Source organism: Rhodococcus sp. 077-4 (assembly GCF_047782425.1).
Lineage (GTDB): Bacteria > Actinomycetota > Actinomycetes > Mycobacteriales > Mycobacteriaceae > Rhodococcoides.
Map to the genome: position 1 here is coordinate 979,443 of NZ_JAJPWC010000002.1, position 113,270 is coordinate 1,092,712.

Genomic DNA, 113,270 nt, shown 5'->3' on the forward strand with positions numbered 1-113,270 from the left:
CAACGCCGCACTGGCCAAGGCGACGGGCGTCCCCGAGGATCGGGTGGTGCTCGCCGAGGACGGCGTTGTGGTGGACATGGTCGACGGTCTCGCCGAGATCGTCGGACAGGTGCCCGTCGGGCACGTCTACGTCGACGGCCTCTCGGTCGGCGACGTCGGCGATTCGACGCTCTCCGATCGACTGGTGCTGGGCGAAGGTGGATTCATCGCGATCAGCGTTGCCGTCGATTCGGCGACCGGTCGTGCAGTGACTGCACCCGAGGTGTCCGGCCGCGGGTTCTCCGACGATCCCGCCGCCCTGAAGGAAGCCGGGCAACTCGTGGAGGCGGAATTGCAACGTCTGGCGTCCGACGGCGTCTCGGATACGCACCGCATCGCTCAGGCTGTGCGCCGTGTCGTGGGTCGGTGGGTAGCGGACAAGTACCGCCGTAAGCCGATGATCGTGCCGACCATCATCGCGGTCAAGCCGCAACCGCAGTCCTAGAAGTCAGACGAGCAGTCGCCAGAGGCCGATCAGCCCGAGGACGACAATGGCACCGCGCAGGGCCGCCGGCGAAAGCCGGCGGCCGTAACGTGCTCCGACAGCTCCACCGATCAGAGAACCGACGGCGATCAGACCCGCGGCCTGCCAGCTGATGTCGTCGAACCTGAAGATCGTGAAAGCAACTGCGGCAACAATATTGACCACAAGCGACAGTAGATTCTTGGCGGCGTTCATGCGCTGCATCGACTCGGGGAGCAGCGCCCCCATCACACCGATCAGCAGAATGCCTTGTGCGGCAGTGAAGTAGCCGCCGTAGATGCCGACCAGCAGAGTGCCGAAAGTGACCAGGGCCATCCGGGTTCGGCTTATGTGATTCGCGGCCTTTCCGGCGGCCTCCGAGCGGCGCTTGGCCCATTCCTGGATCTTCGGTTGTGCGACAACGAGAATCAGCGCGCCGACGAGCAATACCGGAACGACGGAGGCAAAGACCTTCTCCGGTAGATGCAGTAGCAGCCATGCCCCGCCGAGCGCCCCGAGGAACGAGGCGGGCAACTGCCATCGCAGTCGATGCCACTGCCCGCGCAACTCTCTGCGATATCCCCACGTGCCCGAGACGCTCCCCGCGACCAGGCCGATGGCGTTGGACATGGTCGCGACCACCGGGGGATAGCCGAAGGCGACCAGCGTAGGAAACGTGATCAGCGTCCCGGAACCGACGACGGCGTTGATCGCCCCGGCCCCGAGGCCGGCGAGCAGGATGACGAGAATTTCCGATACCGGCACGATGGGGAGGCTACCGATGCCTCGGGTGGTGTGGTCACCGGGGAGTGTGGCCCAGCGGGATGCCGTCGGTTCGCTCGGGACGTACCGTGGAGTGCGTGAGCCTTGCCCAGGACGAACGATCTCAGCTTGTTCAGACCCTCCTCGACGTGGGTCCCGATGCGCCGACGCTGTGCGGTGAGTGGACTGCAGCCGATTTGGCCGCGCATCTCGTGGTCCGAGAACGACGACTCGACGCTTCACCCGGCATCTTTCTTTCCCCACTCGCGGGCTACACCGAGCGAGTGCAGCAGTCCGTGGCGCGCAAGCCGTTCGCGTCCGTGGTGGAGGACGTGCGCACGGGTCCGCCGATGTGGTCGCCGTTCGCTCTGCTGGATCCTCTGATCAATCTCGGAGAGATGTTCGTGCACCACGAGGACCTTCGCCGAGCGGGCGAGAGTTGGACTCGTCGAGCGCTCCCCGGTGCCGTGGAGAACCGACTCTGGCCGCAGGTGCGTCTGGTGGGCCGGGGCGGTCACCGATCCTCGCCCGTTCCCGTGCACGTGCGGACCCCCGACGGTCGACGGGCCACCTTCAAGGGTGGCTCGGGTCCCGGTGTGACGGTGGTGGGGGAGCCGTCGGAGTTGTTGCTCTACGCATTCGGTCGCGACCAGGTCCAGGTGGAGTACGAGGGTTCCGCGGGCGACGTTGCGGCTGTGAAGGCACTCGATCTGAGCTTCTGACGCATTCCCGTCCGCTGTTACTGGTGTTGCGGATGGTTTCGACGGGGCTGTTGCGACTAGCCTGGGGTCATGGCAGGAAAGACCAGCACCTCCACCGCCAGGGCCGGGTCCAGCGGATCCGGCTCTTCGCGCGCGTCCGGCACCGCCCGTAAACCCGGTGGCGGCCGCACCGCGCGCACCGTCACGACACCGAAGAAGCCCACCGCGCCGCGCAACCCGGCGACCTCCCGCGCGAACGCGTCATCGCGAGGCAAGGCGCCGGCGAGGGGTGCGTCCGCAGCTCGGCGGCCCGCAGCCAAGAAGAAGTCACGCGGTGCCCTCGACGCGATCGGGCGAGGCATTGCGTCCACCTGGTCGATGGCGGCTCGCGGAGTCGGTGCCACGACCCGGACGGTGAGCAAGGCTGCCGACATCGAGCACGGCCACCGTAGGGACGGGATCGCCCTCGGATTGATCGCCGTCAGCGTGGTCGTCGCCGCGAGTGTGTGGTTGAGCGCCGGGGGACCGGTCGGCGAATGGATCGAGGTGGGAATCCGCGCCGTCATCGGAGAGGCCGGATACGTCGCACCCGTGCTCGGCGTGGCCATCGCCGTCGTTCTCATGCGCTCCGAGCCTCATCCGGAGGTCCGGCCGCGACTGGTTCTCGGGTCGATCCTTCTCGGCCTCCCGATCCTCGGACTGTGGCACATGGCAGCCGGCTCACCGACCGACGCGGCCGGCCGATCCGAGGGTGCAGGCTTCGTCGGCTATGTGGCGGGCGGGCCCATCGCCGACGGCCTCACCGTCTGGCTGGCAGTGCCGTTGCTCCTGCTCGCAGGGTTGTTCGGCGTATTGCTGCTCACCGGTACCACCGTGCGCGACGTGCCGGATCGAATGCGTGCCCTGTTCGGCACCGACAGCCGCGGCGACGAATACGACGAGTACGACCCGGCCGACTTCGGTTCCGAGTTCGGTGACGAGGGCTACGGCGACTACGACACCAACTTCGACGCCGACGGCTACCCGGTCCACGGCGGCGCAGACCCGCACGACAACTATCCGACCGAGGAATACATCCCGGTCGTCAAGCCCCCACGTGCGCGCAAGACCCCGCCGCCCGAGGCCGCCACCGAGGTCATCGCGCCTGCCGCCGCTGTGCCCACTCCCGAGCCGGTTGCGCCCCCACGTCCCAAGCCCAAGCCGATCGTCAAGGCGGCCGAGCCGAAGCCGGCAGCCGAGGACGAGAAGATCGTCGTCGATCGCGTCGTCGACGGGGATTACACGCTGCCGTCTCTGTCGCTGCTGATCGACGGCGATCCGCCCAAGACCCGCAGCCAGGCCAACGACGCGATGATCGAGGCGATCTCCGAGGTACTCGAGCAGTTCAAGATCGATGCCGCGGTCACCGGTTTCACCCGCGGCCCGACGGTCACGCGCTACGAGGTGGAGCTCGGCCCCGGCGTCAAGGTCGAGAAGATCACCGCACTCGCCCGCAACATCGCCTATGCCGTCGCCACCGACAACGTGCGCCTGCTCGCGCCGATCCCGGGCAAGTCCGCGGTCGGTATCGAGGTGCCGAACTCGGACCGCGAGATGGTTCGCCTGGCCGACGTGCTGACCGCGCCGTCGACGCGTAAGGATCACCATCCATTGGTGATCGGTCTTGGTAAGGACATCGAGGGCGACTTCGTCAGTGCCAATCTCGCGAAGATGCCCCACTTGCTGGTGGCCGGCTCCACCGGTTCCGGTAAGTCGAGTTTCGTGAACTCGATGCTGGTCTCGCTGCTCGCGCGGGCTACTCCGGACGAGGTGCGGATGATTCTCATCGACCCGAAGATGGTGGAGCTCACGCCCTACGAGGGTATTCCGCACCTCATCACCCCGATCATCACGCAGCCCAAGAAGGCTGCTGCTGCCCTGGCGTGGCTCGTCGAGGAGATGGAGCAGCGCTACCAGGACATGCAGATCAACAAGGTTCGGCACATCGACGATTTCAACAAGAAGGTGCGATCCGGCGAGATCACCGCACCGCTCGGCAGCGAGCGCGTCTACCGGCCGTACCCCTACATCCTGGCGATCGTCGACGAGCTGGCCGACCTCATGATGACCGCTCCGCGCGACGTCGAAGAAGCGATCGTGCGGATCACCCAGAAGGCTCGTGCGGCCGGTATCCACCTGGTGCTCGCCACCCAGCGGCCCTCCGTCGACGTGGTCACCGGTTTGATCAAGACCAACGTGCCCTCGCGTCTGGCCTTCGCCACCTCGTCACTGACCGACTCCCGCGTCATCCTCGATCAGCCCGGGGCCGAGAAGCTCATCGGCATGGGCGACGCGCTGTTCCTGCCGATGGGTGCGGGCAAGCCGACGCGTCTGCAGGGAGCGTTCATCACCGACGAGGAGATCGCCGCCGTCGTCGACTTCGCCAAGAACCAGGCCGAGCCCGAGTACAACGACACGGTCACCGCAGCGAAGGTGTCGGACAAGAAGGATGTCGACCCCGATATCGGCGACGATCTCGACGTGCTGTTGCAGGCGGTCGAGCTGGTCGTGACGAGTCAGTTCGGTTCGACGTCGATGCTGCAGCGCAAGCTTCGTGTCGGCTTCGCGAAGGCCGGACGACTGATGGACCTGATGGAGAACCGCGGAGTCGTGGGTCCGAGCGAGGGATCGAAGGCCCGCGAGGTGCTGGTCAAACCGGACGAACTCGACGGTCTGCTGTGGTCGATCAAGGGCGGCGACCCGGACGAACAGCCGGCGTCGGACGAGTTCTGATCGCTCCCCGGTCGGGGTGAATGGACCACTGCAGCCGTCTGGGCGGTGCAGTGGTCCATTCACGCGAACCGGGTGAGCGGGTAGCTCAGGACGTGAAGGTGCCCATGACGGGTGTCCACTCGTGGAAGGTGGCCGACTCGATCAGGTTCTCCACCGCGAACGGATCCTGCGCGAACAGCGTCTGCACTGTGGCGGCATCGGGACCCTCCACCAGCAGCAGTGCTCCGCTGCCATCGGCGTACGGGCCGCTCGAGACCAGGGTCTTGCTTTCGAGCAAGTCGGCAAGCCATGCACGGTGGGCCGCGCGGTGGGTGTCACGGCCGTCCGTTGTGGTGGTCGAGTAGGTATAGGTGACGGCAATCAGGGGCATGAGGTCTCTTCCGAATTTCAAGGGGTGGTTCGGAGAATTCTGTCAGAGGGACAGCAACATTCGCGTGTTACCCAGAGTGTTCGGTTTGACGTAGCTCAGATCGAGGAACTCGGCCACGCCGGTGTCGTACGAGCGGCACATCTCCGCGTACACCTCGGCCGTGACGGGGGTTCCGTCGATCTCGGTGAACCCGTGTCGGGAGAAGAAATCCACCTCGAACGTCAGCACGAACACCTTCTGCAGCGCCAGATCACGCGCGACCTCGATGAGTTTGGCGACGATCAGGTGGCCGGCGCCGTGACCCTTGGCGGCTGGATCGACGGCGACAGTGCGAACCTCGCCGAGATCGGCCCAGAGCACGTGCAGCGCACCGCAACCGATGACCTCGCCGTCACGCTCGGCGATCCAGAACTCCTGCACTGCCTCGTACAGGGTGACCAGGTTCTTCTCCAGCAGAATGCGTCCGGCGTAGATGTCGATCAAGCGCTTGATCTCGGGGATGTCGGAGGTCCTGGCTCGACGCACTACGAGAGTGCCGTCGTTCGCGGAACTACGGTCCACGATGTCGGAGTGCACGTCGGATTCGGGATCTGCAGTGTCGCGACTCGCCCGATTCGGCCCAGAAGTCATGTGGTGAACAGTAGTCAGTACTACAACCGATAAACTTTTCGTGTGTCGATCAGTGAGCTGTGTCCCCGTCTCGACGGGTCCGTGCTGTGCACAGCCCGACACACCCACGTATGTATCGCCCACGGCGTGCGAGCTCGGCGATGAGCGGGCCGGTCGCGCCCGATCACGGTGTTCCGTCCACCGGCGGGATTCCCGTGGGCGGGGCCCCGAGTACCGGGGGTGTTTCGCGCAACTCCTCACTACCTCACGGCAACGCCGCCCCCGGCGGAACGGACGAGGTGCCGTTGCTCAACATTGCCAACGTCCTGACGGTGCTCCGAATCGCATTGGTCCCGGTGTTCCTGGCGGCGCTGTTCGTCGGCGACGGTCAGGACACTGCGTGGCGGTTGGCAGCGACCGCGATTTTCGCGGCTGCTGCCATCACCGATCGAATCGACGGCCAGTTGGCTCGCAAGTACGGTCTGGTCACCGATTTCGGCAAGATGGCCGACCCCATTGCGGACAAGGCACTGATCGGTGCGGCGCTCGTCGGATTGTCCATGTTGGGCGAGCTTTCCTGGTGGGTGACGGTGATCATCGGCGTGCGGGAGATCGGCATCACCGCGGTGCGGTTCGCCGTCATTCGCCACGGCGTCATTCCCGCAGGCCGCGGCGGGAAGGTGAAGACGCTGGTGCAGACGTTCGCCATCGGGGTGTATCTGTGCCCGCTGCCGAGCGTCGTCGATCCGGTTGCCGTTGCTCTGATGGCGCTTGCGGTACTGCTGACCGTGTACACCGGAGCGGACTACGTGGTGCAGGCCATTCGCCTGCGCCGGGGCGTGTCCTCGGTATGAACGGCTGCGACGCGACCTCGGTGACGGCCGTGTCGCGCACGCACGAGCAGTCGATCGATTCGGCGGGATACAGTCTTGACAGCCGTGTCGGAACTGCTTCGGCACGTGTTGGAGTGAAGGGGCATATAGGGTCGGGAACCAATCGCACCGGCCGGAACGTTGAACATCATGACGGCTCCGGACGAACGAGATATGAACGTTGTCGTCTCGACGGCACAGTCGTCGGCACGAACACCAACGAGGAGGAGCGAGATGGCGCTGCTATTGCGTGAAGCACTCGGCGACAGTTTGCGGCGTACTCGCGTCGCACAGAGCCGAACCCTGCGTGAAGTCTCGAACACCGCACGCGTGAGCCTCGGATACCTGTCCGAGGTGGAACGTGGCCGCAAGGAGGCGTCGAGCGAACTCCTCGCCGCGATCTGCGATGCCCTCGCCGTCCCGCTGGCGGACGTCATGAGCGATGTCAGTGTGGTCCTGTCCGACGCATCGATCGCCGCAGCGCGATCCGACGAGGCAGCTGTCGCCACTCGGATCGACGGCGATACTCGCGTCGTGATTCCGGCACCTGCTGCCAGAGCACTCGCTGCCGCCTAAGATCGGCAAAGTACCCAGTTCCACTTCCTGATCCACACCACGCACCCGACTTTCACAGCACGGACAGGTTCATTTCGGTCACTGCGAGAGCAGCCGACCCGTACGCGGCCACCGCGGCGCAACAGATGGAGGCAGGACCACCCCATGGCTAATCCTTTCGTCAAAGCCTGGAAGTACATGATGGCGCTCTTCAATTCCAAGATCGACGAGAAGGCCGACCCCAAAGTTCAGATCCAGCAGGCCATCGAGGACGCACAGCGGCAGCATCAGGCACTGTCCCAGCAGGCCGCGTCCGTCATCGGTAATCAGCGCCAGCTCGAGATGAAGCTCAGCCGGCAGCTGGACGAGGTCGAGAAGCTCAATGCGAACGCACGGCAGGCGGTGACGCTGGCAGATCAGGCCGCCTCCGCGGGCGACATCGAGAAGGCGACGCAGTACACGAACGCTGCCGAGGCATTCGCTGCGCAGCTGGTGACCGCGGAGCAGAGCGTCGAAGACCTCAAGGTTCTGCACGATCAGTCGCTCCAGGCTGCCACTCAGGCCAAGAAGGCCGTCGAGCAGAACGCCATGGCGCTGCAGTCCAAGGTTGCCGAGCGCACCAAGCTGCTGAGCCAGCTCGAGCAAGCGAAGATGCAGGAGAAGGTCAGCGAATCCCTGCGGTCGATGGACAGCACGCTGTCCGCGCCGGGGAACACTCCGAGTCTCGATGCAGTGCGCGACAAGATCGAGCGGCGTTATGCCGATGCTCTCGGATCGGCGGAGCTGGCTCAGAACACGGTCTCGGGTCGCATGCTCGAGGTGCAGCAGGCGTCCGTACAGATGGCGGGCCACAGTCGACTCGAGCAGATTCGCGCATCGATGGCAGGCGATTCGCTCCCATCGGGCAATGCTGCGGCCAAGCCCTCGATCGCCAAGTCCCCGGACGCGACACCCGAGCCTCCGGCTCAGGCGTGATCGAGCGAACGAACAGCTCGGTCGTCTGACAGCAGTTTCGACATGGGTAGCAGAGAGCACGAATCCGGCCGGTCGCGTAAGCGGCCGGCCGTTTCGCTCGATCGGGACTCCGTGACCGCAGCGGTGACGGAGTCCGGCGCGGTGGTCAGATCTCTGGCGGAGTCCGCTCGCAATGTCGGCACCTCGATTCTCGACGCGGCCGGCCGTAGAAGGGATCCCCGCGCCAAGCATCTGAAGAAGATTCGCCGGGCCAGACGACGTGGAATCAGGTTCGGCGCGGCGTCCACCACGACGGCACTGGGGACAGCGGGAATGGCTGTGTTGTCGGCGCCGGAATGGACCTTGCTCGTCGGCGGCGGTGGCGCTGCGCTGATGGCCGTCCCGGCAGCGTTCGCGGTAACGCGGCTACGGCGTCTTCGATCCCAACCGTTGCCGGTAGGCCTGCCGACCAAGCGTGTGTTGCCGCAGCGCGGATCTGCTGCCTACGAGTCGATGACCCGGTTGGCCGGGGCCGAGCAGAGTCTGTTCGAGCTGCTGGGAATTCTGGCGAGGTCCGAGACGATCGGTACCGACGACGTCGAAGAGATGATCGGCGTCACCTCCGATGCTGCCCGCGGTCTCGAGGCAGTGGCGGTCGACATCGCAGCCCTGGAACGCGCCGGGGCGGCGAGTGCTGTGACGCGCGAGCATCTGCGCGACGGAATTGCCTCGGCTGCAGCCGAACTCGCGACGGGGGTCGATCAATACGAGCAGCTCGTCGCGGCTGCCGCGCGGATGACCGGACCTGCCGGCTCGGCGTCGACGACGGTCGTGGAATCGCACCGACGCGAGTTGCTGTCGGCCACGGATCGATTGCAGGGATGGGCCGAGGCGCTCACCGAGATCGATCGGATCCGTTCGCGGCACCGCTGAGACCCTCAGAGACATTTCAGGGTTCACCCCGATGTGTCGGCCGCGCTCCGGTGCCAGTATCGATGTACGCGTTACGACACGGTGCGCGGCGACACGGTAGGAGCACTGCATGTTCTGGAAAGTTCTCGGATTCATCGTTCTGATCTGGATTGCGCTCGCGCTTCTGGGCCCCATCATCAAGGGTGTGTTCTGGCTCGTCGTGGCCGGCGCCATCGTGCTGGGACTGGTGTGGCTGTACAAAGCGATCGCCTCCGATGGCGACCGCTCGTCGTCGAAGTTCTGACTCGGATGTTCGGTCAGGCGCGAGACGCGGAACCCCGATCGACGAACACCCGTAGTGCCCGCGGTACCGAGTGCGCGGTCACCGGTAGATCGGCGACACGCTCGCCGTCTGCGTAGGCAACAATTCCGTTGCACCGCAACGTGACCCGCGTCGAGGTGTAGGTATCCACCTCTGGCAGGTCGACATGTGTTCCCCGGTACAGGGTCGGCGACAATCCCAGCAGCCGAGTTCTGGTCACCCCACGTACGACGGTGACATCGAGCAGACCGTCGTCCACCCGCGCGGCGGGGCATATGGCCATACCGCCGCCGTAGGTATTACCGTTCCCGACGGCGACCAGGGTGGCATCGAGCCGAAGCTCGGCATCGTCGAGTTCGATGACGTACGAAAGCTTTCGGAGCGAAGCCAACTGCAGGAGCATGGCCGCGTTGTACCGCAAGGGTCCACGGGGCCATGTCAGTCGCCTGGCCCGCTCGGTGACGAGGGAGTCGAAACCGCTGGAGAGAACGGTGGCGAACCAGCGGTCGCCGATCCGTCCGAGATCTATTGTGCGAGTAGCATTGTCGACGACTATGTCGGCGGCGTGGGCAGCGTCGTCGCGTGGCAGTCGCAGAACGCGGGCCAGATCGTTGCCGGTGCCGGCCGGTATCAGACCCATCGGGATGTCGGTGCCGGCAAGTACCTGAATCACGAGATTGACCAATCCGTCGCCACCCACTGCGACCACAGCGTCCGTTCCGCTGCCGACGGCCTTCTCGAGCAGCGTCAACGCGTCTCCGGGCGTACGTCCTTCGATGGCCGTGACGTGAAGTTCGCGCTCACGTAGCCGGGCCACGGCGCGACGTCCGGCGTGCGCTGCGCGGCCCCCACCGGCCGCCGGATTGGTCAACACGGTCACCGATCGGGTCACGGTTGGATCGATTCTTCGGTCACATCGATCAGCTTGCCAGGGTCGACGATGTGGCGTGGTGGTGACCGAGGCAAACCCGTTCCGATCGCGTCCGGCGACGATCGTGCATCCGCGTCACCGGCGTCTCGCGGACCGAATGTGACTGTAACCGTGAGGTACTGTAACGAAACAGACTGTTACGACCCGCAGTACAGTCCTTTTGTCCGAATAGTGAAGGGTGGCACGTGACAGAGCAGCCGGTGTCGAGTCCCGCCTCGTCCGAGCCCCCGCAGTCACCGTCCGCGACGGATGCGCCGGAGAAGTCGGTGGAGGACAGCGTTCTCGACGCGGCTCGATCGTGCATCCTCGAACACGGAGTCAAACGTACGACTTTGGCCGAGATCGCTCGCCGTGCCAAGGTCAGCAGGCCCACGGTCTACCGAAGATGGGCCGATACTCGGGCAGTGGTATCGAGCCTGCTCACTCGCGAAATCGGTGCCCTGGTGCCGAACTTCGACGCCACGGCATCGGCGCGAGAACAGATCGTGGCGGCCGTGGGTCAAGTAGCCGACCGCATTCGACTCCATCCGCTCTTCGTGAAGATACTCAGGTCCGATTCCGACGTGCTCGCCACGTACATTCTGCATCGACTCGGAACCAGTCAGTCGTTGATCATCGATGCTCTGTCTTCTCTGATCGTTGCCGGGCAGCGTGATTCCTCGATTCGTCCCGGGGATCCCTCCACGCTGGCGACGCTGGTCCTGCTCATGGTGCAATCGGCAGTACAGTCTGCCGAGATGGTCTCCGAGCGCGTATCCGGCGGCGAGGTGATGCGCGAGATGGCGTACGCAGTCGACAGTTATCTGCGGCCCGAAAGCGCGTGAATCCTACGGGAATCGCGTTGCGCGTCGTGCTCGATCGGTGGGGTGTGACACGCTGAGTCCGTGCGAGTAGCAGTGGTGGCCGGGCCGGACCCAGGGCATGCTTTTCCGGCAATCGCGTTGTCTCTGCTGTTTCGCGAGGCAGGCGACGAGCCGGTCCTCTTCACCGGAAGTCGGTGGATTCCCGACGCCCACGCTGTGGGGCTGCGAGCATTCCCACTGGGCGGTCTCGCACCGCGGCCGGAGGACGACGACCTCGACGCCGGACAGCGCATCCACTCGCGCGCGGCGTTCGTCTCGACCGAATTGCTCCCCGACCTCGCCCGGGAGAATGTCGACCTCGTCGTATCCGACATTCTGACCGCGGGAGGCGGGATGGCTGCCGAACGTCTTGGAATCGCCTGGGTCGAGCTCTCGCCCCACCCCCTGTATTCGCCGTCGAAAGGGTTGCCGCCCATCGGAAGTGGGCTCGCGCCCGGCACCGGACTTCGCGGCAGACTGCGCGACACCGTGATGCGTGCGTTGACGGCGCGCTCGATCGCGCAGGGCCGAACCCAACGCTCGCTCGCCAGGGCGGGCATCGGACTCCCGCCGCAGGATCCCGGCCCGGCTGCTCGACTGATCGCAACGATTCCTGCGCTCGAGGTGGAACGACCCGACTGGCCGACCGACGCCCACGTGGTCGGCCCCCTGTTGTGGGAGCCGACCGAAGACCTGCTCGACGTTCCCGACGGTGAGTCGCCGTTGGTGATGGTGGCTCCGTCGACTGCGTTCACCGGTGCCGAGGGAATGCTCGAGATGGCTTTGAAAGGATTGGGTGGCAAGGGAGTTCGGGTCGTGGCCTCCGTTCTCGACGGTGGCCCCGATGTGCTGCCGGACTGGGCGAATGCCGGGTTGGGTCGCCAGGACGAGCTGCTGCGTCGTGCCGACGTGGTGGTGTGCGGTGCTGGCCACGGAATGTTGGCGAAAGCCCTCATTCACGGCGTACCGGTGGTGACCGTGCCCGGCGGCGGCGACCAGTGGGAATTGGCCAACAGGGCCGCCCGGCAGGGGAGCGCCGTCATCGTGCGCCCCCCGACGTCGACCTCGATCGCCGACGCGGTGGCAACGGTCCTGGCCGATCCGCGCTTCGCCCGGGCCGCGGCGGTGGCTGCGGAGGGAGCGCACTGCGTGGAGGATCCGGTGTCGGTATGTCACGGGGTGCTCGCCCGTAGCACTCCACGGCGCGGGCGTTAGGGTTGACGTTGTGCGTCTGACCGAATTTCGTGAACTGCTCACCGAGGAGTTCGGCTCCGTTCGAGGCAATTCCCTGCTGGCCGATCATGTGCTCTCCGGTATCGGCCGAACCGGGGCGCAGGCCATCGAGGACGGCGTCGATCCGCGGGAAGTGTGGCGATCGATCTGCTACGAGTTCGATGTGCCGAAAGAACGCTGGTAGGTCGTCGAGACCGTTCGATCTTCTCGGCGTGTCGAAAGCCGTGGTAGTTGACTCGAACACGTGTTCGCCTATGCTTGTGTCAACGGCCGCTGAGCGGTCTCGAGAACTTCTTGTCGGTACCCCGTTCTAGCGTTACCGACGACAAGCTGATCGACACGACACAGCTGAACGACACGACACAGGGAGCTCACGATGGCTGCATACGATCGCGACAAAGCACTCGATCTCGCACTGGCGCAGATCGACAAGAACTTCGGCAAGGGTTCGGTGATGCGCCTCGGTGACGAGGTCCGCCAGCCCATCGCCGTCATCCCCACCGGATCCATCGCGCTCGATGTGGCACTCGGCATCGGAGGGTTGCCGCGTGGACGTGTCATCGAGGTCTACGGTCCGGAATCCTCGGGTAAGACCACCGTTGCCCTGCATGCTGTGGCCAGCGCTCAGCGGGCCGGCGGCATCGCCGCCTTCATCGACGCCGAGCACGCTCTCGATCCGGACTACGCGAAGAAGCTCGGTGTCGACACCGATGCACTGCTGGTTTCGCAGCCCGACACCGGTGAGCAGGCTCTCGAGATCGCCGACATGCTGATCCGTTCGGGAGCCCTCGACATCGTCGTGATCGACTCGGTGGCTGCACTCGTGCCACGCGCCGAGATCGAGGGCGAGATGGGCGACAGTCACGTGGGTCTGCAGGCGCGACTGATGAGCCAGGCGCTGCGCAAGATCACCGGTGCCATGAGCAACTCCGGTACCACCGTCATCTTCATCAACCAGCTGCGCGAGAAGATCGGCGTCATGTTCGGCTCTCCCGAAACCACCACCGGTGGTAAGGCATTGAAGTTCTACGCCTCGGTACGCCTCGACATCCGCCGCATCGAGACCTTGAAGGACGGAACCGACGCGATCGGTAACCGCACCCGGGTGAAGGTGGTCAAGAACAAGGTTGCGCCGCCGTTCAAGCAGGCCGAGTTCGACATCATCTACGGCAAGGGCATCAGCCGCGAGGGCTCGTTGATCGACATGGGCGTCGAGCACGGCTTCATTCGCAAGTCGGGATCGTGGTTCACCTACGAGGGTGACCAGCTCGGCCAGGGTAAGGAGAACGCCCGCAAGTTCATGCTCGAGAATCCCGACGTGCGGGACGAGATCGAGAAGAAGATCATGGAGAAGCTGCAGATCGGCGCGGACGTCACCGCAGAGGAGCCCGCAGCTGCTCCGGTCGACTTCTAACCTGTTGTCGCTGTGCAGCAGCAAGACGAAGGCGGCGGCACCGAGGCGCAGGCGAAAGATGCCTGCCTTCGGCTGCTGACCGACCGAGCGCGCAGCAGGCATGAACTCGAAGTGAGCCTGGCCAAGAAGGGTTTCACCGCCGAGATTGCCCAGGCAGTTCTCGACCGGCTCGAAAAGGCCAAACTCGTCGACGACGAATCGTTCGCTCAGCAGTGGGTCCAATCCCGGCACAAATACTCCGGCAAGGGCAAACGCGCACTGAGCATGGAGCTCCGCACCAAGGGTGTGAGCAACGAACTCGCTGTGCACGCACTGGATCTGATCGATGCCGACGACGAGCGCAGGCGTGCAGCAGAGTTGGTACGCAAGCGATTCCGGACTCTGCAGTTGCCGGATCCGGACGCACCCGAAGCCCGCGCCGAGCGAGACAAGATGGTGCGCAAGCTGGTCGGCATGCTCGCACGCCGTGGCTACTCGCAGGGGATGGCGTTTGCGGTCGTCAAGGAACAACTCGACCGCGCAGGAGCCGATACAGAAGACTTCGACGGCCCAGATTCGATGTGATCGTCCACCTCGAATCTGGGTAGTCGAGAAACAGTAAGGCCCGCAACACCATCGGTGTTGCGGGCCTTACTTGTCGAGGGCCTCTGTCAGATGTAGCCGACAGTGGTCAGGCTGCCTGACCGCCGTCGAGAGCCGGCACGACCGCAGTCGGCCCGGCCTTGCGCTTACGAGACCGCAAGCGCCGTTCGACAACGGTGGCAAGCTTGGTCAATGCCGAGTTGATGATGATCATGATGACGGCCACGATGATCAACGACGGCAGGTAGTTGCTGTAGAACGCACCCACCTGCTGACCCGACCGGACCACTTCGACGTAGCCGATGACATAACCGAGCGCAGAGTCCTTCAGCGCCACCACCATCTGCGAGATGATCGCAGGGAGCATCGCTGTCACGGCCTGGGGGAGCAGCACCAACATCATGACCTGGCTCTTGCGCATACCCAGTGCCGACGCGGCTTCTCGCTGGCCCTTCGGCAAGGAGTTGACGCCTGCGCGCACGATCTCGGCGATGACCGAGCCGTTGTACAGAGTCAGGCCGGTGACCACCGCCGCCAGCGCCAGGTACTTGACTTTGAATACCTCGTAGTCGGCGTACACCGCGTAGAGGAAGATCATCAGGATCAGCACCGGGACCGCGCGGAACACCTCCACGATCACACCGCTGACTATCCGTACCGCACTGTGATCGGAGAGCCGTCCGATTCCGAGCACGGCACCGAGGACAAGTGCCAACACGATCGACAATGCTGCCGCTACCAGCGTGCCCTGAATGCCGGGCAGCAGGTAGGTGGTCCACGTGGTCGATTCGAGGAACGGATCCCACTTGGCCGCAGTCAGCTGCCCCTGGGAATCGAGAGCGCGGTAGATCAGAAACGCGATTGCGAGCGAGACGATCGCGACGACACCGGAGAGAATGCGGTACCGGACACGAGCTTTCGGGCCGGGTACGTCGTACAGAACTGCTACTGCATCACTCATCATGACACCGCCAATCGCTTGCTGATGTAGCCGAACAGCAGCCCGGTCGGCAGCGTCAGGACCATGAAGCCGAGCGCGAAGATACCGCCGACCACGAAGATCGCGGCCTCGTTCTCGATCATGTTCTTCATCAGGAACGACGCCTCCGCTACACCGATCACCGACGCGATGGTGGTGTTCTTGGTGAGTGCGATGACGACGCTACCGAGTGGGCCGACCACGGCTCGGAATGCCTGCGGCAGAACGACTATCGAGATGTTCTGGGTGAACGTCATTCCGAGGGAGCGGCCTGCTTCCGCTTGACCGACCGGAACGGTGTTGATTCCGGAACGCAGCGATTCCGCGACGAACGACGCGGTGTAGATGCTCAAACCGAGGATTGCGAGACGGAAGTTGTTGTCCACGAGGAACGTCGACGACGATTCCGTTGCGAGTGAGACACCCAGTGTTTGGTACAGGCCGAACGAGGTGAACAGAATGATCAGGGTCAGCGGGGTGTTACGAAAGATGGTGACGTACGTGGCAGCGATTCCGCGTGCGATCGGGATGGGGGACACCCGCATCGCGGCGATGATCGTTCCGATGATCAAGGCACCGATCAGGGATGCCAACGTCAGATAGATGGTCGAGAGAAACGCGTCGATCAGTTGATCGCCGTACTTGCTCAATAGGTTCACGGTGCTTGTTGATCCTCACGGCTCGGCGAGATCGATCGTCGTGTCCCGCATGCGTTGATGGGGGACACGACGATCGAGTCGATCAGTAGCGGTCGACAGTGGGCTCGGCGGGGAGCGGGTAGCCCGACGCCCCGACGGTGTCGTTGAACGCCTGCTCCCAGGCACCGCTCGTCACCATCTCTTCGATGGCGTCGTTGATCTTGTTGCGTCCGTCGGTGTCGTCCTTGTTGAGGCCGATGCCGTACTTCTCCGTGGTGAAGGGCTCACCGACGACCTTGAACTGTCCGGGGGACTGCGCAGCGTAGCCGGCGAGGATGATGTCGTCGGTGGTGACGGCGTCGACCGAACCGTTACGGAGGGCCTCGACGCACGCGGAGTACGTGTCGTACGGCTGAAGCTGAACACCCTGGTACTTGTCGGCGATGTTCTGCGCCGGAGTCGAACCGGTGACCGAGCACAGCTTCTTACCGCCGCTCAGAGAGTCGGGGCCGGTGATGTCGGTGTTGTCCTCGCGAACCAGCAACGACTGGCCTGCCACGAAGTACGGTCCGGCGAAGCCGACCTTCTCCTTGCGAGTGTCGGTGATCGAGTAGGTGGCGACGATGTAGTCGACCTCACCGTTCTGGATCAGTGTCTCGCGCTGAGCCGACGGGGACTCCTTGAATTCGATGTTCGCCTCGTCCACGCCCAGTTTGCCTGCGACGTACTTGGCCACCTCGACGTCGAATCCGCTGAACGAGCCGTCCGGATTACGCAATCCCAGACCGGGCTGGTCGAACTTGATGCCGACGGTGAGCTTGCCGCCTTCGGCGCTGCTCGAGATGGTGCGGGCCTCCTCGCCGCCGCCACAGGCGGTAGCGACGATGGCAAGGGCGGCGATGGCGACACCGAGGCGAAGCGGTCGGGTGATTCTCACAGTGAATGTCCTTAGGGATCGGGTCGTACTCGTGGGATGAACGGTGAAGTGAGTCAGTGACCGAGGATCTTGCCGAGGAAGTCCTTGGCTCGTTCCGACTTCGGGGACTTGAAGAAGGACTCGGGATCGGTGTCTTCGACGACGGCACCGTCGGCCATGAAGATGACGCGATCTCCGGCTTTACGGGCGAAACCCATCTCGTGGGTGACCACGAGCATCGTCATGCCCTCCTTCGCGAGCGAGGTCATGACGTCGAGTACCTCGTTCACCATCTCGGGGTCCAGGGCCGAGGTGGGCTCGTCGAACAGCATCACCTTGGGGTTCATTGCCAGTGACCGTGCGATGGCCACGCGCTGCTGTTGACCGCCGGAGAGCTGGGCGGGGTACTTGTCGGCCTGGTTGGCGATGCCGACTCGCTCGAGGAGCGCCAGCGCACTCTTCTCTGCCGCGTCCTTCTTCTGCTTGCGTACCTTCATGGGCGCGAGCATGACGTTCTGCAGAATCGTCTTGTGTGCGAACAGGTTGAACGACTGGAACACCATGCCCACGTCGGCTCGCAGGGCAGCAAGTGCCTTGCCCTCGGCGGGGAGCAGATCTCCGTCGACCTCGATGGCACCGGAGTCGATCGGCTCCAACCGGTTGATGGTGCGGCACAGCGTCGACTTGCCCGATCCCGAAGGGCCGACGACGATGACGACCTGTCCGGCCGGCACCTCCAGGTTGATGTCCTTGAGGACGTGTAGATCACCGAAGTGTTTGTCGACGGATTTGAGCGAGATCATCGAAGGTGCGCCCGGCGGGGGTGTCGATGCCGGCGCGTCGGTGGCGTGCGTCATAAGTCGGAACCCTATGCGTAGTTTCCTCGCCGACCGGCGTTTTCGCCCGCAGTCTTCGATTATGTAATGGAAACTTTACTGTCGGACTGCATCGGCCCTGGACAGTCCCCGGTGGGGCCGCCACCCCGACGTACCGGTCGGTGCGATGGACGTACCCTGGAGGGGTGCAGAGAAGTGTTTTTCCGACCGTGGACGTGACCGAACGCGGAGTTTCCGATCCCGCGCCGCTCACCGACCCGTCGGCGATGAGTCCTCGCAGCTACGAAGTGCGCACGCACGGTTGCCAAATGAACGTTCACGACTCGGAGCGACTGTCCGGGTTGCTCGAAGAAGCCGGGTACGTACCGGCAGATTCCGGTACCGACGCCGATCTGGTGGTATTCAACACGTGTGCGGTGCGTGAGAATGCCGACAACAAGCTGTACGGCAACCTCGGCATGCTGCGGCCGGCGAAGACGCGTAACCCCAACATGCAGATCGCGGTCGGTGGTTGCCTGGCGCAGAAGGATCGCAGCACGGTCGTGGAGAGGGCACCGTGGGTGGACGTCGTGTTCGGCACCCACAACATCGGCTCGTTGCCGGTGCTGCTCGAGCGCGCGCGTCACAACGAACGAGCTCAGGTCGAGATCCTCGAATCGCTCGACGCATTTCCCTCCACCCTCCCCGCGAAGCGAGAATCTGCGTACGCGGGTTGGGTGTCGATCTCGGTGGGCTGCAACAACACCTGTACTTTCTGCATCGTTCCTGCTCTGCGCGGCAAGGAAATCGACCGTAGGCCGGACGACATCCTCGCCGAGGTACAGGCTTTGGTGGATCAGGGTGTACTCGAGGTGACCCTGCTCGGCCAGAACGTCAACGCATACGGTGCCTCGTTCGCCGACCCGAACATGCCTCGTGATCGCGGCGCGTTCGCCGCGCTGTTGACGGCCTGTGGCGCGATCGAGGGGCTCGAACGAGTGCGATTCACCTCACCGCACCCGGCCGAGTTCACCGACGACGTCATCGAAGCAATGGCATCGACGCCGAACATCTGCCCCACGTTGCACATGCCGCTGCAGTCCGGCTCGGACCGAATCCTCAAGGCGATGCGCAGGTCCTATCGGCAGAGCAAGTTCATGGGCATCATCGACAAAGTCCGCGAGGCCATGCCGCACGCGGCCGTCACCACCGACATCATCGTCGGCTTCCCCGGGGAGACCGAAGAAGATTTCGAGCAGACACTCGAGGTGGTACGACAAGCGAAGTTTGCCAACGCCTACACCTTCCAGTATTCCAAGCGCCCGGGAACACCCGCTGCGGAGATGCCCGACCAGGTGCCGAAAGAGGTTGTGCAAGAGCGGTATCTGCGTTTGATCGCGCTGCAGGAAGAGATCGTTCTCGCTGCCAACCAGGCGTTGATCGGCACCGAGGTCGAATTGTTGGTTGCCACCGGTGAAGGTCGCAAGAACGCCGCAACGCATCGGATGAGTGGGCGGGCCCGCGACGGCCGACTCGTGCACTTCGCCGTCGACGCCGATCGCGCGAGCGACATCCGCCCGGGCGACGTCGTCACGACCACACTGACCGCTGCCGCCCCGTATCACCTCATCGCCGACGCCGGAGTACTCACGCACCGGCGCACGGCAGCGGGAGACGCCCACGAGCTCGGAGTGATGCCGAAGACGGCTCCGATCGGCGTCGGCCTCGGACTTCCCTCGATCGGCGCTCCGGCGCCGCTTCCGGTTCAGACAGGATGCACCGCATGACAGAGCCAGACGGACCGCACCGCGTCACGCCCTCGCGATCCCCCGAGGAGCTGGAGCGAGCGGAGAGAGCGGTGATGACCGAGCTGGATCCGGGTGCGCGGGCCATGGTCGTGGCCGGTCTGGTGCTCGTCCTGTTGGTCACGTTCGCACTGCCGCACACCGGGTCTGCCTCCGGATTCGACGTGCTCTCGAGCAGCGACGCGGCCATCGCGGAATCGATTGCGCTGCCCTCACGCATCTTCGTGGTGCTGGTGTTGACCTTCGGTGTGGTGATGTCGGTGCTTGCGTTGGTCACCCGCATGTGGGCGTTGGCCTGGGCTGCACTGGCCGGATGCGCGGTATCCTCGGTGTTCGGGATGCTCTCGATCTGGTCGAGGCAGACCGTGCCGGACAACCTGCAGGGCGGTGGACCGGGAATCGGTCTCATCGTTGCGTGGGTTGCCGTGATGGCGTTGACGTTCCACTGGCTCAAGGCCGTGTGGAACAAGACCAACTCGCAGCTCGCAGCTCAGGAGCAGCGTCGTGTCGCTGCTGCCTCCGGCGAACAGAAGCTGCGCCTGTGGGACGGCCACTCGAACCCCTGAGGTTCGACAGTGGACGCCCCGGCCGTACGTGACGGCCGGGGCGTCACAACTCGTGTGTCACAGTTCGTCGACGGCACTTTCTGCCGCGTCGGCCCACTCGCGCCACTGCTGCGCCTGCGCCAGTGCACGCTCGGCATCCTTGGTCTTGCCTGCCGCCGTTGCCTTCGCTGCCTGATCCTCGAACTGAGCAACCCGCTCGCGGAACTGAGCAGCGCGGGCCACGGCCTCGGGGTCCGAACGACGCCACTGGGACTCCACTGCGTCGTGGACGGACTTCTCGATCGCCCGCAACTTGCCTTCGAGTTCCTGCATCTTCTCGCGCGGCACCTTGCCGATGGCATCCCACTTGTCCTGGAGATCGCGCAGCGCCGAACGGGCGGCATCGAGATCCTTGCTCGGATCGATGTGAGTCTTTGCCAGCAGTGCTTCCTTGGCCTCTGCGTTGGCATCGAACTCCGCGTCGCGCTCCGAGGCGGCGGCATTGCGGGCGGCGAAGAACACGTCCTGGGCGGCCTTGAAGTTCTTCCACAGTGCATCGTCTGCGTCGCGCGGGGCTCGTCCCGACGCCTTCCATTCCACGAGCAGATCGCGGAACGCAGCTGCGGTAGGACCCCAATCCGTGGACGAGGACAAGGCTTTGGCCCGCTCGACGAGCTCCTCCTTGCGGGTCTTGGCCGCTCCGCGCTCGCGATCGAGATCGGCGAAGTGTGCGCCCCGACGACGGTTGAAATTCTCCCGGGCCTTGGAGTACCGCTTCCACAGTGCGTCGTCGACTTTGCGGTCGACGCCACGAATCGTCTTCCACTCGTCCAGGATCTCCCGCAGCCGATCTCCGGCCTGCTTCCACTGGGTCGACTCACTGCCGATCTGCTCGGCCTCGACAGCGAGCGCTTCCTTGCGCGCCGTGTGCTCGGCGCGTTCGAGTTCCTTCTCGTGCTTGGCAACAGCCGCTGCAGCGTCCGAATGCTCGACCACCGCGTCGAGTCGCCGGGCGAGCAGATCCAGGTCGCCGATCACCGCGGCGGTCGGCAGGCTCTCGAGCAGCGCGGACGCGGCGGCCTTGGTCTTCTTGGCGTCGCCGGTACCCGACGTCAGGCGGGCCTCGAGCAGGCCGACCTCGGTGGCCAGATCGTCGTAGCGCCGTCCGAAGTGAGCGAGCCCCTCCGCGGCGTCCCCGGCCTGCCACGATCCGATCTGCCGTTCGCCGTCGGCGGTCGTCACCCACGCGGTGCCGTCGTCGTCGACTCTGCCGAACTTGCTGGGATCGCTTGCCGGTGCAACGGTCGGAATCACGGTGGGGACGTGCGAGGCCGTCGGGTGCGGCTTGGCACCCGCCGAAGCTCCGGGACGAGGAGAACCGGTACCGGCACCGCCTGGCTTGGGTCCGCCGCCGGGCTTGGGTCCACCGGGCTTGGGTCCGCCGCCGGGCTTCGGTCCGCCGGAGTCGGACGCACCGGGCTGCGAGACACCGGGGGTCTGGACGGGCGCATCCGAGGATGTGGCCTCGGGGGCGGTGGGGGTGCCGGCGTTCGGGTCGGTCATTGTTCCTCATCTCTGCCGCGCGTCACGGCTGCCTCAATCGCGATCTGGACACCATTGAACTAGGTGACGACCGATCGGACCATTGAAACAGCTCAGACGCCTCGAGGTGGACTCGTCGGGCCAACTCACGCCACCGACTACGTTGGTGTCCGTGTTTCGTGCCGCGGCCCTGGTGCCCTCCCCACCGTTGCTCGTCCCCGAACTGACGGGCGCGAGTGCGGCCGAGACGGCCGACCTTCGGTCCGCTGCCGTCAGCGCGACGACGTACTTGACCTCGGTGGTCGACCGGTGGCTCGCCGTCGGCGTCGATCGTGCCCAGGGGTCGTACGACGAGAAGACGATCGGAACGTTGCGCGGGTTCGGAGTCGATGTGTCGGTGAGTCTGTCCGGCGGACCCATGACCACAGCGCCGGATCCCGATCTGCCGCTGCCGGTACTGATCGCGGGCTGGTTGCGCGGAGTCGCTGCGCCGGCCGCGGCCGTCGAAGCTCGGACAGTTCCCGCCGACGCCGACGCGCGATGGTGTGCGGGTTTCGGCGCTGCGTTGCGCCGCGAGCTCGACGAATCGGCCGAGACCTGGGGCGTGTTGGTGCTGGCAGACGGTGCGAACACTCTGACCGCGAAGGCCCCAGGATCGTTCGACGAGCGGGCCGCAGGAGTTCAGCAACTCATCGACGATGCCCTGGCAACGGCCGATGTCGACGCTCTGGCGCGATTGGATTCCGACCTGTGTGCAGCGGTCGGCGCAGCGGGCAGGCCTGCGTGGCAGGTGCTGGCAGCGCTCGCCGGGACCGATGCGACGACAGCGACGGAGCTCTATCGCGGAGCACCATTCGGTGTCGGGTACTACGTGGGGACCTGGACTCGTGCCTGAAAGGACGGGCGATGCAGCCACCACTCCCATCGCTGTCATCGGGCCGACGGCCGCGGGGAAGTCCGATCTGGCCCTCGATCTGGCCGAGCAACTCTGCGGCGAAATCGTCAACATCGACGCGATGCAGCAGTACCGGGGGATGGACATCGGCACCGCGAAGCTGACCGTGTCGGAGCGACGTGGCATCCCGCATCATCAACTCGATGTGCTCGAGGTCACCGACATCGCGACGGTGGCGCGGTACCAAGCGGCGGCTGTCGCGGACGTCGAGAACATTCGATCGCGGGGATTGCGACCCGTCATCGTCGGCGGATCGATGATGTACGTGCAGTCGTTGCTCGACGAATGGGCCTTTCCGGCCACCGACCCTGCCGTCCGTGCGAAATGGGAAGCAGTTCTCGAGCGTGACGGAGTCGAGCAGATTCATCGATCGTTGACAGCAGCCGATCCCGAGGCCGCCGCATCGATCCTGCCCACCGACGGCCGCCGCATGGTTCGCGCACTAGAGGTGGTGGAGTTGACCGGGCAGCCGTTTGCGGCATCGGCCCCCAAGATCGGCGAACCTCGCTGGGGCACGGTCGTATTGGGCGTCGACAGGGACACTGCCGAACTGGACGAGCGAATCGCCGAGCGCACCCGTCTGATGTTCGAGACCGGACTGATCGACGAGGTGGAAGGACTGCTGAGCCTCGGACTGCGTGAGGGAGTGACGGCGTCCAGGGCCATCGGCTACGCGCAGGCGCTCGACGTGTTGGCGGGGGAATACGACATCGAGCATGCCCGCGAGCGCACGTTCATCGGCACCAGGCGCTACGTACGACGGCAGCGTTCCTGGTTCCGCCGAGACGACCGGGTGTGCTGGCTGGACGGCGCATCGCCGACGTTGACCTCGGACGCCCTGGCCGCCATCGACGCTCCGTAGCCGAACCGCCGTAGACTCGCGGCCATGGAATTCGCCAAAGGCCACGGAACTCAGAACGACTTCGTCGTACTGCCGGACCCGGCAGCCGAACTCGAACTCACCAGGTCGGCCGTTGCCGTTCTGTGCGACCGACGCCAGGGCATCGGAGCCGACGGCATTCTGCGTGTCGCCCGAGCCGGTGTCCTCAGGGATGCAGGCGTGTTGGATCGAATCCCGTCGGGCGTCGAACCCGAGGACTGGTTCATGGATTACCGCAACGGAGACGGCACCATCGCCGAAATGTGCGGTAACGGCGTCCGGGTGTTCGCGCACTACCTTCGCGTTCACGACCTCGAACACCGCGATCAGTTCGTGGTGGGCTCGCGGGCCGGTGCGCGGGCTGTGACCGTGCACTCCTTCGACGACACCGACGCCGACGTCACTGTCGCGATGGGGGACGTCACGTTGATGGGGTCGAGCGCGACGACCATCGCGGGCGGATCGTACGAGGGCGTCGGAATCGACGTCGGCAATCCTCACCTCGCGTGCGTCGACGGCGCGTTGACTCGGGCATCCCTCGGTGCCCTCGACTTTTCCGTGCCACCCACCCTGGACGCGGAGTTCTTCCCGCACGGTGCGAACGTCGAGCTCCTGACCAGGCTCGACGACGGAGCGGTCGAGATGCGCGTGTTCGAGCGTGGCGTCGGAGAAACTCGATCCTGTGGGACCGGCACCGTGGCTGCGGCTGCGGCCGCGCTCTCCTACGAGGGACTCGAGACCGGAGAGGTGAGCGTCGGTGTGCTCGGCGGTCGGGTGCGCGTGGCCATCGACCATGTCGGCGCGACCCTGCGCGGACCGTCGGTGCTACTGGCCCGCGGTGAGATCGACGATCGATGGTTCGAGGCGCAGTCCTGACCCGTCGCGGCACGCGCGCACCGAAACCCGCGTGCATACGCTGGGGTTTTCGTGGATCATGGGGGATGTATGACGAACTCACATGAAACATCCCCTGCAGGCGAACCGGTGGACGACAGTCGCGACGATGTCGACGGCGCTTCCGACACTGCATCCGCCTGGACTCGCGAAGAGTCGGACGCGTGGTCCAGGCGCCTGGCGCGCTCCCCGCTCAACGACGAGAACTCCCCGTCCTCGGGCGACATGCAGCTCGAAGAACGTACCGCGCTGCGTCGAGTCGCCGGACTGTCCACCGAACTCACCGACGTCACCGAAGTCGAGTACCGACAGCTGCGGCTCGAACGCGTCGTGCTGGTCGGAGTGTGGACCACCGGCACGGCCGCGCAGGCCGAGTCCAGCATGACCGAATTGGCCGCACTGGCCGAGACGGCAGGCTCCGAGGTACTCGAAGCGCTGATGCAGCGGCGCGACAAGCCCGACGCTGCGACGTACATCGGTTCCGGTAAAGCCAAAGAGGTACGCGACATCGTGCTGGCGACCGGCGCCGACACGGTGATCTGCGACGGTGAACTGACCCCTGCTCAGCTCAACGCTCTGGAGAAGGTCGTCAAGGTCAAGGTCATCGACCGCACGGCTTTGATCCTCGATATCTTCGCTCAGCACGCCACGTCGCGAGAAGGCAAGGCGCAGGTCGCTTTCGCGCAGATGGAGTACATGTTGCCCAGGCTTCGCGGCTGGGGCGAATCGATGTCGCGTCAGGCCGGTGGCCGTGCAGGCAGCAACGGCGGCGTGGGCCTGCGCGGACCGGGTGAGACGAAGATCGAGACCGATCGACGACGCATCCGCGAGCGCATGGCCAAGCTGCGCCGTGAGATCAAGGGCATGAAGCAGGCCCGCGATACCAAACGTGAACAGCGACTGAGCGGTACGGTTCCGTCCATCGCGATCGTCGGATACACGAACGCCGGCAAGTCGAGCTTGCTGAACGCGTTGACGGGATCCGGCGTACTGGTGCAGAACGCGTTGTTCGCCACCCTCGATCCCACCACACGCAAGTCGACTCTCGAAGACGGCCGCGAAATCGTACTGACCGACACCGTCGGCTTCGTTCGGCACCTACCGACTCAGTTGGTCGAGGCGTTCCGCTCCACGCTGGAGGAAGTCACCGACGCAGATCTGCTGCTGCACGTGGTCGACGGATCGGATCCACTCCCGATCGACCAGATCACGGCAGTTCGTGAGGTGATCACCGAGGTGGTTCGCGAGCAGGATGCGAAGATGCCGCCGGAGTTGTTGGTGGTCAACAAGATCGACGCCGCCGATCCCGTACAGCTGACTCAGCTTCGCGGACTGCTCGACGGTGCACGGTTCGTTTCGGCCAAGACCGGCGAGGGAATCGACGCCTTGCGCGATCACCTGGCCGAGATCCTCTCCGAACCGGACGTGTTGGTCGATGTGCTGGTGCCGTACACGCGTGGCGATCTGGTCGCGCGCATCCACACCGACGGACGAATCGTGCAGTCCACCCACGAAGAGGACGGCACACGCGTCGAAGCCCGTGTGCCGCAGTCGCTTGCGGCGGCGCTCGTCGAGTTCACCGCGACCGTCCCCAGCGCCTGACCTCGGTGGTGCGGCAACCGGTGGTGTGCCGTGCTGCCGCGGGGGCAGTGGCCATGACGATCGCGTTCTCGGGAACCGCCTTCGCGGCCCCGGTCGAGGCCGAAACATACTGTCGGCCAACAGATCCCGATCTGACCGAGCTGTCGGGGCTGGCGTCGATCGAGGGCACCCTGTACGCGATAGGTGATAGCGGGACCGATCATCGCGTCGCGGCCCTCGATGCCGATTGCGCGGTCGAACGGTGGATCGACGTACCCGTCGACCCGTACGACGTCGAGGACCTGACGTCGTACGGGGGCTCGCTCTGGTTGGCGGACACAGGCGACAACGAGTTGCGACGTGACACAGTGGCATTGACACGAATGGATCCGAAAACCGGTGCGGGTGAACTGCATCGACTCACCTACCCGGACGGTGCGCACGACGCCGAGACGCTACTGATCGAGCCGGGCGGTCGTCCCGTCGTCGTCACCAAGGAACTGTCGGGCGTCAGCGGGGTGTACGTGCCGGCAGGCGACGAATCCGTCTCCGATCTGAGCAGTCCGGGTCCGACGCCGCTCCGCAAGGTGGGAGAGCTGGCGTTCACCGCTACCGGGACTGTCGGTGGGCCGCCGTTCGTGGTCGGATCGATTCTGGCGACCGGGGGAGCGGTCAGCCCAGACGGCTCCGTCGCGGCAGTGCGCTCCTACACCGACGTCTATCTGTTTCGTCCGACCGACGGCGACATCGCGTCCGCATTGATCGACGCGACAGCCCCTCGTGCCGTGCTGCCACTGCCCGATCAGCCGCAGGGTGAGGCGGTGGCCTTCACCGCCGATGGATCTCTGCTCATCGCATCGGAGGCCGGCTTCGGGCCGAATGCGGGGACGCTTCCCGCTGTTCTGCGTATTCCCGACGCGGCGGCGCGGGACGTCTCGACACCCACACCTACGGCGGAAGAACAGAATTCGCCGGTCGTCGCCGATGAGCAGTCCTCGCAAACGCCGGCAGCGACGGACTCGGAATGGATACTCCGAGCGGCCGTCGCTGCTGGTGTGGTGCTGATCGCCGGAGCGGTGGGATTCACCGTCCGGCGATCGATGCGCTCTCGTTAGGCGTTGCAGGAGTGGAGCCTGCGGAACGACCTATGCGTCGCAGGAGTGGAGCCTGCGGAACGACTTAAGCGTCCAAGTCGGCTGCGACGAGTGCGACCACCTTGTCGAGTGCTGCTTGGTCGTCGCTGCTGACGGTGACTTCGGTGCCCTTGGTTGCACCGAGGGTCATGATCATCAGGGCCGATCCTGCATCGACCGGCTCCGAGTCGGCCACTGCGAGGGTGACGTCCACGCCGGCTTCGGCGACGGCGTCGGCGATCAGTGCTGCGGGGCGGGCATGCAGACCGATCGAGGATCCGACGGCGACTGTGGTGCTGGGCATGTGCTGCTCCTTCGTAGTGGGGTTGTTGCGATCGTAGCGAGTGTCAGACGGTGGCGAGTGCGGGATCGAGTTCGGCGTCCGACGGGGCGTTCTTGCCCTTGATGAACTGCTTGGCCGAGACCACCAGGAATGCCGAGACGATGGTGCCCACTGCCAGCGAGACGATGAACCACAGGATGTTTCCGATGGCGAAGAATACGAAGATGCCGCCGTGCGGTGCGCTGAGAGTGACGTTGAACGCCATGATCATCGCGCCGGTGACGGCGCCGCCTGCCATCATCGAGGGGATGACGCGGAACGGGTCGGCTGCGGCGAACGGGATTGCGCCCTCGGAGATGAATGCAGCGCCCAGGAACCATGCGGCCTTACCGTTTTCGCGCTCGGCCTCGGTGAACAGGCGTGAGCGAACGGTAGAGGCGAGTGCCATGGCGAGCGGCGGAACCATTCCGGCTGCCATGACCGCTGCCATGATGCGCAGTGATGCGGTGTCGGTGACCGACAGGCCTGCGGTGGCGAATGCGTAGGCGGCCTTGTTGACCGGTCCGCCGAGGTCGAAGCACATCATCAGACCGAGAATGATGCCGAGGATGATGACCGACGATCCGCTGAGGCCGTTGAGCCAGTCCGTGAGGCCGCTGGTGATCGCGGCGAGTGGCTTGCCGAGCAGCAGGAACATGATGGCACCGACGATGAGTGTGGCGAACAGCGGGATGATGACGACCGGCATGAGGCCGCGAAGTACTGCGGGGATCTTCCACTTGCTGATCCACAGTGCGACGAAGCCGGCGATCAGACCACCGACGAGGCCGCCGATGAAGCCTGCGCCCACCAGAACGGCTACCGCGCCTGCGGTGAAACCTGGTGCCAGGCCTGGCCTGTCGGCAATGGCGTAGGAGATGTAGCCGGCCAGCGCGGGCACCAGGAAGCCGAACGACAGTGCGCCGATTTGGAACAGGACGGCACCGAGGTAGGCGGCCAGTCCGCCGTCGGGTAGCGATGTGAGCGAGTTGTCCAGAACGATGTCTGCCGCGACGTCCTTGATTTCGTACCCGCCGAGCAGGAAGCCGAGGGCGATCAGCAAACCACCGGCAGCGACGAACGGGATCATGTAGCTGACGCCGGTCAGCAGGATCTGGCGGATGCGGGTGCCCCATCCGAGCTCGCCGGCCGAGTCGTTCGAGCCGGCAGCCACTGCCGTGCCGCCGACGCGGGCCGCGTCCGGGTTCAGCGCTGCGCGAAGCGCTTCGGTGAGCATGACGTCGGGCTCGTTGATGGCGCGCTTGACGCCCGAGGAGACGACGGGCTTGCCTGCGAAACGCTCGCGGCCCTTGACGCCCACATCGGTGGCGAAGATGACCGCTTCGGCTCCGGCGATGATCGCGGGATCCAGCGGCGTACTGCCGCTCGAGCCCTGGGTCTCGACGTGAACGGTGACTCCGGCGCGCTCACCGGCCGCGACGAGAGAGTCGGCAGCCATGTAGGTGTGCGCAATTCCGGTGGGGCAGGCGGTGACTGCGACGATGTGCTTCGGGGCAGTGGCCTGCGTCGGGGTCTCGACAGCACTGTGCTTTGCAGTATCGACCGCTGCAGCGGCAGGCGCGGCGGGCTTCGCGGCGGGATTGATGACGCCGTCGACGAGCGAGACGATTTCGGCTGCCGAGGACGCGTTGCGCAGCGAGGTGACGAACTCAGGCTTGACCAGGGCGCGCGCCAGGCTCGAGAGCAGCTTCATGTGCGCCGAACCGGCACCGGCCGGTGCCGCGATGAGGAACACCAGATCGGCAGGACCGTCGGGGGCACCGAAATCCACCTTGGGGCTCAGCCGGGCGAACCCGAGCGAGGCCGAGGTGACCGCTTCGGAGCGACAGTGCGGGATGGCGATGCCGCCGGGCAGGCCGGTTGCCGACTGCGCTTCGCGGGCCAGAGCGGCATCGCGCAACGCGTCGGTCTCCGTCGCGCGACCCGCGGAGGCCAGAACGCCGGCGAGGCGTTCGATGACGGCTTCCTTGGATTCGCCCAGATCGGCGTCGAGGACGATCAGATCCTCGGCGATGATCTGCTGATCTTCGGTGGGGGTGGACATTGCAGACTCCTAGAGACGGTGTGCGGGTGTGGAGAGCGTGGACTGGGTGACGGTCGTGGGGATGTCGAGCGCACGGACCGTCACCGAATTCGGGTGGGTCTGCTCGGGCAGGGGAAGCGTGGTGCCTGGCAGTGCGGTTGCTGCCGTTCCGTAGGCGACGGCGCGGCGAAGTTTGTCTGCGTCGGAACAGTTCTCGGCATCGGCGAGGATGTAGCCGGCCAGCGAGGAATCGCCTGCGCCGACCGTGCTGACGGCAGTGATCGGAGGCGGGCTGGCGTACCAGGAACCGTCCTGGGTGACCAGAACCGCTCCGGCACTGCCCAAAGTGGCCAGTACCGCGCCGACGCCTCGGCCGAGAAGGATTGCGCCGGCAGCGATGACGGCCGTCGGATCTCCCTGTGCCGCCGCGCTTTCCAGCTCCTCGGAATCGTACCCGGTGAGTTGGGCGAGCTCCTCGGAATTGGGTTTGATCAGATCCGGTGCCGACGCCGGAAATGCTGCCGCGAGAGCGAGCAGAGGCTCGTCGGACGTATCCACGGCAACCTTCGCCGACGTGGCGCGCAGCGCGATGACGAGTTCGGCATACCAGTCGACGGGCAGACCGGGCGGAAGCGAACCCGACAGAACGACCCATTCTGCATCGACCGCGAGAGCGAGGATTCGCTCTCGCAACTCGGCCCGGGTCTGCTCCGAGACCGTCGCGCCGGGCTCGTTGATCTTGGTGGTGGTGCCACCGATCTCGCTGACCGTGATGTTGGTTCGCGCCAGGCCCGACGTCGGAACTGCCGAGAAGCGAACGCCTTTCGCGGCCAACGCGTCGAGCAGGGGGTCTCCGGTATCGGCCGGGAGCACGGCCAGGGCCTCGACTCCTGATCCGCCCAGCACGCGAGCGACGTTGACGCCTTTACCGCCCGGGTCGGTGGCCGACGTCGATGCCCGGTGTACGCCGCCACGGACGAGCGGCGTGTCGAGTGTGACCGTGCGGTCCATGCTCGGGTTGGCCGTAAGTGTGACCATCATGCGATCACCACCTCGATTCCTTTGTCGCTGAGTTTCTTTCGGTCAATGGTCGAAATGTCGCTGTCGGTGACGATGACGTCGATGGATCCCACGCGGGCGAAGCTGACCAGGTGCTCGCGGCCGATCTTCGACGAATCTGCCAGCACCACCACATGGTTGGCTGCCTCGACCATGGCACGTTTGACTGCTGCCTCGTCGCTGTCGGGGGTGGACAGTCCGTGCCCGACGCTGATGGCGTTGGTGCCGATGAACGCGACGTCCACGCGGAGCCATTCGAGGGCGCGCAGTGCTTCGTCGCCGACGGCCGCCTGGGTGGTTCCGCGTACACGTCCGCCCAGCAGGCGAAGGCCGACGCTCGGCATGGTGGCGGCGCGAGCGGCGATCGGGACCGAGTTGGTCACCAACGTCAGCTCGCGATCGTGGGGTAGCAGCCCGGCCAGCCTGCCCGTGGTGGTGCCTGCATCGAACACTGCGCTACCCCCGACCGGCGGGAGGAAGGACAGTGCTGCCGCTGCGATCGCGTCCTTCTGATCGGCTCGCGTGAACTCTCGTTCCGAGACGCCGGGCTCGAGTGTGGTCAGCGCAGAAGCGGGTACAGCTCCACCGTGCACGCGGCGCACGACTCCCATGCGATCGAGAGTGGCGAGATCGCGGCGCACGGTTTCCGTGGTGACGCCGTACGTGGCGGACAGATCGTTGACGGAGACGCGGCCGTGGGTGCTGATCAGCTCGGCGATGGCGTGCTGTCGTTCTTCTGCGTACACCTGCGTCTCCTTTCCTGTTGATGTTGCTTTATGTTGTTTTACGCCCGTGTGTGTTGACATGTCAAGGGTTTGGAGTAATCTCGGTCACAACACGAGTGAGCGATCGGCTCGACCACAGCTCGCCGAACAGATGCGATGACCTTTGTTCACGCAGTATCCGAGGAGGACCACATGACGGGATCGGTTAGCACCGCTTCGACCGGACACACCGACACGAGAGTCGATGCGGACGGGACCGGAGCAGCGCAGACGACACTGCGCGGCACGCCCGTCGTGCCCGGTGTCGGATACGGTCCCGTCATCCGTCCCGGTGCCCGTCCCTCCATTCCCGCCGATACCGGCGAGGTGCCGGAGGCCGATCGGGAGTCCGAGAAGGCTGTGTTCGACGCCGCGGCGAACGCCGTCGCCACTCGATTGCGCGGTCGTGCGGAGCTGGCGACGGGAGCTGCTTCGGAGGTTCTGTCGGCCAATGCCGCGATGGCAACCGACCGCGGATGGCTCGGTGCTGCTCGCTCCTCGATCGCCAAAGGCAGTTCTGCCGTCACCGCAACCGCTGCGGCGACGGAGAAGTTCGCTGCCATGTTCACCCAGCTCGGTGGCCTGATGGCCGAGCGAGTGACCGATCTGCGTGACATCCGCGATCGCGTCATCGCCGAGATTCTCGGTGTTCCGGAGCCGGGGGTTCCCGTACCGGCCGAACCGTCGATCCTCTTCGCCGACGACCTTGCGCCCGCCGACACCGCGGGCCTCGACCCCACCTTGATCGTCGGACTGGCGACCTCGCTCGGAGGTCCGACCAGCCACACCGCGATCATCGCCCGCCAGCTCGGCATTCCGTGCATCGTTGCCGTGGCCGGCCTCGACGACATCGCCGCAGGTACCTACGCATCTGTCGACGGAACCAGCGGCCGCATCGACCTCGAACCCGACGCCGACTCGGCCCGCGCTGCGGTGGTTTCCGCCCGCGACGAACTCGACCGGGTGTCCCAGTGGGTCGGCCCCGGCAGGACTGCCGACGGCCACGCGGTCGACATCCTCGCCAACGTCCAGGACGGGGCAGGTGCCCGCGCGGCGCGCTCGAGTGCAGCCGACGGCGTCGGGCTCTTTCGCACCGAGCTGTGCTTCCTGGACCGTGACTCCGAACCGACCGTGGACGAGCAGGCCGAGATCTACGCCCAGGTGCTCGACGCGTTCGCGGGCAAGAAAGTCGTGGTGCGCACCCTCGACGCAGGTTCGGACAAGCCTCTGCGGTTCGCCACTCATCCCGACGAGGCCAACCCGGCGCTCGGCATCCGCGGTATCCGCATCGCGGAGGCCGACAGAGGGATTCTCTATCGGCAACTCGACGGCATCGCCGCCGCCGCGAAAGCAACCGATTCCTCCCCGTGGGTGATGGCACCGATGATCGCAACCGCGCAGGAGGCGAAGGACTTCGCCGCCGACGTGCGCGAGCGTGGGCTCACCCCCGGCGTCATGATCGAGATCCCCGCCGCCGCACTGCTTGCGGAACACATCCTCGAGCACGTGGACTTCCTGTCCATCGGCACCAACGATCTGGCGCAGTACACGATGGCCGCCGACCGCATGTCGGCTCAACTCGCGGGACTCACCGACCCGTGGCAGCCGGCCGTGCTGGCATTGGTGGCGCACACCGCGGCCGCGGGAGCCAAGGCCGGAAAGCCCGTCGGGGTCTGCGGCGAGGCCGCGGCCGATCCTCTGCTGGCCTGCGTGCTGGTCGGACTCGGCATCACCTCGCTCTCGGCGGCCTCGGCAGCCGTCGCACACGTGGGCTCCAAGTTGGCCACGGTCACACTCGATCAGTGCAAGGCAGCGGCCGCCGCTGCCCTGAAAACGGACAGCACAGCAGCCGCTCGTGAGGCAGTGAGCGCGATTCTGGGATGACCCCCTAGTCTTTGTCGATCATGAGAAATCTGGGTTGGACGCTGCACGGAAACGGTAAGACCGTCGAGGCCGGGGCGGTGGTCTCGCCGGACGAACGGCTCACGTGGCCACGCACCATCGGTATCGGAATGCAGCACGTCGTCGCGATGTTCGGTGCCACACTGCTGGTTCCGACGATCACCGGGTTCCCGGTATCGACCACGCTGTTGTTCTCGGGTATCGGAACAGCGTTGTTCCTGCTCATCACCAGGGGGCGCATTCCCAGCTACCTGGGTTCGTCCTTCGCTTTCCTCGCCCCGCTCGGTGCCACCGCAGCCGACGGCCCCGCCGCGCAACTCGGTGCTGTTCTCTGCGTCGGTGTCGTGCTGGCGCTCATCGGCCTCGTCGTGAAGTTCGCCGGCCAACGGGTGCTCGACGCGGCAATGCCGCCCGTGGTGACCGGAGCCGTCGTCGTGCTGATCGGGCTGAACCTGGCACCGGCCGCTACCACGTCGTTCGAGGCGCAGCCGCTCGTCGCCGCGGTCACCCTGGTCGCGATTCTGCTGGCCACGGCCGTCGGGCCAGGGCTGGTGGGCCGACTGGGAATCCTGCTCGGTGTCGTCGTGGGCTGGGTGTTCGCCGCAGTCACCGGGGGAATCGCGCAACCGCGTCTCGACGCCCTGAGCGCGGCGAGCTGGATCGGTCTGCCCGAGTTCCGTGGCCCGTCCTTCGAGCTGTCGGTGATCCTGGTGGCGCTGCCGGTGGTGATCGTCCTCGTCGCCGAGAACGTGGGGCACGTCAAGGCCGTCGCCGCGATGACCGGGAAGAACTTGGATGACGTGGCCGGGGACGCTCTGATCGCCGACGGGTTGGCGACCACACTGGCCGGAGCCGGTGGTGGCTCCGGAACCACCACCTACGCGGAGAACATCGGCGTCATGGCAGCCACGCGTGTCTACTCGACCGCCGCGTACTGGGTCGCGTCGATCACCGCGATTGTGCTCGCGTTCTCGCCCAAGTTCGGTGCCCTCATCTTCACGGTTCCCGACGGCGTCATCGGGGGAGCGACTCTCGTTCTGTACGGGCTCATCGGACTGCTCGGCGTGCGCATCTGGACCGATGCGAAGGTCGACTTCACCGATCCGGTCAACCTCACCGTGGTCGCTGCGGCGCTCGTCGCCGGGATCGGGGATTTGACGTTGTCGATCGGATCGGTCGAACTCGGCGGTATCGCCTGGGGCTCCGTCGGAATTCTCCTCGGCTACCCGATCGTCTCGGCGCTCGCGAGAACTGCGGGCAACCGGGGCCGCTAGTGGGTCACGGATCGCGCGCGTTTTGGTCATCGACCGGCTCGACACCGCGGACGTAGTGTTGCCTACGTGACGTCAGTCGTGCCGACGACCGTGATCCGCTTGGAGTTTCACCTGGTCGACGTCGGTATGCACCGAGCAAGGAGACATTCGTGGAACGCACACTTTTCGAGCCCGAGCACGAGCTGTTCCGGGAGTCGTACCGGAAATTTCTCGACCAGCACGTAGCACCGAACCACGCCAAGTGGGAAGAGCAGAACATCGTCGACCGCGGCGTCTGGGTCGAGGCCGGTAAGCAGGGCTTCCTCGGAACGGCAGCACCCGAGGAGTTCGGCGGCGGCGGAGTCAAGGACTTCCGCTACAACGCCATCGTCACCGAGGAAACCACCCGCGGTGGGTACAGCGGCATCGGCTTCACACTGCACAACGACGTCGTCGCGCCGTATCTGATCGAGCTGGCGAACGACGAGCAGAAGCAGCGCTGGCTGCCCGGATTCTGTTCCGGTGAGCTGATCACCGCAATCGCCATGACCGAACCCGGCACGGGCAGCGACCTGCAGGGCATCAAGACCAAGGCCGTCCGCGACGGCGACGACTGGGTGCTCAACGGCTCGAAGACCTTCATCACCAACGGAATCAACGCAGATCTGATCATTGTCGTGGCCTGCACCGACCCGGAGAAGGGCGCACAGGGCTTCAGCCTGCTGGTCGTCGAACGCGACATGCCCGGATTCGAACGCGGTCGCAACCTCGACAAGATCGGCATGAAGGCACAGGACACCGCCGAACTCAGCTTCACCGACGTTCGCGTGCCCGCCGCCAACCTCCTCGGCGAAGAAGGCATGGGGTTCATCTACCTCATGCAGAATCTGCCCCAGGAACGCCTGTCGATCGCCGTCGTCGCGGCAGCCGCGATGGAGTCGGCGCTGGAGATGACGATTCAGTACTGCCGCGATCGCAAGGCTTTCGGAAAGTCGATCGGCAAGTTCCAGAACACCCGATTCGTGTTGGCGGAGTTGGCAACCGAGACCACCGCCACCCGCATCATGGTGGACAAGTTCATCGAACTGCTCAATGCAGGGACGTTGTCCGTCCAGGAAGCCGCGATGGCGAAGTGGTGGACCACCGAGAATCAGGTCAAGCTGATCGACCGGTGCCTGCAGCTGCACGGCGGTTACGGCTACATGAAGGAATACCCGATCGCCAAGGCCTACATGGACTCTCGCGTCCAAACCATCTACGGCGGGACCACCGAGATCATGAAGGAGATCATCGGCCGCGGATTGAATCTGTGATCCGCTGATCCGATGCACGCGAAGGGCCGCAGCACATGTGCTGCGGCCCTTCTCGTGTCACTACGGTGACGATCCCTACAGCTTGCGCATCACGGTGACGACTTTGCCGAGGATTGCGGCGTTGTTGCCTGGAATCGGCTCGAACAGGGGATTGTGCGGCAGCAGCCACACTTCACCCTTGGACCGCTTGAACGTCTTGACGGTGGCCTCGCCGTCGATCATCGCAGCCACGATGTCGCCGTTGTCGGCCACGGACTGCTGGCGAACCACCACCCAGTCGCCGTCGCAGATGGCCGCCTCGATCATCGACTCGCCGACGACCTTGAGCAGGAAGAGCGAACCCTGCCCCACCAATTCGCGTGGGAGCGGGAACACGTCCTCGACGGCCTCTTCGGCAAGAATGGGACCGCCTGCGGCGATACGTCCCAGAACGGGCACGAACGTCGGGGTCGGCAGGCGATCCTGTTCGTCGGACGCCGCGGAACCGTCTACGGCGGCGGCAGCCTGATCGGCCTGCACCTCGTCCAGCCCACGCACGTCGACGGCGCGGGGGCGGTTGGCGTCCCGGCGCAGGAACCCCTTGCGTTCGAGGGTGCGAAGTTGATGAGCAACCGACGAGGTCGACGTCAGACCGACCGCATCGCCGATCTCACGAATGCTCGGCGGGTAGCCGCGCTCGGTGACCGAGGCGCGAATGACCTCGAGCACCTTGCGCTGCCGCTCGGTCAGACCCGCACTGATATCGGTTCCGACCTCCATGGCCTTGGATGTCGGCTCTGCGGCCGGCTTTCCTGCGGCGGCCTTGGTAGCGGTGGCCTTGGCGCCGGTCGTCTTGGGACCCGTGGTTCGCGTGGTCGACCTCGTCGAGGTCTCGTCCTTCATGCTGTCGGCCTCCTGCTGAAGTTCTGGATCCGGTCTGCGTGGTCGGTCTGCGCGGACTGGAGTTGATGGTGTCGACTCGTGTGGCGTGTGGTTTCTGACACGAATCTAGCGTGTATCAGCTGTTGAATCAAACATCTGTTCGACTCGTGTCGCGTTTTCTACAGACTTTGTCGGAGGCTCGTGATAGAACTTCGAACAAGCGTCCATCGAACGCCTGATCGAACAATCGATCCAACGAGTGAAGACGAGGTTCCGATGACCATCATCACCGATCGCCCCACCGCCACCGCCGTCCGTTCACGGTCCACCGTCGTCGAGCGCCGCCGCCGGGCGCGTCCGGCGGTGCACGGCGTCGCCGCGCCGTCCGGCCCGTGCCTGCCCGTCCTGGACCCGTCGTGGACGGATGTCACCGATCGTGAGCAGGCCGATCTCGAGTTCGACCGGACTTCTGCGCACTTCGCGGGTCAGCCGGTTCGCATGCGATCGCTGGTGCTGTCGATGTTGGCGGTCCTGGTCGTCGCAGGGGGACTGATCGGCATCGCGAACCTGCGGGCCACTGCAGCCGAGTCGGGCGCGCAGCCGGCCGGTGTGGTCGAAGTACACGACGGAGCAGTCGTCGAGTATGCGCCCGGCAGATGACCACCGGCCCCCTCGCGTCCGGGAAGACTGAGTATCCTCGACTGACTGCCCCGATGCGCGTGCTCGTCGTCGGAGCGTTGGATACGACGGAGGCTTCCTCATGCATTGCCCGTTCTGCAGGCATCCCGACTCACGCGTGGTCGACTCGCGTGAGATGGACGAGGGGCAGGCAATACGGCGTCGTCGCTCCTGCCCGGAGTGCGGTCGTCGATTCACCACCGTCGAGGCTGCAGTGCTGGCCGTCGTGAAGCGTAGCGGCGTGACCGAGCCGTTCAGCCGCGACAAGGTCGTCAAGGGTGTTCGACGCGCCTGCCAGGGCAGAGATGTCGACAACGACGCTTTGAACCTCTTGGCTCAACAGGTCGAAGACACCATTCGCGCCGCCGGTTCCGCAGAGATCCCCAGCAACGAGGTGGGTTTGGCGATTCTCGGGCCCCTTCGCGATCTCGACGAGGTGGCCTACCTGCGCTTCGCCTCCGTCTATCGCTCGTTCAGCTCGGCCGAGGACTTCGAGAAGGAAATCCACGAACTTCGCAAGCATCGAGAGTCCGCCGACGTCGACTGACGGCAGCACGGGTCAACGAGACTGATCCGAGATCGCTTTCTCGATGCGCTTCTCCGAGACCGGATACGCCGTGCGAATCCCTTGGGCGAACAGTCCGACTCGCAACTCCTCGATCATCCAGAACAGTTCCTGCACCCCGGAACTGTTCTTTCTGCTCTCCGGGAGCGAATCCAACAGCCGCCCGTACGAGGCGTAGACGCGATCGAGTACGTCCATCGCCGCGGCGTCGCGGCCCGCACTGCTCGGCAGCGTCGCGAGCCGTTTGGTTGCCGCAGCGAGATACCGCGGAAGGTCCGCCAACCGGCGAGAACCGAACTCGGTGACGAACCCGCGAAAGATCAACCCGTCGAGCTGTTCTCGAACATCGTCGGCCGGCTCCCCGGAGGAGGCTTGAAGTTGCGCAGACAACGCCAGCGCAGCGGTCAGTACCGGGCGAACCAGGGCGAGCACCGCGGCGGTCCGTCGAGGAACCTCGGCGTTGACCTCGGTCCTGAGCTTGTCGAAAGCCTCCGGATCGCGAACCGGCCCACCGTGCGCATCCATTGCCTCCTCGACCGCCAGAACCCGGCATTCCTCGAGCAGTGCATCGACTCCGCCGTACGGATTCTGGCTCAGCGCAAGACGTTCCGCCGTCGGTAGGCCGGCCAGCAGGGCTTTGGTTCCCTTCGGAGCCGTCGACAGCAACAGTGCTCTGGTTCCCGAACGCATCGCAGCTCGTTGCTGGGCGGGCGTGCTGAGAACTCGCACCGCTACGCCCGGTCCCTCGGGTACCAATGCCGGGTAGCCGGTGACCTTCTGTCCACCGACCTCTCTGGTGACCGTCGATTCCAACCGACCCAATGTGCCCGAGGTCCAGGCCAGCGATGGTGCGCGCTCCGCATCGCCGACCGCGTTCGCGACCTGACGGCCGACCTCGCCGGACAGGCCCGTGCGAAGAGCAGTCAGATCCTTGTTGCTGCCCAACACCTTTCCCGACGGGTCGAGCGCCGCGAACGTCATCTTCAGATGCTCGGGCAGCGCCGCGGTGTCGAAATCCTTGGCCGTGATGTGGCATTGCGCAGCCCGGGAGAGTTCGCGTGCCAAAGCCGTGACCAGAGTTTCCGCACGCGGCTTCATCACCGCCAGTGCGGCGGCCGCGAAGTCGGGGGCCGGAACGACGTGGCGACGCAACGCTTTCGGCAGCGTCTTGATCAATGCGGTCACCAACTCACCACGCATCCCCGGGACCAGCCAGTCGAATCCGACCGGTTGTACCTGGGCGAGCAGAGCGATCGGAATTCGTGCGGTGACTCCGTCGGCCGCCGTACCCGGCTCGAACTGGTACGTCAGCGGGAACTGGATCTCACCCTGTCGCCATGCATCGGGATACGCGCCGGTGAGGACGGAGGCCGCGTCGGAGTTGACGACGGTGGCGGTGGTGAAATCCAACAGGTGTGGATCCTGCCTGCGGGCCTTCTTCCACCAGGTGTCGAAGTGCCGCGCCGACACCGCTTCCGGGGCGATCCGGTCGTCGTAGAAGTCGAAGAGCGCGTCGTCGTCGACCACGATGTCTCGACGTCGGGCGCGATGCTCGAGTTCACCGACGTCGTCGAGCAGTGCGCGGTTCTTGTGGAAGAACGCGTGCTGGGTCTTCCATTCACCCTCCACCAGAGCGTGTCTGATGAACAGCTCCCGCGATGCCTCCGCGTCGATGCGGTGATAGTTCACCGGGCGTTGCGTCACCAACGGAATGCCGTAGAGCGTCACCCGTTCGTAGGCCATCGCCGATTCGCGCTTGATGGACCAGTGCGGCTCCGAGTACGTCCGCTTGACCAGGTGTGGTGCGAGCCGCTCGGCCCACTCCGGTTCGATGCGAGCGGCCATGCGGCCCCACAGCCGTCCGGTCTCGACCAGTTCGGCGGCCATGACCCAGCGTGGGGGCTTCTTGAACAGACCGGATCCGGGGAAGATCGCGAAGTGCGCTCCACGCGCGCCGAGGAATTCGCGCTTGTCGCCTTCTCTGAGCCCGACGTGCGAGAGCAGCCCGGACAGCAGCGACTGATGCAGAGCGGTCTCGGTGGAGTCCGCGTCGGGCACCGTCCACCCGAGTCCACGGGTGATCTGACGTAATTGGCCGTGCAGATCCTGCCACTCGCGGATACGCAGGTAGTGCAGGAACTCGGTGCGGCACATGCGTCGGAACTGGTTGGACGACAACTCGTCACGTTGCTCCCGCAGGTACGTCCACAGCTTCACGTACGCCAGGAAATCGGAGTTCTCCACCGCAAAACGGGCATGTTTCTCGTCGGCCGCCTGCTGATGTTCGGCCGGCCGCTCCCGCACGTCCTGAATGGACAGGGCGGCGACGACCACCAACGCGTCGCGAAGAGATCCGTTGCCGTTGGCCTCGACCAGCATTCGCGCCATCCGGGGATCGACCGGCAGGGCCGAGAGTTCCCGGCCGACGGGGGTGAGCTCTGCAGTGCCGTCCTTGGTGGCAGGCTTCAGCGCTCCGAGTTCCTCGAGCAATCCGATTCCGTCTCGAATGCTGCGCGGATCCGGCGGTTCGACGAACGGGAACGCGTCGATCTTGCCGAGTCCGAGAGCGGTCATCTGCAGGATCACCGAGGCCAGGTTGGTCCGCAGAATCTCGGGCTCGGTGAACTGCGGACGCGACTCGAAATCCTCTTCCGAATACAAGCGGATGCAGATACCGTCGGCGACGCGGCCGCATCGTCCTGCTCGCTGCCGCGCCGACGCCTGGGAGATCGGCTCGATCGGGAGTCGTTGTACCTTGGTGCGCAACGAATATCGCGAAATTCGCGCGGTGCCAGGATCGACGACATAGCGGATACCGGGGACTGTCAGCGACGTTTCCGCGACGTTGGTCGAGAGCACGACGCGCCGGCCCGAGTGCGGTGAGAACACTCGATGCTGTTCGGCCGCAGAAAGTCTCGCGTAGAGCGGAACGATCTCGGTGTTGCGCAGATTCCGATCGTTCAAGGCGTCGGCAGTGTCGCGGATCTCGCGTTCACCGGACAGGAACACCAGTATGTCGCCGTCGCCCTCGGCCATCAACTCGTCGACGGCCTGGCAGGTGGCGTCGACGGGATCGAGATCGATCGTCGTGTCTCCGGCGTCGACGGTCAGTGGGCGGTACCGCATTTCGACCGGGAACGTGCGGCCGGAGACCTCGATGATCGGTGCGGGTACGCCGTCGCGCGCGAAGTGCTGTGCAAACCGTTCCGGGTCGATCGTCGCCGAGGTGATGATGATCTTCAGATCCGGTCGCCGGGGGAGGAGCTGCGCCAGGTAACCCAGGATGAAGTCGATGTTGAGGCTACGTTCGTGGGCCTCGTCGATGATCAGGGTGTCGTATTGCCGAAGCAGTCTGTCTCGCTGGATCTCCGCCAACAAGATGCCGTCGGTCATCAATTTCACGAGGGTCGAGTCCGAGGACTGATCGGTGAATCGCACCTTGTAGCCGATGGACTCTCCGAGAGGCTCGCCCACCTCTTCGGCAATGCGCTCGGCCACGGTGCGGGCGGCGAGACGGCGCGGTTGGGTATGGCCGATCGATCCTCTGATCCCGCGACCGAGCGCGAGGCAGATCTTGGGAATCTGCGTGGTCTTGCCGGAGCCGGTCTCGCCGGCGACGATCACCACCTGATGCTCGGCGATGGCAGCGGCGATGTCGTCCTTGCGAAGGCTGACCGGAAGCGACTCGGGGAATTCGAGGGTGGGCACCGCGGCCCGGCGATTGGAGACCACGGTCTCGGCACGGGCTACATCACGTTCGAGGGCAGCGAACGCGTCGTCGGTGCGGGCCTTGTCCAGGCGTCGACGCAACCGATTCTCGTCGCGGATGGTGACCTGTGCCAGGCGTGTGGCGAGAGCTCGACGCTGACCGGACGGATTCGAGGTAGACATACTTCGTCCAGGATATCCGTTGCGGCGGGGCCGTCCGAACCGCCGACCGTCGCAGCGGCTCCACTACTGTGTACCGCATGTCTTCTGCGACCGGAACCACACCTTCTTCCGCGCTCTGGCACGGCTTCGCCGACATGGGTGCCGTCACTGCCAGCGGCCCTTTCGTCGTCTCTCGCGGTGAGGGTGCCTACATCTACGACCAGGCGGGTACCGAGTACCTCGACGCCACTGCGGGCCTGTGGTTCACCAACGTCGGCCACGGCCGTCGCGAGATCGCGGACGCCGTTGCGACGCAGCTGAGCTCGATCGCCCACTACTCGAACTTCGGCGACTTCGTACCCGAGACCACGCTCGCTCTCGCCGATCGTCTCGCCGCCATCGCCCCGGTACCGGGCAGCAAGATCTTCTTCACCTCGGGTGGTTCGGACTCCATCGACACCGCCGCGAAGCTGGCACGGCGCTACTGGGTGGAGATGGGTCGACCGAGCAAGACGCTGATCGTCGGTCGTCAAAAGGCGTATCACGGCATGCATGTTGCGGGCACCGCGCTCGCCGGCATTCCGGTGAACAAGGAGCACTACGGCGAGCTCATGTCCGACGCCAGAACAGTGGCGTGGGACGACGCGAAGTCGCTGCTCGCGCTCATCGAGGAGGTCGGTGCCGAGAACGTGGCCGCATTCTTCTGTGAGCCCGTGATCGGTGCGGGCGGTATCTACCTGCCGCCGGAGGGGTACCTGCGTGAGGTGCGGCAGATCTGCCGCGACAACGACGTGTTGTTCGTGGCAGACGAGGTGGTCACCGGGTTCGGCCGGATAGGCGGTAGCTGGTTCGCCTCGACTCGGTTCGAGCTCGAACCAGATCTGATGACGACCGCCAAGGGTCTGACGTCCGGATACGTGCCGATGGGTGCGGTGTTCATCGCGCCGAAGATCGCCGAACCGTTCTTCGCGGGCGGGGTGTGGTGGCGACACGGGTACACCTACGGCGGGCATGCCGGTGCGGCAGCAGCAGCCATGGCCAACCTCGACATCATCGAGCGCGAAGAGTTGCTGACGCACTCCAAGCGCATCGAAGCGGCGCTGCACACCCATCTCGCGCCGCTGGCCGCACACGAGCGTGTCTCGGAGATCCGCAGCGGGATCGGTGCGGTTGCCGCCGTTCAGCTCGCCGATCCCACCGAGGCGTTGCCGTTCGTCAAAACGCTTCGCGCTCATGGGGTTTCCGGCCGCGCCGCAGGTCAGGGTGCAATGCAGATCTCGCCCGCATTCGTCATGACGGACGCAGAGATCGAGGAACTGGTCTCGCGGATCCTCAGCGCGCTCGGCTGAACCGGAGCCTGCCGAGCAGCTGCTTGCCCCGTGAGAGCGGGGGAGCAGCTGCCGGTATCGGATCTTCGGAAACCGCCGCGAAGCGCCGATGCAGTTGATCACGTACTTCCTCGGGAGCGTAGGCACGGCGCTTGCGCTCCGAGCGAACCACCAACGCCCCGGTGGCCGCGACGCCCACCATGCCGGCGAGACCGAGAGCCTTCCATACGTTCATGCGGCAACCGTACCGTCACGGGGTGTGGGTGCAGGTGCGGCGAGATCTAGGGTGTGACGTATGAACCCGTCCCGAATCAGCCTCGATACCGCCGTCGACGCCACCAGGACGGGCGACATCTGGATCTTTCGCGGCCACTCGGGCGCCGATCGCGCAATCCAGGCTCTGACGAACAGCCCCGTCAACCACGTCGGGATGGCCGTCGTGATCGACGACCTGCCGCCGCTGATGTGGCACGCTGAACTCGGAAAATCGTTGCAGGACATGTGGACCGGCAACTATCAGCGCGGAGTGCAGTTGCATGATCTGCGTGCGGCCGTCACCCAGTGGTCCACGAAGTACGAACAGCGTTGCTGGCTGCGGCAATTGGACGAGTCCGTCACGAAAGCGCAGGAGGACGCGCTGCTTCGGACGATCGCTCGCATGGACGGAACGGCCTTTCCGACCACTGCCGCGCTCGCCGGACGGTGGTTCCGGGGACGCGTGCCGTCGTTGCGCCGCACAGAACGCGAGGGAGCAGCCCTCGAAACTGCATACTGCGCCGAGGTCGTCGCCATGACCTACGACTCGATGGGTCTGCTCACCGGCAACAAGAAAGCCAACTGGTTCGACCCAGGAAAGTTCTGGAGCGGCGACCGACTCCCGCTCGCCGACGGGGTTCGTCTGGGCGAGGAAATCGAAGTGGATGTGCCCGTCACACACTGATCGACGCGTCGGCCGCGGTGCGTCCGCCCAGTTCCACCCAACCGTCGTCGTCGATGGTGGTGCGTAGCTCGGAACCGGCTCCCTGCACGATGTTCAGCCCCCGGCCGAGTTCTCCGGTGAGCCGGACCGCGGCCGAACCGGTCGCCTCGTCCTCAGCAATACCCATCACGGGTGCGAACATGCGAGAGCGCAGCGCGCCGTTCTCCTCGTCGGTCCAGGCCCAGATGTAGTGGTGCCCACTGTCGTATGCGCCCGGGTCCGTTGCCGACACCTCGGCTGCGTCGTGGACCTGACGAAAGCTGACCTGCGGTGCCCAGTCGGCGCGGGCGCGTACCCAGGTGTGTTCGCCGTCGTAGCGAATGTTCAGCTGGGCAGCAGGAACGGTCAGGGTAGTGACCGGATGGCCCTGTTCACGGAGCCACCAGGCGAGTCCGACGGTCGGATGTCCGGCGAAGGGCAGCTCGGCGGCGGGGGTGTAGATGGTGGCCGAGGCCGTTCCCGATGCAGTGCACTCGACGAACACGGTCTCGCTGAAGCCGAGTTCGGCGGCGAAGCGCTGCCGGTCTCGCTCCTCCACGGCGCCGGCGGCCACGATGCCCAGTGGGTTGCCGAAGTTGCCTCGGGCATCGGTGAACACTCGGACGACGGAGACGTCGGTAGCCATGCCTGGACGCTAGCAAATGCAGAACGAGGGACCCGCAGATGCGGATCCCTCGTTCGCGGTACGGATTCGACTCGAAAGTCAGACGGCGGCACCGTCGAGAACTCGGCCTGCTTCGACTGCCTGGGCAACGCCCGCGACGATCGACGCGGCGCGGATGGCCTCGAAGATCTTCTCGCGGTCGACACCCTCGTCGCGCAGTGTCTTCTCGTGCGCCTCTAGGCAGTGGTTGCAGCCGTTGACGGCCGAAACCGCGAGCGACCACAGCTCGAAGTCGGCCTTGTCCACGCCGGGGTTACCGATGATGTTCATCCGCAGACCGGCGCGCAGATCGTCGTACTTACCGTCCAGGTATCCCTTGGTTCGGTAGAAGACATTGTTCATGCCCATGATCGACGCGGCACCGAGCGCCGCGTTGTAGGCCTCGGCAGACAGCGTGTCGGCCGCGTCCTCGGCGATCTCCTTCAGCGTGGTCGCGGACTTCGACGCCGCGGCGACCGAGAGCAGAGTGCCCCACAGCTGCTGCTCGCTGAGCACCGTGGAGCGGGCGATGGAACCGAGGTTGAGCTTGAGGTCCTTGGCGTATTCGGGTACAGCGCTCTTGAGGTTCTCGATCGACATGTCAGACGCTCGCCGTCAGCAGTTCGCCTGCGTCGATGGTGGGGTCACCCTTCTTCCAGTTGCAGGCGCACAACTCGTCGGACTGCAGGGCGTCGAGTACGCGCAGCACCTCGTCCACGTTGCGCCCCACCGATCCTGCCGTCACCGATACGAACTGAATCTCGTTGTTCGGGTCGACGATGAAGGTGGCGCGGTCGGCAACACCGTCGGCGTTGAGAACGCCTGTAGCGGTGGCGAGTTCGCGCTTGAGGTCGGAGAGCATGGGGAAGGGGAGTGTCTTGAGTTCGTCGTGCTGAGCGCGCCACTGGAAGTGCACGAATTCGTTGTCGACAGATGCTCCGAGGACCTGAGCATCGCGGTCTGCGAACTCCTCGTTCAGCTTGCCGAACGCAGCGATCTCGGTGGGGCAGACGAACGTGAAGTCCTTCGGCCAGAAGAAGACGATCCTCCACTTGCCGGCGTGGTCGTCACTGGTGACGGTGGTGAAGTAATCGTCGGGCTGCTGCGCGTTCACCTTGGACAGGTCTCCGCCGATCACGGCGGTGAGGTTGTATGAAGGGAACTGATCGCCAATTGTCAACAGTGGCATGGGGTCTCCTCGTATCGAATGATCGCGTCGTTTTTGTATGTGGGCAGTGGGGTCTATGGGAAGACGCACGGACCCGACCGACCTGTACGAGTGTGCCAAAAATTTCGCGAAAGGTAAACGTGATGAGTGGCACTACACTGATAGGCGTGACCGATCGAAGCTATCAACCGACCCTGTCGCATCTGCGTGCTTTCGTCGCAATCGCGCAGTATCGCCATTTCGGCACCGCTGCAACGAAATTGAACATCAGTCAGCCGTCGTTGTCGCAGGCGTTGGCTGCACTCGAGCAGGGGCTGGGTGTGCAGTTGATCGAGCGCAGCACCCGCCGGGTCCTGGTGACGGCCGCCGGCAACCAGCTACTGGGCCGCGCCACCGCCGCGCTCGATGCGGCAGACGGATTGGTCTCTGCCGCAGCAGGACTGGGTGGTCGTCTGAACGGCAGCCTGCGTCTGGGCATCATTCCGACCGTGGCACCGTACGTGCTGCCCACGGTGCTCCCCGCCGTTCGCGCCGAGTATCCGGACCTGGTACCGAGGATCGTCGAAGACCACACCGCTCGGCTGCTCGATGCACTTCGGTCCGGTGCGATCGACGTTGCCGTTCTCGCGGTACCCGTCGTGGACTCCGGCATGGTCGAAATACCGATGTACACGGAGGATTTCGTGCTTGCGCTGCCCGCCGAGCACGCCATGGCCGGGCGCCGTGACCTGACGGTCGCCGACCTCCGTGGCCTACCCCTGCTCCTGCTCGACGAGGGGCACTGCCTGCGCGAGCAGACCCTCGACCTGTGCCGCTCGGTGGACATCGCGCCCGACGCAAGTGACACCAGGGCGGCGTCGCTGACCACGGTGGTTCAGTGCGTGGCGGGAGGGCTCGGCCTGACTTTGCTGCCGCGCAGCGCCGTCGACGTCGAGGTCGCTCGCGCGGGACTGTCCACCGCGGAGTTCGCCCACCCTGCACCCGGACGCACCATCGGTCTGGTGCATCGATCCTCGAGCGCGCGCTCCGCCGAATACGGCGCGCTGGCAGGTCTTCTCGCCGCGCACGTTCTCGCCGACACCCGGGCCGGCCTCAGCCGGGCGTGACGACTATTTCGTCGAACACGATCTCCCCGGCCGCATCCGACTCCGGCACATCGATCACGGCGTCGAGCGACCAACCGTGGTCCCCGTCGGGATCCTCCAGCACCTGACGCACCGTCGTGGATTGCGCCCCGACGTTCAGGGTGAACAGCGCGGGCCCTCTGGCTGATGGTCCGGTTCCGATCGAGCCGTACTCGGCGAAGAACGGCTCCAACTCCGCCTCCCAGTCAGGGCCGTCGTCGAGTTCGTCGAGTGCATTCCACTGACGACGCGCCGCCAGGTCCACTCGCCGGAAGATGGCATTGCGCGCCAGGATTCGGAACGCGCGCGGATTGGCCGAGATCGGCCGTGGCGCGTCGGATCCGTATGCCTCGACGAGAGCCTCCGGCTCGGCGCCGGGATCGGTCAGATTCTCCCACTCGTCGAGCAGGCTCGAATCGACCTGACGAACGAGCTCGCCGAGCCACTCGGTGATGTCCTGAACCTCCTCGGTTCGAGACTCCGGCGGAACGGTCTGCCGCAGCGTGCGATAGGCGTCGGCGAGATACCGCAGGACGAGTCCCTCCGATCGCATGAGACCGTAATGGCTGATCAATTCCGCGAAGGTCATCGCCCGCTCCACCATGTCGCGCACCACGGACTTGGGCGAGAGGCCGATTTCGGAAAGCCATGGATGGGTGCCGCGATAGATCTCGAACGCAGGAACCAGCAGCTCTGCAAGCGGTTTCGGCCAGGTGACCTCCTCGAGCAGCTCCATCCTCTCGTCGTATTCGATCCCGTCGGCCTTCATCTGCGACACCGCTTCGCCCCGTGCGGCATGCTGCTGTGCCATCAGGATCTGGCGGGGATCGTCGAGTGTCGATTCGATGATCGAGACCACGTCGAGCGCATGGGTCGGTGATTCGGCGTCGAGCAGATCGAAGGACGCGACCGCGAAGGTCGACAGCGGCTGATTGAGCGCGAAGTCCGGTTGCAGGTCCACGGTCAGTCGCGCATGTCTGCCGTCGGCGTCCGGCTCGTCGAGTTGCTCGACGATGCCCGCATCGACCAGACCGCGATAGAGCGAGAGCGCGCGCAGGATGTGCTTGCGCTGCGCAGGCCGCGTCTCGTGGTTGTCTTCGAGTAGATGACGCATGGCGTGGAAGCAATTGCCAGGGCGCGCAATGACATTGAGCAGCATGGCGTTGCTCACCGAGAACCGGGACGTGAGCGGCTCGGGGCTCGCTGTGATGATCCGCTCGAAAGTCGGCTCGCCCCACGAGACGAAACCATCGGGAGCCTTCTTGCGCTGCACGCGCTTGAGCTTCTTCGGGTCGTCGCCGGCTTTGGCCACCAGACGTGCGTTCTCGATGTCGTGTTCGGGAGCCTCGACCACGACGGTGCCGAGGGTGTCGTACCCGGCTCGCCCCGCGCGTCCCGCGATCTGGTGGAACTCGCGCGCTCTGAGCTTGCGAGTTCGAATGCCGTCGTACTTGGTGAGTCCGGTGAACAGCACGGTGCGAATGGGGACGTTGATGCCAACCCCCAACGTGTCCGTCCCGCAGATGACCTTGAGCAGACCGTCCTGCGCCAGTTTCTCGACCAACCGTCGGTACTTGGGCAGCATGCCTGCGTGGTGCACCCCGATGCCGTGCCGAACCAATCTCGACAGAGTCTTCCCGAAACCGGTGGTGAAGCGGAAATTGCCGATGGCCTCGGCTATCTCGGCCTTCTCCTGCTTGGACGCGACGTTGACGCTCGTCAACGCCTGGGCTCGTTCGAGCGCCGCGGCCTGCGTGAAATGCACGACGTAGACCGGTGCGAGGTGCGTCTGCACCAATTCTTCGATGGTTTCGCCGATCGGGGTGGTCACGTACGAGAACATCAACGGAACCGGACGCTCGGTGCCCGAGACGACGGTGGTCGTCCTCCCGGTGCGTCGGGTCAGGTCGTCTCGAAAGAACGAGACGTCGCCCAGGGTTGCCGACATCAGCAAGAACTGGGCGTGCGGCAGTTCGATCAACGGCACCTGCCAGGCCCACCCTCGATCGGGCTCGGAGTAGTAGTGGAACTCGTCCATGATCACCTGGCCGATGTCCGAGCCTGCACCTTGACGGAGGGCGAGGTTGGCCACGATCTCGGCGGTGGCACAGATGATCGGAGCACCGGAATTGACCGACGCATCGCCGGTCATCATGCCGACGTTCTGGGCACCGAAGATCTCGCACAGCCCGAAGAACTTCTCGCTGACGAGCGCCTTGATCGGCGCTGTGTAGAAGCTTCGAATGCCGGCGGCCATCGCCGCGTAGTGCGCTCCGATGGCAACCATCGACTTACCCGAACCGGTCGGTGTTGCGAGGATGACGTTGGAGCCGGAAACGAGCTCGATGAGAGCTTCCTCTTGCGCGGGGTAGAGGGTCAGACCGCGGTCGGCCGTCCAGGTGGTGAAGGTGTCGAACAGGACGTCCGGGTCGACGCCGTCGGACTGCGCAGCGGTGACATCGGGAATCAGTTCGGTGAGAAGCACCTCTACAGGCTATGTGGGATCGACAGTCGGTCTAGCATCGACACAGACACCCGGTCGAGTCCGAGGCCTCAGGTTGCGCTGCGTTCGTCCGAGCCCATGGCTCCGAGCACGGCGAGGCGGGTGCTTGCGCTTCCGGTGATCATGTCCTCACCGACACCGGTGATCAGTAGGTTGCGCCATCGCACTTCGTCGAAGGTCAGAGACGGCGTCGAATCGATGAAGTCTTCCACGACCTGCAGGAAGCGCATCGGGTCGTCGCGGAAGGGGAAATGTCCGGAATTCTCGAAGACCTCCAACGTCGAGCCGGGCATGGCCGAGTGGGCGAGGTGCGCATGGCTGACGGGTATCACCGAGTCCTGATCACCCCAGACGAGCAGAACGGGCAGGTTTTCGGTGAGGTAGCACCGGTCCAGCATCGTGACCACCTGACCGCGCCAGTCCACGACGGCGCGCAACGTCCGCAGGTACGCCTCGTAGGTCGTCGGGGCCGGCAGTTCGCTGAGCACACGAATCAGATCGGGGGTGTCGTGCAGAAGCGAACCGGGCCGCAGGGGTGAGCTGTGCAGTTTGCTCAGGAGGCCACCCGCAAGCTTCACCGCAGGGATCGCGCCCGGCAGGCGCAGCAACTTGACCGCCTCGCTCAGAAACGGCATCGATGCCAGCCGAAGAATGGGATGCACGTCCTTGGTGACGCCGCCGGAGGACACCAGCGCCAACCTGTCGACCATGTTGGGGAACTGGTAGGCGAACTGCATGGCGACGCCGCCGCCGAGTGAATGGCCGACGACGGTGACGTGTTCGATGCCCAGTACCGAGAGCAGATCACGCATGCCGTTGGCGTACGCGGCGACGGAGTAATCGGCACGGGGCTTGTCCGAGCGACCGTGCCCGAGAAGATCCGGGGCGATGACGGTGTAGTGCTTCGCGAGGTGTGGGATCACCTCGTTCCAGGTCTCGGAGTTGTCGCCGATCCCGTGGATCAACAGCAACACCGGACCTTCACCGGCCATCCGGAACGCCCGCCGGTAGCCGTGGATGGTTCGAAAGATCAGCCGAGGTTCTTCGTCGGGAACCGGGCGGAGCTTACGACTGCGCGGATTGGTGGTCATCTGCGCCTCCTGAAATTCCCTGGTGCGCCGCAGGCGGCGGCACAGTACGGCGACGCCGTGCACGAGTGTGTAGACGTACGTACCGGAGTACGTGTTGCTACGACTCTTGCACGAGATGACGCCCAGGGCAGAACATCGAGCGGATTTACGGTTACAGGTATGTTTCGATCCCCGTGCGCTGTCGGATATGACCGCTTACGCCGCTTCTTACTGTGACCGATGACACTCCGCTACCGGTCGGTGGTGTCGTCGCCTTCGTCGAGACCCGCCTGCTCGGCCAGAAAACGCTCGAACTCGGCACCGAGTTCATCCCCGCTCGGCAGCGGTTCGTCGCTGGCCAACAGGGTGGATTGCTGTTCCTGTGCGGCCACGTACGTGTCGTACTGACGCTCGAGCGCCTGCACCACCGACTGCACCTCTTCGTTTCCGGTGATGTGCTCGTTCACCTGTTCGCGTACGCGTGCCGCGGCCTCACCCAGCGCCGCGAGCGGCAGATCCAGGTCGGCCGCCTCGCTGACGTTCTCGAGGAGGGTTTCCGCTGCACCGGGGTAGTCGGTCTGTGCGAGATAGTGCGGGACGTGCACCGAGAAGCCCATCGACTCGTGGCCGTGCTGCGCCATCCGCAGCTCGAGCAGGGACGACGCGCTGCCGGGCACCTGCAGGTCACCTGCCCAGCTGTTGCCTTCCTTGACCAGCTCTTTGTCGCTGGCGTGGGCCGTCACTCCGAGTGGTCGCGTGTGCGGAATCGCCATCGGGATCGAGCCGAGAGCGATGGTGCGCCGCACTCCGAGCTGCTCGGCGAGCAGACGAACTGCGGTGGTGAACTTCTCCCACCGCAAATCCGGCTCCATGCCGGCGAGCAACAGGAACGGGGTGCCCGCGCGGTCCTTGACCGCGTACAGGTTCAGTTCGGGAGCGTCGTAATCCGAGAAGTGATCGGACTTGAACGTCATGGTGGGTCGACGGGACCGGTAGTCGATCAGTTCGTCGACATCGAACGACGCGACCAGCTCGGATTCGAGGCTCTCGCGCAGATGAGTGGTAGCCAGCTTGACTGCGTGACCTGCGTCGGAAAAGCCCTCGAGGCCGTGCACGAGGACGGGTCCGACACCGTCGTTGGAAAAGATTTGCGGTGCCGGAAACTCCAGCTCGTACATCTTCGACTGTTCGGTCATGGCGGGCCCCTTTCGGATCGACTCGTCGGTACCTCGACGCGAGATTCGGGTCAGAATACGCCGACCCTCGGCCCACACCGCGTACGCGCGACGTCGAACGTGGTGAATCACTACCCGAAAGAACAACCGGTGGACCGCGGTTCATTCCCCGGCGCGGCTTCGATCCCCACGCCGCGGGACGACATCAACGGTCGAAGTTGGCCAGCGCTCGAATCTTGTTGGTGACGTCGAGGGCCGCGACCTTGTAGGCCTCGGACAGTGTCGGGTAGTTGAACACGGCGTCGACGAGGTAGTCGACGGTGCCGCCGCAGCCCATCACTGCCTGCCCGATGTGCACCAGGTCCGTCGCACCCGAACCGAAGATGTGGACACCGAGTATCGACCGGTCCTCGGTGGAGACGAGCAATTTCAGCATCCCGTACGAGTCACCGGCGATCTGGCCGCGCGCGAGTTCGCGGTACCTCGACACCCCGACCTCGTAGGGGATGGAACCCTTGGTCAGTTCGACCTCCGTCACACCTACGTACGAGACCTCAGGGATGGAGTAGATGCCGATGGGCTGAACGTCGGTCAGTTTCGCACTGGACTCGCCGAACGCGTGATACGCCGCCAGCCTGCCCTGATCCATCGACGTCGCGGCCAACGCCGGGAACCCGATGACATCTCCGACGGCATAGATGTGATCGACCTTGGTCTGGAAATGCTCGTCGACGAAGATGCGACCTCGCGCATCGGCTTCGAGGCCGGCGTTCTCGAGTTCGAGGGCCGTGGTCAGACCTTGACGGCCGGCCGAATACATCACCGTCTCAGCCGGGATGCGTTTGCCACTGGCGAGCGTCGTCACCGTGCCGTTCGGGCCGACGTCCACGGCGGTGACTGCCTCCCCGAATCGGAACGTCACAGCGAGATCGCGGAGGTGGAACTGCAGCGATTCGATGATCTCGCGATCGCAGAAGTCGAGCATCGAATCACGCTTCTCGACGACGGTGACCTTGGTCCCCAGGGCAGCGAACATCGACGCGTACTCGATCCCGATGACGCCGGCCCCGACGACGACCATCGATGCCGGAATGAACTCGAGATTGAGGATTCCGTCGGAGTCGAGCACGCGGTAGTCGTCGAAGGCGATGTCGGCGGGACGGGCGGGCGCGGTGCCGGTGGCGATCACCACGTTGGCGGCCTTGACCGTGATGCGTTCACCGCGCAGCTCGTCCTCGATGACGATGGTGTGCGCATCGAGGAACTTGCCGACGCCGGTGATGAGCTCGATGCGGTTGCGGAGCAGCTGCGAGCGCACCACCTCGATCTCCTTGCCGATGACGTGTTGGGTGCGCGCCAACAGGTCTGCCGGAGTGATGTCGGCCTTCACCCGGTAGCTGGCTCCGTACAGCTCACGTTGATTCATGCCCGTGAGATAGAGGACGGCCTCGCGCAGCGTCTTGGACGGAATGGTGCCGGTGTTGACGCAGACCCCGCCGAGCATGTGGCCCTTCTCCACGATCGCCACCCGCTTGCCGAGCTTCGCAGCCGCGATGGCCGCCTTCTGGCCGCCGGGGCCGGAGCCGATGACAACCAGGTCGTACTCCATGGGTTCAGACATTCGTCATAGTTACCGCTCGCACGCAAAGACTGCGTGCCCACCCGGTCACAAGCTTGTGAACTCCACGATTCGGTGCGCCGAACCCATGCAGATGTCGCCACGTACTGATGCGTTGTGCGAGGCTGAACACAGCACGAAACACCCGATTTACAGTGGAGGAACACATGCCGCAGCAGGTCCGCGCCGTCGTCGCCAAGAGCAAGGGCGCACCCGTCTCCATCGAGACGATCACCATCCCCGATCCCGGGCCCAACGAGGTCGTGGTGAAGATCGCGGCCTGCGGGGTGTGCCACACCGACCTGCACTACCGCGAAGGCGGCATCAACGACGAATTCCCGTTCCTGCTCGGACACGAAGCCGCCGGCATCGTCGAGACCATCGGCGACCGCGTCGAACACGTCGAGGTCGGAGACTTCGTCGTCCTCAACTGGCGCGCCGTGTGCGGGGAATGCCGCGCCTGCAAACGCGGCACCCCGTGGTACTGCTTCGACACCCACAACGCCGCACAGAAGATGACCCTCGACGACGGCACCGAACTGACCCCGGCCCTGGGCATCGGCGCATTCGCCGAGAAAACCCTAGTCCACGAAGGCCAGTGCACCAAGGTCAACCCGGACGCCGACCCCGCCGTTGTCGGACTGCTCGGCTGCGGCGTGATGGCCGGACTCGGCGCGGCGATGAACACCGGCAACGTCTCGCGCGGAGATTCGGTCGCGGTGATCGGCTGCGGCGGTGTCGGCGACGCCGCGATCGCCGGAGCCCGCCTGGCGGGGGCGTCGACGATCATCGCCGTCGACCGCGACCCGGGCAAGCTCGAATGGGCACTCGAACTCGGAGCCACCCACACCGTCGACTCCTCGGTCGTCGACGCCGTCGAGGCCGTCCAGGAACTCACCGGGGGGTTCGGTGCCGATGTGGTCATCGACGCCGTCGGCCGCCCCGAGACGTGGAAGCAGGCGTTCTACGCCCGCGATCTGGCCGGAACCGTCGTCCTCGTCGGTGTCCCGACACCGGAGATGACCCTCGAGATGCCGCTGATCGACTTCTTCTCCCGCGGCGGATCACTGAAATCGTCCTGGTACGGCGACTGCCTACCCGAACGCGACTTCCCGCAGTTGGTGGACCTGTACCAGCAGGGCCGGTTGCCGCTCGAGAAGTTCGTCACCGAACGCATCACCCTCGACGACGTCGAAGCCGCGTTCGACAAGATGCATCAGGGCACCGTCCTGCGGTCGGTGGTGATCCTGTGAGCGGGACCTTCCGTGTCCAGAACGTCGTCACCTCCGGGACATTTGCGCTCGACGGTGGCACCTGGGATGTCGACAACAACATTTGGCTCATCGGTGACGACGACGAGGTGGTGATCGTCGACGCCGCCCACACCGCCGCCCCCATCATCGACGCTGTTGCCGGCCGGAATGTGACGGCGATCGTCTGCACCCACGGTCACAACGACCACGTCACCGTCGCCCCCGAGTTGGCCGAGGCGCTCGATGCGCCGATTCTGCTGCACCCCGCCGACGACATGCTGTGGGATCAGACCCACCCCGGGGTCGGGCACGACGCCCTCGAGGACGGCCAGCGCATCACCGTCGCCGGAACCGACATCCTGGCACTGCACACCCCCGGGCATTCACCCGGCTCGACGTGCCTGTATCTGCCCGAAGCAGGACAGTTGTTCTCCGGTGACACCCTCTTCTCCGGCGGACCCGGAGCCACCGGACGCTCGTACTCGGATTTTCCGACCATCATCGGGTCCATCCGAGACCGCCTCTTCGCACTCCCTGTCGACACGCGCGTCAACACCGGCCACGGCGACGGAACCCGCATCGGCGACGAAGCACCACACCTCGAAGAATGGATCGCCCGCGGCAACTGAGTTCGCGACACTGCGGTAGCTCGCCTGCCGCGTTCGAGGTGGTCGAAATGAGACAGTGGTGGGGACGCCGGAGCGTGTGCTCCGGCGTCCCCACCGACTCGAAGAGGACGCATCGTGAGCCCCGCCGCACCCAGAACCCGCCTGTCCATCGTTATGACGTCGGCGGCGATCGGGGCTCTCGTGCTGGTCGGCTGCAGCTCCACCGTCACCGGGACCCCCGAACCCAGCTCGGGTGCGGCCACCTCGTCGTCGCCGTCCGGCGTGGATCTCAACACGCTGCTGATCGACCCGTCGATCTTCCCGGCACCGTACGACGCGCTGGTACTGCCTCAGCAAGCCATCTCGCAGGCCGCACCGGACCTCAGCGGAATTCCTGCCGGTGCAGAGGTCAGCCCGGCAGGCTGCAAGCCGGCGGACCAGGACTTCGGCCCCACGGGCACGGCCATGATCGTCGGTACCGACAACGACAGCCGGTCCACCATCTCGATCGAGTTGACCGCGGTGGACGAACCGCTCTCGGCGCGCAAGCAGCAGCTCGAACAATGCGGCGAGGTCACCGCGACCAAGTCCGGCGCGACCTCGACGGTGACCTCCACACTGACGCCTGCACCACCCATCGATGCGGACGACACGTTGGCCGTCCGGCAGACGGTGGCTTCGGGGGCGGGCGGCGACGCCGTCACCCAGTCGATGCTGACGTTGATGGCCCAGATCGACGGTGTGCGAGTGTCGGCCACGTTCATGTCGTTCGGGCAGGGCACGCCGGATGCGATGACCCTCGACGAGCTGTTCACCGCGGCAGTCCAGAAGGTCGGCAAGCGATGACGCCGCAGTAGCAGACGGGGCCGACACGGATCGATCGCCGGAAGCCCCAGCGACCCGATCCATCCACAGGAATCCAGTCCTCCACAGGGCAGTACGAAACCCCAGGTCGTGCCCGATTCCTCGCACGGTTCGCCGCCAGGATTCTCCGGTATGTACACACCGACGAATTCCCATGACAGTTTCGGCTCTCGCCATCGCGTGCGCCTCGGCGACGCGAGCGACCTGATTGCAGCCGTCCCGGCGATGCTCGGGTTCCACCCGCATCGGTCGATGGTCCTCATCGCAGTGAAGGACGGCGGTGCCAGCGTCGGACCCACGATGCGTCACGACCTCGTCCTGGCGGGCGAACACATCGATCGGCGCGCAGGCAGTCACACCCGTGCAACCCCCGAAATGCTCGACGTCATCGGGTATCTCGCCGGCTACTGCGCGTTGGAGAACATTCCCGCAGTCATGGCCGTGTTCATCGACGACAGGCTGGATCGAGCCGTCAGGACACCTCATCTGCTCGACGTCGAAGCGCTGGTCGTCGAACTGGACGCCACACTCGCATCGTTCGGGGTGCAGCTCAGCGAAGCCCTGGCAGCATCGGAGATCGCCGATTCGGCCGACTGGTGGTCTGTTCGCGGACCGCAGCGGCACGGAGTGATGTCCGACCCGTCGACATCGCCGATGACCGTCGCCCGCGTGCTCGACGGCTACCCCGTCCGACGGTCCAGGCGTGAGCTGGTCGAGATCGTCGCGCCGGGCCCCGACGAGACCGTGCGGGCCGTGGCCGCCGAGATATCACGACAACGACGCGACCGCGGCCGGTCTCCAGCCGACGAATTGACGTCGGTGCTGACGTACGTCGCACGGGGACCGTACGACACCGAATTGGACCCGACCGACATCGCCCGGATCGCCATTGCGATCGGTCATGTACAGGTGCGTGACGCACTGCTCGCCTTGACCCTAGGCGACGATGCGGGCTTCGTCGAAGAGTTCTGGGCGACGATGTGCCGAACTTTGCCGAGGGGCGAAAGGGCCATCGCTGCAACACTTCTGGCCTTCAGCGCATACGTGCGTGGAGACGGTCCGATGGCCCGTATCGCGATCGATGCAGCACTGGAGGCGGAGGAGACCTACAGCCTGGCTCGGCTGTTGGACAGATCGCTCAGCGCAGGTGCCGGCCCCGAACTCGTGCGTGAAGTTGCCGAGACTGGCTTCGCGTGTGCCCGAGCCTGCGGAGTTCGGCTACCCGGCGACCCGTTCGGTCGACGGTGAGTCCTCACGCAGGTCGGGTCAGCTTGCCGCGTGGGAACGGTCGCCGAGCTCCTGCAGGAACGCCCACGCGTCGGCGACGATGCGATCGAGATCGGTCAGCTCCGGTGTCCACTTCAGTTCCTCGACCGCGCGCGCACTCGAGGCGATCAAGACTGCCGGATCGCCGGCGCGACGGGGAGCCTGCTCGACGGCGATGGGCAGCCCGGTGACGCGTTCGCAGGACGAGATCACCTCGTGTACCGAGAATCCCGTGCCGCTACCGAGGTTGTAGATGGTGTGCTCGCCCGGCTGGGCCGCGTCGACTGCGAGGATGTGCGCCTCCGCGAGGTCGGCGACGTGGATGTAGTCACGGACGGCCGTACCGTCAGGAGTGGGCCAGTCGGTACCGAACACCGAGATTTTCTCGCGCTGCCCCAGAGCGACCTGCAGCACGAGCGGAATGAGATGTGTCTCGACAACACGGTTCTCGCCGAAACCGTTGTAAGCACCGGCCACATTGAAATACCGCAGGCTGGTGGCGGCCAGTCCGTACGCCGTTGCGTAGGACGTGATCGCGTGGTCGATCGCGAGTTTGGTGGCACCGTACGGATTGGTGGGCCGGGTAGGAGCGTCCTCGGTGATGGGGCTCTTCTCCGGCTCGCCGTACGTGGCGGCGGTAGAGGAGAACACCAGCTTCGGGGTGCCCGAGGCGCGTACGGCGTCGAGCAGCGCCAGCGACGTGACGACGTTTCCACTCCAGTACTTGTCGGGGGAGACCACCGATTCGCCGACCAGAGATTGTGCTGCGAAGTGCAGGACGGCATCGAAACCGCCGCCCATCAGCACGTCGGCGGCCACGTCCTTGATGTCACCTTCGACGAATGTGGCACCGGTGGGAACTGCGTCCCGGTTACCGGTGGAGAGGTTGTCCACGACCACGACCTCGTGGCCGCGCTCGACGAGCACGGCCGCACACACACTGCCGACGTACCCTGCACCACCGGTAACCAGAAGCTTCACTGTTCGTTCTCCCTCACATGCGTCCGACGCCGTCGTCGGTGCGAGGTCAGACCTTCTTCACCTGGACGGCGTGCGCCATTTCGTCGGATATGTCGACACCGCTGTGTCCTGGCACCGTGATCGTGACCGACCCGGGCTTGGCTTCGACTGTAACCCGAGCATCGGGGACCACGCCTGCCTCGCGAAGCTGAGCGATCACCTCGGGGTCGGACTGAACGTGCTCGGCGAGGCGACGAACCACGACCGCAGTCGGCTGGCCGACCGGAACATCGGTGAGACGGATCAGAGCCTCGGGTGCCAGAGTGGATCGGCCGAGACCGAGCTCTTCCAATCCGGGGATCGGGTTGCCGTACGGCGATGTCGTCGGGTTGTTCAGAACGGCGACCAGACGACGCTCGACCTCCTCGCTCATCACGTGCTCCCAACGGCACGCCTCGGCGTGGACGTCCTCCCAGCGCAGACCGATGATGTCCACGAGGAGACGCTCGGCCAACCGGTGCTTGCGCATGACGGCAACCGCCAGGCTGCGGCCCTTCTCGGTCAGCTCGAGGTGCCGGTCCCCGGCGACGGACAACAGACCGTCGCGCTCCATCCGAGCTACGGTCTGGCTGACGGTGGGACCACTCTGTTCGAGCCGTTCGGCGATCCGCGCGCGAAGCGGGATCACGCCCTCTTCTTCCAAGTCGTAGATCGTCCGGAGGTACATCTCCGTGGTGTCGACCAGATCCTTCACACTCAACCCCTTCGTCGGGCTCGATCCTACCGTCAGCGTCTCGAAATCGGCGCTGCACCCAGCCGCAACGGGCGCGGCGCACCACAACGATGGACTGGGTTTCCCATGGCTTCTCACAAAGGGACTGTTGGAGCAACACCGGAACCCGGCAACACCATCCCGCCGGACGACGTAGTTTTGTTCGTATGTCTGATCAGGCGACACGCGCCGCCGCGTCCATCCCGAACCGCCCCGAGGACATCGTCGTCTGGAGTGCGGACTACCTCGGCTACCGGTGGAGCGACGACCACCCGATGAACCCCACTCGACTCGATCTCACCATGGCGCTCGCCACCGACATCGGCCTCCTCGACGGCATCGAACTCGTCGAGCCGGCCGCTGCACCGGACTCCGAGTTGCTGCGGTTCCACACCAGCGCCTACATCGAGGCCGTCAAACGAGCTCCGTCGCAGGGACCGGCCCTCCGCGATCCCGACGACGTCGTCCACGGACTCGGCTCCGACGACAACCCGGTGTTTCCGCAGATGCACGAGGCGAGCGCCATGCTCGCCGGTGGGTCGCTTGCCGCCGCCCGAGAAATCGCGTCGGGACGCGCTCGACGCGCGGTGAGCATCGGTGGCGGTATGCACCACGCGATGTCCGACTGGGCCTCGGGTTTCTGCGTCTACAACGATGCAGCGATCGCCATCTCGTGGTTGCTGGACAACGGTTTCGATCGGATCGCGTACATCGATGTCGACGCCCACCACGGCGACGGGGTTCAGGCGGCGTTTCTCGGCGACCCGCGAGTTCTGACCGTCTCGTTGCATCAGCACCCGGCGACGCTGTGGCCCAACACCGGTTGGTCGACCGAGGTGGGAACCGAACGCGGCGAAGGAACCTCGATCAACGTTCCGCTGTTGCCGGGAACCGCGGATCGGTTGTGGTTGCGTGCATTCCACGCGATCGTGCCGGGTGCCATCGGGGCCTTCAAGCCTCAGATCATCGTCAGTCAGTGTGGTGTCGACAGCCACCGTGAAGATCCGCTCGCAGACCTGGCCCTGACGGTCGACGGCCAGAACGCTGCGTTCCTGGCCATGCGTGACCTCGCCGACCAGCACTCCGAAGGCCGATGGTTGGCCGTCGGCGGAGGAGGGTACGACTTGGTGCGTGTCGTTCCACGGTCCTGGACGCACCTCATCGCTGCTGCACTCGGCCGCGACATCGACCCGATGTCGGCGTTGCCGGACACGTGGCGCGAGCGAGTACGGACCATGGCACCGAGTGTCGACCTGCCACAGACCATGGGCGACGGGGGAGACGTCGACTATCCCGCGTGGGACGGCCCCGGTGGTTCTCTCGCCGGAACCGACGGCACCGACAGGGCGCTCGAACGCGTCGACTCGGCGATCATCGCCACCCGTCGAGCAGTGTTCCCACTGCTCGGACTCGATCCGGAGGACCCGCGTGACTGATCCGACCGACGGCCCCTCGGCCGAGGCGTCGACCGCTTCGGTATCGGAACCGAGCAGCAAGGACCTGGCCAGAGAGCGCGCGGAGACATCGTTCCCGCGGCACTGGGTAGCCGATGTTCTCACCTCCGACGGCGGCGTGGTGCACCTGCGCCCGATAGTCCCGTCCGACTCCGAACGCATCGTCGCGTTCCACGGGCGCCTGTCCGAGCGAACGAGGTATCTACGGTATTTCGGTCCGTATCCGACGATGCCCCAGCGTGACGTGCTCAACTTCACCACCGTCGATCATCACGGCCGGGTCGCGTTCGTGGCGGTTCTCGGTGACGACATCATCGCGGTCGGCCGATACGAGCGACTGCCCGAGGGTGACGGCAACTCCGCCGAAGTGGCCTTCGTCGTCGCCGACGCGCATCAGGGCCGTGGGCTCGGGCCCATTCTGCTCGAACACCTCGCCGGAGCTGCCGCCGAGAACGGGGTGAACATGTTCGTCGCCGAGGTGCTCGCCGAGAACCGGAACATGGTGTCCGTCTTCCGTGAAGCCGGATACCAGGTCAGCAGGTCCTTCGAAGGTGGCGTCCTGCGGCTGGAATTTGCCATCGACCCGAGCGAAGCCCTTCTGTCCGTGCGTAATTCGCGTGAGCGTGCGGCCGAGGCCCGCAGCGTGCGCAACGTGCTCAGCCCCCGATCGGTGGCCGTGATCGGAGCCTCGACCGACAGCTCGAAGGTGGGCAACGCCGTCCTGGCCAATCTGCTGGCCGGCAACTTCACCGGACCGGTGTACCCCGTCAACGCCGACCACCGGTCCGTCCGAGGGGTCCGCGCCTACGCGACGGTGCACGACATCCCGGACCCGGTCGACCTGGCGATCGCCGCGGTTCCGGCCGATGCCATCGACGCGGTTCTCGACGACTGCCTCGACAAAGGTGTCAAAGCGTTGCTGGTGGTCTCCGGCGGGTTCGGCGAGACCGGACCCGCGGGGCAGGAGAGCGAGCGCAGGTTGGTGCTCGCTGCTCGGGCGCACGGCATGCGGTTGATCGGACCCAACGCGCTCGGTGTGGCGAACACCGATCCCGAGTTCGGGCTCAATGCCACCCTCGCGCCGCATCTGCCCACTCCTGGCAACGTCGGATTCTTCTGTCAGTCCGGCGCTCTCGGCATCGCGATTCTGGACGAGGCCGCCAACCGCAGGCTCGGATTGTCGACCTTCGTCTCGGCCGGAAACCGCGCCGACGTCTCCGGCAACGATCTGCTCCAGTACTGGGACTCCGACCCGGCCACCGAAGTGATTCTTCTCTATCTCGAGAGCTTCGGTAATCCCAGGAAGTTCACCAGGATCGCTCGGCGGGTCGCGCGGAGCAAGCCCATCATCGCCGTCAAGAGCGGACGTGGTGCCGTCCCGCCCGCACATGCGATCGGTGCCGACATCGACGACTCGATCGTGCGGGCACTGTTTGCGCAGGCCGGCGTCATCCAGGTCGATACCATCTCGGAACTGTTCGACTGCGCCGTTCTGTTCGGCAACCAACCTCTGCCGGTCGGACCGAGGGTGGCCGTGGTGGGAAATTCGACGGCTCTGGGCGTGCTGGCCGTCGACGCTGCACGAGCCAAGGGGCTGCATGCGAGTACCCCGACCGACGTCGGTCCGCAGGCGGGACCCGAGGAGTTCGCCTCGGCCGTGTCCGCAGCACTGGCCGCGGCGGACATCGACGCCGTCATCGTCGTCTTCGTGCCCCCGGTCGCCGTCGAAGTCGAACCGTTCGCGGCCGCTCTCGGCAATGCCGTACGCGGATCCGACAAGCCCGTACTCTCCACGTTCCTCGCCACCGAGGGAATCCCCGACGTATTGGCCGTGCGCGGACCGGGTGGCCATCCCGTTCGCGGTTCGGTGCCCTCGTACTCGAGCCCGGAACGCGCGGTTGCGGCGTTGGCCGCCGCGTGGCGCTACTCGTCCTGGCGTTCGCGACCTGTGTCCAATCTGGTCCGGCCCAAGAGCATCGACTCCGAGCGCGCCAACCACCTGGTCGAAGGGTGGCGTTCGGCGGGTAGTGAGGGACGGTGGTTGTCGGACTTCGAGACTGCGGATCTTCTCGCCTGCTACGGACTCGATGTCGTGGCGTTCCGGACGGTGACCGACGAGGACGAGGCCGTCGCAGCGGCCGACGAACTGGGATACCCCGTTGCGGTGAAGGCGACCGGCGAGCAATGGCGGCACCGACCCGACCTCGGGGGAGTGCGACTGGACATGGCCGACGCCTCCGCGGTGCGGGTGGCATATCGCAACCTGGCGGCGGACTCGGGCGAACCGCTTCTGCACATCCAGCGCATGGCGGTCAAAGGAATCGGTTGCGTCGTGCGAGTCCAGGACGACCCATCGTTCGGTTCGCTCATCTCGTTCGGCCTGGCCGGGGTGATCTCGGACCTGTTGGGCGACCGCGCCTACCGGGTGTTGCCGCTGACCGAGGACGAGGCGGCGCAATTGATCGATGCGCCCAAGGCGGCTCCGCTGCTGTCCGGATATCGCAATGCGGTGCCCGTCAACAAGAATGCGCTGATCGATCTCGTTCAGCGCATTTCTGCACTGGCCGAAGACATCGCGGATATTCGCGAGATCTCGTGCGAGCCGGTTCTTGCCTCCGCCGACGGTGCACAGATCACCGACGCCCGGGTGCGCATCGGGCCCGAACCGACCAAGGCCGACCTCGGTCCGCGTCGTCTGCGCTGAACGAGGATCGAACCTTCCCCACAAATGCAGCAGCCGAGTCGACGTCCCGAGGGGAGGAAACGTCGGCTCGGCTACTGCGTGAGGTGGCGCGAACAGGGATGGTCACCGCTGCTCCACCGGTCGGTGGCTCGGCTCAGCTGGCGTACGAGCGCAGCTTCTCGGCGCGGTCGCCCTGGCGAAGCTTGACCATCACCTCGCGCTCGATCTGACGAACACGCTCGCGGGAGAGTCCGAAGAGCTTGCCGATCTGGTCGAGGGTGCGCGGCTGGCCGTCGTCCAGACCGTAACGAAGCCTGATGACCTGCTGCTCGCGCTCATCGAGAGTGCCGAGCACGACGCGAACGTCGCTGTGCAGCAGACCGGCGATGACGGCATTCTCGGCAGAGGTGGCTTCCGAGTCCTCGATGAAGTCGCCGAGAGGTGCTTCCTCGTCGCTTCCGACCGGCATGTCCAGGCTGACCGGATCGCGGCTGTGGTCGAGCAGATCGGCGATCTTCTCGACCGCGATACCCGATTCGCTCGACAGTTCCTCGTCCGTTGCCTCGCGTCCCAGCTGCTGATGCAGCTCACGCTTGATCCTGGCCAGCTTGTTGACCTGCTCGACGAGGTGGACGGGCAGCCGGATCGTGCGGCTCTGATCGGCCATGCCGCGGGTGATGGCCTGCCGGATCCACCACGTCGCGTATGTGGAGAACTTGAACCCCTTGGCGTAGTCGAACTTTTCCATTGCCCTGATCAGACCGAGGTTGCCCTCCTGGATCAGGTCGAGCAGCGGCATGCCGCGGCCGGTGTAGCGCTTGGCGAGGGACACGACCAGGCGAAGGTTCGCCTCGAGCAGGTGGCTGCGTGCGGCGCTACCGTCGCGCACGATGATCGCGAGGTTGCGCTTCTTGACTGCGCTCAGCCGCTTCGTGTTCTCGAGAACCTGCTTCGCGTAGAGACCGGCCTCGATCCTCTTGGCAAGATCGACTTCCTCGGCAGCCGTCAGCAGTGCGGTGCGGCCGATGCCGTTGAGGTACACGCGAACGAGATCGGCTGCTGGGCTCTGGGCGTCCAGATCGGCATCGGTGGGCCGCGGACGAATCGTGGTGCTGGGGCTGGTCATGACTTGCCTCCTGGTCGGTGGTGTCTCACAAGGTTCAACGCTCGGGAGACTCCGATAAGTTCCCACGCCGATCCTGGTGATACCCGCGTGACCAGGGATTACGTCACTCTCGTCCTGAGAAGTTGCTGAGAAGTGAAACCGCCGGGAACGGCCCGGCTCACGGGCCGAGGTCGCGGACTCATCGGGCCGGCCGAACCAACCCGTGCCGGACGAGCCCCTGCATCATCGTGACCGCATGGGCGGCCAGATCCTCGGCATCCTCGTCGTGCGCGGCAGCGAGCAACTCGACCAGTTCACCGACCGGCAGGCCGTCGGGTCGCAGCCCGGCGAGCAGGGCTGCACCCAGTTCGTCGATGTCGTGCTGCCACTGCGGACCGTTGCCGCGGTGGACCCGCACCGCCACGGGAGCCCAACCCTCGTCTCCGGGAAGGTAGACGCGTTCGAGTGCGGTGTTGGGGTCGAGGGTCAACACCGAGTCGAGGATGTCGTGCTCACGCAGCCAGTCGAGCCGGGCGAAGTACTCCACCGATTCGTTGCCGAGAGGGTCGGAGAAGCCGTGCGTGAGCTCCTCGGCGAGAAGGTCGGTCGACGTGTCCGTCCTCCGGAGATAGACGAAACCGAAACCGATTCCTTCGACGTCGGCCGCGAAGAAATGGTCGAGCCAGGATTGCGCCACCGCAGCCGCGTCGGGATCGCGGGGGTCGAGTCCACCGTCGCGCATCCAGGTGCCCACGTACAGCGCGGGATCGGCTACGTCGCGCTCGACCACCCAGGCGTCGATCCCGTGTGCGGGCAGCCACGATGCGACGCGCGTGCGCCAGTCCTCGCCGCGCACATGGATCCAGGACGCCAGGATGGCGGCGGTGCCGCCGAGTTCGAGGTGGTCGGGTGCCTGTTGGATCATCAGCGCGCTGGCACCGTCGAGATCGAGGCCGGAATCGCGGTACGAGTGCAGCACTTCGGCGCGGCCGACGACGAAGGGCGGGTTGGCGACGATGCGATCGAATCGGCGTCCGGCCACGGGCTCGAACCACGAACCGTGCAGCAGTTCGACGGCGAGGCCGTTGAGCGCCATCGTCGCGGCCGCGAGCTCCATCGATCGTTCACTGATGTCGGTCGCCGTCACCTGTGCTGCGTAACCGCTGGCGTGCACTGCCTGGACGCCGCAGCCGGTTCCGACGTCGAGAACCGTCGCCACCGGGGACGTCGGTGTGCCACGCAACAGAGACAACGAGGCCTGACCGACTCCGAGCACGTGGTCGGGAGCAGTCTCGGCGGCTCGCATGCTGCCGTCCGGATCCGAGACGATCCACCGAGTACCGTGCCCGGTGTCGAGCGGTCGGATGTCGAGCAGAGCTCGCACCGCCGATCCGGTCCGAGTGAGGATGCCGGCCGCAACGGCATCCTCGATCGTCAACGGCGCGATGGCGTCGGCCACATCGGACTCGGGGCAGTCGTCGACGAGGAGGAACAGGCGCACCAGAACACCCAGCGCGCCGCCGTCCAGACTCGCATTGCGGACCGGAACGGGCTCGCTTCGTCCCAGCGCACCGTGGGCGTCGTCTCCGAGCAGCGTCAGAACGCCGTCGGCGTCGTACCCGGCACGCTCGAAAGCGTCACGAAGGTGCGGGCAAGCGGCTACGAGCCGGGAGGTGGATGTCGGTGCAGTCACGACGCAAGTGTCCCACCGGCCGCCGACGACGTGTCAGTCGTCGCCCGGTTCGATCACTCGGTGATTGCTCGATTCCAGCTGCGGCGCGTCGACGGTTCGGTAGTCGTACCGGCTCATCTCGTCTTTCGTGCGCGGCGGTCGATCGTTGGCGATCAGCACTGCCATCCACGGCAGCGGAATGGACACGCCGACGATCGCCATGGAGATCCACGGATTCATCCACATGCCGTAGGCGAGGGCAGCCAACACCAACGCCGGGATTCGAAAGGACATGATGAACATGTACTTGCGAACACGCTTCTTGTGCTGTTCTTCGACCGATTGCTGCGCCTCGGTGATCAGGACGGGCCCATCCGGCGAGTCGCTGTACGCGCTTCCGTCGAACCCTGGGGTTCTCGTCATAACTCCACTGTGGCACTACCGCTCACAGAATGCATACGACGAGCTTGTGTAACCGGTTACCCCTCGTTGGAGATCCACGGATTAATCTGTGTCCATGAGCACTCAGACGAAGGATCGTCCCGACATAGCACCGGACGAGACCACCGACGACGACCGGCCGAAATTCTTTCACTACGTGAAGAAGAACAAGATCGCCGAGAGCGCCGTGATGGGTACGCACGTCGTCGCCCTGTGCGGTGAGGTGTTTCCCGTCACCAAGTCCGCCAAGCCCGGGTCCCCGGTGTGCCCGGACTGCAAGAAGGTCTACGAAGGCCTCAAGAAGGGCGACTGACGTCGACCGTCCCCGTCATCGATCGGGGGTCGGTTCGGGACGGTCCGCACGGGCTCGGTCTCCGACCAGTTTGATCGGCCCCGTGGCCAGCCGTCGTGCGACGGCCGTCACGGGTCTCGTCGGTTTGTCCTCGTCGGTCGCTGTCTGCGCGGCGAGCCACTCGCGCATCTGGTCCATCCGGGTGGCCCGCGCGGGCCAGAACTCCTGGATGGTCGCGTTGAACTCGGCACCGAGAACGACTGCGAAGCCGAGGAAGAACGTGAAGAGCAGAAACGCGATGGGCGTCGCCAGCGCCCCGTAGGTGTACCCGGTGCTCGTCACCCAGCCGAGGTATCGGCGAAGCACTGCACTGGCGATCATGAAGAACACACCCGCCAGCAGGGCCCCGCCGAGAAGTCGATGCCACGGAAGCGACGTGTGCAGGGCGAGCTTGTACAACGTCGTGAGGCCGACGATGAGCAGCAGCCCGACGGCCGGATAGTAGAAGAAGTCGATCAGCTCGCTGCCGACGGAAACCCACGAACCCGGAAGAATGCGCTGCAGGTACACCGGCCCGAGGGCGACGAGCGGAAGTACGAACACCGCGATGACCAGGAATCCCACGTAGAGCAGCAGTGCGAAGAACCTCTGCCAGACGGGATTTCGGGCGTCGGCCTGCCCGTGTGCCTCGACGATGGAATCGACGAACGTGGAAATTGCGGACGACCCGGCCCACAACGACAACAGGAACCCCACGGACACTATCTCGCCGCTGCCCTGAGCCAGGACGTCCTTGACGGTCGGGGCGATGATCTGGTCGACGACGCTGCCGCTGAACAGGGTGTTACTGAAGGTGATGATCTTGGATTCGATGATCTCGACCGTGTTGGGTCCGAACCATCCGCCGACGAATCCCAGACTGCCGAGCACTCCGAGGAGCAGCGGCGGCAGCGACAGCGTCTGCCAGAACGCGGCGGTCGCCGCCTTGCTGAAGATCGAGTCGTCCCATGCCTTGCTCAGAGTGCGCAGAGTCACTTTCCACACTGCACGTATCGGCTTTCTCGCCGACAACCGTTCCGGTGCCGGAGTTTCGCCTGCAGACTCGCTCATGGTGACTCCAGCATTCCTGACATATGCCCACTTCGCTAACCACCGACGCGCCGTGTCGTCTTCGAGTCGGTCGATCGATGCGGAATCGGTCGGTGCGGAGCGATAGGCTCCACGGCGGACACTGCAGGGCTACCGAGAGCGCGAGGAATTTACATCGATGCCAGGAACCGGCGGCCAGTGAGCGCTGACATGTTCGATCCCACACCACCTTCCACCGAGCAAGCTGCTGCCCCGGTGAGCGGAGGAGCTCCGCTCCGTGCATGGCAAAGACGTGCGCTGACGAAATATCTCGTCGCCTCACCCAAGGACTTCCTCGCGGTCGCGACGCCGGGTGCAGGCAAGACGACCTTCGCTCTGCGCGTGGCCGCGGAGTTGCTGGCTCATCGGACCGTCGATCAGGTCACCGTCGTCGCTCCCACCGAGCACCTCAAGCATCAGTGGGCGGAATCGGCGGCCAGAGTCGGCATCGCACTGGACTCGCGGTTCTCGAACTCGACAGGTCAGACGTCGAGCGATTATCACGGCGTTGTCGTCACGTACGCACAGATCGCCTCGCATCCGTTCAAGCACCGGGTGCGCACCGAGTCGCGCAAGACCCTGGTGATCCTCGACGAGATTCACCACGGCGGCGACGCGAAGAGCTGGGGCGAGGGGATTCGCGAGGCGTTCGGCGACGCCACCCGACGGTTGGCGTTGACCGGTACGCCGTTCCGCAGCGACGACAGTCCCATTCCGTTCGTCAACTACGAACCGGACCAGGACGGGTTGATGCGGTCCAAAGCCGATCACGCGTACGGCTACTCCGATGCTCTCGCCGACGGCGTCGTCCGCCCGGTCGTGTTCCTCGCGTACTCCGGCGAAGCGCGGTGGCGGGACAGTGCAGGGGAGGAGTACACCGCCCGGCTGGGTGAACCGCTCAGTGCCGAACAGACCGCGAGAGCGTGGCGTACCGCACTCGATCCGCAGGGCGACTGGATGCCCGCCGTGTTGTTGGCGGCGAACACGCGGCTCGCTCAGCTGCGCGCCGGCGGCATGCCCGATGCCGGTGGCTTGGTGATCGCAACCGACCAGACGGTGGCGCGGGCCTACGCGAAGCTGATCGAGGTCATCACGGGGGAGACGCCGGCCATCGTCCTCTCGGACGATCCCACGTCCTCGGCTCGTATTGCCGAGTTCGGCAAGAGCGACCAACGCTGGATGGTTGCCGTTCGCATGGTGTCCGAGGGCGTCGACGTTCCGCGTCTGGCAGTCGGGGTCTACGCGACGAGTGCGTCGACGCCGCTGTACTTCGCGCAGGCGATCGGTCGCTTCGTGCGGTCGCGCCGCAAGGGTGAGACGGCGAGCGTCTTCCTGCCGTCGGTACCGGTGCTGCTGGATCTCGCGTCGCAGCTCGAGGCGCAACGCGATCACATCCTCGGCAAACCGCACCGGGAGAAGGACGGTTTCGACGACGAACTGCTGGCCGACGCCAACAAGCAGAAGGATGAACTGGGCGAGGAGGAGAAGGCGTACACCTCGCTCGGAGCGGACGCGGAACTCGACCAGGTCATCTACGACGGGTCCTCGTTCGGAACCGCGACATTCTCGGGAAGCGACGAGGAAGCCGACTACCTCGGTCTGCCCGGACTGCTCGACGCGACGCAGATGCGCGACCTGCTGCGCCAGCGTCAGCAAGAGCAGATCGACAAGCCGGCCGCCGGGCCCGCGGTTCCGGTTCCTCCCGTCGTCAACGACAGGGCCACCAGTGCGGGCCAATTGGCCGGCCTGAGGCGTGAGCTGAACAGTTTGGTTGCGGTGTACCACCACCGCACCGGGAAGCCTCACGGTGTGATTCACGGCGATTTGCGACGCATCTGCGGTGGGCCACCGACAGCGATGGCCTCGGCGGATCAGTTGGGCGAGCGGATCGCACAGCTCAGGAAGATGTAGAGCCGGCGCACGAAAAAGACGGACGGCCTGAGGCCGTCCGTCTTTCTCGTGTTCGTCGATCGTGGCGAACCTGTTTGCCCCGACGCAAAAGGTCGGTTACACCGTGGAGTCCGATTCGGTCATCACCGTTGCGTTCACTTCACGCAAACGGGCTTCGTGCTCGGTGGCGTGGTGACCGCAGAAGAGAAGTTCTCCACCGGTCGAGAGCACGACACGCGCGCGAGCCCCTGCACCGCACCGGTCGCACCGGTCCGCTGCTGTCAATTGTGGGCTGGTCAATGTTCCGGGCATGACTCCTCCGTACTGGCTTGCGGGTTGTCCCGCTCGCCTGGGGCCGGTCCGCCGCGTCGGTATGGCGCGGTTCGTTCACTCTGTCAGACGTATGGCGGCCATGCGTTGTTCCCGAGCGCGTTTCTTTGTGTTGTCACTAACACGAAACATGGCTCACGAGCAGGAACGTCATCGAATCTGTTCGCTGAGAGCTGATTCGGTTTCACCGCGAGTCGCGGCAGTAGGGTCGCCGTTGTGGCTTCGACTTCTCCTTCGCTGTCCGGTGCCTCGAGGCTGGGTATCCCGTCGCTGTTCGTCGTCGGTGCCCTGTGCATGTATGTCGGCGCGGCGATCGGTGTGTTCTTGTTCGACACCGTCGATCCGGCCGCGGTGGCGTGGTTGCGCGGCTTCGGTGCGGCCCTGGTGTTGGTGCTCTGGCGACGACCGTGGCGGGCCCGGGCCGGCTCCGCCTGGACGCGTAGACGATTGCTGACGGCTGCCGCGTTCGGCGGCGCGACGATCGGCATGAACGCGATGTTCTACGAGGCGATCGCCAGGCTCCCGCTCGGAGCGGCTGTGGCCATCGAGTTTCTCGGGCCGATCGCCGTCGCCGCGGCCGGGTCGAGGAAGCCCGCCGATGTGTGCGCATTGCTCTTGGTGATGGCCGGCGTCGGTGCCATCGCCTCCGCGCAGTTCGAGGGCGGCGAGGTCGGGTTGGTCGGGATTGCGTTCGCACTGGGCTCGGCCGCCCTGTGGGCCGCGTACATCGTGCTGGGCAAATCTGTCGCAGACGCGGGGCAGGGGCTCGACGACATGGCCGCCGGGTTCGCAATCGCGTCGGTGTTCCTCGCATTGCCGTTGTTCGGACCGTTCGCAGTTGCGCACTCGAACACGTTGGGCGACTGGCGAATCTGGGTGCTCGGTGTGGGGGTCGGTTTGCTTTCCAGTGTGGTTCCCTACGTTCTCGATCAGTACGTTCTGGTCCGAGTGGGGCGGGCCCGCTTCGCGCTGCTCCTGGCGTTGCTCCCGGCGACGGCCACAGTGGTCGGCGCCGTGGTACTGACCCAGATTCCGACGGTTCTCGAAGCGCTCGGAATCGCGGCCGTGATCACGGCGGTGGTGGTGGGTGGGCTGCCGACCCGCCGAGATCGCGGCGTTGCCGACATTCCACCGCCCTGACCCGTCACCGACTGCAGAATGGGGTCGTGACCAACACGCAGGACGACCTCGTTCACATCTGTACGGCTGGGGAGTGGCTGTCGATGCGCGGGCAGGCCGAGTACACCCCCGATTCGTACGACGCCGTGGGCTTCGTACATCTGTCGACGCCGGATCAGGTGCATCTGCCGGCGAATCGGCTCTTTGCCGGCCGCACGGATCTGGTACTGCTACGCCTGGACCCGGCTCGTCTGACGGCACCCGTTCGGTGGGAACCGGGGGTGCCGTCCGATCCGCAGTCCATGCGATTCCCGCACCTGTACGGACCGCTGCCCATCGCGGCCGTCACGGCGGTTCTCGACTATCGGCCGGGGCCGGACGGGACATTCGGGGTGCCGCAGGTGTGACGGCGTTCGGACAGCGAACGACAACGACCGTCGATCACGATGATCGACGGTCGTTGTTCGAGGTGGGGAGAACGAATCAGTCCAGGTAGTCGCGCAGTACCTGCGAGCGCGACGGGTGCCGCAACTTGGACATCGTCTTCGACTCGATCTGGCGGATCCGCTCGCGGGTGACGCCGTAGACCTGACCGATTTCGTCGAGTGTGCGCGGCTGACCGTCGGTGAGGCCGAAGCGCAGACGAACCACGCCCGCCTCACGCTCGGACAGCGTCTCGAGCACGGACTGCAGCTGATCCTGCAGCAGGGTGAACGAGACGGCGTCGACGGCGACGACTGCCTCGGAGTCCTCGATGAAGTCACCGAGCTGGCTGTCGCCTTCGTCGCCGATGGTCTGATCGAGGGAGATCGGCTCACGCGCGTACTGCTGGATCTCCAGCACCTTCTCCGGCGTTATGTCCATTTCCTTGGCGAGTTCCTCGGGAGTGGGTTCGCGACCCAGGTCCTGGAGCAGCTCGCGTTGGATGCGGCCGAGCTTGTTGATGACCTCGACCATGTGCACCGGGATACGGATGGTGCGGGCCTGGTCGGCCATCGCCCGGGTGATCGCCTGACGAATCCACCAGGTGGCGTACGTCGAGAACTTGTAGCCCTTCGTGTAGTCGAACTTCTCGACCGCGCGAATCAGACCGAGGTTGCCCTCCTGAATGAGGTCGAGGAAAGCCATGCCGCGGCCGGTGTAGCGCTTGGCGAGGGAGACGACGAGTCGAAGGTTTGCTTCGAGGAGGTGATTCTTGGCGCGGTTGCCGTCCCGGCAGATCCACGTCATGTCGCGACGCTGAGCAACGGGGAGCTTTTCGCCCTTCTCCGCGGACTCGCGCATCTTCTCGACTGCGAACAGGCCGGCCTCGATGCGCTTGGCCAGCTCGACTTCCTCTTCTGCGTTGAGGAGAGCGACCTTGCCGATCTGCTTGAGGTATGCGCGGACGGAGTCCGCGGAGGCGGTGAGCTCGGCGTCCTTGCGGGCCTGCCGCAGCGCCTCCGATTCCTCTTCGTCCCAGACGAAGTCGCCGGATGCCTTGTCTTCGGCCGTCGGCTCGGCGGTGGCGTCCTCTTCGGTGTCGTCACCGGCGGCGACCACCTCGACGACGTCGTTGGCGGCAGCGGCGAGGTCGCCCTCCGAGATGTCGATGTCTTCGATCCCGGGGGTGACCTCTTCGGCGTCGTCCCCGGTTGCCGGTGTCGCTGCTGTCTTCTTTGCTGCGGCCTTCTTGGCCGGTGCCTTCTTGGCCGCGGCGCGCTTGGCCGGTGCCTTCTTTGCCGGTGCCTTCGCAGCGGGTGCCTTGACAGCAGGTGCAGGTGTCGCAGACTCGGTTTCGGAATCTACGGTCTGACGGATATCGGTGGCTGCCACGTACGCCCTTTCGTGACGAAGTCGTGCGGCGTCACGCCAGAGTTGTTTCCGGCGGAGAGGTCTTCGGATTCGGCCGGCTGCGTACCGGCACACACCATTGTAACGACCTCTCAGGAGTTTGTTACCGACCCTCGCCCTTCGCAGGTGGCCACACGCGTGTCAGTCCGCTGTTCCCGCGGATGTGCCGGTCTCCGCGGAGGGCACGGCGGAGTCCGCCGCGAGTGCGGCACCGACGATTCCGGCAGTGTTCAGCAGGGTTGCCGGGACGACGGGGGTGCGATTGGTCAGGTGCGGAATCCACTTCTCGCTCTTGCGGCTGATGCCGCCACCGGCGATGAACAGATCGGGCCACAGCAGCGCCTCGAACGTCTCGAGGACTTTCGAGACCTCCTTGGCCCACTCCTTGTAGGACAGGCCTTGGTTCTCCTTCACCGACGATGCCGCACGGTGCTCGGCTTCCTTGCCGTCGATCTCCATGTGGCCGAATTCGGTATTGGGTAGCAGAACTCCATTGTGCAGCACGGCCGATCCGATTCCCGTGCCGAAGGTGAGGAGTACGACGACGCCGTCCTTGCCCTTTCCTCCGCCGTACTTGTCCTCGGCGACTCCGGCCGCATCCGCGTCGTTGAGCACGGTGATGTTCTCGGTACCGATGGCTTTCGCGAACAGGGCACGGGCGTCGGTGTCGATCCAGGACTTGTCGATGTTGGCGGCCGAGCGGGCCACACCGTTGGTCACCACGGCGGGCAGTGTCACGCCTACCGGGCCGGTCCACTCGAAGTGCGCGACGATCTCGGCAACGGTGCGCGCGATCGCGTCCGGCGTCGACGGCTGGGGTGTCTCGATCTTGTAGCGGTCGCCGACGAGCTCTCCGGTGCTCAGGTCGACGATTCCGCCCTTGATTCCGCTGCCGCCGACGTCGACGCCGAACCCGTGGCGCGCTGCCGCGGCGGTGGTGTTGTCCGAACCTGCCTGTGTCATGTGGATGCCGCTCCTGGCCTGATCGAATCCGTGTGGTGCCGTCGCTTGGGAACAATAGTGCCGATTCGGTGTTCACGGGACGGCGACGCCACCGGTGGTCGCTGCGGTGGTGCTCGGACGCCGGTGTGTGTTGCGATGTACGCGTGCCGAAACCAGACGGATCGCAGAACGACACCGCCAGTACGCAATTGCCGGGAGAGCGTGTGGAACCCGGGGGATCGAATACTCGCGACGTGGGCGCGCTGCACGAGGTTGCCGTACGGGTTGCGACGCGAGCCGCCGAGCACGTTCGGCTCCGACGTCCGCAGGTGTTCGGCGGCAGCTCGAGCGAGGCCGACGGCGCGGTGCAGTCCAAGAGCACGCCGACCGACCCGGTGACAGTCGTGGACACCGAAACCGAACGAGTACTGCGCGAGATGCTGGCCGAACTGCGGCCCGAGGACGCGATCCTGGGAGAAGAGGAAGGCAGCGAGGACGACTCGATCGACGGCGTGCGCTGGGTACTCGACCCGATCGACGGAACCGTGAACTTCATGTACGGAATTCCGGCATATGCGGTCTCGGTTGCTGCTCAGATCGACGGAGTCAGCGTGGCAGGGGCCGTGGTCGACGTCGCCAGCGAACTCGTGTACTCCGCCGCGCTCGGACGCGGTGCCACGGTGCAGCGAGCCGACGGCACCCGAGAGCAACTGCGGTGTTCGGGTGTCACCGACGTGTCGATGGCGTTGCTGGCCACCGGTTTCGGCTATGGATCACGGCGCCGAGCAGTGCAGGGCGCGATCATCTCCGAACTGCTGCCGCAGGTCCGCGACATTCGCCGGATCGGTTCGGCCGCACTGGATCTGTGCATGGTGGCGTCCGGAGCCGTCGACGCTCACTTCGAGCACGGGCTCAGTCCGTGGGACTGGGCGGCGGGTGCACTGATCGCGTCCGAGGCAGGTGCAGTGATCAGGCTGCCCGGCGCGAACAGCACCAGCGCGCAGGGTGCGGCGACGGTGGCGATGGCCCCGGGGATCTCGGACGCTTTCCTGGCCCTACTGCGCAGCGTGGGCGCTCTCGATCCGATTCCCGGCTGACGCGCGGTAACGACGTCAGCAGCGCGATTCGCGTGCCGCCGCAAGCAGATCGGCATCGAGTGGTGCAGGCGCGGCACCGGGCGCAGCCCCGGCGAGGGTGCGCAGGACTTCCTCGGCGTCGTCGTTCGGCTGGATCTCGCTGAAGTAGGTGCCGAGTGCCAGATCGACCGAATCGTCGGTGCGGGCGTCCTCGATGAGCTCGGCGCACGGGGCGACCAACCAGAGTGCACTGGCCGCGGCCATCCCGGCCGCGCCGAAGCGAATCTGGCCCTGGCACTGCATGTTCTGATCGACGTACACCGGGTCGTTGCCGACCTGCACGTCCGGCGCGCTGGCGAAACCGTAATCGCTGAGCTGGGCGGCCACATGAGCAGCCTGTCCGCGCTCGCCGTTGGCGTTGAACACGCGCACCTTCGATGCGGACAGGGCGGCGGGATCGACGTCGAGCAAGGTCGTCGGGTCCACTTCGTCGCCCAGCGCTACCGGCTGCGTCCCGTCGGTCGCGGCCGCGGTGGTGGGCGCGTTGCATTCGACGGTTGCCGAGGTGGCCTCGGAGGTGGTGAACACCTTGACCCACACGAGTACCCCGATCAGAGCCAGTACCGCGAAGACCGCGATGATCGGAAATGCCCGGCGGCGACGGAACGGACGACCTCGACCGTCGACCGATCTGCCTTCGGTGATCAGAGAAACCACAGTTGATCTTCGCCTTTCCGTCGGCAGTCGCCGAGACCGGTCCACAGAGTCGGTTCACACCGACGCGGTGCCTACTGTAGATGCCCGCGGGGCCCGAGGGACGGCACACACGGCCCGACCTTCCTAGCGCACGGCCTCAGCACCCGATTTCGGCCTCGAAACCGGCGTCGAGACGTCTTCTGCGGGTCACGGAATGAAGCGTGTCATCGCGGTGTTGATGCGGCGTGCACGCAGGTAATGGAGTCTCCGGCGGTTCGGTTTCAACTTTGCGACCGGCTTCGGCTATTGTCTGGCGGCCGCGGTGCTTCAAGAATTGGACGCCGGTGCACCATCGATCAGGTGAGCGAGGTCTCGATCGGGTTTCAACCGGCGAGTTCCGGGAACTACCCGGTGTAGTTTCGGGCACCGCGCGACGACGAACGATTCGAACAGATACGAACATCGGTGGAAGCGAGCAAGAGCCCTCTTCACAGCCGACGGCCACAAGCCGACCACATCGGCAGCTTTCACCACACACACGCACGAAGATGAGGGGTACGAAGACAATGGCAACCGACTACGACGCACCGAGAAGAACAGAATCCGACGATGTGTCGGAGGACTCGCTCGAAGAATTGAAGGCCCGACGCAACGAGGCCCAGTCCGCCGTTGTCGACGTCGACGAATCGGACACTGCGGAGTCGTTCGAGCTCCCGGGCGCAGATCTGTCCGGCGAGGAGCTCTCGGTTCGAGTGGTTCCGAAGCAAGCGGACGAGTTCACCTGCTCGAGCTGCTTCCTCGTCCATCACCGCAGCCGGCTGGCCAGTGACGCCAACGGCGTACTGATGTGCCGCGACTGCGCGGCGTGACCTTGTCCGCGCAGGCCCGATAAATCAGCTCGGGTCTGTGCAGGTAGGTTCCGACTCTCGATCGGGCAACCGGTCAGCGCGCTTCGACGCCGTGGGCAGTGAGCACGGCCAGTAGCTCCTCGGGGCGTTTGGTGCTGACCAGCCAGTACGGCGTCGGGTCGTCGGGGTCGTCGAGAACCACGATCACCATCTGCTTCACCCAGGTGCGGTGCTGCACGAAGGCCAGCGGATCGAGCTGCCTTCCCAGCGCCGCACTTTTTGCTGTCGCGGGCACGACGGCTGCCTTGGAGACCACGTCGAGCGGCAGGTGGGCCTTTCCGACGCGCAACTCGGCTCCGCTCGCGCCGGTATCGGCGACCACCTCGACGCGCAGTCTGCTGAACGCGAACAACGCCCACGCGATCAGGGGAAGCAACACGACGTAGGGGAGCCAGGCACGGATGCCCGGTGCGCCCATGTGGATCTCGGCCGCCAGCAACACCGCCACTGCGCCGCCGGCCGCCCACCACCAGATCGGCACCCAGAGCCGCTCGGACCAGAGCACCGAGCCGGCGGGTGCCGAGGAACCGGTACGGGGAGTGGAGTCGCCTGACTCCGGCGCGTGTTCGGTCTGTCGATCTGCAGTCACGAGATCCAGGGTAGTCGCCACTCCGAGCCGGGAGCGGGCCAGCGTAGTCTCGATCGACGTGAGCGACGAAGTCACCGAGTCCGGCATCGAACCGTCCGCCGACCGCCCCCCGCAACCCGCCGATCCATGGCCGGCAGTTCGAGTGCGCCGGCTGGACCCCGAGTTGCCGGTTCCGACACGGGCACACGAGGGTGATGCGGGCGTGGATCTGCGGACCACGGCTGCGGTGACGATCGCGCCGGGCGAGCGCGTTCTGGTGGGGACCGGTATTGCGGTCGCACTCCCGCTGGGAACCGTCGGGCTGGTACATCCGCGCTCGGGCCTCGCGGCGAAGTCGGGACTGTCCGTGGTCAACACCCCGGGCACCATCGACGCCGGGTATCGAGGCGAGATCAAGGTGTGTCTGATCAACCATGACCTGCACACCCCGATCGTGCTCGAGCGAGGCGACCGAATTGCCCAGCTGATCGTGCAGAGGGTCGAGCTGGTGACGTTCGTCGAGGTCGACCAACTGGACGACACCGTTCGCGGGGCCGGTGGTCACGGTTCGACCGGCGGCCATGCCAGCCTGAATCAGTGAAAGCCGCCATGACGTTCGCCGCTGGGAGCAACAGTGGACGCATCCGAGAAGAAGAGAGCTGAACATGTTCGGACGGCGTAAGAAGAACGACGCCGGCAGTGCCTCCGCGCCCGCTGCGGAGCCATTCGTCGACAGCGTCGAAGCCAATGACGACGATGTCGAGGCCGCGGACACGTCCGCCGACGGGCCTCACGATCTCGCGGACCTCGACGACGATCGCGAGACGGTTGCGAAGACTCGACTCGACCTCGGTTCTGTCTTGATCCCCCTGCCGGAGGGTGGTCAACTGCAGGTCGAGATGTCGCAAGCAGGAACGCCGCAGGCGGTGCACATCGTGACCCAGTTCGGCCGCATCACCATCGCCGCATACGCCGCACCGAAATCACCCGGACAATGGCGCGAGGTGGCCGCCGATCTGGCCACGTCGCTGCGCAACGACAAAGCCGAGACGACGGTCGAGACGGGCCCGTGGGGCCGCGAACTCCTCGGAGTCACAGCCAACGCCGACCTGCGTTTCATCGGAGTCGACGGCTACCGCTGGATGGTGCGCTGCGTTCTGGCCGGTCCGGCGGGTGCGGTGAGCGAGGGGCAACCGCTCGTCGGCCTCGCGCACACGATTCTGCGGCAGACCGTGGTGGATCGGGGTGCCGAGCCGCATCCGGTTCGTACCCCGCTGCCGGTGGTGTTGCCGCAGATCCTGGCCGAGCAACTCGCTGCTGCCGCGCAGCAACAGCAGGAAGCAGCGGCGCAGCAGGCGGCGCAGCCCCAGGTTGTGGCTCCCCCTACGGAAACTGTTGAGCCAGAGCAGAATTCGACTCCCCAGCAGACGGTGGCCGAACGTGACGCCGCCCCGAGGCGCGGCGCGGCGGGATCGGCGATTCAGCAGCTGGGCGGATGAGCCCGAGGCCGGTCGAGACCGTCGACGGCCGCTCGACCGATACAGCCGGGATCGCTCCCGACGGCGTCCAGCGTCACGGTGCGCAGCGCACAGTTCGGTAGCGCCCCTGCCCACTGCCGCGCCACCTCGATCGGATGGACGGCGTCGTCCACCGCGCCGATGACGACGGCGGGAACGTCGATGCGGGCGAGCTCGTCGAGTTCGAGGCCGCGAAAGCGTGCGGCCTCGTCCAGAGCATCGGGTAGAGCCGGCCACTGAGACGCCCATGACCTTCGCAACGTGCGCGCGAGCCATTCCGGACTCGACGACGCCATGGCCGCAGTGACGGCGTCGAGCCCCCGCTCGCGCAGCGACCGTGCGGTGAACTCGGCACTCAGGGCCGCGGGAGATCCGGCCGGGTCACCGGTCCACGCCGGCAGTGCGAGTGCCAGGGCAACGATGCTCGCCGGGTGGTCTGCAGCCCAGCGAACTGCGACGGCGGCACCGAGGGAGATTCCCGCGACGATGATGCGTCCATGTCGGCTCGCCGCGTCGTCGAGCGCGGAAAAGTAGCTCTCGACCACGGCAGCGGGGTCGGGTTCGACGGCGATGGTGGTCGATCCCACACCGTCGAATGCCGCCGAGAACGCGTCCTCGGCAAACCTGGCGTCCGATCCCGTCCCCGGTAGAACGATTGCGGTACAGGTATCGAATCGGCTGTGCACGACACGATTGTGCACGCCGCCGACTGCAGGCACAGCAGTGGTTGGTCAGCGTGACACTTCGGGTCTACAGTGGCGAAGTACCCACCCTGACGAGGGAACGACCCACACCGCTGGAGCACAGAATGGCACCCGCTGCCGCAGGATACTTTCGCCGTTTGACGCGAAAGTTGACAGAGGACATCGATCAACTCGACGCCGAGGAGATGGCCGAAACCTCCGAAGCGTCCGGGGCCCGACGCGCGTGCGATTGCACGCGTGGCGAGGAAGTCACGATGCTGGGTCGGTTGCGCAGCGTCGAGGCGTGTTCCAAGGCAGCCAATGCCAACATCGAGGCCGAGTTCTTCGACGGCACGGACACGGTGACGCTCGTCTGGATCGGACGCCGCAAGATCGCCGGAATCGAGACGGGTAAGACGGTGCTCGTTCGTGGCCGCGTCGGTGAGCGCGACGGACGCAAGATCGTGTACAACCCGTACTACGAACTGCGCGACGACAGCTGATCGTCGCCGGTATGGCACTCTCGTTGTCGTGACCAACAGCGACGATGCCGTGCCGCCCCCGACAACGCCGAGCGCGCCGGAACCCACGCCCGACGCGTCGAATACGGACGGCGCCGAGAAGGTGGCTCCCACCGTCCTCGAACAGCTCGGCGGGTTGAGTGGCCTCGTCTACTCGACCTTGCCTGTCGTGGTGTTCGTTCCGGTGAACAGCTACGCCAACCTCGCGATCGCTCTGTGGTCGGCACTGGGCGTCGCTGCGGCAGTGTTGGTGTGGCGGTTGGTCCGCCGTAGTCCGATTCAGCCGGCCATCTCGGGATTCTTCGGGGTCGGCATCTGCGCGTTCATCGCGTACCGCACGGGAGATGCCAAGGGCTACTTCCTGTTCGGCATCTACACCTCGTTGGTATACGGCGCTGCATTCGTGTTGTCGGTGCTCGCGCGTTGGCCGTTGGTCGGTGTCATCTGGGGATATCTCAACGGCAAGGGAAGCTCGTGGCGTCGCGACCGATCGGCCGTGCGGTACTACGACGTGGCCACGATCGCCTGGGCGTCGGTGTTCGGAGCCCGATACATTGTTCAGTCTCAGCTCTACGACACCGATCAGACGGGCTGGCTCGCCGTTGCGCGTATCGGGATGGGCTGGCCGCTGACGGGAGTGGCGCTGCTGGTCACGCTCTGGGCGGTCCGGTCGGCCGATCGCGCGCTCGACGTGGCATCGAGCGGCGACCGGGACGTCGAAGAGCTGCCCTCAGGTCAGGCCGACCGCGGAGCGTAGCTCGTCCTCTACCTCTTTGGCTGCGACGAACAGCAGTTCGTCGCCGCCCTCGAGAGGATCGTCGTGCTGCGGAACGATCACGCGGCCGCCGCGCAGAATTGTCACCAGCGCTGCGTCCCTGGGCAATTGGAGTTTCCGAACCGGCTTTCCCGCCAGGGGAGTGTTCTCGGGCAGAGTGATCTCGACCAGGTTGGCCTGGCCCTTGCGAAACGTCATCAGGTGCACGAGGTCGCCGACGGAGACGGCTTCCTCGACCAGTGAGGCAAGCATGCGTGGAGTCGACACGGCGACGTCGACGCCCCACGCGGCGTCGAAGAGCCACTCGTTGCGTGGATCGTTGACCCGAGCCACCACACGATTGACCCCGAACTCGGTCTTGGCCAACAGGCTGAGCACCAGGTTCGCCTTGTCGTCGCCGGTGGCGGCGATCACCACGTCGTAGTTCTCCAGATGGGCCGCCTCGAGCAAGCTCAGCTCACAGGCGTCGGCGAGCACCCACTCGGCCTCGGGTACCGCCGCCTGGTCGACGTGGTCGAGTTTGCGTTCGAGGAGCATCACCTGATGCTCGCTGCGGATCAACTCGCGTGCAATGGATCTGCCGACTGCGCCGGCACCGGCGATGGCGACTTTCATGGCTTCCCGTTCGGGTCGATGGGGGAGGAGAACAACGTACGGCCGGGCATCAGTCGTCCGAGGGCGGAGGATTGCCTGCGAGCGCGATGGCTTCGGCAACTGTCCCCGAGACGGCCGCGACGTACACCTCGTCGCCGGCTTGGATCACGGTGCGCTTGTCCGGCAGCAATCCGCTGCCGAAACGGATGACGAACGCTGCCCGCGAATTGGTGGCATCTTCGAGTACCGAGAGCTTCTTGCCGATCCAGGCGTCGTGGAAGTCGAGAAGAACGACGGCCACGCTGCCGGACGGATCGCGCCACTTGGTGGTGGGGTCGTCGCGCAGCAGGTTGTGCAGGAAGCGATCGGTGGCCCACGGCACAGTGGCCACCGTCGGGATGCCGAGGCGCTCGTACACCGCGGCGCGCTTGGCGTCGTAGATCCTCGCGACCACTTTGTCGACGCCGAACGTCTCGCGTGCGACGCGTGCGGAGATGATGTTCGAGTTGTCGCCGGAGGACACGGCGGCGAAAGCCTCGGCCTTCTCGATTCCCGCGCTCACCAACACATCTCGGTCGAACCCCATGCCGACGACGCGGTGTCCGCCGAAGTCGGGATCGAGACGCAGAAATGCTGTTTCGTCGCGGTCGATGATCGCTACTTCGTGGCCGATGCGCTCCAACGCCCCGGCCAGCGATGCGCCGACGCGGCCACACCCCATCACAACTACGTACAACGCCCAGCTCCGTCCCGATCTCGATTGCCGACCACTGCCGACCGACACTGCCACGATGGGCATGCGTGCACCAACGTATCGGGGATCCGTCGCCGGATCGACCGAGGGTGCACTCCGACGCGGTTTTACGACGCGTGGTTGAGACGTCCGCAATCGGACGGCCTACGCTTCTCAGCGTGTCCAAGGTCTCGACTGCCGCCAAGCGGCTAGTGCTCGGTAAGCCGTTCCGCAGCGACAAGCTCGGTCATACGTTGCTTCCCAAGCGAATCGCGTTGCCGGTGTTCGCTTCGGACGCCATGTCCTCGGTGGCGTATGCACCCGAAGAGATCTTCCTGGTGCTCTCGGTGGCGGGTATCTCCGCTCTCGCGTTCACCCCGTGGATCGGTCTTGCCGTGTGCGTGGTGATGGCCGTGGTGGTGGCCAGCTACCGGCAGAACGTGCACGCCTACCCCTCCGGTGGCGGCGACTACGAGGTGGCGACCACCAACCTCGGCCCGGCGGCCGGTTTGACCGTCGGCAGCGCGTTGCTCGTCGACTACGTACTGACCGTCGCGGTCTCGATCTCGGCGGCCGCGTCGAACATCGGATCTGCCGTGCCCTTCGTGGCGACACACAAGGTTCTGTTCGCCGTCGTGGCCATCGTCTTCATCACGTCGATCAACCTTCGGGGAATCCGTGAATCCGGGACTGCATTCGCGATCCCGACGTATGCGTTCATGGGCGGAATGGTCTTGATGTTGGCGTGGGGCCTGCTGAGGGTCTACGTGCTCGGCGACGATATCCATGCCGAGTCGGCGAACTTCGATCTGAAGGCAGAGGATTCGCACCTGTACGGGATCGCGTTCGCATTCCTCGTCGCGCGGGCGTTCTCGTCCGGATGTGCCGCGCTGACCGGAGTCGAGGCGATCAGCAACGGCGTACCCGCCTTCGAGAAGCCGAAGTCTCGCAATGCCGCGACGACGCTGTTGCTGCTCGGTGTCATCGGCATCACGCTCCTGATGGGCATCATCGTGCTCGCGCAGAAGATCGGCATCAAGTACGCCCTCGACCCGGACACCCAATTGATCGGGGCTCCGGAGGGCTACCAGCAGAAGACCCTGATCGCGCAGCTGGCCGAAGCCGTCTTCAGTGGCTTCCCCGCCGGATTCTTCTTCATCACCACCGTGACTGCCCTGATCCTCGTGCTCGCGGCCAACACCGCGTTCAACGGCTTCCCGGTACTCGGGTCGGTGCTGGCCCAGGATCGCTACTTGCCTCGGCAACTGCACACCCGGGGTGACCGACTCGCATTCAGCAACGGAATTCTCTTCCTGTCCGGTGCCGCGATCGCGTTCGTCGTGGTCTTCGGTGCAGAGGTCACCAAACTCATCCAGCTCTACATCGTCGGAGTGTTCGTCTCGTTCACCCTCAGCCAGACCGGCATGGTTCGGCACTGGACGCGGCTGCTGTCGGCGGAGACCGACCCCGAACAGCGCCGTCGGATGCATCGCTCGCGAGTGGTCAACGGCGTCGGGCTCGGCATGACGGGAACGGTGCTGGTGATCGTGCTGGTCACCAAGTTCGCCGCCGGTGCCTGGATCGCAATCGTCGCGATGGTGGCGATCTTCGTCCTGATGCGGATGATCAGAAAGCACTACGACACCGTGGCGCGCGAGCTCGAGAACGAGGAATGGGACGGCGTGCTGCCCAGCCGCACGCATTCGATCGTGCTGGTGTCCAAGCTCCACATGCCGACCCTGCGCGCGCTGGCCTACGCCAGGGCGACCAGGCCCGACACCCTCGAGGCGGTGACCGTCAACGTCGACGAGGCCGACACCCGAGCGCTGGTTCGCCAGTGGGAGGCCAGTGACGTCTCGGTACCGCTCAAGGTCGTCGAGTCGCCCTACCGAGAGGTCACCAAACCGGTCCTGGACTACGTCAAGCGGGTCCGTCGCGATTCACCGCGTGACGTCGTCACGGTCTTCATTCCGGAATACGTGGTGGGGCACTGGTGGGAGCAGGTTCTGCACAATCAGAGCGCGCTGCGACTGAAGTCCCGACTGCTGTTCCAGCCGGGTGTGATGGTCACCAGTGTGCCGTGGCAGCTGCGATCGTCGGAGAAGGCCAGACGCGAGGTCCTCGGCAACGCACCGGGTGCGTCGCGGCGCGGCTACGAGCCCCCGGCGGGCAAGTGAGCGAGAGCTGGTTCGGGCTACTGCTCGAGGTCGAACTCGGCGCACCCGGTCACGGCGGATTCTGCGTGGCCCGCCACGACGGGCGGGTGATGTTCGTCCGTCACGGACTGCCCGGTGAACGGGTCGTAGCCAAGGTGACCGAGGACCGAGGCGGATCGTTCTGCCGCGCCGATGCCGTCGAGATCCTGACGGCGTCTCCGGATCGGGTGGACGCGCGGTGCCCGATCTCCGGTCCCGGCGGCTCGGGCTGTTGCGACTACTCACACGCCACTGCCGATGCAGGACGGCGACTGAAGTCCTTCGTCGTGGCCGAACAGCTACGTCGCGTCGCGGGCATCGAGCGTGAGGTGCAGGTGGAGGAACTACCGGGGACCGGCGACGGTACCGGGTGGCGAACCCGAGTGCGACTGGCCGTCGATTCCGGTGGGCGGCCCGGCTTTCACCGCTACCGCAGTAGCTCCATCGTCAACGAATTGTCCTGTCCGCAAATGGATTCTGCAGCATTCGGTGGTCTGTCGGATCAGCAATGGCGGCCGGGTGCCGAATTGCAGGTGGTGCTCGACGGGGCAGGCGAGCGACATGTGGTGGAAGTCGCCCCGGCGCAGCTCTCACCCACCGGACGTCGATCACCGGGTCGTCGCGGGGCGTCGGCGCGTCGGGCAGCGTCGTCTCGGTCCAGGCCGGAGAAGGCCGTGATCGGATCGGGACGCGTGAGGGAGTACGTCTCGAACCGGGAATGGACCCTCGACGCCACCGGTTTCTGGCAGGCCCACCGCGGTGCGGCGCAGGTGTACACCGATGTGGTGGGGGACTGGGCGGACGCGGCCGCGGGTGACGGTGCCTGGGACCTGTACGGCGGTGTCGGTGTGTTCGCGGCCGCGCTGGCCGATCGGGTGGGTCCGAGCGGCCGCGTCACCAGTGTGGAATTCTCCCGCCGCGCTGCCGAGGACGGCCGCTCGGCGCTGCAGGATCTGCCGCAGGTCTCGTTCGTTCCGGGTCGGGTGGAGCGGACGATCGATGCGTTGAGCGAGCCGATCTCGGTAGCGGTGCTCGATCCACCTCGTGCGGGAGCCGGGCGGGACGTGATCGACGCACTCGCCGTCGGATCGCCGCGTTCGGTGGTGCATATCGGTTGTGATCCGGCGTCGTTCGCACGAGATGTCGGCCTGTACCGCGCTGCGGGATACGAGTTGGTCGACATGCGCGCCTTCGACGCGTTCCCGTTGACCAGCCACGTCGAGTGCATCGGCCGTTTCGTACGTCGGTGACGGCCGCTGCGGGTCACGGGCGGTGCGCTACTTCGGCCACCGGGGCGAAGCTGTGTGCGGGAACGGTCACGATGCGCTGGGCGCCGCATCGGCAGCCTTGGTATCCGACGAGCCCCTCGCTCGTGTCGTGGGTGGAGTGAGTGGTCCAGGTGTGTGCGGTGTGTTCGGTGCTCATGCGTCCATCGTGATGTAATGGTCTTGTGCACATCAACCCTTACGGCGAGTACGCGGTCAAGCTCGGCATCGATCTGCTCAATTCGCCACCCACCTCCGCGACCGAACTCGGCGATCGCTGCATCGACGCAGGCCTCGTGCCGGACTGGACCGCAACCGATGCAGACCTGGTCGACACCCTCGAATTCCTGCGAGACTGGGCGCGTGTGGTGGACGCGCGCTCCGAGAACGAGCGGGCCGACGCGCTCAACGCACTTCTGGCACAGGCGTCGGCGTACCCGCGGTTGACCAACCACGCCGACGACGGCTGGCACATGCACTACCGCGATCCCAACATCGAACTCGGCGGCGTCATCAGGGCACTGGTGAGTGTCGGCACCGCACTGCACCTGACCGGCCGCGGCATGTCTCGCCTCGATCGGTGCGCCGCCGCAGATTGCACGCTCGCGTTCGCGGACACCTCGAGAACCGGCAGGCAGCGGTACTGCGGAACGGTGTGCTCCAATCGCGACGCGGTGCGCCGGCATCGAGCGCGTGCAGCGTCCTGATCGGATCGGCCCTCGCACCACCTCCGCCGACCGGAAAGCTAGGACTTTCGGTTGTACAGGCGCATCGTGATCGGTCCGAACACCGCCAGCATGACGGCGCAGAGCACAAGCGTCACGCCCAATTGGCCGGTGTCTACATCGCCTTGCATCAGGCCACGCAGAGACGTGACCAGAAAGCTGACCGGGTTGACGTCGACGAACGCGCGGAGCCATCCGGGCATCGTGTTGGGGTCGACGAAGATGTTGCTCGCGAAGGTCAGCGGAAACAGGATGAACATCGAGACGCCCATCACGGCGGCCTCGGTGCGCACGATCATGGCGATCATCGTCCAGATCCAGGACAGGCAGAACGAGAACACCAGCAGCAGTGCAATCGAGGCCACGACGCCGAGGAGACCGCCCTGCGGTCGGAAACCGAGGATCAATCCGAGGATCAGCACGATCGCCGAGGCCAACGTATAGCGAACGACATCTCCGAGCAGCGCGCCGACCAGCGGTGAAGGCCGCCAGATGGGCAGCGAACGGAAACGGTCGAACACTCCTTTCTCGATGTCCTTGTTCATGGTCACCCCGGTGTACATCGTGATCATCACCACGGTCTGCACGAGGATCCCCGGGAGCAGGAACTGGATGTACGCCTGGGTCGACCCGGCCAGCGCGCCGCCGAACAGGTACGTGAACAGCAAGGTGAACATGATGGGGAAGGCCGTCACATCGAACAGTTGCTCGGGCACGTGCTTGATCTTGAGCAGCGCTCGCCAGCCGAAGCTCAGCGACGTCGACAACGACGACGGACGCGGTGGACGAGGCCCGGCGGCAGCGAGCACATCGATGATGGTCGACGCTTTCGGCGTCGACTGCTGGGTTTCGGCAGTCATGACGCAACCTCTCGGTCGGATTCGATCTCGGTTGTGGAGCCGGCATCGTGCCCGGTGAGAGCGAGGAACACCTCGTCCAGGCTGGGTTGGCCGAGAGTGAAGGATGCGATGGCAATGCCCGCCGTTTCGAGGGCGGGCAGTACGGGCGCGGCCTGTGCCGTGTTGTCCAAGCGAGCGGTGACAGTGGACGGGTCCGGATCCTCGGTGATGTTGCCACCGAGTAGATCTCGCAGGATCTGCGCGGCGGCGGTCCGCTGGGCGGAATCGAGAACGCGTAGGTGCAGGGAATTCGATCCCACCGATGCCTTCAGCTCGCTCGTCGTACCTTCGGCGATGACCTTGCCGCGGTCGATGACCGCGACACGCCCGGCCAACTGATCGGCCTCGTCGAGGTACTGAGTGGTCAGCAACACCGTCGTCCCGCCGGCCACCAATGCGCGAACGATCTCCCACACGTGGTTGCGGCTGCGGGGATCGAGTCCGGTGGTGGGTTCGTCGAGAAAGATGAGTTCGGGAGTGACGATGATGCTCGCGGCGATGTCGATGCGCCTGCGCATGCCGCCGGAATAGGTCTTGACCTGTCGAGGGCCTGCGTCCGCGATGTCGAACGCGGTCAGCAACTGCTCGGCTCGCGACCGGGCTGCGGGCCGCGAGTAGCCGAGCAGTCGAGCGAGGAGCACCAGATTTTCGGTGCCGGTGAGGTCCTCGTCCAGTGAGGCGAATTGCCCTGTCAGAGCGACCTTCTGCCGGACGGCCTCGGGTTCGGTCGCCACGTCGTGACCCAGTACGCGAGCGCTGCCACCGTCGATCGGGAGCAAGGTGGCAAGCATCCGGATGGTCGTCGTCTTACCTGCGCCGTTCGGCCCGAGTACTCCGTAGACCCCGCCGGACGGTATGGACAGATCGACTCCGTCGACCGCGGTGTTCGTCCCGAAACGCTTGACGAGAGCGTGTGTCTCGATGGCCGACATGTCTCTCGATTCCTCCAGCGGGCCACTCGCCCGATTACCCACGATTGTCCGATTCTCCATCAAGGATGAAACTCAGTCCACTTCCGCGCAAACGATTTTCCGTCGCGAACCATCCTCGGGTCGGTTTGTTCCGAATATGTACTGCGGCGGGAAAAGGCGGAGGTTTCGATATGAGAGCGATATGACCACTAGTGTCGTGATCGATGAACTCGATCATGAACACGTCTGTTGGGACGACCTTCCGATGAGCACGCCGTTGTTCGACGCGTCCGAATCGTCGGATTCCGGCCGGGACCGGACGACGTCCGACGCCGCAGAGAGCTATGCGGCCGAGGATGCGGTGTGTGCTGTTCCCAGTCCGCAGCTCAAGAACCTGCGGGCCGAAGAAGCGGATCGACTCCGTCGATTGATGGCGTCGGTTGCGCAGGGCGATCGGGCTGCGTTCGCCGAGCTGTACGACGCGACCTCCTCTCGGGTCTACGGCATGGTGTTGCGGGTGCTTCGCGATCCGGGGTACAGCGAGGAAACCGCGCAGGAAGTGTTCCTCCAGATCTGGCGTGCAGCACCGAATTACGATCCGAATCAGGGCAGCCCGCTTGCCTGGATCATGACGCTTGCCCACCGCCGCGCTGTCGATCGGGTTCGAAGTGAACAGTCGGGTACCGACCGTGAAGCCGCTTACGGAGCGGTGAGTCACACACCCGAGCACGACGAGGTGCTCGAGACGGTGACGCAGAGGCTCGAATCGGAGGCAGTGGTCGCCTGTCTCGAAACCTTGACCGATACGCAGAGCGAGTCGGTACGAATGGCTTATTACAGCGGTTACACCTATCGCGAAGTTGCGGAGCGGCTCGGGGTCGCAGTTCCCACCATCAAGTCGCGCATACGAGACGGATTGATCAAATTGAAGACATGTCTGGGGGTGATCCCGCAATGAGCGAACCACGGCAACGACTGCTCGACGACGCGGAGATCTACGCCCTCCACGCGACGACGGACTCCGAGCGGCGCAACATCGAAGCCGAGCGGCTGCGCGTCGACGACGCCTCGCGTGATCGGTTCGACATGCTCGTGGGTGAGATCCAGGAGACGCTGGCATTGGCCGCTGCGGTCGACGCCACACCGGCTCCCGATCGCATGCGGCAGGTGATTCTCGATCAGGTCGCCTCCAGCAACCAGGAACCGACGGTTCGGGAACTTCCGCCCAATGTCACGTCCTTGCACGGGCATCGGCGTGAACGGTCGAAGACGTGGCGATACTCGATGATGTCGGCTGCTGCGGCAGTGGTCGTCGCCGTCGGAGGCGTCGTGATCGTGACGCAGACGATGGGCACCGATCCGCAGCCTTCGCAGGCTGAGCAGATCGTCGCTGCTTCCGATGCCCGGCAGGCGACGGCGGAGTTCCCCGGTGGTGGTTCGGCGACGGTGTCGTACTCGCTGTCCCAGAACGCGGCCGTGGTCGCCCTCGACGGGGTTTCGCAGCCGCCGCCCGGCCGCGTCTATCAGATGTGGTTCGTCGACGGCTCTCCTCGATCGGCCGGTGTGATGACCGAAGAGCAGGTCACGTCGAAGTCCGGAACAGTGGTGGACGGTCTCGGAGCTGCGACGAACTTCGCGGTCTCGCTCGAGCCCGCCGGTGGATCGCCGCAGCCCACCGAGGTTCTCACGATGGTGACTCTGAACGCCTGACCGGAGTACACAACCCGGGCGGTTCGACCGTCGGCGTCAGATGCCGATGTCGAACCGCCCGAGCGTTCGGATCACCGCTGCCATCTGGCCGTACGCTCCGGTCGCGAGATTTTCCAACAGGGCCAGCTTGATCTCCGGCGCGTCGCGCGTGAGCGCCTCGAAGTGCGCCGTGGACACGACCATGAGATCGACCGGGGTGTCGGCCACCATGTCGAGCAGAAACGGCACCGACATCAGCAGCGGCATCTCACCGAAACTCATGCCGGGCGACAGTGTCGTGATGCGGTGGCTGCCACCGTCGGCGGACACGGCCGTGGATGTCACTTCCCCGCGCAGCATCAGAAACAGGCCTGCCGCCGAGTCGCCGTGGCGCACGATGACGTCACCGCGCGCGTAGTGCCGCTTCTCCAGATACGGAGTCACCGCCTCGAATTGGGCAGCAGACAGCCCGGAGAGCAACGGATGCTCGGCGGGTGCGACGACGCTCGGCTGTCGCACACCCGCACAATGCCGATCGAGAAGCAGGTTCTCGGCCCACTGGATGGCCGAACCCAGGCTCGAATAGACCCGACCCGCCGGATCGGCCGGGTCGAGGCTCGACGTGGTGTGACCCATGATCGCTCTCGGATCCACCAGGCCCACCACACAGCCGTGTTCCGCCAGATCCCGGCGTAGATCCTCGAACATGGTCCGAGCGATGTCACTGACCTCGTCGACTCCCCGCATGTCGATGACGAGGGCATCCAGTTCCCGGTCCAGGTCGCCGATCTCGCGGACGGCGGTCTCGGCACCGGAGAACAGCAGGTCTCCATGCAATTCGTACACGCGGGCGCGATCTCCGACGGCGGCCAAGGTGGCCTGTTCGACGTCGGATCGCCGTTTGCGCGACGGTGCCTCGGTGAGAACGTATCGACGCCGAATCGAGGACTTGGCCGCGCGAGTGACGTGCAGGAAGTGCAGTTCGAGGCGGCTCGAGAGTTCTCGGCAGGCGGCGACTCCGCGCACGCTGTTCCCGTGCGAATCGAGCCGTGGTGAGTAGACGGCAATCCCCATCTGACCCGGGAGTACCGCGAGAATCCCGCCTCCGACCCCACTCTTGGCCGGCATGCCCACCCGCGCGACCCAGTCGCCCGCGCCGTCGTACATTCCACACGTCGTCATGACCGACAGCACTCGTTCGACCAGATCCGGTGCCAGTGCCCGTTCTCGGGTGCGCGGGTTGACGCCGTTGTTGGCCATGGTGGCCGCCATCATCGCAAGGTCCTCTGCGGTGACGTCGATCGAGCACTGGCGAAAGTACAGATCGACGGCAGCATCGGGGTCGTGCTCGATGATGTCGAACGATCGAAGCATGTACCCGATGGCGCGGTTGCGATTGCCGGTGCGGGCCTCCGACCGGTAGACGGCGTCGTTGAAGGTCAAAGACCTACCCGCATAACGCGAGTACGAGGCACGAATGCGCTCGAATCGATCCTCGGCACTTCGCCCGGCGATCAGCGACGCCGACGTGATGGCACCGGCGTTGATCATCGGGTTGCGTGGCCGCTCGGTGACGGGGTCGAGGCTGATCTCGTTGAACGGTTCGCCGGACGGCTCCACATCGATCTTGCGTGCGACGGCATCGAGTCCACGGTCGGCCAACGCCAGGGCATACGTGAACGGCTTGGAGATCGATTGGATCGTGAAGGGTAACCGGGTGTCCCCGACCTCGTAGACGTAGCCGTCGGTTGTCGTCAGCGCGATTCCGAACCCGTCCGGCGTGACAGCGGCGAGTTCGGGAATGTAGTCCGCCACTTGCCCGGACGTATCGTCTCGGCACAGTTCGTGGACTCGGCGCAGGATCGCATCGACGACGTTGCTCATGGGCCACACTGTATGTGTGATGTCCGATTCGACACCGTCGAGATTAGGGGCGGCTGATCCGGGGAACCTCGATGCCCAGCTGTACTGTCAGCGGAACCGTGCTGGGCGGAGCAGCACGCAGCGGTGACTCCGTAGACTGAAAGTTCGATCATGTTTTCCGGCCGGAGGGAGCGATCTCGTTGGGTGTCCTAGCGCGAATTCAGACGCCCGAGGACTTGCGCGACCTCGGTACTGCGGAGCTGGCCGAGTTGGCCCGCGAGATCCGTGCGTTTCTCGTCGAGAAGGTGTCTGCCACGGGCGGGCACCTCGGTCCCAACCTCGGCGTGGTGGAACTGACGCTGGCGATTCACCGCATCTTCGAGTCGCCGCGCGATCCCGTCATATTCGACACCGGCCACCAGGCCTACGTGCACAAGATGTTGACCGGGCGTGCCGATCTCTTCGACACGCTCCGCAAGCAGGGCGGTTTGTCGGGCTACCCGTCACGGGCGGAGAGCGAGCACGACTGGGTCGAGTCCTCGCACGCGTCGGCGTCCCTCTCGTACGCGGACGGCCTCGCCAAAGCGTTCGCCCTCAAGGGTGAGACCGACCGGCACGTCGTTGCCGTGGTCGGTGACGGTGCGCTCACCGGCGGAATGTGCTGGGAGGCATTGAACAACATCGCTGCCGGCCGCGACCGATCACTGGTCATCGTCGTCAACGACAACGGCCGCTCGTACGCACCGACCATCGGCGGCCTGGCCGACCACCTTGCCGCGCTTCGACTTCAGCCCGGCTACGAAAAGGTGCTGGACAACGGACGCCGCATCGTGCGCCGCATTCCGATCGTCGGCCCCACCGCCTACGCGATGCTGCACGGCATGAAAGCCGGAGTGAAGGACGCGATCAGCCCCCAGGTGATGTTCACCGACCTCGGTATCAAATACCTCGGTCCGGTGGATGGACACGACCAGCACGCGATGGAATCTGCCCTGCGCCGGGCCAAGGCGTTCGGCGGTCCTGTCATCGTCCACGCGGTGACCCGCAAGGGTATGGGCTACGTCCACGCCGAGAACGACATCGCCGACCAGATGCACGCGACCGGCATCATCGATCCGTTGACGGGTCTGGCGCGATCGAAGTCCGCCCCCGACTGGACCTCCGTGTTCTCGGCCGCACTGATCGAACAGGGCGAACAGAACGAGGACGTCGTCGCCATCACCGCAGCGATGGCTGCGCCCACCGGTCTCGCAGCGTTCGGGGTTCGGTTCCCCGACAGGTTGTTCGATGTCGGTATTGCCGAGCAGCATGCGATGACATCGGCTGCCGGCTTGGCGCTCGGCGGCATGCATCCGGTGGTCGCGATTTACTCGACCTTCCTCAATCGGGCGTTCGATCAGTTGCTGATGGACGTGGCACTGCTCGGGCTACCGGTCACCGTGGTGCTGGACCGCGCGGGTGTCACCGGTGCCGACGGTGCCAGCCACAACGGCATGTGGGATATGTCTCTGCTCGGGATTATCCCCGGCATGAGGGTGGCGGCACCGCGAGATGCCGAAACCCTGCGGGAGGAGTTGGCAGAGGCGATCGCGACGTCCGACGGACCGACCGCGCTGCGTTTCCCGAAGGGTGCAGTCACCGAGACCGTGCCGGCCGTGCGCAGGCTGGACGGAATTGTCGACGTACTGACCGAACCGGCCGAGGCGACGGGCGATGTGTTGATCGTCGCAGTCGGTGTGTTCGGTCCGCTTGCACTGCACGCCTCGGAAAAACTGCAGCAGGACGGCATCTCGGTGGCCGTGGTCGACCCCAGATGGGTGCTGCCGATCCCGCAGGCGCTGCTGAAATTGGCGGAGGACTACCGACTCGTGGTCACCCTGGAGGACAGTGGCCTGCACGGCGGCATCGGTTCGACGCTGTCGGCGGCTCTCCGGGGGGCGGGCGTCGATACTCCGTGCCGCGATCTCGGTGTGCCACAACGTTTTCTGGACCACGCGTCACGCGAGCAACTACACCACGAACTCGGCCTCACGTGCGACGACGTGGTGCAGCGAGTCTCGCACTGGGTCAAGAGTCTCTGAGGATCGCATCCCGCCGGACGTCGACGCCGAACACGGCGCGGCGTCCGGCCAGCGCGCCGGCAACGGCCATGGGAGCCGTCACCGCGAGCAGGAACATCACCGACGGTTCCCAGCGCTGCGAGGCCGAATGGATCGCCCCGCACACCAGCGGGCCGCAGGCAGCCAATACGTAGCCCACCGTCTGCGCCATGGAACTGAGCGACGCAGCGTCGCGTGCGGTCGCAGCCCGCAGATTCATCAACGTCATCGCCAGGGACAGCTGTCCACCCTGCCCGAGTCCCAGCAAGACCGCCCACAGCAGCGCCCAGGAATCGGCCGAGGACAACACACCCACCAGGCCCGCGCATGTCGGCAACACCACGGCAGCGGCCAGGAGGCTCTGATCGGGCAGCCTGGTCGCCAGATTGGGAACGGTCAGCGCCGTCACGACGCTGCTCACCGACAGAGCCGTCAACAACACACCGGCAGCGGCCGCGTCCACTCCGCGATCCTGATAGATCGTCGGCAGCCACGCGATCAACGAATACGCCATCAGCGACTGCAACCCCATGAACGCCGTCACCGCCCACGCGACGGGGGAGCGAAGTACGCCCGAAGTGCCCTGTGCGCCCACAGCACCGGGAACCGCAGGCGACTTCGATCCGACGAACGTCCGGGAGAACACCGCCATGCACAGAGCCGCGATCATCACCGGCACCGACCACAATCCCAGGACCCACCGCCACCCACCGCCGAGTGCCTCCGCCACCGGAACCGAAACCCCCGACGCGACACCGGCACTGGCACTGATCACAGCAGTCAAAACACCGGTCAACAGCCCCAACCGCCGGCCCGAAACAGCCCGATCTTCAGGTCGTTCCGGCCGGCTCCACTCCTGCACGATCACGCGCACCAGAACCGGCCCCAACACATTCGCTACCGCAATACCAGCAGCGGCGACAAGGGTCCCCGCCACCAGGATCGGCCAGGACGGAACCGCGCGCACCGCGGTTCCGACGGCGACGAGGATCAGACAGCAGACGAGCACGTTCTCCACCCGTGCGCGGCGCACGAAATAGCCTGCGGCGGCGGCGCACACGCCGAGACAGATCACCGGCCCCGTCGTCAACAGGGCCATCGATACGGAGTCGGCGGAGTAGAACGCCGCTATGTCGGAGGTGAGGGCGGAGGTACTGCCGAACAGCAGGCGAAGACCGAGACCGAACAGTACGACGGTCACTACAGCGAACACACTTCGTGGATTCATGGCCTGCTTTCGGCGGCAGATCGACGGATTGTTTCCCTGACTCACAATGCACTATCGGTCAAGTGAGATCTCGCCTGGACACACCGGGCAGACGGAGTGCGCGGTTTGCGAGTGAGAAGCGTCGGAACTGGCCGGTGCCGAAGTCCTGAGACGGGGCAGAAGAGTGGAGTCGGCTGTCGGCGATGACGGTGTGCGGGCGGACGCTAGTGTTCCGCTACCCATTCTTCGACCTGAACACGGTCGATGAGATGGGCCAGAGCGAAGGGATCGTGCGCGAACATCCGCTCGACACTTTCCTTGTCGGCACCCTCGACGATCATCGTCGCGCCGCTGTGGTCGGCGAGAGGACTCGACGATCGAAGGATCTTGCGGCGCTCGAGTTCGCGGAGCCACGCGCGGTGATCGGTTCGGTGATCGTCACGGCCGGAGGATGTTTCGGGGGAATACGCGTATTCGACGACGAACATCGGCATGTCAGATCTCCATGTCCTCGAGCTCCATTCCCTTGGTTTCCCTGATCCTGTACTTGACGAAGAAGAACGACAGGATCGCGAAGAACGCAAAGAACGAATAGATGAAACCGAGTCCGATGGAATCGGATAACGGCGGAAACGCCAGGGTGATGGCGAAATTCGCAATCCAGTTCGCCGCGGTACTGATACCGAGAGCGACGGCTCGCATACGGTTGGGGAACATCTCGCCGAGCATCACCCACATGATCGGTCCCCAGGTCGCGGCAAAGAAGACAACGAACAGGTTCGCACCGACGAGCGCGACCGGGCCCCACGGCGACGGCAATTCGAGCTGGTCCCCGCTGCCCACTGCCTGAGTGAACGAGACCGCAGCGAGTACGAGGCCGACGAACATTCCGATCGAGCCGATCATGAGCAGATTCCTGCGGCCGAATCGGTCCACGAACAAGATGGCGACAAATGTCATCGACACGTTGATCACGGAGGTGATGACCGAGGTCACGAACGATTGGTTCTCACTGAAACCTACAGACTTCCACAGAGTCGTCGAGTAGTAGAAAATCGCGTTGATTCCGACCAACTGCTGCAGAATTGCCATCGTGATTCCGACCCAGACGATCGGTTGCAGACCGAACTTGGGTCCACGGATGTCGGCGAAGGACGACTTGGTTTCTCGGCGCAGGGTCAGTCGAATCTCCTTGACCCTCTCGTTCGGATTCACCTCTCCGGTGATGTCCCCCAGAATGCGAGCCGCTTCTTCGTCGAGGTGTTTCCCGACCAGATACCGTGGCGATTCCGGAATCAGCGTGGCAAGAAAGCCGTAGACGAGAGCCGGTGCGACGCCGACGAGAAACATCCACCGCCAGGCTTCGAGTCCGAACCACAGGTCGTTCGACGGTCCGCCTGCGGCGTTCTGCAGCACCGCGTCCGACAGCAGAGCAGCGAAAATTCCGACGGTGATCGCGAGCTGTTGCAGCGATGCCAATCCGCCGCGGTAGCGGGCGGGGGCGATCTCGGAGATGTATGCGGGCGCGATCACCGACGCGATGCCGATGCCGAGGCCACCGAGCACACGCCAGAGCATGAGATCCGGAACGCTGAAAGCGAAACCGGACCCCACGGACGAAATGGTGAACAGCGCAGAACCGAGCAGCATCACCTTCTTTCGGCCCCAGCTGTCGGCAAGGCGGCCGGCGAACCAGGCACCGACCGCGCAGCCGAGAAGTGCGATGGCCACCGCAAAGCCGGTGACGAACGACGACAGTGCGAAGTTCTCCTGAATGGAGTCCACCGCGCCGTTGACGACGGACGAATCGAATCCGAACAAGAAGCCGCCGACTGCAGCGGCGATCGTGACTCCGATAACTTTTGCGGTGTGCCGATCGGTGGATTGCGTCATCGCGTGACCCAGCTTTCGAGGTGAACCAGCGTCCGTGGTGGTCGATCGCCATCATCGTCCTCGCAGGGGCGGCTCGTCAGTGAAATCGCCTCATTTTCGCCGAGCTCGACGTTGTGGACGAAAATCCGCCGAAAATCGTCCACAGCGTCGAGTTCGACGGAAGGCCATCATCGCGATCGTGTGGCCAACCAGTCCTCGAATGTCTGTGTCCCGTGATCGGCATCGTCCGAGGTAACCAACGACCCGTCACGCATCGCGCGGCCGTAGGCACCCGGAATGGGTACTTCGAGCACAATTCCCCGCGCCCCGATGGCCCGCGCGTAGCCCCGCACCATCTCGGCCATGCGCTCCCGGCGCGGTCCTCCGAGATCGGCGACGCGGCCCGCGGGCGGACGTTCTGCCAAGTCGATCAGACGCTCGGCTACCTCGCGGGCGGCGATCGGTTGCGAGACCATCTTCGGGATGACGGACAGGGGTCCGAACGAGGCCCGGGAGCGAATCTGCGCCGCGAATTCGTGGAACTGAGTGGCGCGCAGGATCGTCCACGGCACGGTTCCCGAGCGAATGATGTTCTCCTGCTCGACCTTTCCGGCGTAGTAGGAGTGCGGGGCCGTGTCGATTCCCACGATCGACAACGCCAGGTGATGACCGACACCGGCCTCGACTTCCGCCCGGAGCACATTGCGGGTGACGGCGGAGAAGAACGCCGTCGATTCCTTCGCCGAGACCGTCTGAGTCGAGGCGACGTCGACCACCACATCGACGCCGGACAACGCGTCGGACAGTCCTGATCCGCTGACCAGATCCACGCCCGCGGATCGCGACAGAACCACAACTTCGTGGCCGCGTTCGCGAGCGACCTCGACGACATGCACGCCGACGGTTCCGGTTCCACCGGCTACGGCTGTTCTCATCGAGAATCCTTCCCTGGCGTCGGAGCGCAGGCAGAGGTGAGCAAGGTCTCCGCGAATCTCCGAGCGCTTCGTAGATCGGCATCGTCGGGGTGGGACTTGTGGATTCCGCCGACGACCTTGAACGGTAGAAAAGTATCGTGGGCTCGACACGAGAAGGAACTGCTCACCACGAATCCTTTGCGTTCGAGTGGGAGGGTGAGAGAACGCGAAAATCTGTGTAGTCCGGACTCGGGGAAGCCACTGGTCGCAAATGTGAAGGCTCGCTGTCCTGAAATTGCAGGCAGCGACTCCACGAACGACAGAAGCTGCCTGTGATGTTTACCCATGTAAGTTCCCGACCCGAAGCCCACGAACTCGCAATCGGCGATCTGTGCGGGATCGATCCGGTCCGGCGTCGTCACGATCGCGTCGAGCACAGAGCCCATGGTTTCGGCAACTTTGGCAGTGTTGTGGTGGGGACCGGATACATAGACGATCAACCTGCTCGAATGTCGTTTCATACTTCTCTGACGACGCAGGGCGCGAGAATGTATGGCGTCACCTCCAGTGCCGGAGTTTGTCGGGATTGAGCACGATCCAAACATCGGACACCGACCCGTTCGAAGTAGCAAACCCCATGACGCCGACCACAACGCGGTTGCTCCGGGCCACGATGCCCGAGAGACCATTGACGGATTCGATGGACCACTCGAGGGCCCTCGACTTCTCGGCAACTCCTCGGATGAACCGCGCTACTCGATCGGAGCCGACGACGGGATTGCGGGCCGCAGACACGACTCCGCCTCCGTCACTGATCAGGGTGACGTCGGGGGCGAGTAGGGAGACCAGCGAGGCGATGTCGCCACCTCCCGAGGCCGCGGCGAACGCCCGCACGACGCGGTCGTGCTCGCGGGGGTCGGCGCTGGAACGGCGTGAGTGCACCTGAGTCCGCGCGGCAGAGGCGAGTTGACGGCACGCAGCCGGAGATCGATCGAGGACGGTCGCGATCTCGTCGAAGGGAACGGCGAATGCGTCGTGCAGGACGAACGCGACGCGCTGCGCCGGAGTGAGTGATTCGAGGACGACGAGCAGGGCCATGGTCACCGACTCCTGCTGCGCCACTCGGTCGGCCGGGTCCGTGGCGGTCACATTGTCGGCACCGAGCCCGCTGATGGGTTCGGGAAGCCACTGACCGACGTACTTCTCGCGGCGAACGCGGGCCGACGCCAGGACGTCGAGGCAGATGCGGCTCACGACGCGGGTGAGCCACGCTGCCGGTACGTCGATGGCGTTGCGTTCGGCCTCGGTGAGCCGGTACCAGCGGACCAGCGCTTCGGATGCTGCGTCTTCGGCGTCGCTGTAGGAACCCAGCATTCGATAGCCGACGTTGATCAGCCGACCGCGTTCGTTGTTCATCGCGTCAGACCTTAGCCCGACACGACAAAGCCGAGTTCGAGGTCATGGACGTCGATTCCGGAAAATCCGTCCACAACCTCGAACTCGGCGTGCCTTGGGGTCAGACGCTGGCTACGCCCGGTGCCAGGAAGCGCTGACCGGTCGCGGCCTCGGATGCACCGCTGCGGTCCAGGTACGGGGTGATGCCACCGTTCCAGAAACCGAAGCCGCCGCCGAGGAGCAGGCAGAGGTCGATGTCCTCGGCTGCTGCCACGACGCCCTCGTCGAGCATGATCTTGATCTCGTCGGCGATGGCGTTGCGGGTGCGCTCGAGCACCTGCTCGGCGGTCGACGGCGAGTCACCCTGCGGCCACAGCGCGGCGACCTCGGGATCGACGACCTGACCCTCGGGGCCGTAGGTCCAGACGCCCGGCTTCTTGGCCTCGACGAGTGCGCGGAAACCGGGAGAGTCCTTGAACCGCTCCGGGTATGCCTCGGCGAGGGTTTCGGCGGTGTGCAGTGCCACCGCCGGGCCGACGAGGGCCAGCAGAGTCAGCGGGCTCATCGGCATGCCGAGCTCGCCCACTGCGCCGTCGGCGACATCGAACGGGGTGCCCTCGTCGATGGCACTGATGATCTCGTTCGATGCGCGAGTGACGAGACGGTTGAAGACGAATCCGGGAAGATCGGCCGACAGTACAGCCGACTTCTTCAGCGTCTTCGCGGTCGCGAAAGCCGTTGCGAGAGTTGCGTCATCGGTCTTCTCGCCCTTGACGACCTCGAGCAGTGGCAGGACTGCAACGGGGTTGAAGAAGTGGAAGCCCACGACGCGCTCGGGGTGCTTCAGGTCCGCGGCCATCTCGGTGATCGACAACGAGGAGGTGTTGGTGGCGAGAATCGTTTCCGCAGAGACGAATTCCTCGACCTCGGCGAACACCTTCTTCTTCACGTCGAGGTTCTCGAACACTGCCTCGATGACGAAGTCCGTCGTGGCGAAGGCGGACTTGTCGATGGATCCGGAGACCAACGCCTTCAACCGATTTGCGGCATCGGGGGACAGGCGCTTCTTGCCGAGCAGCTTGTCGATCTCACCGTGCACGTACCCGACGCCCTTGTCGATGCGCTCCTGATCGATGTCGGTGAGGATCACCGGCACTTTGAGCTGGCGCACGAACAACAGTGCGAGCTGGCTGGCCATCAATCCGGCACCGACGATGCCGACGCCGGAAATCTTGCGGGCGAGCGACTTGTCCGGTGCACCGGCGGGACGCTTCGCACGCTTCTGCACCAGATCGAAGGCGTACAGGCCCGCGCGCAGTTCGTCCTTGACCAACAACGTGGACAGAGCCTCGTCCTCGGCCGCAAAGGCCTTGTCGAGGGACGCCGAATCGGTGATGTCGGTGTTCTTGGCGAGCTCGAGCAGCTCCACCGCAGCAACCGGGCCAGGGGCGAAGTTGTTGGTCTTGCCCTTCACGATCCCCTTGGCACGAGCGATCGCGTCGTCCCAGGCCTGCCCGCGGTCGATCTCGGGACGGTTGGGAACGATCTCGCCCTTGATCACCTGAGCGGCCCATGCGAGGGACTGCTCGATGAAGTCGGCTCCGCCGAACAGGGCATCGGCGATACCGAGGTCGAGTGCCTGCTGCGGCTTGAGGACGCGGTTCTGATTCAGTGCATTCTCGATGACGACGGTGACGGCGTTCGAGGCTCCGATGATGTTGGGCAGCAACTGAGTTCCGCCCCATCCCGGCACCAGGCCGAGGAAGGCCTCGGGCAGGCCGAGCGCGGCAGCGTTCTCCGCGACGGTCCGGTAGTGCGAGTGCAGGCCCACTTCGAGACCGCCGCCGAGAGCGGCACCGTTGATGAAGGCGAACGTCGGGATCTTCGACTCACGCAGGCGACGGAAGACCTTGTGGCCGAGCTGCCCGATCTGCAGAGCCTCGTCCTTGGTCTTGATGTTCGGCACACCGTTGAGGTCGGCACCGACGGCGAAGATGAACGGCTTGCCGGTGACGGCGATCGCCACCGGGTTCGCTGCGAATGCTTCGTCGAGTGCGGCGTCGAACTTGGCCAGTCCGCCGGGACCGAAGGTCGACGGCTTGGTGTGGTCGAAACCGTTGTCGAGCGTCACGAGGGCGATGGAGCCGTCGAGCCCGGGTACGGAGATGATCTTGGTGAACGCGTTCGTGACAACCTCGTCCGGCATCACCGGTTTCCTTGTCGCTTCGCTCGTGGGGCTAGTGGTGATGTCGCTCATGCCTTGGCTCCCGAATAATCAGCGTGGTTGGGGTTCTCCCAGATGACGGTTCCGCCCATGCCGAGACCGATGCACATGGTCGTCAGGCCGTAACGGACGTCGGGCTGCTGGGCGAACTGTCGGCTCAGCTGTGTCATCAGGCGAACGCCCGAGGATGCGAGGGGGTGGCCACACGCGATGGCACCGCCCCACTGGTTGACGCGGGGGTCGTCGTCGGCGATGCCGTAGTGCTCGAGGAAGGCGAGTACCTGGATGGCGAAGGCTTCGTTGATCTCGAACAGGCCGATGTCTTCGATGCTCAATCCCGTTCGGCCCAGCAGCTTTTCGGTTGCGGGAACCGGGCCGATGCCCATGACGGCCGGGTCGACGCCTGCAAAGCTGAAGCCGACCATCCGCATGCCGATGTTCAGTCCGAGCTCGTGCGCGGTGTCCTCGCCGGCGAGAATCGCGGCGGTGGCACCGTCGTTGAGTCCCGCGGCGTTACCGGCGGTGACCCGACCTGCGGGCCGGAACGGCGTCTTGAGCTTGGCGAGATCGTCGACGGTGGTGCCGGGGCGAGGTGGCTCGTCCTCGGTGGCCAGGCCCCATCCTGCGGCGGATTTGGTGGCGACGGGAACGAGGGTGTCGGCGATGAAGCCGGCCTTCTTGGCGGCGTCGTACTTGTTCTGGCTGGCGACGGCGTACGCGTCGGTGCGCTCCTTGGTGATGCTCGGGAACCGGTCGTGCAGGTTCTCGGCGGTGTTACCCATCACCAGTGCGCTGGGATCGACGAGCTTGTCGGCAAGGAAGCGCGGGTTGGGGTCGACTCCCTCACCCATCGGGTGGCGGCCCATGTGCTCGACGCCACCGGCGATGACGACGTCGTACTGGCCGAAGCCGATGCCGGATCCGGTGGTGGTCACCGAGGTCATCGCGCCCGCACACATGCGGTCGATCGCGAATCCGGGGACGCTGCGGGGAAGTCCGGCGAGGAGTGCGGACGTACGGCCGATGGTCAGGCCCTGGTCACCGGTCTGCGTGGTCGCTGCAATGGCGACCTCGTCGATGCGCTCGGGAGGAAGGTTGGGGTTCTTGCGGAGAAGTTCGCGGATTGCCTTGACGACGAGGTCGTCTGCGCGAGTGTCGGCGTACATGCCCTTGGGGCCTGCTTTGCCGAACGGGGTACGGATGCCGTCGACGAAGACAACATTCCTTTGTGAGCTGGTGGACGCGGGTACAGACACGCTTTTCGATCCTCCCGAGAAAATGCGGACGGCTCGCCCGGGTGCCCGGACGCGGTCCTTACTGTAGCCGCTATTACCCGTCGGTAACTTGCGAAGGGTGTAGCGCCTCGGTGAGTACCGGCACCACCAGCGTGCGCTGCCACGGTCGAGCTCCGGCTTCGGCCAGTCGGGCGTCGATCAGCTCGGCCGGATCCTCGGCAGAATCGGGCGTTCGCCAATCCCACACCAACCGCCGCAGCAGATCCGGCATCAACAGATTCTCGACCGGAACCGATACCGATTCGCTGAGCTCGGTCATGGCTGCTCGCACGTCGGCGAGACGTGCCGCTGCGTCGGGATCGCGCCTCGCCCACCGATTGACCGGGGGAGGACCATCGAAAGACGCTGCCATGGAGGGCAATTCGGAGGTCGTCAGGGCTCGCGCGCGAGTGAGCGCCGAGGCCCACAATCGGGACGATCTGCGCTGACGGGGACCGCCGAATACCGGTAGTTGCTCGAGTTCGCGCGAGGTTTTCGGATCCGCCGTCGCCGCGGCCACGATTGCCGAGTCGGGCAGTACCCGGCTCGGTGCCACATCACGCTTGGCCGCCAATTCGTCTCGTGTGGTCCACAATTCGCGGACCGCGGCGAGAGTGCGTGGAGACTTGATCGCATGAATCCCCGATGTCCGACGCCATCTGTCGGTCTTGGGTTTGGGCGGACCGAGCGTGAGGATGTGGGCGAATTCCTGTGCCGCCCATTCCGTCTTGCCCTGCTGTTCGAGTTCGGCGGCCATCGCGTCGCGCAGTTCGAGCAGGACTTCGACATCGAGTGCTGCGTAGTTGAGCCAGGTGTCGGGTAGCGGCCGGGTGGACCAATCGGCGGCACCGTGGCCCTTCTGCAGAGCCAGGCCGAGGGTGCGTTCCACGATGGCTCCGAGCCCGACTCGATCGAACCCGGCGAGGCGGCCTGCGAGTTCGGTGTCGTAGAGGGTGGTGGGAACGAGGCCGAGTTCGGCGAGTCCCGGTAGGTCCTGATCGGCGGAGTGCAGCACCCACTCGAGCGGATTGATCACCTCGGCGAGCGGAGCGAGGTCGCCGGTGACCGGGATCGGATCGAGCAGAACCGTGCCTGCGCCGCGGCGACGGAACTGCAGCAGGTAGGCGCGCTGGGAGTAGCGGAAGCCCGAGGCGCGTTCGGCGTCGACGGCGAGGGGCCCGTGGCCTGCGGCGAGAAGCGCGGCGGCGGCGCGAACCGCGTCCGGCGTGTCCACGACGTCCGGGACGCCGTCAGCCGGGGTCAGGAGCGGAACGGCGACAGGCTCGTTCGCCTGCTCGTCCGACGTGGTGTTGTCCGACGCGTTGTCGGGGGAACTCTCGGCTGACATGAGATGAGACTCTAAGCCCTGCGGACGCTCGGACCGCCCACTATGTCCGGCTCGAACTGCGCTGACCGAGTGAGGTGATGCCCGCGGGTGGCAGACCGGCCGCGTACGCGAGGACTTCACAGAACGCCTCGACGTGCGTCGAGAGATCCTCCGACGTAGCCGTCCACGAGGCGCGTAGTTCGAGTTGGTGGGCCTTGGGTGGCCCGGCGATGTCGCCGTAGCGCACCGAACTGGTCGAGGTGACCGTGCCGCCGAGCGCGTTGAGTGGTTCCGACCGCGATTCCAGCGCGTCCACAAGCCAGCTCCAGCCGACCTCGGGCAGCAGGGGATCGTCGGCGAGGGATTCGTCGACGTCCGCTTGGATGTAGGCCACCAGTCGGAGCGTGCCGTTCCATGCTTCTGCGCCGTCGGGATCGTAGAGCAGGATCAGGCGGCCGAACGCGTCGCCGTCGCTCTGTTCGTCGACCTGCTCGGAATCGGAGTGCTTGACTTCGGCCCCGATCGCGTAGCTGTACGGCGCGAGTCGCTGCGGCGGTCGGATCGGACCGATTTCGATTGCCGGGTGTACCTGAGCCCGATGCATCGCGTCGATGGCGGCGCGGAAAGGCGCAGGTTCGGCGGTGGATTCGGGTTCGGTCACGTCACCGGACGTTAGACGCGTCACGTTGCGCTGACGCGGAGGCGCGCCGAGTCGTGATCGAACTGCGCCGGGTGTGTCGCCCTTGGTGGCAGAAGCGATTCTCGCGCGTGGCAGCATGGAAGTCGATGAACGCCGAACTGCACGCCACAGCCCCTACCCGCCGAGAACTCCCGGACGCGCCATTTCTGGCCGCGATCGCAGGTCGAGCCACCTCGCGTCGGCCGGTGTGGTTCATGCGTCAGGCCGGTCGGTCTCTGCCGGAGTACCGCGAGATTCGGGCCGGTATCGGGATGCTCGATTCGTGCTTCCGCCCCGACCTCGTGGCCGAGATCACTCTGCAACCGGTCCGTCGGCACGACGTGGACGCGGCCATTCTCTTCTCGGACATCGTCGTACCGCTCAAGGCTGCCGGTATCGATCTCGACATCGTTGCCGGGACAGGACCTGTCGTAGCTCAACCGGTGCGGTCTGCCGCGGACGTCGCCGCGTTGCCGGTTCTGTCCACCGATCAGGTGGAGCCGGTGGCCGATGCAGTGCGAATCCTCACCCGCGAACTCGCAGGTACGCCGCTCATCGGTTTCGCAGGCGCACCGTTCACTCTCGCGTCGTACCTGGTCGAGGGCGGCCCGAGCCGCAATCACGAGAAGACCAAGGCACTGATGCGCTCGGATCCCGCGACCTGGCATGCCTTGCTCGACGCGCTGGCGACCACGACGATCACGTTCCTTCAGGCTCAGCTGGCCGCCGGAGTGGACGCAGTCCAGGTGTTCGACTCCTGGGCGGGCGCACTGTCTCTCGCCGACTACCGCGAGTTCGTGTTGCCGCACTCGACCCGAGTGTTCGACGCCGTGTCCTCGGCAGGAGTACCCAAGATCCACTTCGGCGTCGGAACCGGAGAGCTGCTCGGTGCGATGGGCGAAGCCGGTGCCGACGTGGTCGGCGTCGACTGGCGGATCCCGCTCGACGACGCCGTGCACCGAGTGGGTGGCGGCAAAGCCCTGCAGGGCAATCTCGATCCCGCGGTGCTGTTCGCGGGCTGGGACGCCGTCGAGGCCGAAGTTCGACGCATCGCCGCCGAGGCGGACCGTGCGGTCGCGGCGGGTGCGCGCGGACATGTGTTCAACTTGGGCCACGGGGTGTTGCCCGACACCGATCCGGACATCCTGACGCGCGTGGTGTCGCTGGTGCATTCGTTGTGACAGCTCGGCGGTATGCCGTCGTCGGCGGCGGAATCTCCGGCCTCGTCGCGGCGTACCGCCTGCGGCAGTCCTGCGGACCCGAAGCCGAGATCACTCTCGTCGAGGCCTCGCCCCGTGTGGGCGGCACCCTGCGCACCACCCAGGTCGGCACCGACTCGCTCGACGTCGGTGCCGAGGCCTTCGTCGGTCGTCGGCCGGAGGTACCGGCACTGCTCGCCGAACTCGGTCTTGCGGATCAGCTGGTGCACCCGTCGTCGGCGCGCCCACTGGTCTATTCGGGAGGCCTGACGCATCCGCTCCCGCTCGCAACCCTGATGGGTATACCTTCCTCTGCCGAATCGGTGCGAGACCTGGTCGACAGCGAGCAGCTGCATTTCATCGAGACCGAGACCTCACGGCCGTTCCAGTGGATCGCGGGCTCCGATGTCAGCGTGGCCGATCTCGTGGGTGCCAGGTTCGGTTCTCAGGTGGTCGGCCGATCGGTCGATCCGTTGCTCGGCGGCGTCTACTCCGGTTCGGCGAGCTCGATCGGCGTCAGAGCGGCGCTGCCGACGCTGGCAGCCGCGTTGGACGGCGGAGCGGCGAGCTTGACCGAGGCAGTGCTGGCTGCACTGCCCACACCGTCACCGGGCCCGGTGTTCGGTGGGCTGCGCGACGGTTACGCGGTGCTGCTCGACGCCCTCGTCGCCGCGGCGGATGCGCGGACGGTCCTCGGAGCAGTTGTCGGTGAGATCCGCCGCGAGTCCGCCGGTTGGTTCGTCGGTGGCGTGGGACTCGTCGACGGGGTCGTGCTGGCCGTACCTGCGCCGACCCTCGGTCGTCTCATCGCCGATGTGGCACCCGAGGCGTCGCAGGCCGCGCGGAGTATCGAGCTCGCGTCGTCGGTCGTCGTCGCGCTCGCTTTCCCCACGTCGACGGAGCTGCCGCAGAATTCGGGCATCCTGGTGGCCACGGATGCGGGCCTGAACGTGAAGGCGTTCACGCTGTCGAGCCGCAAATGGCCGCACCTCGGTGAGCGTGACGCGGTACTGCTGCGGGCCTCGCTCGGCCGCTTCGGCGACACCACGGCCTCGGACCGATCCGACGAGGACTCGATCGAGACGGCGCGCAGAGACCTCGCGACGGTGGCGAGCATCGATGCCCAGCCACTGGCCGCGACGGTGCAGCGCTGGCCGGGCGGTTTACCGCAGTACGCACCGGGACATCTCGATCGCGTCGCCGCCATCGAGGCCGGAGTTGCCGATCTTCCCGGTCTCGAGGTCACCGGAGCCTGGCAGCGCGGCGTCGGGGTACCCGCATGTATTGCGTCCGCCACCACCGCTGCCGCCCGTCTGATCGAGGTGGCACGATAGGGGCCATGGCACGCCTCGATTACTCAGCGCTCAACTCGACTCTTCGCTACTTGATGTTCTCGGTCTACAAGGTCACGCCCGGTGTTCTGGGCGAGGATCGGGCTGCAGCTGCCAAGGAAGCGAAGATGTTCTTCGAAGGTCGTGAGGACAAGGGTGTTGCAGTGCGCGGGGTGTACGACATCGCCGGTATGCGCGCCGACGCCGACTTCATGGTGTGGACGCACGCCGAGCGCATCGAGGACCTGCAGGCCACGTACTCCGATTTCCGTCGCACCACCGCGCTGGGCAAGGCAAGCACGCCGGTCTGGAGCAACACTGCGCTGCACCGCCCGGCCGAGTTCAACAAGAGCCATGTTCCGGCCTTCATCGCCGGTGAGGATCCGGGCGCGTACATCTGTGTGTACCCGTTCGTCCGCTCGATCGACTGGTACCTGCTGCCCGACGACGAGCGTCGGACGATGCTCGCCGATCACGGCAAGGCCGCACGCGACTACAAGGACGTACGTGCGAACACCGTGCCCTCGTTCGCGCTCGGCGACTACGAGTGGATCCTCGCGTTCGAGGCCCCCGAACTCGATCGCATCGTGGACCTGATGCGCGACCTGCGTGCCACCGAGGCGAGGCGACACGTCCGCGAGGAAACCCCGTTCTTCACCGGCCCTCGGGTCGAGGTGGACGCGCTCGTCGAATCGCTGCCGTGACGACGACGGGCACACCCACCATCGAGGCCGTCCTGTTCGACTTCTCGGGCACGCTGTTTCGGCTCGAGGAGCACCCCTCGTGGTTCGAAGGCGTGCACGACGGCGACGGCACCCCCGTCGACGGTGCCGGAGCTGCTGAACTGATGCGCCGCATGACGGCACCGGTGGGGGAGACGGTCGAGTTCGACGACGCGACGCGTCATGCGTGGCGTCATCGCGATCTCGACCCGGCACTGCACCGCCAGGCGTACCTGCACGTGCTTGCGCAGTCCGGTGTCACCGACCCGCAGCAGGCCGAATCGGTGTACGGACGTGTGATCGACGCAGACTCCTGGACGCCGTATCCGGACACCGAGGCTGTCCTGAAAAAGCTTGCGCACGAGTCGGTTCGGGTCGGTGTACTGAGCAACATCGCGTTCGACATCCGTCCTGCCTTCGTCGATCGCGGCCTCGATCGGTATGTGAACGAATTCGTGCTCTCGTTCGAGGTCGGTCACGTCAAACCGCAACCGGAGATCTTTCGGCACGCGGTCGCGGCGTTGGGCGTAGAGCCCGCACGAACGCTGATGGTGGGCGACAGCGCCGAGGCCGACGGTGCCGCGCAGGAGATCGGGTGCAGCTTTGCGCTCGTCGATCCGGTGCCGACGGCGCAGCGGCCCGATGCACTGCTGGCAGCGTTGAGCGCGTTCGGAATTCGATGACCGGAGATGCCGGCGTTCAGCACATGGGGCACTGGGGCATGTTCCGTGCCGAATCGGACGGACGTGATGTCACCGCAATCCATCCGCAGGCAACGGACAGCAATCCCTCCCCGGTACTGGGAAACATCGTCGGTTCGGTCACCCATCGGTCGCGCATCACGTCACCGGCGGTGCGCAGGGGTTGGCTCGAGGACGGGCCGGGGCCGACGGACAAGCGCGGCAGCGACGAGTTCGTCGACGTCTCGTGGGACGAGCTGACCGATCTGTTGTCGGCCGAGTTGCGCAGGGTGGTCGACACATTCGGCAACAGTGCCATCTACGGCGGATCGTACGGCTGGGCCAGTGCCGGGCGCTTCCATCACGCACAGAGTCAGGTGCACCGATTCCTCAACTGCATCGGCGGTTACACACGATCGGTGCACAGTTACTCCCTCGGCGCTACCGGCGTCATCATGCCGCACGTGCTCGGTGCCCACTGGAAGATGTTCTCGCGCTCCACATCCTGGAACGTCATCGCCGCACACACCGAATTGCTGGTGGCCTTCGGTGGTGTCCCGGTGAAGAACACCGGTATCAATCACGGTGGGACGTCGGATCATCCGACGCGCGGGTCGCTCGACGCGATGCGCGCCCGCGGCGGGCAGATCGTCACCGTGAGTCCGCTACGCGACGACATGGACGGCGACGCGCGATGGATCGCCCCGAGGCCCGGAACCGACGTGGCGATGATGCTGGCCCTCGCCTACGTGCTGGCCGACGAAAAGCTGCACGACACAGCATTTCTCGGTACGTACTGCCAGGGTTACGCGGAGTTCGAGCGCTACCTGCTCGGTATCACGGACGGCACCCCCAAGACCCCGCAATGGGCGTCGGCGATCTGTGGCATCGAGGCCACGGTGATTGCCGACCTGGCTCGGGAGATGGCGTCGAAACGCACGATGGTGACGGTCACGTGGTCGCTGCAACGGACGCAGCACGGCGAGCAGGCCCCGTGGATGGGCGTCACATTGGCGGCAATGCTCGGTGAGATCGGCGTTCCTGGTGGAGGATTCGGGCACGGGTACGGGTCGATGAACGAGCCCGGTCTGGCGCCGGTGCCGTATCCGCTCCCGACCCTGCCGCAGGGTGTCAATCCCGTTCCCGACCTCATTCCGGTCGCTGCGATCTCGGACATGCTGCTGAATCCGGGTGGAGAATTCGATTACGACGGAAGACGATCGACGTATCCGGATGTCAAGATCGTCTACTGGGCCGGCGGAAATCCGTTCCACCACCACCAGGATCTGGGGCGGCTGCGTCGCGCTCTGGGCAGAACCGACACCGTCGTGGTGCACGATCCGTACTGGACTCCGATGGCCAAGCACGCCGACATCGTCGTGCCGTCGACCACCTCGTTGGAGCGATCGGATCTGAGCTGCACACGCAACGATCCCTTGCTCGTCGCCATGGAACCGGCCGCGGCGCGGTTCGCCGACTCCCGTGACGACTACGACACGTTCGCGCAGCTGGCTACGAAACTCGGTGTGGGAGAACAGTTCACCGAGGGACGCAGCTCGCAGCAGTGGCTCGAGCACCTGTACGAGCAGTGGCGCGGATACCTACGCGCCGCGGATGTCGAGACTCCGCACTACGAGGATTTTCGGCGCGAGGGCTCGTTTCGGATGAAGACCGAGGACGATCTGACGTTCTTCGAGGATTTCCGACGCGACCCGGTGGGCAACGCGTTGCGCACCCCGAGCGGGAAGATCGAGATCTTCTCGGCGACGGTGGCGGGATTCGATTACGACGATTGCCGCGGGCATCCGATGTGGTTCGAGCCGCAGGAGTGGCTCGGCGGAGGCCGGGCCGAGCAGTTCCCGTTGCACCTGATCGCCAACCAGCCTCGCACCAGGCTGCACAGTCAGCTCGATCACGGTGCAGTGAGCCGCGACTCGAAAATTCAGGGCCGCGAGCCGATACGCATGCATTCCTCGGCGGCGAAGGCCAGGGGAGTGACGGACGGCGATGTCGTGCGGGTGTTCAACGATCGTGGTTCGTGCCTGGCCGGTGTCGTCGTCGACGACGCGATGTTGGAATCGGTGGTTCAGTTGTCCACCGGGGCGTGGTACGACCCGCTGGATCCGGCCGATCCTGGCTCCATGTGCAAGCACGGCAGCGTGAACGTACTCACCGCAGACGACGGTGCATCCGCGCTGTCGCGTGGATGCACAGGACAGCATGTGTTGGTGGAGATCGAACGCTACGACGACGTACTGCCGCCGATCACCGCGTTCGATCCACCGGTGCGACAGAAGGTCAGAACACCACCCGCGAGATGATCTCGGCGACGAGAGCCGGCTTGTCCTCGCCCTCGATCTCCAGCGTTCCCGTCGTCACGATCTGCAGTGCCCCGCCCGACGCATCCTCGACGGAGGTCAGGGTGCTCTGCAATCGGACGTGGGCTCCGACCTTCACCGGGTTGATAAAACGAACCTTGTTGGAGCCGTAGTTGATTCCGAGCTTGGTGTTCTCGATGGTGTAGATCTGCCAGTTGAGCATCGACACCAGAGACAGGCTCAGAAATCCGTGGGCGATCGGCGCACCGAACGGGCTTTCCTTCTTCGCCCGTTCGACGTCGACGTGGATCCACTGGTGATCGCCGGTCGCGTCGGCGAAGGTGTTGACCCGTTCCTGGGTGATCTGTAGCCAGTCACTGGTGCCGAGGTCTTCGCCGACGGCTGCTTTGATCTGCTCTGGTGAGGTGAAAGTGCGCATGCTCACAGTATGGATGAAGCAGAGCCGATCAGGATGCAGGCTTGAGCGTCAACGAGATCGAGTTGATGCTTTACCTACCATTTGCACCGGTCGCGGGTGCCATTGGCCGTATGAGCCGTTTGCCCAGGTCAGCCGCTATCTATGCGCGCTGTGTCCGTCGCTGATCGATATTTACACTCAGCGCACTGTGATCGATCCTGACACCAACGAGACGGTAGGAGATTGGGACTATCTGGAGTACGACACAGTTGAGTGTGTAATTGCTGCCGTCAATTCCGAGGACAGCCTGGAACAGTTCGGCAAAGAGTACGCCAACAAGAAGTTTGTACGCGTTGAAGTGCCGCTAGGGGAGTGGTGGCTAGATCAGCGCGCCGGTAATCTACGATCCAAGCGCGGTGAATACTATTATCAGTCATGGAACGGTCAACGCTCCGAGCCGGACCTGTTCAATGTTTCCGGTGTGGCTAAACAGGTAGACATTAATGGTCTCATTGTCGGCTACGAATTATATTTAGAATTGACTCAATAGATACAAAACAACCCTAAGCCTGCCGCTTAGGTTTGTTTGCTGGGTTGAGGCCCGAATGAACGAAGGAGTCAACTAAGTTCTTTTCTAGTTGTATCAGATTTGATGCGTGCTTTTATGTCTATTTCGCTTTCGAATGCTATAGCTACTCTATGATGTGCGGTCCTCAGGGAGTCGTCATCAATCATAATGTTTTGTAGATCGTCTTGAAGGTCAGGTTCAATCAGATGTGCGTCTGCTAAGGTCGAGTCGCTGTCGTCATGAAGTCTGATTAGTTCTTCCATCGCCGATGCAAGTTGAGGTGCTTGTAACAGTCGTACCTGCTCGGCGATGCCTGGCATCGCTACAACCGCAGACTTTGTGCCTGCCCAGTCTGCATAGTGCGAAGACCCGTCACTGACATATGAATTCCAAGTATGGAGAATAATCTTGTCGCGCGTAGTCGACAGGTCGAGAAGACGGGTTGTTAGACCAAGTAGGGCGTTGCGTCGCCAGTTGTCTAGGTCTCGGTTGGTGGCATCCTTGTGCGTCCGTCGCCAGCCAAACATGACAACCGACGCCGCTATGATGGGTCCAAAGAACGAAGCCAACAGTTGGAGCACATCAATGGTCATTGTTTTCCTCGCCTATTCTTCGTTCTGAATTCCTACTCTGCGTCCGTAACGCAATGATCCTTCTTCGTGCGGCCATGTAGATTTGCCCAATAACCATGATGAAATATCGAACCACAGTGCCGATTGCTTGAGCTATTGACTTCACTGGCCTGATGCCTGCACTTTTATCTATCACGACCATCGAAGCCGTTGTCAGGCCCTTTGATAGACCTTCTAGCTTTTTGCCAGTCATCAGGATGTCTGTGTAATCTAGTCGTCTCACTCTGTAGTCTAGTTCTTCGTTGTCCTTGTCGGCGAGAGCAGCGAGGCATGTCGATTGAAAATAGTTCAGTTTCGCATTTAGGTCCAAAGCGCAGTTCGACAGCTTTGTGGCAGGTTCCTCTAGTTTGCTGTAAGTCGATCGAATGAGGTGGATGTTTCGCATTATTGTTTGGAGCGGTTCGTCGATTTCTGCTTTGATTAGAACCTGTATTATTTTCGATTGATCGGCACTAATTCGTGAAGCGATCTGTCCAACAGCCTCCGCGATATCGGTGAACGCCTTAGCTAGAGTTGTCCGTCGCCAATTGTCGAGGTCTCTATTTCGACTAGTCTTGTGTACTACGAACCAGCCGACAGTTACAAACAGGCTTGCGACTCCCACTGCTATCAGCGGCATCCAGTCTTTTAAAGTCAGGGCAGTATCCGGCGGGTTCACTGTACTGCCTTCTTGGTTTCGAGAATAAGGCTGAAATGCAAAGTGTCAACCCTATTGAGATAGCCAAGGATGTTGCCGATTTCATCGATTATCGTCGGACTCATCTGGGTTGCATTGTCCGATATAAATCGTCGCACTAGGTCGTCGCTTTGTCGATGTAGGCTGATGATCTTCTGGACCTCAATGTATAACGCTTCCGCTTCGCATATTTCGATTGTGGCGAGTAGGGAATTGGTCGAAATCATGAATCCGCTTTGATCGTCGAACT

At 65.0% G+C, this 113,270-nt stretch carries 111 protein-coding genes (2 of these 111 cut by a window edge); 56 read left to right on the forward strand and 55 right to left on the reverse strand.

All coding sequences use genetic code 11. From position 1 onward, the window contains the following. Positions 1-484, forward strand: the end of a protein-coding gene (locus ACNEOT_RS13865; RefSeq protein WP_415975165.1) for a ribonuclease J. Its footprint begins 1,268 nt before the window's first position; 484 of the gene's 1,752 nt are visible here — the last part of the coding sequence; its start codon lies beyond the left edge, outside the window; it ends in the stop codon at positions 482-484. 3 nt (positions 485-487) lie between these two features. Here ACNEOT_RS13865 and ACNEOT_RS13870 read toward each other — a convergent pair whose 3' ends face one another. Beyond that, positions 488-1,267, reverse strand: coding sequence for a sulfite exporter TauE/SafE family protein (locus tag ACNEOT_RS13870; RefSeq protein WP_415974590.1), 780 nt, complete (start codon positions 1,265-1,267; stop codon positions 488-490). Between the two features lie 95 nt (positions 1,268-1,362). Here ACNEOT_RS13870 and ACNEOT_RS13875 point away from each other — a divergent pair, with 95 nt between their 5' ends. Next, a complete protein-coding gene (locus ACNEOT_RS13875) occupies positions 1,363-1,986 on the forward strand; it encodes a TIGR03085 family metal-binding protein (protein WP_415974591.1) in 624 nt (207 codons plus the stop codon). Positions 1,987-2,055: 69 nt separating this feature from the next. Beyond that, entirely contained in the window at positions 2,056-4,737 is a 2,682-nt protein-coding gene (locus ACNEOT_RS13880; protein ID WP_415974592.1) for a DNA translocase FtsK, read from the forward strand. 85 nt (positions 4,738-4,822) lie between these two features. Here ACNEOT_RS13880 and ACNEOT_RS13885 read toward each other — a convergent pair whose 3' ends face one another. Next, positions 4,823-5,107, reverse strand: a complete 285-nt coding sequence (locus tag ACNEOT_RS13885) for a YciI family protein (protein ID WP_415974593.1) — start codon at positions 5,105-5,107, stop codon at positions 4,823-4,825. Positions 5,108-5,149: 42 nt separating this feature from the next. Beyond that, positions 5,150-5,737 (reverse strand): amino-acid N-acetyltransferase, encoded by a 588-nt coding sequence (locus ACNEOT_RS13890; protein ID WP_415974594.1) that lies wholly within the window; start codon positions 5,735-5,737, stop codon positions 5,150-5,152. 140 nt (positions 5,738-5,877) lie between these two features. Here ACNEOT_RS13890 and pgsA point away from each other — a divergent pair, with 140 nt between their 5' ends. The 5 genes from pgsA (at position 5,878) to ACNEOT_RS13915 (ending at position 9,313) form a co-directional block, all read left to right on the forward strand. Next, the gene (pgsA, locus tag ACNEOT_RS13895; protein ID WP_415974595.1) at positions 5,878-6,570 is read left to right on the forward strand and encodes a CDP-diacylglycerol--glycerol-3-phosphate 3-phosphatidyltransferase; all 693 of its coding nucleotides are present in this window, start codon (positions 5,878-5,880) and stop codon (positions 6,568-6,570) included. Between the two features lie 252 nt (positions 6,571-6,822). Continuing rightward, entirely contained in the window at positions 6,823-7,164 is a 342-nt protein-coding gene (locus ACNEOT_RS13900; protein WP_415974596.1) for a helix-turn-helix domain-containing protein, read from the forward strand. 144 nt (positions 7,165-7,308) lie between these two features. After that, complete coding sequence (locus tag ACNEOT_RS13905) at positions 7,309-8,118, forward strand: PspA/IM30 family protein (protein WP_415974597.1); 810 nt, start codon at positions 7,309-7,311, stop codon at positions 8,116-8,118. 42 nt (positions 8,119-8,160) lie between these two features. Continuing rightward, positions 8,161-9,030, forward strand: coding sequence for a phage shock envelope stress response protein PspM (gene pspM, locus ACNEOT_RS13910; protein ID WP_415974598.1), 870 nt, complete (start codon positions 8,161-8,163; stop codon positions 9,028-9,030). A 109-nt stretch (positions 9,031-9,139) separates the two neighbouring features. Beyond that, positions 9,140-9,313 carry a hypothetical protein gene (locus tag ACNEOT_RS13915; RefSeq protein ID WP_415974599.1) on the forward strand — a complete coding sequence of 58 codons (174 nt, stop codon included), beginning with the start codon at positions 9,140-9,142 and terminating at the stop codon, positions 9,311-9,313. 13 nt (positions 9,314-9,326) lie between these two features. Here ACNEOT_RS13915 and ACNEOT_RS13920 read toward each other — a convergent pair whose 3' ends face one another. Further along, entirely contained in the window at positions 9,327-10,223 is an 897-nt protein-coding gene (locus tag ACNEOT_RS13920) for a diacylglycerol kinase (RefSeq protein WP_415974600.1), read from the reverse strand. Between the two features lie 224 nt (positions 10,224-10,447). Between ACNEOT_RS13920 and ACNEOT_RS13925 the strand changes: the two genes are divergently transcribed. The 5 genes from ACNEOT_RS13925 (at position 10,448) to ACNEOT_RS13945 (ending at position 14,315) form a co-directional block, all read left to right on the forward strand. Then, a complete protein-coding gene (locus tag ACNEOT_RS13925; protein ID WP_415974601.1) occupies positions 10,448-11,086 on the forward strand; it encodes a TetR/AcrR family transcriptional regulator in 639 nt (212 codons plus the stop codon). A gap of 60 nt (positions 11,087-11,146) precedes the next feature. Beyond that, positions 11,147-12,319, forward strand: coding sequence for a glycosyltransferase (locus ACNEOT_RS13930; RefSeq protein ID WP_415974602.1), 1,173 nt, complete (start codon positions 11,147-11,149; stop codon positions 12,317-12,319). A 10-nt stretch (positions 12,320-12,329) separates the two neighbouring features. Further along, a complete protein-coding gene (locus ACNEOT_RS13935; protein WP_027496833.1) occupies positions 12,330-12,521 on the forward strand; it encodes a DUF3046 domain-containing protein in 192 nt (63 codons plus the stop codon). Between the two features lie 192 nt (positions 12,522-12,713). Then, positions 12,714-13,751: a recombinase RecA gene (gene recA, locus ACNEOT_RS13940; RefSeq protein ID WP_415974603.1), complete on the forward strand. Its 1,038-nt coding sequence runs from the start codon at positions 12,714-12,716 to the stop codon at positions 13,749-13,751. 12 nt (positions 13,752-13,763) lie between these two features. Then, the gene (locus ACNEOT_RS13945; RefSeq protein ID WP_415974604.1) at positions 13,764-14,315 is read left to right on the forward strand and encodes a regulatory protein RecX; all 552 of its coding nucleotides are present in this window, start codon (positions 13,764-13,766) and stop codon (positions 14,313-14,315) included. 106 nt (positions 14,316-14,421) lie between these two features. Here the strand turns inward: ACNEOT_RS13945 and ACNEOT_RS13950 are convergent, their stop codons facing one another. From ACNEOT_RS13950 to ACNEOT_RS13965, 4 genes are all read right to left on the reverse strand, one after another. After that, positions 14,422-15,294, reverse strand: coding sequence for an amino acid ABC transporter permease (locus tag ACNEOT_RS13950; RefSeq protein ID WP_415974605.1), 873 nt, complete (start codon positions 15,292-15,294; stop codon positions 14,422-14,424). Continuing rightward, positions 15,294-15,971, reverse strand: coding sequence for an amino acid ABC transporter permease (locus ACNEOT_RS13955; RefSeq protein ID WP_415974606.1), 678 nt, complete (start codon positions 15,969-15,971; stop codon positions 15,294-15,296). Before ACNEOT_RS13955 ends, ACNEOT_RS13950 begins: the two co-directional genes overlap by 1 nt. A gap of 82 nt (positions 15,972-16,053) precedes the next feature. Further along, positions 16,054-16,887 (reverse strand): glutamate ABC transporter substrate-binding protein, encoded by an 834-nt coding sequence (locus tag ACNEOT_RS13960; RefSeq protein WP_415974607.1) that lies wholly within the window; start codon positions 16,885-16,887, stop codon positions 16,054-16,056. A 53-nt stretch (positions 16,888-16,940) separates the two neighbouring features. Beyond that, a complete protein-coding gene (locus ACNEOT_RS13965) occupies positions 16,941-17,669 on the reverse strand; it encodes an amino acid ABC transporter ATP-binding protein (RefSeq protein WP_415975167.1) in 729 nt (242 codons plus the stop codon). Between the two features lie 299 nt (positions 17,670-17,968). Between ACNEOT_RS13965 and miaB the strand changes: the two genes are divergently transcribed. Together miaB and ACNEOT_RS13975 are read left to right on the forward strand one after the other, a co-directional pair. Continuing rightward, the gene (miaB, locus tag ACNEOT_RS13970; protein WP_415975168.1) at positions 17,969-19,468 is read left to right on the forward strand and encodes a tRNA (N6-isopentenyl adenosine(37)-C2)-methylthiotransferase MiaB; all 1,500 of its coding nucleotides are present in this window, start codon (positions 17,969-17,971) and stop codon (positions 19,466-19,468) included. Next, positions 19,465-20,052, forward strand: a complete 588-nt coding sequence (locus ACNEOT_RS13975; protein ID WP_415974608.1) for a hypothetical protein — start codon at positions 19,465-19,467, stop codon at positions 20,050-20,052. Before miaB ends, ACNEOT_RS13975 begins: the two co-directional genes overlap by 4 nt. A 57-nt stretch (positions 20,053-20,109) precedes the next feature. On the opposite strand, the gene ACNEOT_RS13980 is transcribed toward ACNEOT_RS13975, so the two are convergent. Then, complete coding sequence (locus ACNEOT_RS13980) at positions 20,110-21,594, reverse strand: DUF349 domain-containing protein (protein ID WP_415974609.1); 1,485 nt, start codon at positions 21,592-21,594, stop codon at positions 20,110-20,112. Positions 21,595-21,745: 151 nt separating this feature from the next. Here ACNEOT_RS13980 and ACNEOT_RS13985 point away from each other — a divergent pair, with 151 nt between their 5' ends. The 5 genes from ACNEOT_RS13985 to ACNEOT_RS14005 all read left to right on the forward strand — a co-directional run bounded on the left by ACNEOT_RS13985 (position 21,746) and on the right by ACNEOT_RS14005 (position 26,998). Further along, a complete protein-coding gene (locus tag ACNEOT_RS13985; RefSeq protein WP_415974610.1) occupies positions 21,746-22,468 on the forward strand; it encodes a class III extradiol dioxygenase subunit B-like domain-containing protein in 723 nt (240 codons plus the stop codon). Next, the gene (gene miaA / locus ACNEOT_RS13990; RefSeq protein ID WP_415974611.1) at positions 22,461-23,390 is read left to right on the forward strand and encodes a tRNA (adenosine(37)-N6)-dimethylallyltransferase MiaA; all 930 of its coding nucleotides are present in this window, start codon (positions 22,461-22,463) and stop codon (positions 23,388-23,390) included. Before ACNEOT_RS13985 ends, miaA begins: the two co-directional genes overlap by 8 nt. Before the next feature lie 24 nt (positions 23,391-23,414). Further along, a complete protein-coding gene (gene dapF / locus ACNEOT_RS13995; protein ID WP_415974612.1) occupies positions 23,415-24,284 on the forward strand; it encodes a diaminopimelate epimerase in 870 nt (289 codons plus the stop codon). Positions 24,285-24,353: 69 nt separating this feature from the next. Continuing rightward, positions 24,354-25,904, forward strand: coding sequence for a GTPase HflX (gene hflX / locus ACNEOT_RS14000; protein WP_415974613.1), 1,551 nt, complete (start codon positions 24,354-24,356; stop codon positions 25,902-25,904). A gap of 53 nt (positions 25,905-25,957) precedes the next feature. Beyond that, positions 25,958-26,998: a hypothetical protein gene (locus ACNEOT_RS14005; RefSeq protein WP_415974614.1), complete on the forward strand. Its 1,041-nt coding sequence runs from the start codon at positions 25,958-25,960 to the stop codon at positions 26,996-26,998. 64 nt (positions 26,999-27,062) lie between these two features. Here ACNEOT_RS14005 and ACNEOT_RS14010 read toward each other — a convergent pair whose 3' ends face one another. Genes ACNEOT_RS14010 through ACNEOT_RS14025 form a run of 4 tightly spaced genes read right to left on the reverse strand, consistent with a single transcriptional unit; the run spans position 27,063 to position 31,187 of the window. Then, a complete protein-coding gene (locus ACNEOT_RS14010; RefSeq protein ID WP_415974615.1) occupies positions 27,063-27,320 on the reverse strand; it encodes an HPr family phosphocarrier protein in 258 nt (85 codons plus the stop codon). Between the two features lie 43 nt (positions 27,321-27,363). After that, a complete protein-coding gene (locus ACNEOT_RS14015; protein ID WP_415974616.1) occupies positions 27,364-29,403 on the reverse strand; it encodes a fructose-specific PTS transporter subunit EIIC in 2,040 nt (679 codons plus the stop codon). 9 nt (positions 29,404-29,412) lie between these two features. After that, positions 29,413-30,423, reverse strand: a complete 1,011-nt coding sequence (locus tag ACNEOT_RS14020; protein WP_415974617.1) for a 1-phosphofructokinase family hexose kinase — start codon at positions 30,421-30,423, stop codon at positions 29,413-29,415. After that, positions 30,420-31,187, reverse strand: coding sequence for a DeoR/GlpR family DNA-binding transcription regulator (locus ACNEOT_RS14025; protein ID WP_415974618.1), 768 nt, complete (start codon positions 31,185-31,187; stop codon positions 30,420-30,422). The genes ACNEOT_RS14020 and ACNEOT_RS14025 overlap by 4 nt, the downstream gene beginning before the upstream one ends. Positions 31,188-31,358: 171 nt before the next feature. Between ACNEOT_RS14025 and ptsP the strand changes: the two genes are divergently transcribed. The 3 genes from ptsP to ACNEOT_RS14040 all read left to right on the forward strand — a co-directional run bounded on the left by ptsP (position 31,359) and on the right by ACNEOT_RS14040 (position 35,673). Further along, positions 31,359-33,089: a phosphoenolpyruvate--protein phosphotransferase gene (gene ptsP, locus ACNEOT_RS14030; RefSeq protein ID WP_415974619.1), complete on the forward strand. Its 1,731-nt coding sequence runs from the start codon at positions 31,359-31,361 to the stop codon at positions 33,087-33,089. Positions 33,090-33,109: 20 nt separating this feature from the next. After that, positions 33,110-34,381, forward strand: coding sequence for a uracil-xanthine permease family protein (locus ACNEOT_RS14035; RefSeq protein WP_415974620.1), 1,272 nt, complete (start codon positions 33,110-33,112; stop codon positions 34,379-34,381). Positions 34,382-34,530: 149 nt separating this feature from the next. Continuing rightward, entirely contained in the window at positions 34,531-35,673 is a 1,143-nt protein-coding gene (locus tag ACNEOT_RS14040; protein WP_415974621.1) for an acyl-CoA dehydrogenase family protein, read from the forward strand. A gap of 75 nt (positions 35,674-35,748) precedes the next feature. Here the strand turns inward: ACNEOT_RS14040 and lexA are convergent, their stop codons facing one another. Continuing rightward, entirely contained in the window at positions 35,749-36,432 is a 684-nt protein-coding gene (gene lexA / locus ACNEOT_RS14045) for a transcriptional repressor LexA (RefSeq protein ID WP_415975169.1), read from the reverse strand. A 378-nt stretch (positions 36,433-36,810) separates the two neighbouring features. Here lexA and ACNEOT_RS14050 point away from each other — a divergent pair, with 378 nt between their 5' ends. After that, positions 36,811-37,194 carry a hypothetical protein gene (locus ACNEOT_RS14050; protein WP_415974622.1) on the forward strand — a complete coding sequence of 128 codons (384 nt, stop codon included), beginning with the start codon at positions 36,811-36,813 and terminating at the stop codon, positions 37,192-37,194. A gap of 100 nt (positions 37,195-37,294) precedes the next feature. Beyond that, complete coding sequence (gene nrdR, locus ACNEOT_RS14055; RefSeq protein ID WP_415974623.1) at positions 37,295-37,759, forward strand: transcriptional regulator NrdR; 465 nt, start codon at positions 37,295-37,297, stop codon at positions 37,757-37,759. A 12-nt stretch (positions 37,760-37,771) separates the two neighbouring features. Here the strand turns inward: nrdR and hrpA are convergent, their stop codons facing one another. Then, the gene (hrpA, locus tag ACNEOT_RS14060; RefSeq protein ID WP_415974624.1) at positions 37,772-41,668 is read right to left on the reverse strand and encodes an ATP-dependent RNA helicase HrpA; all 3,897 of its coding nucleotides are present in this window, start codon (positions 41,666-41,668) and stop codon (positions 37,772-37,774) included. A gap of 77 nt (positions 41,669-41,745) precedes the next feature. Between hrpA and ACNEOT_RS14065 the strand changes: the two genes are divergently transcribed. Further along, on the forward strand, positions 41,746-42,996 hold the full coding sequence (locus ACNEOT_RS14065) for an aspartate aminotransferase family protein (protein ID WP_415974625.1): 1,251 nt from the start codon (positions 41,746-41,748) through the stop codon (positions 42,994-42,996). On the opposite strand, the gene ACNEOT_RS14070 is transcribed toward ACNEOT_RS14065, so the two are convergent. Then, positions 42,980-43,210 carry a hypothetical protein gene (locus tag ACNEOT_RS14070; RefSeq protein ID WP_415974626.1) on the reverse strand — a complete coding sequence of 77 codons (231 nt, stop codon included), beginning with the start codon at positions 43,208-43,210 and terminating at the stop codon, positions 42,980-42,982. The genes ACNEOT_RS14065 and ACNEOT_RS14070 overlap by 17 nt on opposite strands. A gap of 60 nt (positions 43,211-43,270) precedes the next feature. Here ACNEOT_RS14070 and ACNEOT_RS14075 point away from each other — a divergent pair, with 60 nt between their 5' ends. After that, entirely contained in the window at positions 43,271-43,915 is a 645-nt protein-coding gene (locus ACNEOT_RS14075) for a hypothetical protein (protein ID WP_415974627.1), read from the forward strand. On the opposite strand, the gene ACNEOT_RS14080 is transcribed toward ACNEOT_RS14075, so the two are convergent. The 3 genes from ACNEOT_RS14080 to ACNEOT_RS14090 form a co-directional block, all read right to left on the reverse strand. Continuing rightward, on the reverse strand, positions 43,905-44,579 hold the full coding sequence (locus ACNEOT_RS14080) for a PhzF family phenazine biosynthesis protein (protein WP_415974628.1): 675 nt from the start codon (positions 44,577-44,579) through the stop codon (positions 43,905-43,907). The genes ACNEOT_RS14075 and ACNEOT_RS14080 overlap by 11 nt on opposite strands. A gap of 78 nt (positions 44,580-44,657) precedes the next feature. Continuing rightward, complete coding sequence (locus ACNEOT_RS14085; protein ID WP_415974629.1) at positions 44,658-45,197, reverse strand: carboxymuconolactone decarboxylase family protein; 540 nt, start codon at positions 45,195-45,197, stop codon at positions 44,658-44,660. A gap of 1 nt (position 45,198) precedes the next feature. Then, positions 45,199-45,786: a peroxiredoxin gene (locus ACNEOT_RS14090; RefSeq protein WP_415974630.1), complete on the reverse strand. Its 588-nt coding sequence runs from the start codon at positions 45,784-45,786 to the stop codon at positions 45,199-45,201. Positions 45,787-45,932: 146 nt separating this feature from the next. Between ACNEOT_RS14090 and ACNEOT_RS14095 the strand changes: the two genes are divergently transcribed. Further along, a complete protein-coding gene (locus tag ACNEOT_RS14095; RefSeq protein ID WP_415974631.1) occupies positions 45,933-46,871 on the forward strand; it encodes a hydrogen peroxide-inducible genes activator in 939 nt (312 codons plus the stop codon). Here the strand turns inward: ACNEOT_RS14095 and ACNEOT_RS14100 are convergent. From ACNEOT_RS14100 to sthA, 4 genes are all read right to left on the reverse strand, one after another. Then, the gene (locus tag ACNEOT_RS14100; RefSeq protein WP_415974632.1) at positions 46,858-49,374 is read right to left on the reverse strand and encodes a DEAD/DEAH box helicase; all 2,517 of its coding nucleotides are present in this window, start codon (positions 49,372-49,374) and stop codon (positions 46,858-46,860) included. The two genes, ACNEOT_RS14095 and ACNEOT_RS14100, sit on opposite strands and share 14 nt — an antisense overlap. A 68-nt stretch (positions 49,375-49,442) precedes the next feature. Next, on the reverse strand, positions 49,443-50,483 hold the full coding sequence (locus ACNEOT_RS14105; protein ID WP_415974633.1) for an alpha/beta fold hydrolase: 1,041 nt from the start codon (positions 50,481-50,483) through the stop codon (positions 49,443-49,445). A gap of 230 nt (positions 50,484-50,713) precedes the next feature. Further along, the gene (locus ACNEOT_RS14110; RefSeq protein WP_415974634.1) at positions 50,714-51,658 is read right to left on the reverse strand and encodes a proteasome assembly chaperone family protein; all 945 of its coding nucleotides are present in this window, start codon (positions 51,656-51,658) and stop codon (positions 50,714-50,716) included. A gap of 184 nt (positions 51,659-51,842) precedes the next feature. Then, positions 51,843-53,258, reverse strand: a complete 1,416-nt coding sequence (gene sthA / locus ACNEOT_RS14115; RefSeq protein WP_415974635.1) for a Si-specific NAD(P)(+) transhydrogenase — start codon at positions 53,256-53,258, stop codon at positions 51,843-51,845. Positions 53,259-53,422: 164 nt separating this feature from the next. On the opposite strand from sthA, the gene ACNEOT_RS14120 reads away from it, so the two are divergent. From ACNEOT_RS14120 to ACNEOT_RS14135, 4 genes are all read left to right on the forward strand, one after another. Further along, positions 53,423-54,508, forward strand: coding sequence for an S-(hydroxymethyl)mycothiol dehydrogenase (locus ACNEOT_RS14120; RefSeq protein ID WP_415974636.1), 1,086 nt, complete (start codon positions 53,423-53,425; stop codon positions 54,506-54,508). Then, a complete protein-coding gene (locus ACNEOT_RS14125) occupies positions 54,505-55,137 on the forward strand; it encodes an MBL fold metallo-hydrolase (RefSeq protein ID WP_415974637.1) in 633 nt (210 codons plus the stop codon). Before ACNEOT_RS14120 ends, ACNEOT_RS14125 begins: the two co-directional genes overlap by 4 nt. A 153-nt stretch (positions 55,138-55,290) precedes the next feature. Next, positions 55,291-55,962, forward strand: coding sequence for a DUF5642 family protein (locus ACNEOT_RS14130; protein WP_415975170.1), 672 nt, complete (start codon positions 55,291-55,293; stop codon positions 55,960-55,962). A 150-nt stretch (positions 55,963-56,112) separates the two neighbouring features. After that, the gene (locus ACNEOT_RS14135; protein WP_415974638.1) at positions 56,113-57,228 is read left to right on the forward strand and encodes a DUF4192 domain-containing protein; all 1,116 of its coding nucleotides are present in this window, start codon (positions 56,113-56,115) and stop codon (positions 57,226-57,228) included. Positions 57,229-57,246: 18 nt separating this feature from the next. Here ACNEOT_RS14135 and galE read toward each other — a convergent pair whose 3' ends face one another. Further along, positions 57,247-58,227, reverse strand: coding sequence for a UDP-glucose 4-epimerase GalE (gene galE / locus ACNEOT_RS14140; protein WP_415974639.1), 981 nt, complete (start codon positions 58,225-58,227; stop codon positions 57,247-57,249). 46 nt (positions 58,228-58,273) lie between these two features. Next, positions 58,274-58,960, reverse strand: a complete 687-nt coding sequence (locus ACNEOT_RS14145; RefSeq protein WP_415974640.1) for an iron dependent repressor, metal binding and dimerization domain protein — start codon at positions 58,958-58,960, stop codon at positions 58,274-58,276. Between the two features lie 185 nt (positions 58,961-59,145). On the opposite strand from ACNEOT_RS14145, the gene ACNEOT_RS14150 reads away from it, so the two are divergent. Then, positions 59,146-60,414: an acetoin utilization protein AcuC gene (locus tag ACNEOT_RS14150; protein ID WP_415974641.1), complete on the forward strand. Its 1,269-nt coding sequence runs from the start codon at positions 59,146-59,148 to the stop codon at positions 60,412-60,414. A 64-nt stretch (positions 60,415-60,478) separates the two neighbouring features. Then, positions 60,479-63,136: a GNAT family N-acetyltransferase gene (locus ACNEOT_RS14155; RefSeq protein WP_415975171.1), complete on the forward strand. Its 2,658-nt coding sequence runs from the start codon at positions 60,479-60,481 to the stop codon at positions 63,134-63,136. 133 nt (positions 63,137-63,269) lie between these two features. On the opposite strand, the gene ACNEOT_RS14160 is transcribed toward ACNEOT_RS14155, so the two are convergent. The 3 genes from ACNEOT_RS14160 to ACNEOT_RS14170 form a co-directional block, all read right to left on the reverse strand. Further along, positions 63,270-64,241: a sigma-70 family RNA polymerase sigma factor gene (locus ACNEOT_RS14160; RefSeq protein ID WP_032377730.1), complete on the reverse strand. Its 972-nt coding sequence runs from the start codon at positions 64,239-64,241 to the stop codon at positions 63,270-63,272. Between the two features lie 178 nt (positions 64,242-64,419). Next, positions 64,420-65,913, reverse strand: a complete 1,494-nt coding sequence (locus tag ACNEOT_RS14165; protein ID WP_415974642.1) for a methyltransferase — start codon at positions 65,911-65,913, stop codon at positions 64,420-64,422. Positions 65,914-65,946: 33 nt separating this feature from the next. After that, positions 65,947-66,315, reverse strand: a complete 369-nt coding sequence (locus ACNEOT_RS14170; RefSeq protein ID WP_415974643.1) for a DUF3099 domain-containing protein — start codon at positions 66,313-66,315, stop codon at positions 65,947-65,949. Positions 66,316-66,409: 94 nt separating this feature from the next. On the opposite strand from ACNEOT_RS14170, the gene ACNEOT_RS14175 reads away from it, so the two are divergent. After that, a complete protein-coding gene (locus ACNEOT_RS14175; RefSeq protein WP_032398413.1) occupies positions 66,410-66,646 on the forward strand; it encodes a DUF3039 domain-containing protein in 237 nt (78 codons plus the stop codon). A gap of 15 nt (positions 66,647-66,661) precedes the next feature. Here ACNEOT_RS14175 and ACNEOT_RS14180 read toward each other — a convergent pair whose 3' ends face one another. Beyond that, entirely contained in the window at positions 66,662-67,735 is a 1,074-nt protein-coding gene (locus ACNEOT_RS14180) for a YihY/virulence factor BrkB family protein (protein WP_415974644.1), read from the reverse strand. Between the two features lie 189 nt (positions 67,736-67,924). Here ACNEOT_RS14180 and ACNEOT_RS14185 point away from each other — a divergent pair, with 189 nt between their 5' ends. Beyond that, the gene (locus ACNEOT_RS14185; RefSeq protein ID WP_415975172.1) at positions 67,925-69,664 is read left to right on the forward strand and encodes a DEAD/DEAH box helicase; all 1,740 of its coding nucleotides are present in this window, start codon (positions 67,925-67,927) and stop codon (positions 69,662-69,664) included. Positions 69,665-69,760: 96 nt separating this feature from the next. Here the strand turns inward: ACNEOT_RS14185 and ACNEOT_RS14190 are convergent, their stop codons facing one another. Then, positions 69,761-69,955, reverse strand: a complete 195-nt coding sequence (locus ACNEOT_RS14190) for a hypothetical protein (RefSeq protein WP_027496884.1) — start codon at positions 69,953-69,955, stop codon at positions 69,761-69,763. A gap of 234 nt (positions 69,956-70,189) precedes the next feature. Between ACNEOT_RS14190 and ACNEOT_RS14195 the strand changes: the two genes are divergently transcribed. Continuing rightward, positions 70,190-71,113 (forward strand): EamA family transporter, encoded by a 924-nt coding sequence (locus tag ACNEOT_RS14195; protein ID WP_415974645.1) that lies wholly within the window; start codon positions 70,190-70,192, stop codon positions 71,111-71,113. Between the two features lie 26 nt (positions 71,114-71,139). Beyond that, positions 71,140-71,499, forward strand: a complete 360-nt coding sequence (locus ACNEOT_RS14200; protein ID WP_415974646.1) for a DUF952 domain-containing protein — start codon at positions 71,140-71,142, stop codon at positions 71,497-71,499. A 76-nt stretch (positions 71,500-71,575) separates the two neighbouring features. Here the strand turns inward: ACNEOT_RS14200 and ACNEOT_RS14205 are convergent, their stop codons facing one another. Next, positions 71,576-72,907 (reverse strand): RNA polymerase sigma factor, encoded by a 1,332-nt coding sequence (locus ACNEOT_RS14205; RefSeq protein ID WP_415974647.1) that lies wholly within the window; start codon positions 72,905-72,907, stop codon positions 71,576-71,578. Positions 72,908-73,066: 159 nt separating this feature from the next. Further along, complete coding sequence (gene ppgK, locus ACNEOT_RS14210) at positions 73,067-73,888, reverse strand: polyphosphate--glucose phosphotransferase (RefSeq protein ID WP_415974648.1); 822 nt, start codon at positions 73,886-73,888, stop codon at positions 73,067-73,069. Between the two features lie 203 nt (positions 73,889-74,091). Between ppgK and ACNEOT_RS14215 the strand changes: the two genes are divergently transcribed. After that, positions 74,092-74,964 (forward strand): inositol monophosphatase family protein, encoded by an 873-nt coding sequence (locus ACNEOT_RS14215; RefSeq protein ID WP_415975174.1) that lies wholly within the window; start codon positions 74,092-74,094, stop codon positions 74,962-74,964. 15 nt (positions 74,965-74,979) lie between these two features. Here ACNEOT_RS14215 and cei read toward each other — a convergent pair whose 3' ends face one another. Beyond that, the gene (cei, locus tag ACNEOT_RS14220; protein WP_415974649.1) at positions 74,980-75,660 is read right to left on the reverse strand and encodes an envelope integrity protein Cei; all 681 of its coding nucleotides are present in this window, start codon (positions 75,658-75,660) and stop codon (positions 74,980-74,982) included. A 545-nt stretch (positions 75,661-76,205) separates the two neighbouring features. Between cei and ACNEOT_RS14225 the strand changes: the two genes are divergently transcribed. Next, positions 76,206-76,508 carry a DUF4193 domain-containing protein gene (locus tag ACNEOT_RS14225; RefSeq protein ID WP_027496891.1) on the forward strand — a complete coding sequence of 101 codons (303 nt, stop codon included), beginning with the start codon at positions 76,206-76,208 and terminating at the stop codon, positions 76,506-76,508. A gap of 73 nt (positions 76,509-76,581) precedes the next feature. On the opposite strand, the gene ACNEOT_RS14230 is transcribed toward ACNEOT_RS14225, so the two are convergent. Next, positions 76,582-77,052: a DUF3093 domain-containing protein gene (locus ACNEOT_RS14230; RefSeq protein ID WP_415975175.1), complete on the reverse strand. Its 471-nt coding sequence runs from the start codon at positions 77,050-77,052 to the stop codon at positions 76,582-76,584. 169 nt (positions 77,053-77,221) lie between these two features. Between ACNEOT_RS14230 and dut the strand changes: the two genes are divergently transcribed. Continuing rightward, the gene (gene dut / locus ACNEOT_RS14235; RefSeq protein ID WP_415975177.1) at positions 77,222-77,716 is read left to right on the forward strand and encodes a dUTP diphosphatase; all 495 of its coding nucleotides are present in this window, start codon (positions 77,222-77,224) and stop codon (positions 77,714-77,716) included. A gap of 64 nt (positions 77,717-77,780) precedes the next feature. Then, on the forward strand, positions 77,781-78,614 hold the full coding sequence (locus tag ACNEOT_RS14240; protein ID WP_415974650.1) for a DUF3710 domain-containing protein: 834 nt from the start codon (positions 77,781-77,783) through the stop codon (positions 78,612-78,614). Here the strand turns inward: ACNEOT_RS14240 and ACNEOT_RS14245 are convergent. Beyond that, positions 78,596-79,318: an alpha/beta fold hydrolase gene (locus tag ACNEOT_RS14245; RefSeq protein ID WP_415974651.1), complete on the reverse strand. Its 723-nt coding sequence runs from the start codon at positions 79,316-79,318 to the stop codon at positions 78,596-78,598. The two genes, ACNEOT_RS14240 and ACNEOT_RS14245, sit on opposite strands and share 19 nt — an antisense overlap. Positions 79,319-79,440: 122 nt before the next feature. Here ACNEOT_RS14245 and ACNEOT_RS14250 point away from each other — a divergent pair, with 122 nt between their 5' ends. Together ACNEOT_RS14250 and ACNEOT_RS14255 are read left to right on the forward strand one after the other, a co-directional pair. Next, positions 79,441-79,818: an OB-fold nucleic acid binding domain-containing protein gene (locus tag ACNEOT_RS14250; protein ID WP_415974652.1), complete on the forward strand. Its 378-nt coding sequence runs from the start codon at positions 79,441-79,443 to the stop codon at positions 79,816-79,818. A gap of 121 nt (positions 79,819-79,939) precedes the next feature. After that, entirely contained in the window at positions 79,940-80,593 is a 654-nt protein-coding gene (locus tag ACNEOT_RS14255; protein ID WP_415975178.1) for a DUF3159 domain-containing protein, read from the forward strand. Here the strand turns inward: ACNEOT_RS14255 and ACNEOT_RS14260 are convergent. Further along, positions 80,567-81,226: a potassium channel family protein gene (locus ACNEOT_RS14260; RefSeq protein ID WP_415974653.1), complete on the reverse strand. Its 660-nt coding sequence runs from the start codon at positions 81,224-81,226 to the stop codon at positions 80,567-80,569. The genes ACNEOT_RS14255 and ACNEOT_RS14260 overlap by 27 nt on opposite strands. A gap of 49 nt (positions 81,227-81,275) precedes the next feature. After that, positions 81,276-81,941, reverse strand: coding sequence for a potassium channel family protein (locus ACNEOT_RS14265; RefSeq protein WP_415975179.1), 666 nt, complete (start codon positions 81,939-81,941; stop codon positions 81,276-81,278). A 176-nt stretch (positions 81,942-82,117) separates the two neighbouring features. On the opposite strand from ACNEOT_RS14265, the gene ACNEOT_RS14270 reads away from it, so the two are divergent. Together ACNEOT_RS14270 and ACNEOT_RS14275 are read left to right on the forward strand one after the other, a co-directional pair. Further along, a complete protein-coding gene (locus ACNEOT_RS14270) occupies positions 82,118-84,115 on the forward strand; it encodes an APC family permease (protein ID WP_415974654.1) in 1,998 nt (665 codons plus the stop codon). Further along, the gene (locus ACNEOT_RS14275) at positions 84,112-85,383 is read left to right on the forward strand and encodes a class I SAM-dependent RNA methyltransferase (RefSeq protein ID WP_415974655.1); all 1,272 of its coding nucleotides are present in this window, start codon (positions 84,112-84,114) and stop codon (positions 85,381-85,383) included. Before ACNEOT_RS14270 ends, ACNEOT_RS14275 begins: the two co-directional genes overlap by 4 nt. 13 nt (positions 85,384-85,396) lie before the next feature. On the opposite strand, the gene ACNEOT_RS14280 is transcribed toward ACNEOT_RS14275, so the two are convergent. Beyond that, a complete protein-coding gene (locus ACNEOT_RS14280) occupies positions 85,397-85,558 on the reverse strand; it encodes a hypothetical protein (RefSeq protein ID WP_415974656.1) in 162 nt (53 codons plus the stop codon). A 25-nt stretch (positions 85,559-85,583) separates the two neighbouring features. Between ACNEOT_RS14280 and ACNEOT_RS14285 the strand changes: the two genes are divergently transcribed. Further along, the gene (locus tag ACNEOT_RS14285) at positions 85,584-86,105 is read left to right on the forward strand and encodes a CGNR zinc finger domain-containing protein (RefSeq protein ID WP_415974657.1); all 522 of its coding nucleotides are present in this window, start codon (positions 85,584-85,586) and stop codon (positions 86,103-86,105) included. A gap of 38 nt (positions 86,106-86,143) precedes the next feature. On the opposite strand, the gene ACNEOT_RS14290 is transcribed toward ACNEOT_RS14285, so the two are convergent. Both ACNEOT_RS14290 and ACNEOT_RS14295 read right to left on the reverse strand, forming a co-directional pair. Further along, entirely contained in the window at positions 86,144-86,983 is an 840-nt protein-coding gene (locus ACNEOT_RS14290; RefSeq protein WP_415974658.1) for an ABC transporter permease, read from the reverse strand. Then, entirely contained in the window at positions 86,980-87,954 is a 975-nt protein-coding gene (locus ACNEOT_RS14295; protein ID WP_415974659.1) for an ATP-binding cassette domain-containing protein, read from the reverse strand. The genes ACNEOT_RS14290 and ACNEOT_RS14295 overlap by 4 nt, the downstream gene beginning before the upstream one ends. Positions 87,955-88,135: 181 nt before the next feature. Between ACNEOT_RS14295 and ACNEOT_RS14300 the strand changes: the two genes are divergently transcribed. Together ACNEOT_RS14300 and ACNEOT_RS14305 are read left to right on the forward strand one after the other, a co-directional pair. Next, positions 88,136-88,891 carry a sigma-70 family RNA polymerase sigma factor gene (locus tag ACNEOT_RS14300; protein ID WP_415974660.1) on the forward strand — a complete coding sequence of 252 codons (756 nt, stop codon included), beginning with the start codon at positions 88,136-88,138 and terminating at the stop codon, positions 88,889-88,891. Further along, entirely contained in the window at positions 88,888-89,643 is a 756-nt protein-coding gene (locus ACNEOT_RS14305) for an anti-sigma factor domain-containing protein (RefSeq protein ID WP_415974661.1), read from the forward strand. The genes ACNEOT_RS14300 and ACNEOT_RS14305 overlap by 4 nt, the downstream gene beginning before the upstream one ends. Positions 89,644-89,679: 36 nt before the next feature. On the opposite strand, the gene glsA is transcribed toward ACNEOT_RS14305, so the two are convergent. Further along, positions 89,680-91,506, reverse strand: a complete 1,827-nt coding sequence (glsA, locus tag ACNEOT_RS14310) for a glutaminase A (RefSeq protein WP_415974662.1) — start codon at positions 91,504-91,506, stop codon at positions 89,680-89,682. A 179-nt stretch (positions 91,507-91,685) separates the two neighbouring features. Here glsA and dxs point away from each other — a divergent pair, with 179 nt between their 5' ends. After that, positions 91,686-93,566 carry a 1-deoxy-D-xylulose-5-phosphate synthase gene (gene dxs, locus ACNEOT_RS14315; protein WP_415974663.1) on the forward strand — a complete coding sequence of 627 codons (1,881 nt, stop codon included), beginning with the start codon at positions 91,686-91,688 and terminating at the stop codon, positions 93,564-93,566. Here dxs and ACNEOT_RS14320 read toward each other — a convergent pair. The 10 genes from ACNEOT_RS14320 to ACNEOT_RS14365 all read right to left on the reverse strand — a co-directional run bounded on the left by ACNEOT_RS14320 (position 93,553) and on the right by ACNEOT_RS14365 (position 104,401). Then, positions 93,553-94,812, reverse strand: coding sequence for an MFS transporter (locus ACNEOT_RS14320; protein WP_415974664.1), 1,260 nt, complete (start codon positions 94,810-94,812; stop codon positions 93,553-93,555). The two genes, dxs and ACNEOT_RS14320, sit on opposite strands and share 14 nt — an antisense overlap. 203 nt (positions 94,813-95,015) lie before the next feature. Further along, complete coding sequence (locus ACNEOT_RS14325; protein ID WP_415974665.1) at positions 95,016-95,285, reverse strand: YciI family protein; 270 nt, start codon at positions 95,283-95,285, stop codon at positions 95,016-95,018. Position 95,286: 1 nt separating this feature from the next. Then, positions 95,287-96,684: a sugar porter family MFS transporter gene (locus tag ACNEOT_RS14330; protein ID WP_415974666.1), complete on the reverse strand. Its 1,398-nt coding sequence runs from the start codon at positions 96,682-96,684 to the stop codon at positions 95,287-95,289. A gap of 167 nt (positions 96,685-96,851) precedes the next feature. Further along, the gene (locus tag ACNEOT_RS14335) at positions 96,852-97,598 is read right to left on the reverse strand and encodes an SDR family oxidoreductase (RefSeq protein WP_415974667.1); all 747 of its coding nucleotides are present in this window, start codon (positions 97,596-97,598) and stop codon (positions 96,852-96,854) included. Beyond that, positions 97,595-98,182 (reverse strand): flavodoxin family protein, encoded by a 588-nt coding sequence (locus ACNEOT_RS14340; RefSeq protein ID WP_415974668.1) that lies wholly within the window; start codon positions 98,180-98,182, stop codon positions 97,595-97,597. The genes ACNEOT_RS14335 and ACNEOT_RS14340 overlap by 4 nt, the downstream gene beginning before the upstream one ends. Then, positions 98,136-98,993 carry an RNA polymerase sigma factor SigJ gene (sigJ, locus tag ACNEOT_RS14345; protein ID WP_415974669.1) on the reverse strand — a complete coding sequence of 286 codons (858 nt, stop codon included), beginning with the start codon at positions 98,991-98,993 and terminating at the stop codon, positions 98,136-98,138. Before sigJ ends, ACNEOT_RS14340 begins: the two co-directional genes overlap by 47 nt. Positions 98,994-99,093: 100 nt before the next feature. Continuing rightward, positions 99,094-101,229 carry a 3-hydroxyacyl-CoA dehydrogenase NAD-binding domain-containing protein gene (locus tag ACNEOT_RS14350; protein ID WP_415974670.1) on the reverse strand — a complete coding sequence of 712 codons (2,136 nt, stop codon included), beginning with the start codon at positions 101,227-101,229 and terminating at the stop codon, positions 99,094-99,096. Continuing rightward, positions 101,226-102,452, reverse strand: coding sequence for a thiolase family protein (locus ACNEOT_RS14355; RefSeq protein WP_415974671.1), 1,227 nt, complete (start codon positions 102,450-102,452; stop codon positions 101,226-101,228). Before ACNEOT_RS14355 ends, ACNEOT_RS14350 begins: the two co-directional genes overlap by 4 nt. A gap of 73 nt (positions 102,453-102,525) precedes the next feature. Beyond that, positions 102,526-103,818 carry an HRDC domain-containing protein gene (locus tag ACNEOT_RS14360; protein WP_415974672.1) on the reverse strand — a complete coding sequence of 431 codons (1,293 nt, stop codon included), beginning with the start codon at positions 103,816-103,818 and terminating at the stop codon, positions 102,526-102,528. Between the two features lie 40 nt (positions 103,819-103,858). Beyond that, positions 103,859-104,401 carry a DUF3000 domain-containing protein gene (locus tag ACNEOT_RS14365; RefSeq protein ID WP_415975181.1) on the reverse strand — a complete coding sequence of 181 codons (543 nt, stop codon included), beginning with the start codon at positions 104,399-104,401 and terminating at the stop codon, positions 103,859-103,861. Between the two features lie 182 nt (positions 104,402-104,583). Between ACNEOT_RS14365 and hemE the strand changes: the two genes are divergently transcribed. The 5 genes from hemE to ACNEOT_RS14390 are packed head-to-tail and all read left to right on the forward strand — an operon-like array spanning position 104,584 to position 110,729. Further along, positions 104,584-105,657 carry a uroporphyrinogen decarboxylase gene (gene hemE, locus ACNEOT_RS14370; RefSeq protein ID WP_415974673.1) on the forward strand — a complete coding sequence of 358 codons (1,074 nt, stop codon included), beginning with the start codon at positions 104,584-104,586 and terminating at the stop codon, positions 105,655-105,657. Continuing rightward, complete coding sequence (locus tag ACNEOT_RS14375) at positions 105,654-107,009, forward strand: protoporphyrinogen oxidase (protein ID WP_415974674.1); 1,356 nt, start codon at positions 105,654-105,656, stop codon at positions 107,007-107,009. Before hemE ends, ACNEOT_RS14375 begins: the two co-directional genes overlap by 4 nt. Positions 107,010-107,014: 5 nt before the next feature. Then, positions 107,015-107,710, forward strand: coding sequence for a hydrogen peroxide-dependent heme synthase (gene hemQ / locus ACNEOT_RS14380; RefSeq protein ID WP_415974675.1), 696 nt, complete (start codon positions 107,015-107,017; stop codon positions 107,708-107,710). Further along, on the forward strand, positions 107,707-108,411 hold the full coding sequence (locus ACNEOT_RS14385; RefSeq protein ID WP_415974676.1) for an HAD family hydrolase: 705 nt from the start codon (positions 107,707-107,709) through the stop codon (positions 108,409-108,411). The genes hemQ and ACNEOT_RS14385 overlap by 4 nt, the downstream gene beginning before the upstream one ends. Then, positions 108,408-110,729, forward strand: a complete 2,322-nt coding sequence (locus tag ACNEOT_RS14390; protein ID WP_415974677.1) for a molybdopterin-dependent oxidoreductase — start codon at positions 108,408-108,410, stop codon at positions 110,727-110,729. Before ACNEOT_RS14385 ends, ACNEOT_RS14390 begins: the two co-directional genes overlap by 4 nt. On the opposite strand, the gene ACNEOT_RS14395 is transcribed toward ACNEOT_RS14390, so the two are convergent. After that, the gene (locus tag ACNEOT_RS14395; RefSeq protein ID WP_179276283.1) at positions 110,707-111,165 is read right to left on the reverse strand and encodes a MaoC family dehydratase; all 459 of its coding nucleotides are present in this window, start codon (positions 111,163-111,165) and stop codon (positions 110,707-110,709) included. The two genes, ACNEOT_RS14390 and ACNEOT_RS14395, sit on opposite strands and share 23 nt — an antisense overlap. Here ACNEOT_RS14395 and ACNEOT_RS14400 point away from each other — a divergent pair. After that, positions 111,164-111,694, forward strand: a complete 531-nt coding sequence (locus ACNEOT_RS14400) for a hypothetical protein (RefSeq protein ID WP_415974678.1) — start codon at positions 111,164-111,166, stop codon at positions 111,692-111,694. The two genes, ACNEOT_RS14395 and ACNEOT_RS14400, sit on opposite strands and share 2 nt — an antisense overlap. A gap of 68 nt (positions 111,695-111,762) precedes the next feature. Here ACNEOT_RS14400 and ACNEOT_RS14405 read toward each other — a convergent pair whose 3' ends face one another. The 3 genes in view from ACNEOT_RS14405 to ACNEOT_RS14415 are tightly spaced (each overlapping or abutting the next) and all read right to left on the reverse strand, a layout consistent with a single transcriptional unit that may run on beyond the window. After that, the gene (locus tag ACNEOT_RS14405) at positions 111,763-112,305 is read right to left on the reverse strand and encodes a hypothetical protein (RefSeq protein WP_415974679.1); all 543 of its coding nucleotides are present in this window, start codon (positions 112,303-112,305) and stop codon (positions 111,763-111,765) included. Then, a complete protein-coding gene (locus ACNEOT_RS14410; RefSeq protein ID WP_415974680.1) occupies positions 112,295-113,002 on the reverse strand; it encodes a hypothetical protein in 708 nt (235 codons plus the stop codon). Before ACNEOT_RS14410 ends, ACNEOT_RS14405 begins: the two co-directional genes overlap by 11 nt. Beyond that, a protein-coding gene (locus tag ACNEOT_RS14415) for a hypothetical protein (RefSeq protein WP_415974681.1) crosses the window boundary here: on the reverse strand, positions 112,999-113,270 show its 3' portion. The gene runs 217 nt beyond the window's last position; 272 of the gene's 489 nt are visible here — the last part of the coding sequence; its start codon lies off the right edge, out of view — the gene reads right to left on this strand; the stop codon is at positions 112,999-113,001. Before ACNEOT_RS14415 ends, ACNEOT_RS14410 begins: the two co-directional genes overlap by 4 nt.

Excerpts from the sequence above, each read along its gene's own strand:
- ACNEOT_RS14015 (WP_415974616.1), bottom strand. The coding sequence starts at position 29,403 with ATGTCCACCCCCACCGAAGATCAGCAGATCATCGCCGAGGATCTGATC.
- ACNEOT_RS14160 (WP_032377730.1), bottom strand. The coding sequence starts at position 64,241 with ATGACCAGCCCCAGCACCACGATTCGTCCGCGGCCCACCGATGCCGAT.
- ACNEOT_RS13880 (WP_415974592.1), top strand. The coding sequence starts at position 2,056 with ATGGCAGGAAAGACCAGCACCTCCACCGCCAGGGCCGGGTCCAGCGGA.
- sthA (WP_415974635.1), bottom strand. The coding sequence starts at position 53,258 with ATGTCTGAACCCATGGAGTACGACCTGGTTGTCATCGGCTCCGGCCCC.
- ACNEOT_RS14240 (WP_415974650.1), top strand. The coding sequence starts at position 77,781 with ATGTTCGGACGGCGTAAGAAGAACGACGCCGGCAGTGCCTCCGCGCCC.
- ACNEOT_RS14325 (WP_415974665.1), bottom strand. The coding sequence starts at position 95,285 with ATGCCGATGTTCGTCGTCGAATACGCGTATTCCCCCGAAACATCCTCC.
- ACNEOT_RS13890 (WP_415974594.1), bottom strand. The coding sequence starts at position 5,737 with ATGACTTCTGGGCCGAATCGGGCGAGTCGCGACACTGCAGATCCCGAA.
- ACNEOT_RS14185 (WP_415975172.1), top strand. The coding sequence starts at position 67,925 with ATGTTCGATCCCACACCACCTTCCACCGAGCAAGCTGCTGCCCCGGTG.
- pspM (WP_415974598.1), top strand. The coding sequence starts at position 8,161 with ATGGGTAGCAGAGAGCACGAATCCGGCCGGTCGCGTAAGCGGCCGGCC.
- ptsP (WP_415974619.1), top strand. The coding sequence starts at position 31,359 with ATGACGGGATCGGTTAGCACCGCTTCGACCGGACACACCGACACGAGA.
- ACNEOT_RS14080 (WP_415974628.1), bottom strand. The coding sequence starts at position 44,579 with ATGGCTACCGACGTCTCCGTCGTCCGAGTGTTCACCGATGCCCGAGGC.
- ACNEOT_RS14330 (WP_415974666.1), bottom strand. The coding sequence starts at position 96,684 with ATGACGCAATCCACCGATCGGCACACCGCAAAAGTTATCGGAGTCACG.
- ACNEOT_RS14280 (WP_415974656.1), bottom strand. The coding sequence starts at position 85,558 with ATGAGCACCGAACACACCGCACACACCTGGACCACTCACTCCACCCAC.
- ACNEOT_RS14105 (WP_415974633.1), bottom strand. The coding sequence starts at position 50,483 with ATGACCACCAATCCGCGCAGTCGTAAGCTCCGCCCGGTTCCCGACGAA.
- ACNEOT_RS14225 (WP_027496891.1), top strand. The coding sequence starts at position 76,206 with ATGGCAACCGACTACGACGCACCGAGAAGAACAGAATCCGACGATGTG.
- hemQ (WP_415974675.1), top strand. The coding sequence starts at position 107,015 with ATGGCACGCCTCGATTACTCAGCGCTCAACTCGACTCTTCGCTACTTG.
- ACNEOT_RS14065 (WP_415974625.1), top strand. The coding sequence starts at position 41,746 with ATGTCTTCTGCGACCGGAACCACACCTTCTTCCGCGCTCTGGCACGGC.
- ACNEOT_RS14295 (WP_415974659.1), bottom strand. The coding sequence starts at position 87,954 with ATGTCGGCCATCGAGACACACGCTCTCGTCAAGCGTTTCGGGACGAAC.
- ACNEOT_RS14190 (WP_027496884.1), bottom strand. The coding sequence starts at position 69,955 with ATGCCCGGAACATTGACCAGCCCACAATTGACAGCAGCGGACCGGTGC.
- ACNEOT_RS14075 (WP_415974627.1), top strand. The coding sequence starts at position 43,271 with ATGAACCCGTCCCGAATCAGCCTCGATACCGCCGTCGACGCCACCAGG.
- ACNEOT_RS14290 (WP_415974658.1), bottom strand. The coding sequence starts at position 86,983 with ATGACTGCCGAAACCCAGCAGTCGACGCCGAAAGCGTCGACCATCATC.
- ACNEOT_RS14320 (WP_415974664.1), bottom strand. The coding sequence starts at position 94,812 with ATGAATCCACGAAGTGTGTTCGCTGTAGTGACCGTCGTACTGTTCGGT.
- ACNEOT_RS14035 (WP_415974620.1), top strand. The coding sequence starts at position 33,110 with ATGAGAAATCTGGGTTGGACGCTGCACGGAAACGGTAAGACCGTCGAG.
- hemE (WP_415974673.1), top strand. The coding sequence starts at position 104,584 with ATGAACGCCGAACTGCACGCCACAGCCCCTACCCGCCGAGAACTCCCG.
- ACNEOT_RS13975 (WP_415974608.1), top strand. The coding sequence starts at position 19,465 with ATGACAGAGCCAGACGGACCGCACCGCGTCACGCCCTCGCGATCCCCC.
- sigJ (WP_415974669.1), bottom strand. The coding sequence starts at position 98,993 with ATGAACAACGAACGCGGTCGGCTGATCAACGTCGGCTATCGAATGCTG.
- ACNEOT_RS14395 (WP_179276283.1), bottom strand. The coding sequence starts at position 111,165 with ATGCGCACTTTCACCTCACCAGAGCAGATCAAAGCAGCCGTCGGCGAA.
- ACNEOT_RS14335 (WP_415974667.1), bottom strand. The coding sequence starts at position 97,598 with ATGAGAACAGCCGTAGCCGGTGGAACCGGAACCGTCGGCGTGCATGTC.
- nrdR (WP_415974623.1), top strand. The coding sequence starts at position 37,295 with ATGCATTGCCCGTTCTGCAGGCATCCCGACTCACGCGTGGTCGACTCG.
- miaB (WP_415975168.1), top strand. The coding sequence starts at position 17,969 with ATGAGTCCTCGCAGCTACGAAGTGCGCACGCACGGTTGCCAAATGAAC.
- ACNEOT_RS13915 (WP_415974599.1), top strand. The coding sequence starts at position 9,140 with ATGTTCTGGAAAGTTCTCGGATTCATCGTTCTGATCTGGATTGCGCTC.
- ACNEOT_RS14340 (WP_415974668.1), bottom strand. The coding sequence starts at position 98,182 with ATGTTTGGATCGTGCTCAATCCCGACAAACTCCGGCACTGGAGGTGAC.
- ACNEOT_RS13885 (WP_415974593.1), bottom strand. The coding sequence starts at position 5,107 with ATGCCCCTGATTGCCGTCACCTATACCTACTCGACCACCACAACGGAC.
- ACNEOT_RS14135 (WP_415974638.1), top strand. The coding sequence starts at position 56,113 with ATGTACACACCGACGAATTCCCATGACAGTTTCGGCTCTCGCCATCGC.
- ACNEOT_RS14010 (WP_415974615.1), bottom strand. The coding sequence starts at position 27,320 with ATGCCCAGCACCACAGTCGCCGTCGGATCCTCGATCGGTCTGCATGCC.
- recA (WP_415974603.1), top strand. The coding sequence starts at position 12,714 with ATGGCTGCATACGATCGCGACAAAGCACTCGATCTCGCACTGGCGCAG.
- lexA (WP_415975169.1), bottom strand. The coding sequence starts at position 36,432 with ATGGAGGTCGGAACCGATATCAGTGCGGGTCTGACCGAGCGGCAGCGC.
- ACNEOT_RS13900 (WP_415974596.1), top strand. The coding sequence starts at position 6,823 with ATGGCGCTGCTATTGCGTGAAGCACTCGGCGACAGTTTGCGGCGTACT.
- ACNEOT_RS14130 (WP_415975170.1), top strand. The coding sequence starts at position 55,291 with ATGACGTCGGCGGCGATCGGGGCTCTCGTGCTGGTCGGCTGCAGCTCC.
- ACNEOT_RS13980 (WP_415974609.1), bottom strand. The coding sequence starts at position 21,594 with ATGACCGACCCGAACGCCGGCACCCCCACCGCCCCCGAGGCCACATCC.
- glsA (WP_415974662.1), bottom strand. The coding sequence starts at position 91,506 with ATGAGCAACGTCGTCGATGCGATCCTGCGCCGAGTCCACGAACTGTGC.
- ACNEOT_RS14365 (WP_415975181.1), bottom strand. The coding sequence starts at position 104,401 with ATGCATCGGGCTCAGGTACACCCGGCAATCGAAATCGGTCCGATCCGA.
- ACNEOT_RS14085 (WP_415974629.1), bottom strand. The coding sequence starts at position 45,197 with ATGTCGATCGAGAACCTCAAGAGCGCTGTACCCGAATACGCCAAGGAC.
- dapF (WP_415974612.1), top strand. The coding sequence starts at position 23,415 with ATGGAATTCGCCAAAGGCCACGGAACTCAGAACGACTTCGTCGTACTG.
- ACNEOT_RS14150 (WP_415974641.1), top strand. The coding sequence starts at position 59,146 with ATGTCTGATCAGGCGACACGCGCCGCCGCGTCCATCCCGAACCGCCCC.
- ACNEOT_RS14260 (WP_415974653.1), bottom strand. The coding sequence starts at position 81,226 with ATGAAAGTCGCCATCGCCGGTGCCGGCGCAGTCGGCAGATCCATTGCA.
- ACNEOT_RS14360 (WP_415974672.1), bottom strand. The coding sequence starts at position 103,818 with ATGTCAGCCGAGAGTTCCCCCGACAACGCGTCGGACAACACCACGTCG.
- ACNEOT_RS14390 (WP_415974677.1), top strand. The coding sequence starts at position 108,408 with ATGACCGGAGATGCCGGCGTTCAGCACATGGGGCACTGGGGCATGTTC.
- ACNEOT_RS14400 (WP_415974678.1), top strand. The coding sequence starts at position 111,164 with ATGCTCACAGTATGGATGAAGCAGAGCCGATCAGGATGCAGGCTTGAG.
- hflX (WP_415974613.1), top strand. The coding sequence starts at position 24,354 with ATGACGAACTCACATGAAACATCCCCTGCAGGCGAACCGGTGGACGAC.
- ACNEOT_RS14300 (WP_415974660.1), top strand. The coding sequence starts at position 88,136 with ATGACCACTAGTGTCGTGATCGATGAACTCGATCATGAACACGTCTGT.
- ACNEOT_RS14180 (WP_415974644.1), bottom strand. The coding sequence starts at position 67,735 with ATGAGCGAGTCTGCAGGCGAAACTCCGGCACCGGAACGGTTGTCGGCG.
- ppgK (WP_415974648.1), bottom strand. The coding sequence starts at position 73,888 with ATGACACAGGCAGGTTCGGACAACACCACCGCCGCGGCAGCGCGCCAC.
- ACNEOT_RS14050 (WP_415974622.1), top strand. The coding sequence starts at position 36,811 with ATGACCATCATCACCGATCGCCCCACCGCCACCGCCGTCCGTTCACGG.
- ACNEOT_RS14405 (WP_415974679.1), bottom strand. The coding sequence starts at position 112,305 with ATGACCATTGATGTGCTCCAACTGTTGGCTTCGTTCTTTGGACCCATC.
- ACNEOT_RS13905 (WP_415974597.1), top strand. The coding sequence starts at position 7,309 with ATGGCTAATCCTTTCGTCAAAGCCTGGAAGTACATGATGGCGCTCTTC.
- ACNEOT_RS14305 (WP_415974661.1), top strand. The coding sequence starts at position 88,888 with ATGAGCGAACCACGGCAACGACTGCTCGACGACGCGGAGATCTACGCC.
- ACNEOT_RS13950 (WP_415974605.1), bottom strand. The coding sequence starts at position 15,294 with ATGAGTGATGCAGTAGCAGTTCTGTACGACGTACCCGGCCCGAAAGCT.
- ACNEOT_RS14020 (WP_415974617.1), bottom strand. The coding sequence starts at position 30,423 with ATGATGGTCACACTTACGGCCAACCCGAGCATGGACCGCACGGTCACA.
- pgsA (WP_415974595.1), top strand. The coding sequence starts at position 5,878 with ATGAGCGGGCCGGTCGCGCCCGATCACGGTGTTCCGTCCACCGGCGGG.
- ACNEOT_RS14170 (WP_415974643.1), bottom strand. The coding sequence starts at position 66,315 with ATGACGAGAACCCCAGGGTTCGACGGAAGCGCGTACAGCGACTCGCCG.
- ACNEOT_RS14005 (WP_415974614.1), top strand. The coding sequence starts at position 25,958 with ATGACGATCGCGTTCTCGGGAACCGCCTTCGCGGCCCCGGTCGAGGCC.
- ACNEOT_RS14120 (WP_415974636.1), top strand. The coding sequence starts at position 53,423 with ATGCCGCAGCAGGTCCGCGCCGTCGTCGCCAAGAGCAAGGGCGCACCC.
- ACNEOT_RS14070 (WP_415974626.1), bottom strand. The coding sequence starts at position 43,210 with ATGAACGTATGGAAGGCTCTCGGTCTCGCCGGCATGGTGGGCGTCGCG.
- ACNEOT_RS14110 (WP_415974634.1), bottom strand. The coding sequence starts at position 51,658 with ATGACCGAACAGTCGAAGATGTACGAGCTGGAGTTTCCGGCACCGCAA.
- ACNEOT_RS14175 (WP_032398413.1), top strand. The coding sequence starts at position 66,410 with ATGAGCACTCAGACGAAGGATCGTCCCGACATAGCACCGGACGAGACC.
- ACNEOT_RS14250 (WP_415974652.1), top strand. The coding sequence starts at position 79,441 with ATGGCACCCGCTGCCGCAGGATACTTTCGCCGTTTGACGCGAAAGTTG.
- ACNEOT_RS13965 (WP_415975167.1), bottom strand. The coding sequence starts at position 17,669 with ATGATCTCGCTCAAATCCGTCGACAAACACTTCGGTGATCTACACGTC.
- hrpA (WP_415974624.1), bottom strand. The coding sequence starts at position 41,668 with ATGTCTACCTCGAATCCGTCCGGTCAGCGTCGAGCTCTCGCCACACGC.
- ACNEOT_RS14090 (WP_415974630.1), bottom strand. The coding sequence starts at position 45,786 with ATGCCACTGTTGACAATTGGCGATCAGTTCCCTTCATACAACCTCACC.
- ACNEOT_RS14350 (WP_415974670.1), bottom strand. The coding sequence starts at position 101,229 with ATGAGCGACATCACCACTAGCCCCACGAGCGAAGCGACAAGGAAACCG.